Raw genomic sequence first — 115,343 nt, 5'->3', positions numbered from 1 at the left:
ACAAAAACCGCTGCAGCTTATCGGCTCTATAACTTTAATCGAGCGGGTATTCAAACAAGTAAATCAAGCGGGCCTTGAGCATACATATGTTGCGACCGACTCGGAAGAGATAGCAAGCGTTATTACAAAAGTCGGAGGAAAAGTAATATTCACGGATAGTGCTATCCCAACCGGTACTGATCGTACTTATGAAGCTTTTAAATTAATTCCAAATAATCAAAACATTAATTACATAGTTAATGTACAGGGAGATATGCCTTTCATTGAACCTAGCTCTATTTTGAAAATTATAGAATATTTAAAAAACAGCAAATACGATATTGTTACACCGATAGTAAAAGTAGATAGGGAATCAGTGAAAGCTAGTAGTAATGTTACCGTAGTGGTTGACTCGGCGGGGACAGCATTGTATTTTTCGCGTAGTCTTATTCCAAATGGTGCAGAAGAATTTTTATACCATGTAGGCATGTATGGTTTTCGCAAAAACGCTTTAGAAAAATTTGTATCTCTTAAGCCAACTTTTTTAGAAAAAACAGAACGTTTAGAACAATTACGTGCCCTTGAAAACGGCATGACTATAGGTACATGTTTAGTAGAGAATGTTCCTATTTCCGTAGATACGGAAGAAGACTTAAAAAAAGCAGTAAAATTTTACGAAAATATTAGTAAACTAGGTTTATAATAATGGTACATTTCATTTTTGTTACCGGCGGCGTTGTTTCATCACTCGGTAAAGGTCTAACGGCAGCATCTCTTGCTATGCTATTGCAAGCGAAAGGTTTTAGAGTAAGTGTACGAAAACTAGACCCTTATCTTAACATTGACCCGGGAACTATGAATCCTCATGAACATGGTGAGGTATATGTAACCGATGACGGAGCAGAAACCGATCTAGATCTTGGACATTATGAACGTTTTACCGGAGTTTCCGCATGCAAATTTGATAGCATCACAACAGGTGCGATATACTCAAAATTACTTAAAGATGAACGTTTAGGAAATTACGCCGGCGTTACTGTTCAAGTCATCCCGCATGTTACAAATATAATAAAAGATTTTATACTTTCAAACACCAAGGGTGTGGATTTTATTATTTGTGAAATAGGCGGTACAGTCGGTGATATTGAAGGTCTACCGTTTTTTGAAGCTATAAGGCAAATTGGTAACCAATTAAAAAGCGAAAATTGTTTATTTATTCATTTAACATTATTACCTTATGTTAAAACCGCCCGTGAATTAAAAATAAAACCTACCCAACACTCAGTTAAAGCATTACGCGCTATAGGTATTTCACCTAATATACTAGTGTGTCGTGCAGAACGTCACATTTCAAAAGGCGCAATAGATAAAATATCTTTATTGTGTAATATAAAATCTGAGTATGTTGTTCCGGCAATAGATCAAAAAAATATATATTTAGTACCGATTGCATATCATAATTCAGGTCTTGATAATAAAGTATTAAAATTTTTTAATATTAATATCATGCCATCTAAATTAGATAAATGGTATGATATAATTAATAGGCTAAAAGATTCTAATTCAAAAGTAAGAATCGCTATAATAGCTAAATATCATAAATTAAAAGATGCTTATAAATCAGTAATCGAGGCACTTAATCATGCAGGTATTTATTACAAATACAAAATTGATTTAGTATGGACAAATGCTGAAAATCTAACTGAAGAGAGTATTAATAAAAAATTATTAGATATAGATGGGATTTTAGTACCAGGTGGATTTGGAGAACGGGCAACTAAAGGGAAAATTATAGCAATAAAATATGCCCGTACTAATAACATACCTTTTTTTGGAATATGTTTCGGTATGCAACTTGCGACGATCGAAATAGCTCAGAATTTAATCGGTATTAAAGATGCAGTAACGGAAGAATTTAAAGTAGACGGTACAAAAATTATTGAGAAAATAAATAAAAACTGTGAAGACTCAAAAATAACAATTGAAAATGTAAAAAAGACTATGAGGCTCGGCTCTTATCCTTGTAGTTTGGTCGCAAATACCATTGCAGCAAATGCTTATAAAAGCCTTGAAATAAATGAGAGACATCGTCATAGATATAAATTTAATAATGAATTTCAAAATATTTTTGAAAAACACGGAATAGTATTTAGCGGTTTTTCAAAAGATGAAGAGATTGTAGAAATAATTGAACTACCGCTACTGCGTTGGTTCGTAGGAGTACAATTTCATCCGGAATTTAAATCTAAACCTTTTGAAGCTCATCCGTTATTTATTCAGTTTATTAAAGCAGCGATTGAGTATAACAAATGTAATTAACAACAATATATGAGACTATTTTAAAAAATCTTGACATAGTTTTTATTATAGTCTAGGGTGCAAAAAAATAATATAGCCGGACAGTTTCTAAAAAGCGTTTGAGGCCATTCCCGCATATGCGGGAATGGCCTCTAAAGCTCTAAGCCTTGCAAAAACATAACATTTTTAAAAACTATCCGGTACTCAAAAAATAAGCTCATAGTAAATCAATGGATAGCGTGGATTCTAATTGCACAATTTGGAATAAAGCCAGAAACAGTAAATTTAGGGATATAGTATGGCCGATTAGATCGTATGAATTAACCAAGTTCATCCCGATGGCTTTACTAATGTTTTTTATTCTACTTAATCAAAACTTAGTTCGTAGTATTAAAGATAGTTTTGTTGTTACCTTAATTAGCTCGGAAGTATTGAGCTTTATCAAACTTTGGGGCGAAATGCCGATGGGAATTTTATTTGTTATTTTTTATTCTAAACTCTGTAATATTATGACAACAGAGCAAGTTTTTAGGATAATTACCAGTACTTTTTTATTTTTCTTCACAATTTTTGGTTTTATTTTATTTCCGTACAGAGACTTTTTTCATCCCGATCCCGAATTAATTAAGCACTATATCACTGTTCTTCCTCACTTAAAATGGTTTTTAATAATTTGGGGACAGTGGAGTTTGGTATTATTTTATATTATGGGAGAGTTATGGCCGGTTATAGTCTTTACGCTTTTATATTGGCAGCTTGCAAATAAAATTACCAAAGTCGAAGAAGCACCAAGATTTTACTCATTTTTTACTTTATTCGGACAAACTAATTTACTCATCTCAGGAACCGTAATTATTTATTTTGCTAAGAGTGAGCATTTCTTATTACCTTTATTTTCTCATCTAAACGATACAAATGAAATTCTTTTAAAATCATTTATTACGGTTATTTTAATATCCGGATTAATTTGTTTAGCTCTTCATAAACTTATTGATAAATCAGTCGTAGAAGCTGACAAAAATATTAAATTTAAAAACCAAAGAACGGATATATTAAAATTAAGCTTGGTCGACAGTGCAAAAATAATATTAACTTCTAGATATCTCGGTTTTATTTGTCTTCTTGTAATGTCTTATTCTATGAGTATTAGCCTAATAGAAGGATTATGGATGTCCAAAGTAAAGCAACTCTATCCCGCTACAAAGGATTTTATAGCCTATCACGGTAAAGTGTTTTTTTGGACGGGAATACTCACGTTAGTTAGTGCGTTTTTAGGCAGTAGTTTAATTAGAATATGCGGCTGGTTTTGGGGAGCTATTATAACACCGATTATGATGTTTGGAGCAGGTGTTATGTTCTTTTCATTCACGGTTTTTGAAAATCACCTAGGAAATATCGTAAATACTCTCGGCTATAGTGCACCGCTTGTCGTTATAGTTTTTATCGGCGGACTTTGGCATGTACTTTCTAAATCCGTAAAATATTCACTTTTTGATGCTACCAAAGAAATGGTATATATTCCGCTCGATAGTGAAATGAAGACCAAAGGTAAAGCTGCAGTTGATGTTATGGGTGCTAAAATCGGTAAATCAATAGGTGCTATTATTCAATTCATATCCTTTAGTATTTTCCCGAACGCCATACATAACGACATAGCCGGTTTATTGATGTTTAGTTTTATTATCGTATGTCTATTATGGCTATATGGCGTGAAAGTTTTATCAAAATATTATAATAAGATGATACAACGTTGATAAGGATATCCATTCCTGCGAAGGCTTGCTTGCGTTGATACCTATAATCTTCATGAGCTACGTAGGCGTTGTCGCATAACTCAGAAAAGGCGTACGATGTCATTCGTAGCTCAATATTGTTGCGTAAACCAGTAAAATCCCCTGTGTCATCCCGTGGTTTGACCACGGGATCCATAAAAACAATAAACAATAATAATTCTAGTATTTTTCACTGGATCCCGCGATCAAGTCGCGGGATGACATCGGAAACATTGATCCACGCAACAAGGCCCGAAAGCGGAGATCTAGCACAATAACTTCAAATATCGATATAGAAGTTATTTATTAAAAAAATAAACCTAAAAAAACAAATTTTTTATAGGTTTTACTAGATTTCCGCCTACGCGGGAATGATATAAAACGATCCATGTATACAATGCTGAACAGAAATGACCAGTGCTTTTCAAAAATTGCTTGATGCTATGAATCAAACTACTGTATTTTGAACATCCTCTCCTATTAATCCTTGATCAAGCAAATCAAAAGCCTCATCCAAGCACTTATATACTGCATTTTCTTGAGCTACTTCCAAATAATTTTCGATTAACCATAGATTTTGACAATAATAACAAGTTGAGCTTTTAAACCATCACTCTATTGATTTTTAATATAATCTAATATTATTTTTAAAACAGCTTGGCTACTATCCTTTGCTTTTTCATATTTATTTTTTAAGCGCTGTAATCTGTCAACATATATTCTTAACGTCTCTACTTCTTTACTTTGATATATTAAGCTCTCTATTTTTTCAATTTGTTTTATTAACCGCTCTGCCTCTTCATATGGTTCTTTAAATTGTCTTACTAAATTTGCTTTTGTAAAATTAATATTAGCATTGTTATGCATTAATAGTGAAAGAATAATTTTGTTTTCTACTAAGTTACGACATATTCAAGTAACATTTTGGCTTTTTTAAAATTACCTGTAACCTCTAAAGCAGTATCACCATTCTCATATTGTATATTAAGATCAATACCTTTTTGCAGTAACTCTTTAAGGTCTGCTAAGTCAGTTACATAATGTATGGTACTTTTGTTTTCTGGGCTATCCACCGTATCAAAACTAACATCTTTACTGTTTTACTATTAAGACTATTGTTAATACTAATGCGTAAATCATGAAACATTTCTGGAGCGGTTTTACATTCTTTTGCATTACTCCCCTTTCCTATACAAGATTAAAAATATTTATTAACTTAGAAATTTTAGGCATAATTATTTTTTTTAGTTATTTTATTAAAATTCCATGTTTCATGGTATTTTTGACTCGACATTATATTAATATATTTTAATAAAGTCAATGTGAATGGTTAATTTTTATGAATTCACCAATTAACAATATAATTTAAAAATTCTTTTTTCTTGAACCTATTTGTAATATAGTAATAGACATATTTAATATTTGTAGAGGGAGTAATGAAACAACATCCAAAAATCTCATTAATAGGTAGCGGTAACATAGGTGGTACACTTGCTCACTTAATTAGCCTTAGAGAACTCGGCAATATCGTGTTATTTGATGTGACTGAAGGAGTACCGCAAGGAAAAGCATTGGATCTCATGCAAGCCGTTACAATAGCCGGGTCTGATATCAAAATAAAAGGCACAAACGACTATAAAGATATTAAAGGATCTGATGCCATAATTATTACTGCCGGTTTACCAAGAAAACCAGGAATGAGTAGAGACGATTTAATTAGCATTAACACCGGTATTATGAAAACGGTTGCAGCAAATGTTAAAAAATACGCTCCTGATGCCTTTGTAATAGTAATTACCAATCCACTTGATGTTATGGTATATGTCATGCTTAAAGAAAGCGGATTGCCTCACAATAAAGTAATCGGTATGGCAGGAGTACTTGACTCATCAAGATTTAATCTTTTTCTTGCTGAAGAGTTTAAAGTATCGGTTAGCAATGTTAATAGCATGGTTCTCGGCGGTCACGGCGATGCTATGGTACCTCTTGCAAGATATTCTACAATATCAGGCGTGCCGATACCTGACTTGATAAAAATGGGCTTATCAAGTAATGAAAATATTGAAAAAATAATTGATCGTACTAGAAACGGCGGCGGTGAGATTGTTGCATTACTTAAAACAGGTTCTGCTTATTATGCTCCTGCAGCCTCAGCAATAGAAATGCTTGAGTCATATTTAAAAGATAAACGTCAGATTCTAACTTGTGCCGCTTATTTACAAGGTGAGTACGGGGTACATGATTTATATGTCGGAGTGCCTATTATGATCGGTAAAGAAGGTGTGCTAAAAGTAATAGAACTGCAGTTAACCACAGAGGAAAAAGCACTATTTGATAAATCAGTCGAAGGCGTTAAAAAACTCATTGAGACGATAAAATAAATGATAAAATTATATTATTGAAGCACAAATGCAATAAGATTTAAAATATTGAATTAATACTAATTATTAGTATTGTTAATTGAACATAAATGGTATTACATTTTGGTTTATTTTTATTAATAGAGGGAAATTATGAAACATAAGAATGAATTAGACCGGCTAATAAGAAATCTTTATTTAATAAAAAATACTAATTTAAATAATATTTTAGAAACAAATAAACTAGCTATAACACGTACAACTAATTTTATAGAAGCTCTAATAAACAAAATAGACCCTAGAACGCCGGGACCGTATGTTTCTCAACAACAAGCTAACTTCAAAGTAACAAATGATAAAAATATACAGGGTACTAGTAAAGAAATTTATTTAAAAAATCTACCTATTAGTATTGGTAAAGTTGAAGGCTTTAAGGAAGACGGAAAAGGTAGAAAAACAAAGGCTCAACTTGATGTCCTAATATCCACTTCAGATTTTTCAGCATGATTAAGACTAAGTAATTCATTACCGATCACTAATGAGCAAGAACTAGAAATAAAGGGCAATATTAATCTATTGCAATTGATGGAAGAAGTTGTTCAGAAAGTAGGGGAAAAGAGCTTAAATATAAAGCAAGATAAAAAAGTACTTACCTCACAAAAAACGAACAAGCTATAACACACGGTCAACAAAAAGTAGCACTTAGTCTTAAAGAAGAAATAATCAAGTTAAGGGAAGCATTTCAAGAAACAATCAAAAATCCAACTAATAATGAAGAATTTAATAAGACATCACAAGAAATTTTAGGTTTGATTAATAATATCAACGCTCATCAACCATTTAGATTACAGGCAGCTAGAAATAAAATCCTAAGTAGCGGAGAAAGCCCTAATACTAAAAATATAAAAATAGAGGGATTTTTTCTTGAACAACATGCATTGGATAAATTTCAAGAATTACAGCGAGAGATTACAAAAAATAAAAGAGCCTAGAGAAAAATTATATGAAATGAAAAATTTTTATGATGTGATTAATTCATTAGATAAAAATATCATTCTAGGAGTAATGCAAGAGAAACAAAAAGTGCAAGAGATTATAAGAAGTAAATTTTTATACCTTGATAATGCCTGGGATTTTTCAGATGGTTTACAAAATTTATTTGAGAAGTTAAAAAATAAAGAAGCGACAGGGGAAAAAGAACTTATAGAAGCTTCTAAAAATATACTCAGCAAAAGTATATAAGTAAATAAAAATTACTTCCGTAATACTAATAATTCAAGCGAATTAGATTTACAATATAAGATGTTGTTAAGATAATATCTCGCAAAATATAAAGGAGGCTCTAGTCTTATATGCCAGAAGTAATAACAATAACAAGATTGATATATTATCTAAAGAATTAGCAAATAAATTTATATCAAATTTAATCAAGCAAAATGAATCGTTACTACAAAAAGAAACAGGTAAATATTCTATTTCTTTAGAAACTATACCTGAAGATTCTATGTTATCACCGGCAATAGTACGGCAATAGTACATTCCTCAACAGAACTTTTTGCAAAACTAGAAAATTCATTCAATGAACTAGCACAATTCACTGATAAAATATTAATAGATACCGGCAAATCTTATGTACAACAGGCAAATATTAATCCTCAATCTAATACCGTTTCTAGATCTTCTTCTATTGATTCAGGAATAGCCTCAAGTCAAGAAGAATTATCTACCACATTTGGAAAAAGCAGCGCTACTAATTTAATTGAAGCTCTTGATTTAGTACAAGCGAAAATTTTATCAAATTTAAATATAGCAAAAGATAAGTTCACTGTAACAAAAGAACTACAAAAATCTATCCAACAAAAAGAAGTACGCAATGAAAGACTTACTCAAGAAGAAATAGATAATATTTATAAGACACTAGGTATATTTGAAGAAATTAAGGAATATGAAAAGAGCGACAATTCACGTGTTCCTCGTTTACTAAATAAAAATTACTATACGCTAACTGATCCTAGTGAGGAGCGTAGAAGCGATAATATCGCTTTAGAGCAGGATGATACTGGAATGCTAACTACTGATACTGATTTAGAGTGGGATGACACCGGAATACTGCCTCCTGCCCAAAATAGTGCCCTTTCAGATAAATTAAAAGAAGCAGTAGATGATTATATATCTGAGCTACAAAATGAAAAGCTATCTAAAGATACATCCCCGAAACAAGTTGAGGCAATAACTCATCCAATGCAGGAAGCAATAACGACTCCTCCTGCTCTTTCCTGGAATACTCATCCTATATTCGATGATACAATAAAGTTCTTAAAGAGGTTTAAAGAAGAGATCGATAAATTTCCACAAGATTATACTAAAGTCTCTACCATACCTCTATATTGAAATAATGTTAATAGCAATTGAGGAAGAAGTGAATTTTTAGCAAGTATGGTATCGACTTCTCAACAAGATGAGAGAATTAATGATATAGTAGATAAACTTCAAAAAATTTCTACTAATTGTAGTAAGATACGTAATAATGATGATAAATTTAATAAAGAGATTAAAGCATCTTTTGTAGAAATTAATACCACATTAAAAAATATAATGGAATATAAAGGACCCGAAATAGAATATTTAAATTCCAATATAGAAAAAGTTTAAAAGAATTTATCTAATTTAGAATCTTTGACTGATGAATTATCTAAAAATACATCTCCGAAACATATTAAGCAATCAACCTAAAATATCTACAGGAGCAGTTACCGGTATAAAAGATAGAATAGCAAAATTTGAAGCAGACTCTGACAGCAAAATCAAAAAATACTGGACAGAAGAAAAGAAACAGACTGTAGAAAAACAACATGCAAATACTCAATCTGACCATATAACTCCTCAGAAAAATTTTGAGTTTGACAAGCTAGGTAAAGAAATTAAAGAGAATAGTACCAAAAATTTAATAAACAAATTTGAAAAAGGCTTTGATAGTAAAACAACAAGATACTGGACATCACCGGCGGGATAGGATAAATGGGAGGAAGAAACACAGAAAGGTATAGGAAAAGAGAATGAACTAATAAGACCTCGTACAAAATTTGCAATAGAACATTCTAAACATACTCAATCTAAAGAGCCTATATATAATCCAACTCCTGAAAAATTGAATATTAACGAAATAACTCACGATTTAAAGCTAAAAGGCAATACAAAAAACTTAAAAGACAAATTTGAAAACTTAGCAAAAGAAGCGAAGCAAATTGGGACACAAGCACAGCCAAGCTCCAAATCTTCAAGTAGTCCTAGCATAAAACCTACAGGTTGCAGTAAAGACGGAAGAAATATATAAGGCAATTGATGTTATTCTTGTTTTTGGGTCTTGTTGCATGGCGCGTTTATGTCATTTCCGCAGAGGCGGGACTCCAGTAAAACACATAAAAAAACAAGTTTTTTATGTGTTTATTTTGTCAAATATATCAATATTGAAGTTATCCCCGCTTTCGCAGGGATGACATTGAGTAGGTTTTTCAAGCCATGCAACAAGACTTTACTGTTGTGAGGATGACATCCTATGTAAAACCAACACTGTACTCATTAATATTATAAGCAAAAATATGAAAAAGCTTAAAGTGAGAGATAGTGACTTAAAATTTTGCCATAACAACATACTAAAGAAAGGAGTAGTTGAGGATAGAATAATACCTCCAAAAGAATGTGATAGACTATAAAGCCTCATTTTAACATTAGTCTTAAATAAGGATTGAACAATAATTTGTAGCGGTACTGCATAAAATGCTGCAAGTCCTATTAATATAACGGGACAGAGAATATTAAATATTTGTTTGTATAACATTATTTGCATTCCTAAAGCAACAATAATGCTGACAAATAAAGCCCATGTAATCTGTCTTAAAGGGTTTATTTTATCGGCAAACAGCCCTGCAAAAACAGCTGATATTCCATAGGTAGTAGTAAGAGCTATATTCATAAATCTTATTTCAGGATGATTTATAAGAGCTATTTTTGTTAAAAAAACTCCTAAGAAAATTACTAAAAAGTGATACACGCCTCCAATAGCACCGTTTATTAGTAATGCTATCATAACGGATAGTTTATTATTCCATATAATTTGCCGCAAGGTACTTTTTGATGACGTTCTTAAAAACTCGCTACTTTCTTTAAAAAAATTTCTCATCAAAATAGCAAATAAACCAAATATTGCACCAATAAAGAAATTAAAACGCCATAAATATTGGATATCGGAATTACTAGCGTAATAATAAGCTATAGCCGCAAGTAATGCACCTATTTGGCTACAGCATGAAACTATTCCTATATTTAAATTTTTCTGATTATCTCCTGTTTTTTCAGCTACATAAACCTTTATTCCGTCAACTTCTCCGGCAAGGCTTGCTAAAAAAACCATTCGACATAATGTTAGTATTACCGTAGCAAAAATACCTATTATCTCAAAGGAAGGAGTAATAGCAATTAATCCAGTAGCAATGCTACTCATACACATTGATATCTTGATAGATTTAGTACGCCCGTATTTATCTCCGATAAATCCAAAAATTAAGGACCCTAAAGGTCGTACTATAACGGCTGCACTAAGAATAGCAAAAAAAACAAGTAGTTGTTTATCCTGCTCTATATTAGGTAAGAAATTTTGTGCAAGAATACTAGCCGATAAACCGAATAGAGCATAATCATAATAACGGATAATCGTTGTGAAAAATGCAACTAAAAAAGCTGAATTAGACATATAATATTTTCTTTTTGTGGCAACAGCATATGATACCAACTATTTAGGCTGTGTGAAAGAAAATTAATTTAATCTATTTTTACTCTTTGTGTCTACAAATTATAAGATTTGAAATAGGAACAACTACAGCATAATTTCAATATAGAAATCTTTTATATTTATTTTACTATTGTAGTTTTAATTATAATATTTTATATTTGGTATATATTCAATTTTTAACCGTTTTAAAAATATGCACTTAGAATATAAAGTTACTATATCTGAAAATGGCAGAATAAATATTCCTGCAAAAATTCGTGATCAATTACATCTTGCTTCAGGAGATCAGTTAATGCTAATACTTGATAAAGAATTAACATTGATTCCTCTAAAAAATAAAATTAAAGAATTTCAAGCATTAGTAAAATCTAGAAATAAAGATAACATATCATTAGTTGACTCTTTAATTGAATCAAGAAGAAAGGAATTTAATAATGAATAAATATATTTTAGATTCATCTGCTTTACTTGCATTATTTAACTTAGAAACTGGTAGTGACAAGGTCGAAGAATTATTACCGTTATCTATTATGTCTACAGTAAATATAGCAGAAGTAGTAGCTGAACTAGATAAAAAATTGAACATATCTTTTATTCAAAGTAAAGAAATGATCTCAGCTTCCATAAATAAAATTGTAGCCTTAGATTTTGATCAAGCTATAGAAATTGGACGCTTAAAGAAAGAAACAGAACAATTTGGCTTATCTCTTGGTGACAGAGCTTGCATTAGCCTAGGATTAATTACAGGCTATCCTATATATACTGCAGATAAAATTTGGGCTAAACTGCAATTAAATTGTAAAATCGTTCTAATTCGCTAGGCTCTAAGAAGATTTCTAATTGATTTGCTATTTTGAGATATTTTTTAGCGAAAATTAATAAGATTTTTGAAAGAATCGCTACTCCTATTTCAAAGAAACCTTATAATTTGCAGCAAAAAATAATCAAAATTAAATCTTCTTAGAGACTAACAGCTCATTTTATGATACAATTTGAACAAAGAGCCATTATTATACTATAAAATAATTACCTTCCTCTTCCTGAGTTTTGCTTTTCTATTTTTGCTCTTCGTGCTTTCATAGCCTTTGCTAGTTCTTCTTTATGCTGATCTCCTCCTTGAGGCATTTGTTGACCAGCATCCTTTGCCTCTTTTTTTATAGTTTTTGGAATTGATATAGGTGGTGGCGGAGGCGATGGGGGAATATGAATACCGCTTCCAGGCATTAGAGGCAGCACCGGTATAGTACCGCTAGGCATAGTTGGAGTATTTTTTGAAGATTGATTAACAGCTTCTGCTTGCTGCTGCTTTATCTTCTCTTCTTTCATACGTTTTATAGCTGCTAATGCTCCTTGTTGCTATAAACCTGCAGCTATCGGCTCTCTTTTTGTAGCAGTTAAGTGTTTATTTTTATTATCAAACTTTTGTTCTCTATCGGAAGCACTATTAATAGTATTATGTTCTTTTTCTATAGCCTTAAATTGATTATTAATAGCTTCTAATTCTGCAGCGATTTTCCATCTTTCTTCTCGAGTAATATTAGAATTAGCTTTTTTTTCTTCAAGCCCCTTTTGCCTCTCTTCTAGTTCTTTCTGTTTTTGCTTTAATTCTTCTATACGTTTTGCATGATTATCTATTTTTTCTTCTGTACTCTTTGTTTGCGGCTCGAAAAAATCCTGTACTTGTCTGCTTTGAACTTTTTTCTTTAACTCTTCATCAAAGGAAAGCGGTTTATTTCGTACAGGCTTGTCCTAAATCAGAATGTATTAGATCGTCAAAATTTTCTCTAGAAGCTAACGGTTTTTTACTGGTATCAGGTATTTGAGGATCATGTTTTCGTAAATCTTTTGTAATTTCTTGTATATTTTTATGCAGTTCTGTAATCAACTCCACTTTACCTCTCACAAGTTAATTGATTTTAAAGATATAGTAATTAAACCTCGTTTATAGCTTCAACGCAAGCAAAAGTTGCTATTTTTAGTATTTCATTAGCTGTTGCTGCAGCTTGAAGTATTTGAACGGGTTTTTCAAAACCGTTTGTTATAGGACCTATAAAGCTGTTTGACGAAAATTCTTGTAACAACTCAGTAGAAATAGCAGCTGAATTTAAACCAGGCATAATTAATACATTTGCAGATCCTGATAATCTACAAAATTTATATAATTTACGTAAATCACCATCTAAAGCCACTTTAACTGATATCTCTCCGTCATATTCAAAATCTACCTTCATGCCGCTCAGCTCTTCTTTGTCCTTGCTAAAATTATCTAGTATATTTACTGCTTCACGAATACGAGCTGTTTTTGCCTTAGAAGAATTACCGAATGTTGAAAAAGAAAGAAGTGCAACACGAGGCGTGATTCCCATATTTTTAGCAATTTCTGCAGTTTGGGTTGCTATTTGTGCAAGTTCCCAACTGTTTGGATATTCTGTAATACAATTATCGGCAATAATAATATTATTATCTTTAGCAATCATAATTGAATAGCCAAGGATTCTACGATTAGTTTTTGGTGAAATGACTTTCATGATATCTTCTAAACTATCGATATAACTTTGCGTAACACCGGTTAGAAGAGCATCACCGTCACCACAGGCTAACATACAAGCAGCAAAAATATTCTTATCAGTTTTAACAAGCTTTGCACAATCACGGTATAAATAACCTTTTCTCTGAAGTTTTTTATATAAATAACCAGTATATTTCTCTAAACTATCGCTTAAGGCCGCATTCATTATTTGAATTCCGTCTAAGTTAATATCTTGACCTATCTTTTTTAACATAGCCTCAATTCGTTCAACACGACCAATTATAATCGGATGACCGTATTTCTTGTCTCGCATCATAAGAGCGGCAGAAATTACTTCTTCTTCTTCACCTTCAGCAAAAACAATCCGTTTAAGCGGTGCATTATGAATTTTTTCAGCTAAGAAATTCATATAGTTAGCAGTAGGATTTAATCTGCTACCTAATTCTTTCTTATATTTACCTATACTAAAATCTTTAACCCTAGCAACGCCGCTTTCTATTGCAGCAACAGCAACCGCCTCTGCTACGGTAATTAAACGAGGATCAAACGGTACAGGAATGATATATTCCTTACCAAAAACCATCTTACGCCCTGAATAAGCTTTATACACCTCTTCCGGTACAGGTCTACGGGCTAAATCTGCAATGGCTTTTGCTGCAGCTATTTTCATTTCCGTATTAATAGTCTTAGCTCTTATATCTAATGCTCCTCTAAAAATATAAGGAAATCCCATAACATTATTAATCTGATTATTATAATCAGATCGCCCTGTTGCTATAATCGCATCATCGCGTACAAGTTTTATATCTTCCGGAGTAATTTCTGGATCAGGGTTAGCCATAGCAAAAATAATCGGATTATTTGCCATTCTACTCACCATATCTTTAGTTACTGCCCCTTTTACCGATAACCCTATAAATACATCAGCGTTATTTAAGCTTTCCGCTAAAGTTCTAAACTTGGTATCACTTGCATATAGCTCTTTCCATTTATTCATACCTTCTAAGCGTCCTTTGTAAACAACGCCTTTAGTATCACATACAATAATCTTTGATTTATCAGCTCCAAGAGCAATTAATAAATCAATGCAAGCAATAGCTGCTGCACCTGCTCCGTTAACTACGATTTTTAAATCTTCAAGCTTGCGATTAGTAAGATACGCAGCATTTATTAGCCCTGCGGCGGTAATAATCGCTGTTCCATGCTGATCGTCATGAAAGACCGGTATATCCATTAAAGATTTTAATTTTTCTTCTATAATAAAACATTCCGGAGCTTTAATATCTTCAAGATTAATACCCCCAAAACTATAACTGAGATACTTCACGGCATTAATAAATTCTTCAGGGTCTTCCGTATTCACTTCCAAGTCAATTGCATCAATATCAGCAAATTTTTTGAATAGTACCGCTTTACCTTCCATCACCGGTTTTGAAGCGGCAGCTCCTAAATTACCAAGCCCAAGTACGGCAGTACCGTTAGAGATTACGGCAACTAAATTACCGCGAGCAGTATATTTATATACATCCTCTAAATTTTTAGCAATTTCAAGGCAAGGAGCCGCAACCCCTGGGGAATAAGCAAGTGATAAATCTTGCTGAGTAACTAAAGACTTTGTTGCAGAAATAGCGATCTTACCAGGCTTATCTTTTTCATGATATTCAAGGGCCTCAGCATAATTTATTTTATTCATTGCATCCATTTTAGAAATTCCTGTTTTATTTGTTTGTTTTAGTTTTTCATCATTGCGAGCAAACGCAATAGGCATCGACGAAGCAATCTCAGGCAACATTCCTGAGATTGCCACGCTCCTTTCAGTCGCTCGCAATGACTTGGTAAATTCACCCCATTATATACATAATAATTGATATAGTAACTACCGAGAAAAAAGTAGTAAATGTTATAATCAACGCCATAGAATCAGGATCACCGTCAAGTTGACGAGATAAAACATAAGCAGTACTTGCACATGGCAGGCAGCTATATAATATTCCTACCGATCTATTTAATCCGTCAATAGACATTAACCATAGTACTACTACACTAACTAGAGGAAATGCAACTAATTTAACAAAGCTTGTAAACATTACATTATGTAAAAGCTCTTGTCTAATAGTAAAATTAAGCCCTGCCCCAACATTTAGCATACCGATAGCTAAAGCGGCATTAGAAAGGCTATCTAACGTTTGCTTAAGCCCTAAATGTAATTCAAGATTTGAGTAATTAAAAACGAATCCTACTAAACTGGCGATAATTAACGGATTACGCACAATTAATTTCATCATTAAAACAAAACTAGTGCTAATAGTATTAGTCACGGATTTATTAGGGACATAATAAGCGAAAATCATTACCGATAAAATATTGGTAAAAATAATCATATAAGAAGAAATAATGGCAACGATTGAAAGTCCGCTAGAACCAAGCAAGGGGCTACTTACCCCAAAAAAAATGTAGCTATTATAACGAATCGATCCTTGAAAAATGGAAGTAAACTGGACTTTATCTATGTTGTATTTTTTTTGGTAAATTATAAGACCGATTGATACAAGAATAGTGGATATAATAAGAGCCACTACTAATTTAATTATGAGTGCAATGCTTAAATCGGCAGTGGATACATAACTAAACAACATGGCAGGAAATAGTACAAAATACGATAATTTCTCAATACCACGCCAAAATTCTTCTGAAGTTAACCATTTATTTTTGATAATACTACCAAGCAGCATAATTAAAAAAATAGGTAACGTACTACAAAAAATTTCATTCATTTGTTAATAGTTTTTATTTTAACGTCATTGCGAGGAGCGAAGCGACGTGGCAATCTCGTCCAACTTCCTGAGATTGCCACACTCACTTCGTTCGCAATGACGCTTAGATACCCATGCGGGAATGATATATAGGCTACAACTGCCCTTCAACCAGCTTTTTCATTTCCTGCACCCCGTAAAGCTTTATAAAAGTCCCAAGTCTGGGACCTTCATTCTGTCCAAGCAATATTTGATATAAATCTTTGAAGTAATCACGCAGATTTGCATATCCTGCTTTCATGCCTATATCATATATTGCTTTCTGAATTGCTTCAGCTTCGGTTTGATCAGCTATATCAGATAACATATCTAATATATCCTGCAAAATAACCTTATGCTTTTCAGAAGGAGATAAATATGATTTATGTGCTTTAATAAAGTCATTATAATATCTTATAGCAAATTCTGCTAAATGGTCAAGATAAGGGTTAGTATTTGGAGTTGCTTGTGGCTCATATTTGCTAATAAATCCCCAAAGCACCGATTTATCCGAAGGATTACACACAGAAGTAAGATTTAAAAGCAACGAATAGGTAATTCCAAAAGTCTCAATTTTCGGTACATTTCCGTGATGGATGTGATAAACGGGATTTGCAACACGCTTTGCCCTGTCCTCTTCTAAATGATATTTCTGGTTAAAAGTAATATATTCATCAACATTTTTAGGAATTACATCAAAAAACAAACGCTTAGCTCTAGTCGGATTTTGATACATAAATAATGCCATACTTTCAACAGGAGCATATTTCAGCCAATCATCAATGCTAATACTATTACCTTTTGATTTTGATATTTTCTCACCGTTTTCATCTAAGAATAACTCATAACATAACTGCACCGGCGGCTTTCCTCCTAGGATTCGGCAAATTTCTGAATAAAGACGAGCATTTGCCAAATGGTCTTTGCCGTACATCTCATAATCGACTTTAAGCGCAGCCCAACGCATACCAAAATCCGGCTTCCACTGTAATTTGCAATGCCCTCCCGTTACCGGTACTTCTATATAATTACCGGCTTTGTCTTTATACGTTACAGTGCCTGCTTTAGCATCCCATTTCTCTATAGGTACTTGCAGTACCTTACCTGTTTTCGGACATATAGGCATGAAAGGTGAATAGGTAGCCTTACGCTCTTCTCTAAAAGTCGGTAGCATTAGCTCCATTATCTCGTCATATTTCTCAAGCACCATTATCAGCATCTCATCAAACATACCAGCTTTATAACAGTTAGTACTGCTATAAAATTCATACTCAAAGCCGAATTTATCAAGGAATGAGCGAAGCTTTGCATTCATATAATGCCCATAACTTTCACATTCACCGAATGTATCAGGGATAGAAGTAAGCGGCATATCCATATACTGTGCCACCATTTCAGGATTTGGGATATTGCTAGGTACTTTACGAAGCCCGTCCATATCATCGGAAAAGCAAATTAGTTTAGTCGGAATATCGGATAATTGCTCAAATGCTTTCTGTACCATCACCATACGGGCATTTTCACCAAAAGTACCGATATGAGGTAAACCTGAAGGACCGTAACCCGTTTCAAATAATACATACCCCTTCTCAGGAATTTGACCGTTTAAGCTATCTAATATCTTCTTAGCCTCAACAAAAGGCCATGCGTTTGACTTAATAGCATCTTCCCAAATTTCTGACATTGATTTTTCTTGCGCTTTAATTAATAATCAGTGACAATATACTAAATTTATTTATTTGTAAAATATCAAATTAAACGCCGTCATTGCGAGCGACTGCCAGGAGCGTGGCAATCTCGGGAAGTTTGATGAGATTGCCACGCTCCTGGCAGTCGCTCGCAATGACATTAAGAACAAAAAAACATGCAATTTAATACTATTATAAATTATATCAGAAAAGATAACTATAAAGTTCTACATTTAGGACTGATCGCAATTTCTATAATAGCACTTTCTACCGCTTATATTGCTGAATATATATTCCATTATACACCATGTCCTTTATGCGTTTACGAACGATTTCCCTATTTAACCCTAATCAAAATTTGCTTAACTGCTTTAATCATCCGACAGTTAAGTAAGTATACTTTAATATTCATTCTCCTAACTATCCTTAGCTCTTGTATATTATCAACCTATCATAGCTTCGTAGAAAGAGGCATAGTACAACCAAGTGCTCTTTGTTCATCAATGCTTCATATCCCGAAAGGCTTGTCTATACAACACATCAAACAAATGTTCTACTCGCAGCCAATCACGTCCTGCATGAAACCCGCCATCAAAATCTTTGGTATTTCTATGACAGAGTATAATCTACTCTTAAATATCGGTCTTCTAATCTGTGTACTCCTCGTTTGGTTTTATCCAAAATCTAATAAATAGTTAAAATTAACTATTGGATTGCAGAAATTCAAAATATTATGTATAATGTTCACACGACAAAATAATATTTAAACATAAAGGAATATTTATATGATGAATCAACCAACAAATAATGCTAATTACCGACTTCCAGACGGTAGTACGGTTTTACATAATGCAGCAACGTATAGGGAATGTAAATAATGTTAGACTTTTACTTTCACAAGGTGCCGATTTTAATGCTTTAGATGCTAAAGGAAAAAAACTATAGATTATGCATCTAAACCAGAAATTAAAGAAATACTAACTGATGCTAATGTACGCTCAGCACTACCTGAATTCAAAGCAGAACAAAAGCTTGCTGAGATGAAGAAAAATATTAAAAATGAGGATGATAAAAATAAAATTATCAATGGATTAATTATGAATCCTGAATTTTATTCTGATATAGATGATGTTACAAGAGAGAAATTAATAGAAAAACTTTTTAATTATAATTTAACGATAATAATCCAGTAATAGCTCCGGTAGCAGCACCGGCACCAGTAACAACCACTACTTCTACAGAAATAGCAGCAGAGGACAATGTACGTACACCAAACCCTGAAATATATGACACCTTAATTGAAGCTGAAGACAACCGTACACCGTTTAGTATAGCAGCCTCAACTGGAAATGCAAATATTGTTCAAAAATTAATTGAGCAAGGTCATAATGTCAATGCTAAGGATGAACAAGGAAATACGGCATTATTTTATGCAAGCACTAAAGAAATAGCTAAAATTTTTTAGACAAAGGGACAAGTTTTGAAGTTGAGCATAAATATCTATACTCACCTATACATTAGGCGGCAACAATAGGAAATAAGCAGCTTTTTACTTAAAAAAAATGTGGATGTTAATACTAAAGATGGAAAGGGACGTATACCTATAAATTATGCAACTTATTCTAAACAGCACGAAATAACTCAAATTTTATTACAACCCGGCAGTGAAATTGATACAGTAGACAATTATGGCGGCACACCTTTTTGCTATTTGCTACTAAAGCATGAATCAGGTCAAAATAAAACGTTACTGGACTTATTTTTAAATAATAACGTTAATCTTAAGATTAATGCGTGTGGTGAGTCAATTTTTAATCACGCACTAACATCAAGAGATAAATGGTTACTTGAGCAGTTAATATCTAAAGGTGCTGATATAGGACGACAAGGCGTTCTATTGAATAATCCATTCGATCACAGTATAGCAGAACTTGTAAAGATAGGTGTTGATAAAGAAAAGATAATTCTCATATTAATGAGCAATTAAAAATTACATACAAAAATACTTGGGTGCAAAATCAGCTAACAATTATAAAGACATGGATGTTAATGGTTATAATTATGATTTACCGGATGAAGAAGGGTTTGCAAAAAATACACACGAAAAATTATTAAAAGATGTTATACAACGTCTTAAAAACAGTGAAGATAGAGATGGCATTATTAATACATTAATTGAGATTAGTATTAATGAAGATACAAGAACAGAGCTAATAGAAAAAGTTTTAAATTATAATGTTAATGATAATAATCCTGTAGCAGCTCCAGCATTAGTTACTCCTGTAGCAACCCCTATAGTAGTACCGACTCCATCAACTGCAACAGAAGAAAAGTTATCGGCTGAAGTGAAGACACGTCTTACAATAGGGAAAATAAGGATGATATTATTAGCTTCTTTATCAGAATACTAACGAGAATGTAAAAAGTGAGTTAATAGATTATATCTGTGAATATTCTTTCGATACTGAATTAGCCAGACAGATAGGTGCAGATATTCAATTCTAATTTAAAATCTCTTTAAGTGCTTTTAAAGAAAAACCCGGTGGTTTTAGGTAGTCTAGTACTACCTTACCACTATCTAAGACTATAAGCCTTTTGCCGTAATTTACGGCATCTTCTAAATTATGCGTGATCATAACGGAAGTGATCTTATGTTTCTCTATAATCTCTGCTGTTTTTTTCATCACTTCCAAAGAAGCTTTCGGATCTAAATTTGCCGTATGTTCGTCTAGAAATAATATTTTAGGTGGATGAGCTATGATAAGTGCCAGCAGTATCATCTGCTTTTCTCCACCGGAAAATTTACCTAATGGCTGTGAAAGTAAAGGCACAAAGCGTTTAGGTGCACCTGTAAGCTCTAACAACTCGCTACTTGCTAACCGTTCATTACTAGAGAATCTACTTTCCCACAAAATGATATTTTCTTCAAGGGTTAGCTCGGTAAATAGCCTCTCTTCAGCTTTTTGTGTTAATGTAACTAATGTAGAAGCTTTTTGTCGTTTAGGTATTTTATCGATTCTGACTTGATCTAGACACACTTTCCCGCTAGTAGGTTTTAAATAGCCGGCAAGTATTTTAGCTAAAGTAGACTTACCGCTACCGTTATGACCCAATATTACAACAAACTCTTCTTTAGCAATATTTAAAGTAGTTTCAGCAATTATAGGTTCGGTTCTTGCTTTAACTTTGAACTGTATATTTTCTGCATATAAATAAGGTTTCATAAAGCCTCTCTTTTTACAGAACTCAACGAAATAAACAATACTATACCTAAAATAAGCTTAAGATTTATGGGATCGATTCCAATTCGGAGTAAAAAGCCCAAAGCAATAAAGTAAAATAATATACCTATCAAACAAGACAATATCTCTTTAAACGCATTAAAATTATTATCATGGATTAAAATATGACGCCCTATAACAATTGCACCAATACCGACTAGTGCAACCCCGAAACCCATATTAATATCGGCAAAACCATTTACTTGTGCAGATAAAGTACCGGTTAAAGCAGCAAAACAATTACTTATGCTAAAACCGATAGTACGGTAAAGCTCAGCAGGTTTTCCTAAATTAATCAATAAATCTTTATTAAAACCAAAAGCACGAAGAAATAAACCGAGCTTACCTTTTAATAAAATTATAACTGAACATATAATAAGACAATTGATTATTACTAAAGGTATTAACCAATTTTCGAGCTCTAATATAGATAATAGAGTCGGCATACCAAGAACCGATATATTAGGACGCTGCATAATTTGTAAGTTAACCGAATAAAGCATAAAACTTGCAAGTATTCCGGCTATAAGCCCGTTAATGCGGTTATTCTTCTGCATAACACTAACTATACTGCCTATAATTCCGCCTGCTATTACGGCAAATATTAATGCAGGCAATAACCCAAATGAAAGGCTGCGGGCAAACACTGCCGCACCAAGTACATAAGTACCGTCTACGGTAAGATCGGTAATTTTGAGAATCCGATAACTTATATACATCCCTAAAATAAGCGGCAGCATTATTAAGGATTGCTCAAGAGCAGTAACTAAAATGTTCATGTTACTACTCTTCAAGTTCTTTACGCGCGAAAGGAAGTACGGATAAATTTTCTTTAGTAAGAATATCTTGTTTAACAAATGATTTAAGGTTAATAAATAAAGTTAAGTCTTTCATATCCCCAAATGGAATATCTTTCGGTTCTATTCCTTGTAAGATTTTTTTTGCCATTAAACCTGCTTCTACGCCTATTTGCTTCTCTTGTACTCCTACCGCAATAGTTGCCCCGCTCATTACCGAACCTTCATCGGAAGCAATTATCGGAATACGGCGTTTAAATGCTTCTTGCTTTAAAATATTAATCCCACTGACTATTAAATGATCTTTCAAAATTATAAAACTCTGCGTATTTTCAGGAGCATTTTTTACAGCCACAGGCATATCATTGAAATTTTGTATCATTACCGTGTGCAGAGAAATATTGTTTTTTCCAGCATATAATTTTAACATTTCTACTTCAGGTATAACTTTCTCGCTACTGCTATAAATTAAAGTGATATTCTGTAAAACAGGTAATTTACTAATGGTGTCAGTGATTTTTATCTCATCGTTAACACCAGTAACTAAAGGTAGGTTTTTACTATTAATCATAGCAGCAGCACAAACAATCGGTTTATTTGTTATATGAGAAATAACAGTTTGGCTGGCTGTCGTGCCTATTGGAATTATTACATCAATATCCTGATCTTTTATTTGCTTTATAATGGCAAGTAAAATATTAGAATCAGCATGAGCATTTTTAACTATAATTTCTGCATCTATATCTTTTAGCGACTCTTTAATTCCTGATATAATCTCAGTCATTGCGGCATGTTCAAGTGGAACAATAACTGCTACTTTTTTTTGATCCGCATAAACTGCAGCTGTGATGAATAAAACAAAAAGACAAGAAAAAAATTTTTGAAAAATATTAGAGATAAACATTTTAATATCCTGTTATAAGTTATAATTTAATAATCAAAATTTAAATTTGCATATAGCAAACACATAAACGCAAAAAAATTATCTACGCCAACGCCAATTTTGTATTAAACTATTAACCTTTAAAGATATCATAAATATTTTTAACTGTAGAAATATAAAGTAAAGATAAAAAACTTAGCTTTCTTTGACTAGAAGCTAAATAGTCAAGAAAGCTCTACCTTAGAGGCTATCTGTAAATAAGTTTTAATTGGTAATTAAATTATTTTTTACTGCAAATTGTAAGACTTTTTTGAAATATAAAGTAATATTCTTTCAAAAATCTTATCAATTTTCACTAAACAAGCTCTTTAATTACCAATTAAAACTTATTTACAGATAGCCTCTTAATTTTTAATGTTTAGCACTATTTTTAGATTATGTCAATAACCAATAAATAGTACTAAAAAATTACTTGAGATAGCCTATACTTCGATGTCATGACCGCTTTTACGAAACGTTATTATTGCATAAAGTTGTTGCACGGCTACAAACAACCTACTCGATGTCATACCGTGGCTTGACCACGGCATCCATAAAAGTAACTTTAAAATACTAAATTTTTAGTATTTTAAATTGGATCCCGCGATCAAGTCTCAGGATGACAGGGGTGGAATCGATCCACGCAGGAATGACCTAAACAAGCCATTAACCCTCTTAATGACGATTCAGTACCCATGCAGCAAGGCTTGCAAAATGAAAAAGGAACTCATTTCTTAAACTATGCATTTTCTGTTTGTTCTAATACCGTTTGCCCTAGTAATTGCGATAGAACATCTTGACCTGCTTCAGTCCAACTTACAGGTGGCTCTTCGTTTGGTAAACCTGTACCATAACGATCATTAAATACTCTCACTGCTTGCTGAGTAAATTGATCAAATGTACTTGTGGATTCTACTCCATAGCCATATTCTTTTAAATTTTCCTGTAAAGTATTAACTTTTTCTCCAGTACTATCAAGACTTAATAATAATTTACTCTTTTGCTCTTGCGTAGTCTCAAAATATCTACCAAAACCAGCTTCAGCTAATTCTTTCCAAGGAAATTTTGATCCAGGAGCTATATGAGCATTGCCCTCTCGGTTTACAGTTACTTCACCAAGACCGACTAAATCATGTTTTAAATCTAAATTTGGATATCTTTCTGTTACATCCTTAAGAAATTCTTTTAATTGCCCTATTTGCTCTTCAGGAAAATCACTTTTTGCATCATTAATAAGCATGACTCCAATACCAAACTTATTAACACCTACTTCTCCTTTCCAACTACTCTTGCCTGCATAAAAAGCTTGATCTGTTAAATCATTATGATATTCTTTTTGAGTCCCATCCTTATCAATTATGTAATGAACACTTGCACCTCGCTCATCCAATACTTCACGAACAGTCTTAATATCCTTGCTTACAGAATAAGTAATTACTACACAGGTAGGTTTTACTCCTTCCGGTCTTGGGGCCATATATTTACAATTTGGACTATTGGTATTACTAATACCGTTATTTTCAATAGCCTTACTTTTACTCATAACCTTCCTCCAATATATTTAATAATTGTTGACGGTTCAGAATTTACTAAACCTTAATAAAAATTAATACTTTGGTAATGCTAAGTCAATGAAAATTTAAATATTATTCCCAAGGTATCGATACTGATCTGACACGTTCAATGATTATTTTTCTAATATTTGTAGTAAATGCTCTAGTTAACGATAAAAGTGCTCTTTCCATAGTCCTTGATAATTCTTTATAATCAAAAGAGACGTCATGTTCATATTGCCCTTCTGCTTAAGCAATATTATTTAAGAAATCACTTTCTATTTCTTTGAATAGATATTCAATTTTATTATTAGGAGTATTTTCATTGTCAGCTTTTAACTTTTCTTCTTCAGAACTATTAAAGAAATATTTTAAAGGCGTATTGAAAACTTTTGCAAAAACATATAACCTACTTATAGGTATATTACTTAAACCTTCTTAATATTTTTTAACTTGGAGAGCACTAATATCGAAAAAGCTTGCCCTAATTCTTTTTGGATAATACCTACAGCAAGACGTAGTTCTTTTAAACGTTCACTTGCGAGTTTGTCTGGATGTTTTATTGAATCATTCATTTTAACAATAAGCTTTAATTAAAAATTAATTATTGATAAAGGCTATTCAACTTTAAATGCAGTATATATTACTTTATATTTAATCAAGCAACTTTATTAAAAATTTAATATAATAATACTAAAACCCTTTGTTATCAAGAATCAAGGCTAATAAATAATTAATTAAAAGTATAAAAACGATGAGTAATAAAATAGTAAAATTACCGAATTGCGAGAATATAGTGGGAGAGATTAGTTTTTTAGGAATTAAACCTTGAGTATCATTTATTTCATTTAGATTTAGTTTTTTTATTGTTCTGCCAAAAGGATCTACTATAGCTGAAATACCGTTATTCGCTACTCTAATCATAGGTAAACCGTTCTCTACGGCTCTACTTCTACTAATATGAAAATGCTGATATGGACCGCTGGATTTACCATACCATGCATCATTTGTAATATTAATTATTACATCGGCTATTTCATTATTCGTCCGTACAAAATCAGGAAAAATAGATTCATAACAAATTAAAGGTTTAATTTTAAGATTATATTTTTCAAGATACACAAGCCCTCCGTTTCCTTCTTTATAATCAATTAAACCATGAGTTAATTTTTTAAACGGTAGTATCTTTTTAAGGGGCATATACTCACCGAAAGGTACTAAATGTGATTTATGGTATTCAAATAATTTATGATTATTTTTATCAAGAGCATACATAGCTGAGTAAAGTTCAAACTCATCACCTTGTTTTTTATTATCCGAAATTCCTCCTGTTATCAAAATAGCATTTGTAGAATTTAGCATTTTTAATAATTTTGATTTAACTTGTGGTATATCATCAGGTACTACTAATGCTGCCTCAGACCAAATAATTAAATCGGTAGGTTCCAAATTTTCTGATAAATTAATATGTAGCATTAAATTATGCCAAAATTCTTCTTCATTCCATTTTGCGGTTTGAGGTATTGAAGGTTGCACTAATCGTACTTTTATATCAGTGAAATTTGTATGGTTATTACTTAGCCTTACTGCTCCATAAATGACAATGATGGTTAATACTAGGACTGAACTAGCTAGTAATATTTTTAACTGAGTAAATTGCTTGCTAAATAAAGGATAAGCTGATGTAGAAATATATATAACTATAAAACTAAGCCCATATATCCCTATTATACTTAAAGGCTGTATTAAAATATCTGAAAACGAAAAAGCATAACCAATCAAATTCCAAGGAAGACCGGTAAAAATCCATGAACGTACCCACTCAAATAATACCCAACATAAACAGAATATAAATTGGTAATATTTATTATTTTTAGCAAAAAAACTAAGCGTGCAGCTTGCCGATATAAAGCAAGCTAAAACTATAGGTAGTCCAAATAACGCAAAAGGAATTGCCCACCAAAAATCTGCAATATAAACGCTAACACCGATACTTATCCAATATATTCCACTTAAAAAATGCCCAAAACCAAATAAATAACCAAATTTTGTGGCTTCTTGCCAATTTTCGGATTTTTGAACTATATAACATAAGTAAGATAACGTTAATAATGCCGGTATAAAGAAAGTCGGAGCAAAAACTAAACCGCTTAATATCCCTAGCAGTAAACATATGATTTTAGGTTTATACATTTTTATCGATTATTTGTTTACAAAATAATACATCATGCTATCATTTCAGCAAGTTTTAATATAATGAGTAAATAAATGACTACAGGATTACTACAAGGAAAAAAAGGCTTAATTACAGGTATTGCAAATAATATGTCAATATCGTGGGCGATTGCACAGCTTGCTAAAAAACACGGAGCAGAGCTATGGTTTACTTATCAATCGGGAGTACTAGAAAAACGAGTTAAACCACTCGCTGAGGAAATAGGTTGTAATTTTGTTAGCGAACTTGATGTTACGAAGCCAAAATCAATTAGTAATTTATTTGATGATATACAAGAGAAATGGGGTAGCTTCGATTTCTTACTTCACGGTATGGCTTTTGCCGATAAAAATGAATTAAAAGGACGTTATGTTGATACTAGCTTAGAAAATTTTCATAATTCTTTACATATATCATGTTACTCTCTTTTAGAACTCTCAAGGTCCGCAGAAGCCTTAATGCATAACGGCGGAAGCATTGTGACATTAACTTACTACGGCGCTGAAAAAGTTATACCTAATTATAACGTTATGGGAGTCGCCAAAGCTGCACTTGAGGCTAGTATAAAATATTTAGCAAACGATATGGGAGAAAATAATATTAGGGTAAATGCTATTTCGGCAGGACCTATCAAAACTTTAGCATCTAGTGCAATAGGTGATTTTAGTACTATGCTTAAATCTCACGCTGCAACTGCACCGTTAAAACGTAATACTACCCAAGAAGATGTAGGAGGAGCAGCAGTATATTTATTTAGTGAATTATCTAAAGGTGTTACCGGTGAAATCCATTATGTAGATTGCGGTTATAATATTATGGGAAGTAATAAATTATAAATTATTGTAGGGATTAATGTCATTCCCGCAAAAGGCCTGCTTGTGTAGACCAATAAAATCCACTGTATCACCCCGTAGCTTGACCACAGGGTCCATAAAAACAATAAAAATACTAATATTATTAGTATTTTAAGCTAGATCCCGTGAATAAATCACGGGATGACAATTGTATTTTTCAAGTCACACAACAAAATCATCACAATCCATGATTTCTTTTTTTGAGGTGTTCAGGTTTTGGAGGAACAGGCGGTTTTTTAGATTTTGCCTGAACCTTTTTAGCCTCTAACGGCAATGCCAGATTATTGAATCTATTTAACTCTTTTGAGATTTGTTTTAACTGTTCTTGTACTTCTATCTTTAAAGGAGTATAAGAATTTTTCATTTCACTATTTATTATTGTGCCTATTTTCTCAAGATTTTCTTTAGAAATAGAATATGATTTTATACCTATATAATTAACAATCTTTGACCACCAAGTTTGTCCTTTATCTAATCCTTGATATATTACATCTACTAAATCATTTTTTTTGAATGTTAATATATAATCAGAAGCGCCTTCTAAAGATTTAGATAAATGCCTTTTTATTTCTCCTTGTCTCTTATCTTCAATATTTACTTTTTTGTCTTTCTTGAGTTTTGTTATTGCTTTTTCAATTATTGAAGATATCTTAGTTTCTTTTCCTTCATGTGCTTTATTTTCTAAATTTGCTTTGGTATTAAAATTTATATTAGTTCCTATTTTAGCATCTACTAATTGTTTAGCATACTTACCGTTAGGATCTTGTATTTCTCGCTCTATCTCAGCGGATTTTAAACCTAATTTTGTATATATATCTGATTCTCGGAAAAGTGGAGCATATAATAAAAAATTAATACTTTGAGCTATTCTACTATCTATCAAATCTTTAGAATCTCTTTTGGGATAAAATTTTTCTTGTAAAATACTATAGTGATCTAATATTTCCTGTGTTATATCTTTTACATCAAGAGATTGTAATTCTCCTTTATCATTAAATTTTGCTTTCATACCTGAGCGTTTGGCTTCCAATAATAATATTTCTTGAAAAACTTTATTATTAGGAGTACGACAAACGAAATTAGGATCGTTATCCGGCATTAATTCATTTGCATTTTCCATTATTGCTTGATTGAGTTTATGTAATTGCTCTTTATTAAGTTTTTTATCTAACAAACTTATAAAAGCTTCTCTTTGTTTTTGCTTACTTGCAGTACTAAAAGCCTGCTGCATCTTTTGCAAAACAACAAAATCAAAATTTTTGTTACCTATTTCTTGGATAACTAAATTTGCTAAATTTTTTGTTTCAGTATTCACTGTTTCTTTTTTATTTTTTGCAGCCATTTTAGTATTAATCTCACTTATAATTAAATATTAATGATAGATTAAATTAATTTCTAGATGTTTTTACTATATTTATAATCAAAACTTTAAAACAGTATCTAGCAAGTCATACTGGTTCTGAGCTATTACCCAAAATTTCTATTGATTCTATTGTTTCATTATGCGATTGACTATGCATTACTAAATCTAAAATATTTGAAGATGCTAAATTGCTAATATAAACACCTTGTACATCATTTAATACATAATCAACCACTAATAATTTAGAATCAGCAGAAGTTCCATATAATGACATTTTTGCCTCAAATAATTTTTTAAATGTATCTAATTCAAGTAATTCTTCACATACAGCATGTTCTTTAATATCTCTACTTACAAATAAACTCATTATGCTTCGTGCTAAACTATTTTTAATATACAAGCCTTTTAAGCATTCAATAAAATGTTCAAAAAAATTTAGTTCTTCAAAAGGAATGTTGAAATCAGGTAATAATTCTTGATATAATTTTTGCTGCAATTCCTTTTTTTCAATTAGTTCTTCAAAAGGAATGTTGAAATCAGTGAACAATTCTTTATATAATTTTTGCTGCAATGCCTCCTCCTCAAATTTTTTCAAATAGAAATGATCAATTAATAGCTTGTAAAGCTTAAGTATCACACTAGGAAAGTTAATTTTCAAAGTTCCTTTTTTATCAATTTCTACAGTAAACCTGTTTTCTTTTGCCTCTAAATATATTAGATCTCGAAATATACTATCCTCTTTTGTTCTACGAAGTAAAAAAGCTGTATCTTTAGAATCAACTAAATCTAAAGCATGTTTCATTATTGTTGCATTAAGCTCATGTAACATATTGTTAGATATCACCTCTGCTGCATCTGCTAGAAAAGATTTTTTATCATCTATTTTTAATTTCCTTAAATTTTCTAGAACTTCTAAAGTTATTTCACCTTGTTGAATTTTTTTAAGTAACTCATAATAGTTGCTAAATTTTACTTCTTGATTTTTACATCCTAACCCACCATAAACATTGCATCCTGATTCTTGCTTTTGAGCTAATCCAGTATATTCTGTTTCAATTTCTCTAGGTTTACTAATACAAGAGTTCATAATGTCTTTTAGCTTCATATAATTTTTCCTTACATTTAATAAGGATTATTATATTTAGTTAAGAAATATTAACAAGTACTTTATAGAAGATTAAGATAAATTAATTTTTATTGAGAGGATGATGCAACAATGCTTTTTTGAGATGATTAGTTTGAAGATGAGTATATATTTGGGTAGTAGATATATCAGCGTGACCAAGCAGCTCTTGAATTACTCTTAAGTCTGCTCCGCCCTCAAGCAAATGACTTGCAAAACTGTGACGTAATATATGCGGAGAAATATACTCAGGGTTAAGTCCTGCATAAAGGGCAGCAGATTTTAACAGAATAGCAAAATTTTGCCTAGTCATATAACCCGCTAAAGCTGATGAAGGAAATAAATAAATTAGATTTCTTGGTTTAGCTTTATTCACAAAAACATCTCTAATTGCAAGATATTTAGCAATACTGATAACTGCCTGTTCATTTATTACTATGACTCTTTCCTTATTACCTTTACCAAGTACCGAAAATATTTTTCTTACTTCTCCTTTAGACGTTTTATTAGTCAGAATATCAGCAAGCTTAAGACTCACAAGCTCCGAGACTCTAAGACCGCTAGCATAAAGCAAATGAATCATAGCATTAAGCCTGATACCTTCAGGAGAATTATCTTGAGAGCAATGTTCAAGTAACGATTTAATTTGAGCTATAGATAATATTTCGGGAAGTTTATTTTGATATTTAGGCAAATCTACGTTAAGAACCGGATTAAACGCGGTATGGTTTTCGCTAATTAAAAATTCATAATAACTTTTTATAGTTGAGATTTTTCTGTTGATTGAGCGTGCTTGCAAATCATTACTTGCTAGATACTCAATCCAGTCTCTAATATTCTCAGTAGTAATATTTAATTCGGATAATTTGTGTTTAGCAAGATAATTTTGAAAATCGAATAAGTCACGCTTATAGCTCAGTATAGAATTTTTTGACAATGCTCTCTCGGCTAAAAGCATTTCTAGGAATTGCGCAATAAATTCCATAAGATGTTTTAATTTCTATAATGGAGGCCAGGGTCGGAATCGAACCGACGAATAGAGGATTTGCAGTCCACGGCATTACCACTTTGCTACCCAGCCTAATCAGTGTCATACCACAATCCTATGTCATTCCCGCGAAAGCGGGAATCCATAAACGGATAATTGTATTTTTACTGGATTCCCGCTTTCGCGGGAATGACATAAATACTAACAACATCCATACAAAAAAGCAACTATTTTTATATTAAACTCCGAATCCTTGCAGGATATTTAAACGATTTATCCTTAATACAATTCAAGAACTGGCTAACTGAATCTACTATATCGTCATTTTTAATATGGGGAAAATTCAGTAATTCCTTTAAAATTATGCTTGATTGTTTAGGTATTAGAACACTAGCTGATTGCAATAAAGGAACTACCGAGGCGAATCTTGTAACTTTATCACAGCTTGGCTTAATCCCTATCACTCTAATATTACCACCTAAAAATCCTATATCTTGAATCAATTGTTGACCACTTGCTTTATCTTCGATTAATATAAATTTTGGCTGATATTCTCTAGCTAATTTTTCCGTCAAATTCTTAAGCTCAGGATAATTAATTTTTTGCCGTACTAATGATACTAGATAATATTTCTGCATCCCCCCATATATTACAAACACTATAATCGGAATCTTCGGAACTCTTAATTGCCGTATCCCAGCTGTGCACAAAATAATCAAATCTTGAAGGTAGATTTTCATAAAATCTAATATTTTCCATATTCAGTAACGATTACCTTTGTGCTATCGGTTCTTGTAAAATATTGAGCATTATCATTATAGCTACCTATTTCCTGCTCTAATTTCATTAAACAGGAGGTTCTTTAATAGCTGTCTAATAACTTTACCACTAAGATATTGATATTCTTTATTCATTAATTTAAAGGAGTAATCTTGCATGCTAATCGCCGGAATTGTTAAATGATGCCATGAATTGCTATTATTAAGTAGATAACCGGATAAATCATCCGTATGCAGACGCTGCATAACTAAAACTATCGCTCCCTTATTACGATTATTTAGTCTGCTAACAAAAGTTTGCTCAAACCAATCTATAAACTTTCTTACGTATTTTATAAGAATGAATTTGCGTGGGGTTATGAGGATCATCGATAATTAAGATATCACCGCCCTCACCTGTTGCCGATCCTCCAACCGATGTTGCAAATCTAAAGCCATTAGCTGTTGTTAAAAACTTACTTTTTTGATTATGGGGTTTACTAAGGATAGTACTTGAAGTTCTTTATACCAATCAGAATTTAAAATGAACTGACAATCTAGTGAGTGTTTAATGCTAAGTATTTGAGAATAGCTGGCAACCATAATCCTTTTGGTAGGATTAACACCCCCAATAAAGAAGCAGGCCAAGCAACGCCAACACAAATAGATTGTAGTCAGCTCCTTGGCGGTATATTTTTTATTAAACGATTAATATCACCGCTTTGCACGGCATTTAAATAATCGGTAATTATTCTTATATGCTTACTTGGATAATACTCCGCTCCAGGATTAATAGTATTAAATTAATTATACAACTATAAAAATCCTGTCGTAAAATAGAATTTAAGAGTTCTTTAGAGTGGAGCATATTGTACCTACATAGTCATTGCGAGGAAAAATTGTAAGTTTTGACTAAGCAATCTCAGGCAAAATTCCTGAGATTGCCACGCTCCTTGAAATCGCTTGTAATGACCTTCTTATCATAAATTATCATTGCCATTAATCCCCTATAGTATATAATTTTGAAAAATAATATATTTATCTATGAAATTACTAAAAATTATTTTTATCATTACTATATGCATTAATTTTCCTATATTCGCAGAAAATTTAGAGTCGGTTACTACAACCGAAGATATTGAAAATGACGTATTTATCCCTCTTGATGAAAATCATCCTATTTTAAATCCAAACGATAATATTAATGATAGTTCTGAGTTTAAAAATTATACAAATGGCAAAATTATTGCTCTAAATAACATTACTGCTACTTCTGAAGAGATAGATTTTAAAGTCGGGGAAGAAAAATATTTCGGTAATATAAAAATCAAATTGCACAAATGTATAAAAAACCTTGATCCATATAATGAAGATAATTATTTGTTGATGACCATAACGGAATATAAAATAGACGAAGATCCTAATTTACTCTTTCAAGGATGGATGATTTCTTCAAGCATTTCACTTTCAACGTTTGAACACCCAATCTACGAAATTTTTGCTAAAGATTGTTTTTAGATGCAATATTTAATTTCAAGTTTAATATTTTTAATTCCAAGCCTTGGGATGCTGGCGGGCTTATCCGCTGCAGCTACTGTTACAATTTTTTTGCTTATATCATTCCTGCGAGGTATTAATCGTCATTGCGAGCGCCTGAAAGGAGCGTGGCAATCCAGTAACAATGTAATACCGTGGCTTGACCACGGTATCCAAAAAATAAAAAAAGACTGGATCCCACTACAAGCTCACGGTATGACAATGTTATTCACCGCTTGGTGCTTTATATCTTGTTTATTCGCAATTCATCTTATTAATAGCTTAGCTACTTTTACTCAAGTTTTTATACTCTTATTTCTTGGCTTTGCAGTTAGTAATTCTGCTCCTTTTCAAAATCGCTTACAGCTTAAAAAAGCCTTAATATTCGGAATTCTCACAGCAATATTATTATTCTTCATCGAATATTCTTCTAATGGATTTTTAACAAGAATATTCAAAACTAGTTTTGGCTTATATATGCTAGATCGTGGTTGTGCTTTACTTTCAATTACCGCTTGGGTAGCGATTATAATTTTACTTTCTAACGGTAAAAAACGACATACCTTAATGCTATATATATTAGTACTTTATTTACTAAGTATTTCCGATAGTTTGGCAAGTTTTTTAGGCTTCGGTATAGGAGGAGTAATATTTATTTTAACAAGATTTATGAAGCCGATATTTTTCAAATTAATCGCAATAAGTTTAATTACCGGCTCGTTACTATTTCCTGTGATAGCTAAACAAATAGAACCACAAGATTTATCTGAAAAATATTTAGCTACACAACCTTCCGCGGCTCATCGTTTATTTATTTGGCATTTCGTCGCAAACAAAATCATTGAAAAGCCGATTTTAGGCTATGGCTTAGCTTCTTCTAAATATATCGAAGCTGGTGATAGTGAAATGATCGATTACAATGGAGAAAAATGGCATCCTTTGCCGCTTCATCCTCATAATAATATATTACAAATTACTCTTGAACTCGGTATAATAGGTTTAATATTATTTTTATGCTTAGTTTATAAATATCTCAAACAAATTAGTAATCTCGAAAATAAAAATTTCAAGGCAATTTCCTATGCATGTTTTATAAATTACTATATTATCGGCATGATTTCATATAATATTTGGCAAATATGGTGGATATCAAGCGGTATTTGGGTACTAGTTTTAATGAAGCTACTAGTTAAACCTGATATTGTCATTGATAATTGATGCTATTTAAGGTAAATATAGAGTTAAGTGTCATTAAATCTACGTCATTGCAAACAGCCGTAGGCTGCGTGGCAATCTCAGGAATTTTTCCTGAGATTGCTTCGTCGCATTACTGTGCAATTCTTCTCGCAATGACGGAACAATATAATAAAAAACATATGCTACAAAACTTAGAACTTTTACAAGAATATCTACCGATTGCCATATTTTTCGGTATTGCGTTATTGGTTTCCGGTTTAATAATGATTCTACCTAACCTATTATCGACAAAAAAATATAATAAAGATAAGCTAGAACCTTATGAGTGCGGTTTTGAACCTTTTAGCGATGCAAGATCAAAATTTGACATATGTTTTTACTTAGTTGCTATTTTATTTATTATCTTTGATCTTGAAATTGCATTTTTAGTGCCTTGGGCTATTAGTCTTAATACGATAGGTCAAATAGGCTTTTTCTCAATGATGTTTTTCTTATTCGTACTTATTATCGGGTTCATATATGAATGGAAGAAAGGAGCTTTAGACTGGTAGTAATATGAAAAATAATTTTTATCAAGAAGACGAATTATTAAGTAATGAGCTTTCTAATAGAGGATTCTTACTCACTAAAGTTGATGACGTTATAGGCTGGGCGAGAGCTAATTCCTTATGGCCTATGACTTTTGGGCTTGCTTGTTGTGCTGTTGAGATGATGCAGGCAGCAGCAAGTAGATATGATATGGATCGCTTCGGTATGTTATTTAGACCAAGTCCAAGACAGTCCGACCTTATGATAGTTGCAGGAACGCTTACTAACAAAATGGCACCAGCTCTACGTAAAGTATATGATCAGATGGCTGAACCTAAATGGGTGCTTTCAATGGGTAGTTGTGCCAATGGCGGCGGCTATTACCACTTTTCCTATTCGGTAGTGCGTGGCTGTGATAGAATCGTACCGGTGGACGTATATGTCCCTGGCTGCCCTCCTACCGCCGAAGCATTAATTTACGGGCTGATGCAGTTACAGAAAAAAATTAAACGCACTACAGGTTTTAAGTATGACGCTAGACAAACTCATTGAAAGACTTGCAGCTAAATCTAACATTTTAATAACTCCGATCACGGTTAAAGATTACCTAGCTTATAAAATCGAGCCGAATTTTTTATTGCCGTTTTTAAAAGCTTTAAAAGAATCGGAAGAATTACGCTTCACTTTACTTACTGATTTATTTGGGGCTGATTTTCCTCAGAATAACGTAGTCAATTCAGTTGGGCTTGGCCACAAGGAGCAAGGCGCGAAGCCTATAACTAATAGGAGAACGACGAGCGACAATGTAGGCGAGTCCAAATCAATTGACTATAAAAGGTTTGAAGTAGTATATAATTTATTAAGCTTAAAATTAAATAAGCGTCTTATAATAAAAGTATATATATCTGAACAAGAAACTATACCTTCAGCAATGAGTATATTTAGTGCCGCTTGTTGGTATGAGCGTGAAGTTTACGATATGTACGGGGTAAATTTCGAGGGTAATGACGATAAAAGACGCATACTAACCGATTACGAATTTGAGGGGCATCCATTACGTAAAGATTTCCCGTTAACAGGCTATACACAAGTTAAATATGATGAGAAGCTAAAGAAAGTAGCTTATGAACCGGTCGATTTAGACATAGAATATCGTGAGTTTGATTTTAGCTCGCACTGGCATAGCCCGAGTTATGTATTGCCAGGTGATGAGAAGGCAACCAATGTCATTCCTGCGAAAGCAGGAATCCAGAAATAAAATGAATGTAATCCTGTGACTTGATCGCGGGATCCAGAAAAAATACAAAAGACTGGACCCCGTGGTCAAGCGAACTAGGTGACAGTAGGAAAAATACTATGACTAACAACACCAAAACTATAACTCTAAACCTTGGTCCACAGCATCCGGCAACTCACGGAGTTTTAAGGTTAATACTTGAGATGGACGGGGAAGTAGTAAATAATGCCGACCCTCATATTGGGTTACTTCATCGTGGTACGGAAAAGCTTATTGAGCATAAAACATATTTGCAGGCTATACCATATTTTGATCGTCTTGATTATGTTTCACCGATGTGTCAGGAACATGCATTTGCTTTAGCTGTTGAGTCGTTATTAGAATGCGAAGTCCCACGAAGAGCTCAGTTTATCAGGGTACTATTCTCAGAGCTAACAAGAATTTTGAACCATACTTTGAATATTGGCAGCCAAGCTTTAGATATCGGTGCTACTACTCCTTTATTATGGCTCTTTGAAGAGCGAGAAAAGATCATGGAATTTTACGAGCATGTTTCCGGCTCTCGTATGCATTCAAACTACTTTAGACCGGGCGGGGTTGTAGCAGATTTACCCGAAGGTTTACTTGAGGATATAGATAAGTTTATAGAACAGTTTCCTCCTAAACTTCACGATATTGAAAGTCTACTAAATGAAAATAGATTATGGAAACAACGTTTAGTAGATATCGGCGTTGTGTCTCAAAAAGAGGCAATGGACTGGGGGTTTTCAGGACCAATGCTTAGAGGTTCGGGTATAGCTTGGGATTTACGCAAGTCAAACCCTTATGACGTTTACGATGAAATGGACTTTAAAGTACCAATCGGCAAAAACGGTGATTGTTACGACAGATATTTCGTTCGTATGCTTGAAATGTACGAATCAATCAAGATAATCAAGCAATGTATAGAAAAAATGCCGAAAGGTGCAATTAAAACCGATGATCCTAAATTAACACCACCGACAAGAGCCAAAATGAAAGAATCTATGGAAGCAATGATTCATCATTTTAAGCTCTATACAGAAGGATATGACGTCCCAGCCGGTGAGACCTATAAAGCCGTAGAAGCCCCTAAAGGCGAATTTGGTGTATATTTATACTCGCGAGGAGGTAATAGACCTTATAGATGTCGTATTAAAGCACCCGGCTTTGCTCATTTGCAAGGACTAGATTTTATGTCTCAAGGTCATTTAATGGCAGATGTTATTACTATTATTGCAACGCTTGATATAGTATTTGGTGAGATAGATAGGTAATATATTTGTCATGCCGTGGGCTTGTACTTGCGTTGCTCTGTCATTCCTGCGAAAACAGGAATCCATAAAATAAAACTAAAAAACAAAAAATATATTGGGTATATATCTTATGCTCTAATAAGCATGGTACTTTATATATTGGTATTACTAATAATATAATAAGTCGTGCTTATGAACATAAACAAAAAATAATAAAGGTTTTACCTCAAAATATAATATTATAAAGCTTGTTTATACAGAAGAATTTACTGATATTCAGCACTTACAAGAAAAAAACTTGAAAAAATGGCAACATAGTTGGAAAATAGAACTGATAGAAAAAACTAATCCTGAATGGACAGATTTAATTAAATAGTTCTACGGATTCCTGCTTGCGCAGAAATGACATAAAACTATACCATACTAAAAATATATGAATACAAAAATTACAAATTTTACATTTGATAAGAAAAATTTAAATCTAGCAGAAGAGATTATAAAAAAATATCCACCGCATGGAAAAAGAAGTGCAATACTTCCGCTGCTTGATCTAGCACAACGTCAAAACGGCGGCTGGCTACCTGTTCCTGCTATCGAATATGTAGCAAATATGTTAGCAATGCCTTATATACGGGCTTATGAGGTTGCAACATTTTATACTATGTTTAACTTAAAGCGAGTTGGTAAATATCATATCCAAGTATGTACTACCACTCCTTGCTGGCTGAGTGGTAGTGATGATATAATGAAAATTTGCGAAAAGAAATTAGGTGTAAAACTCAAAGAAACTACTGAAGATCAAAAATTTACTTTAAGCGAGATAGAATGTTTGGGAGCATGCGTTAACGCTCCGGTCGTACAGATTAATGACGATTATTATGAAGATCTAACTCAAGAAAAAATGGGGGAAATAATAGACAAGCTTCAAAATGACTAGAATCTTATTATTATTACTTAGATTTTATCAATATTTCATTTCTCCACTACTTGGCAATAATTGCCGGTTTCACCCCACTTGTTCTGAATATGCCAAAGAAGCTATATCAATGCACGGCAGCATAAAAGGCTTGTGGTTTACCTTTAAAAGAATTATCAAATGTCAACCGTTTTGCGACGGCGGATATGATACAGTTCCAATCTCTATAAAAAATTCTAAACCACTTAATAAAAAAATATAAATTATGTTTATTGTAAACCTTAAATATACCTTAGGCTTAGATCTTTCTTCTATTGAAAATTTATTACGCAACATAGAAAATGTTTAGATACATGTTATGATAAAGGACATTTTATTAGGTCCTATACATCCAAGAATTGGCGGTATTATTTTAGCTAATATAGAAAAACTAAGTCAGCTTAAAGATATATTAAGAGAAGATCCTTTTTATATAAATAATATATCTGAATATGCAATTACTAACTTCACTCCTACAAAATGGAATAAGAATTTAAATATTTTTTTTCAAAAACATGAATAAACTAATCCCTTTACCTCGTGAATTTTTTGCAAGAGATACTAATGTAGTAAGCACTGAGTTAATCGGTAAAACTCTTTATTTCCAAGGTAAAACAGCTATCATTACTGAAACTGAAAGCTATATAGGGCAGAATGATCCTGCTTGCCATGCAGCAAGAGGGCGGACAAAAAGAACGGATATAATGTTTGGTCCTGCAGGCTTTAGCTATGTCTATTTAATTTACGGAATGTATTATTGTTTAAATTTCGTAACCGAAGCTAAAGGTTTCCCTGCTGCGACCTTAATAAGAGGCGTACATGTTATTTCGCCTGAAAATCTATACCTCAACGGTCCGGGTAAATTATGCAAATATTTAGGAATTAATATTTCTCATAATAAATGCGATCTCATAAATAACAACGAATTTTTTGTCGGCGATATCGGCTTAAAGCTACCCTACTCTACTACTGCTCGTATAGGTATTACTAAAGGCACGGATAAATTATGGCGTTATGTTGTTACAGATATCACTAATTTAATCTCTCAATATAATGTACAGCCTTAATAAGGTCATATTGATTTACGGCAAAAGGACCTCGAAAAGGTTTGTCTAATATAAATAATAACAAAAGCATTGATGATGAAGTGATACAAACTAAACCAACCGAAATCTTATGTAAATAAAGCTTGGTGCCAAGCATACAGACAAAAATTAAATTAATAGCAGTCATTATACATACAACTATCCAATATTGAATATTTAAGGAAAAATAGGACATTTTAATCCTTTTATACCTTACTGTATAAAGCTCTTTTATCTCTTCAATGATTTACCTGCTTAGTCAATAGCTGCATTTGCTCGCGTGCTTTATAAGCTTTTAGTCTCTTATTAATATCTTGGAGGAAACTAAGAACTTCATGACCGATTTGCTTGCCGTCTTTCATTAATTGCCATTCACGCCGCATTACACCTTTGGTATAATTTTTAATATCTAGATAAATTGTAGGCCTGGAAGCCAACCTACACTATCTGCAAGCCTCATCAACACTATAGATTCTGCTGCCACCCCTTCTTGTGCTTTATTAAAATTACCAAGTAAATAAATTAATACAAAACCGGTTGATACCGCATACATACTAACGACTACACCTGATCAAAACCCACCAAGACTTCCAAGCTCTTCTTTTTGAAAATTATTAGGAATAATGTATTTTGTTAAATATAAACATCCAACACAAAAACTCATCAAAACAATATTAGGAACGGTATAGATAAAGTCAATTATATGATTACATAGGTATTATTAACCATGTCCTGCTGAATATTTATGTAATATACTAGAAATAAGAGTTTGATAAGGTAATCCCTCATAAGCAGCTTTTTGTTTTATTCTCATTAAATCACTACTAGAAATACGAATATTTATTCGAGTATCTTTTTTTAAATAATTCGCTTCTGCCACTTGTGATATATGTTTCTCTTGTTCAAAATTTTTAATTCTTTGCCATTCATCATTTTCAAAAGACTCGAGCAATGCGCTTTCTTCAGCATCTAGTATTATATTTGATATATTCTCTTTATTTCTCATTACTTTTCCTATTTTTAGATATTCCTGAGTAGCTTTGTGACGTGGAATAATAGTCTTTAAAAAAATTGTTCTATCAACTTCACTAATAAAAGGCACTAAATAGGCGTATTCATTAAATTTAACTATATACATTTTTTGCTCTGAATATTTATTAGGATTTGGATGTTCTATTATATCCAATAAACAATTACTTTCTATAACTGATATTATTTCTTCAAAACTTACCTTGCGCTCACTTATTAACTTATAATTTTTTCAGCAGAAAAGCTATAATTACATTTCTTTGTCATCTTATGGTATTAGTACAATGTATGCTTTATGTCAACACTACACTTCCATCTCTTCTAAGACCACTGTAGAATCAGCAAGTTTAGTAATTTTTTCAATTTTTAACCGAGCTTCTTTTAGTTTTTTCTCACAATGATTCTTAAGTAAAATACCTCTTTCAAAGCTATTAACTGCCGTCTCTAGACTCTCTTGTCCGTTATCTATTTTTTTAACAATTTCCTCAAGCTCTTTTAAAGCTTCTTCAAAGCTAATATTTGCTTCTAAAGTTTTAGTATTAGTCATTTATTTTTATTTTTAATGGTTATCTGTAGTAATTGTGTCTTCAGTTGTTTGGGGTATAAGTAATTTTTTTAGCTCACTACTATCAAAAGTTTTCTTAGGAGCAAAAATACTCCCTTGCATTTTTATATTAAGATGTGCCAAGCTATCTTTATCAGAACTTGTATTTGAGGTATTTAACTTAACAAGCCTTGCCGGCACGTAAAATGATAAAATACTAGATGCATCCATATCAAAATTATATATATTAACTGCAAAAGAGGCCGCACCGCTACTATATTGTGTTGCAAATTTTACTTTCTTTAAAAGGGCAATACCTTTTTGTAGTTCAATATCACCGCTTATACCTCTAATATTTTCTTGGCCTGTGGTTATAGCACTATTTATATCTTTATCTAAATTTTGTACCTTATAATCAGCTGTATCAATTTTTTCTATAAAAGCATCAATTGCAAAATTATTAACATCTATATTGTTTATAGCAAATTGTGATTTTGTAGTAAGGTTATATAGCTGGCTTTGAAGAGTGTTACCGTTAGTTCCTAAACTACCGCTTATACTTATTTTTCCGCCACTTGCAGTAAATATTTTAGGCATAAGAGCTGAAACTTTGTTTAAATCTATTGTATTTAAAGCATATACGAAATTTATAGCATAAGGTTCTAATAAAATATTGCCGTTACCTTGAAGCTTACCACCTAATAATTCTGCTTCAATATTATTAAATTGTAATAAATTATTATTATTTGCTACATAAAATTTAACATTTTTCAATATTAAATCATTTTGTAATAATGTCGACAATGTACCGGAAACTTGTAAGGTAGCTTTATCTAAACTATAATCATTTATTAATTTATTTCTTAAATTCAGCATTCCTGCCGGTGATAATAAATCAGTAGTAAGATTACCGTCCTTAATTTCTACGGTCAAAGACGGCAATACACTCGATGCATCTAAGTTCCAGCTAGTTGATAAATAGCTGTTAGCAGTTTTAAAATCTAAATTACTAATTTTTATATTAGCTGGTACGATTTTAGCAAGCAAATTCATTTTGTCAAATACATGATCGTTATACTTAACGCTATCTATCAGAATATCTAAATTAGCTAAATATCCTATTGTTCTAATAGGGATGAATTTACTTGGATAATCTAGAGCTTTCATATCTTTAGTTAAATTTTTTGTAAATTCGATAAGCGGCGAAATTATTGGATACGTTCTACTGCTTAAGTCAAGCGAAGATATATTAAGCGTAGCGTCTAAACGAGGTGTTTGAGCAATAAATTTACTAGAAAAATTTCCTGATAAATTTAAATGATCTGTTTTGAGTAATAAATTTTTAAAAAATAAATCTATTAAAGTGAGTTTTAAATCCGATGACAAGCTAAAAGGAATAGCTTCTTTAATAGTAACGTCGTTAAATCCTAAAATATGCAGTAACGAATTTATATCGTTGTGCTTTAAATATAGCTGTCCATCGAACATACTTCTAACGGCATTCTGTGTTACATTACCTGTCAGCTTAAATTCTCCACCTGATTTAATATTACCTGAAAATTCATTTATCTTTAAAGTACCCTTTGATAAGTTAGAAGAAAAGACTATTTTTTTTAGTTCTTCATTATTACTTAAAATTATTTCGTTAATTGCCACGTCTGCTTTAAGTAATTTATTGGCAAAAATAAATCTAATATTTGAAGAAGAAGTATTAAATGTTCCCTCTGCATTTGGAGAAATTAACGAACTTAAATCTATTTTAGGAAAATCTAGTTTTACATTAGTAGTAATATTATCATTTTTAGCAATGTTAACAAATCCATGACCAATAATAAAAGATGATGCTATTACTATGTCTTTTAGTTCTATTGCATCTTCATTATTTGAAATATTAAATTTAACGTTTACTGCCTCATGTTGATTAAATTTATTAAAAAGATGGTTTAAATCCGGTAATATATTATACATTACCGATGCTAAATTTTTAATCTGATATTCACCACTGCCGCTAGTAAGCTTAGAATCTTTGTAAATTTGCGATAACTTAAAACCATAATCATTATTATCAATATTAAGACTAAAATCTACTATATCGTCACGTTTATTAATTGAACCTGAAATTTTACCTATATAGTTACTTGTAGTTTTAAATATGTAATTAGACGATAAAGCATTTTCTTTTTTTAATATACAATTATTAAAATTTAAAATAGAATAATCTTGTTTATTAATAATACTTAGATTAGTAACATTTAGATTTATATTTTGTAATTTATATTTAAAGAAATTCTTTATTAACTCTTCATGATTATAAATATTTAATACATTAGAATGTGAATAAAATTTAGCATCTAATATATCTATTTTATTAATTTTAGGATTAAATTTTATAAGCGACCACAACGAAAAATGAATTTTAATCTGCTCTAAATCTAACTTTCCTTCTTCTCTTATCGTCTCAATAACTAAATAGGACAAAGGAAATTTATGCATCTTTATTTTTCCGATATTTTCTTTCGCAATTCCTAAATGACTGGTAAAATTATTAGTAACCGAATTATAGTTAACAAACGATAATGCACCACACATTATAAATAACAATAATGAAAAACAAATTATGACGCCGGCAGCTATTTTTTTTATCATGTCTGTAAAAAAGTGTTTAAATATATTATTATATATAATTATCAAAATTTAAAGGCAAATTAATGAATTCTTTAGAAAATTTAATTTTAGTCGGTGTAATAAAATCATGTCATGGAATTAAAGGTCATGTAATGTTAAAATCTTTTACCGACCCTGCTACAAAAATACTTGAAAGAAATTTAGTAAATGAGTCAGGAGCCAATATATATATTAAGCTAATTAGCCAAAATGCCAAAGGAGAATTAATTTGTACATTTAATGATATAGCTACTCGAAATGAAGCTGAACATTTAAAAGGTTATAAAATATTTTGCTTAAGAGCAAGTTTACCGGAACTAGAAGAAGATGAATTTTATATAGCGGATTTAACTCATTTACCGGTATTAAACCAAGATCATAAAGAAATAGGCAAAATTAAAAATATTCTTAACTTTGGTGCCGGTGACATAATTGAAATAGAATTTTCAGATCAAACAACCGAATTATTACCTTTCAATAAAGAATTTTTTCCTATTATAACTAAAGATTATGTGATTTTAAATTATCAAAGAGAAGCTTGAATAATTTACCGTAGTTTTCAATTTCTTTATAGTACCCTACGATTCTTATTCACCTCTGTTTCATCCCGTGGCGTGCCACGGGATCCATTTAAAAATACTAAATTTATTAGTATTTATTGTTTTTATGGCCCCCGTGGTCAAGCCACGGGGTGACACAGTGGGTTTTACCGGTCCACGCAACAACATCTACTCGCAATGATGGAAAAACCGATCCACACAACAACGCCTCGTGGGAATGACATAGAATATAATTATTTTAATCCTTAATTGAGTAAATTATATAAAATTGACAATTAATCCTTAAATACTATAATTAATATATGTATATAAATAGAAGGTTAAGCTCTATGCCTAAAACTTTAAAATACTCACTTATTATATTTATAAGTATAATATTATTATTAATTGTTATTCCTTTCTTTATTCCTTTAAATAATTATAAAGAAATAGTAATAGATAAAGTTAAAGAGGCTACAAATAGAGATTTAACTATTAACGGCGACATAAAATTATCTTTACTACCGAATCCCGCAATATCACTATCAGACATTAAATTATCATCAATAAACGGTACAAAAGAACCTCATCTAGTTTCCGTTGAAGGTGCTAAAGCGTCATTGCGACTTTTTCCTCTTTTTAGAGGCGCAATTGAAGTAGCTTCTATAGAACTGCAAAAACCGATTATAAATCTAGAAGTTTTAAGTAATGGACAAAAAAATTGGCAATTTTCTACACCTAATAATGCATCCAAAACAAATGAACTTAGCTCTGTAGAATCTACCGATACTAAAACTGAATTAGCACTTCCTATTTTGATTAGTCATTTTAAAATTATAGACGGCAAAGTAATATATATAGAAAAAAACAGTGAGAAAATATTTAACGATATTAACTTAGAGACTAAAATTAAAAGCCTTAAAGGTCCTATAGATTTGACTTTAGCTTTAAAGGCTTTGGAACAGCAAATTAATATAGACGGCAATATTGAAGAAATCGGTAAAATAATTCCGTTAAGTGCCAATATTAATCTTGCCGGTGAAAAAATTACAATCGAAGGAAAATTTGATAGCGAAAATAATGCGTTCATAGGTAACACAAATATTAAAGGTAATACTAAAACTTTAGGTATGCCTGCTGATTTACAAAATGACTACGAGCTAACTACGGCAATTACTGCCGATAGTAAAAATATAGCTATTAAAGATGCTAGACTTAATTATCCAAATATAGAATTACTAGCAAATGCAAATTATGATATAGAGCGTAATAATCTGAAATCAAATATTATTATCAATCCCGGTAACATTATAACCGAGATTAGCTCTAATTTAGATAAGACAAATATTATGCTACAAGCTGATAGTTTAAAACCTATACTTGATGCTCTAAAACTAAAGACCGATAAATTACCGTCTATTATTAACCAAAAACTTATACTTACTTCTAATGTCATTAGTAATGCTCAAGCAATAAAATTACAAAATATTAATTTATCGGCTGCAAATACTAATCTAACGGGAGATATTGAGCTTAAAAATTTAGCACAAGATATAACTATTTCGCACAATCTAAAAATTAATAATTTTGAGTCGTTTATGTCTCTTATGGGAGTAAGTAATTTAAGTCAGATTGGAGTATTGCATTTAAACGGAGGAGTGCAAAAAATTAAAGATACTTTCCATATTAATAATAAAATATCCGCTTTTAATACTAATATATCTATTAAAGGAGATATTAATTTAGAAACTCAGAAGCCCAATTTTAATCTTAACTTATATAGTCCGTTAGTGAATTTGGATAAAATTCTTACAAGTAATAGTCCTACTCCTGCTCCAAATAAAACTAATAGTCCTGCTACTCAAAACATACCTACAGCTAAAAATAATTCTCCTTGGTCAAATAATCCTATTAATTTAGGGTTTTTAAATGAAATTGAAGGGCAATTATCCGCAAATATTGATAAATTAACTAACGACTCATTAATCATAAATAATTTAAAAGCAAAATTAAATATCACCGGCGGCACGCTGAATATTACTTCAGTTAATGCAAGCATTTACGGTGGCGAACTAAGTAGCACCGGTTATGTGAGTTCAGCCAAAGATCAAAACGCTGCAATTAAAATCGATTTAAAAAATGCCTATCTCAAAAGCTTCACTCCGCAATCGGATAAAATAAAAATAACTGATGGGCGACTAAGCTTTAAAGCCGATCTTACTTCTCGCGGTAATAGCGTTTATACATATGTTAATAATCTAAATGGACAATTTAACGTAAATAGCGATAACGGGGAAATAAGCGGATTTGATTTAAACCGAATAGCAGATGCGGTAAATAATGCTAAAAATACTGAAGGAGTATTGCGACTGATTAACAGCTCCTTTAGTGGCGGATCCACATCGTTCAAAAATTTAATTGCCAGAGGAAATATAACGCAAGGCAAGCTTAATTTAAATGAATGTAGTTTAGATGCTTCACCTGCCACAACAAATGCAAGCGGTCAAATTAACTTACCACAATATATGATGGATATTAGTGCAAGTGTTACTATTGCGGATTTACCGCCTATAGCCGTTAAATTATACGGATTCATAAATAATCCGCAGCATAAATTAGACGTTCAAGCCTTTCAAACATATTTAGTTAAAAACGTATTTAATAGCGTTATTAAAGACTTAAAAAGCGGAGAGAAGAAACCTGAAAATATTATTAAAGATGCTTTGGGTCTCAGAAAGAAAAAGGATACAAATACAGAGGAACAAAACAGCCCTCCGCAGGAAAACCAACAAGCAGATCCTGTGAATAAGCTTCTACAAAAAGGATTGAAGAAACTGTTTTAATGTGACCGTCACGGGTGTTGTGTGACTTATTATTCCTCTCTATGTCATCATCCAGCAAAACATATAATATAGTGTAGTAACAATGTTGAAGTTATTTTTTCTAGACTTAGTTAGCAAGCAACTAGATGACAGTGCAAAACTCATAAATACCCACGTTTTGATACAGTTACTCCTGTGCCAAACCTAATTGGATACAAATCCTTTGTTTCCTCAGTACCTAATACCAAATTAGGTATGTTTTTAGGGAAATCTTGAATTACTTTAGTAATTTTTGCTACTTCTCCATCATAATTTACCTTTTTCAACAAAATAATAAGGTCTTCATATAATGATTTTTTATTTGGATTTAACCCTATAGCTCTTTTGATAGAAGCGAGTGCTTCCTCCGGATTTATTTTATGTAATTTATTAAAAAACTCTTCGTGATAGTATACTTTACTTGGATCTAGTTCAATAGCTTTCTTTAATGATTTAATCGCATTATCTTGTTGTTTTTCCATTAAAATAGAACTTAAACTATGAAAAAATTTCAGCTTCTCTATTGTTATATTTTTCAGTCTTATTATAAGTTTCAATAAAATTTCTTCAGGATCAGTTTAAACGAATTTTCGTAGATTGTGTTTTTCTTCTTGATATTGGATATCTGTTATGAAGATCGAGATATTTTTTCACTACTTTCTTTAGCAATTTCAGAAGTTTTAAACTTCCAATAAGGCAAATTTTCATTTTTATATGGTTGACAAATGCATACTCCTTGCTCCCCTTTACCTACTCTATAGCTTTCCGGGCATTTACGATACTCAATATCATTTTTCCATTTATAACTTTTATTATCAAAATTTAGATAGCTTGGTTTTTCCATAACTTATGATATATTTGTAATTAATAATTTATAACTACAATTTCAACGTAAGTAAATAAATCTGAAGTTTGTAAAGCTAAGTAAGTAGTTTAAATAAACTTTAATTTAAAATCGTATGATTAAGAAAATAGTACAAAATACGAAAACTTTGCACGTACGTCCTAATGGAAGATCAGCTGATTACATAACTCCTAACTTCATGTATGGCTGTGCCGGAGGTTGCAGAAATAGTTATTGTTATGTTATGCATCATAACTATGAGACATTATGTATCAATGAAAATATAGATCAAATACTTGACGTATTGGATAAACATATAGCAAACTTACCGACTAAAATTTCCAATCAAACAGATTCTAAATATTGGACATATGATATAGGTTGTTCTACCGATGTAAGTTTGCATTGGAAACACACTAATTGGTTAAAGATATTTAATTTCTTTAAAGAAGATCCACGTGCTAAAGCCACTTTTGCTACTAAATATGTCAATCCTAAATTACTTAATTTTAATCCTGAAAACAAAATAAGGATTAGATTTAGTTTGATACCGACAAGAATGAGTGAGATATTAGCGCCAAAAACGAGTCCAATTATCGAGAGAATAAAAGCGGTGAATATTTTTATTGAAGCAGGTTACGAAGTTCATCTAAACTTTGCTCCTATTATTGCTTATGAAGGCTGGCTTACCGAATATGCAAAGTTATTTGAAGATTTAGCTCAATACATAAACAACCAATATAAACCGTTTATAAAAGCGGAATGCATATTTTTAACGCATAACGATAAGCAGCATGAAAGAAATATTGCCTTAAATAGATTAGAGAGTGAAGCTTTAATTTGGCAACCAAATTATACAGGAAAATAAAGTAAGCGAATATGGAGGCAAGGCGGTACGTTATAAAGCCAGTATTAAGAGTAGTTTGATCCAACGATGGAGTGTGTTGCATGACAGGTTGCTCCCATGAAATAAAATACGATATATATTCTAACTCTTCCTACTTATCAAAATTACGAAACAAAAGCATAAAATTTAAAAATTACAGTTATAAATAAAAAATCACTGGCATGAAAATACACTTATGATATGTTTCTTCACGTTGGGTTTCAATTTTAGCTTCTATAAAAGTAACCCAACACTATTATCTCTCAGCTAATAGTGGATATAGTGTTAGTTGAGTACAAAAGTAAAAATATAAAAAACAAGTAAAATATAGAATAGGCAAAAAATCGTTTAGCTTGTTTGTTATCAGGGGTGTCATAGAATAAAGAACCGGCATAATATAGAAATACTACCCCAAGGATACCAGAAATTATTAAATATATAAAATTATTCATTCCAATAAAAAAAGGCATTAGCGAAACAATAAATAAAAGAATACTGTAAATTAGAATTTGTTTTTTAGTATATACAGTCCCCTTTACTGCAGGCATCATCGGTACTTTACAGTTTTTATAGTCATCGTTACAGAATAAAGCAAGAGCCCATGAATGCGGCGGCGTCCAAATAAAAATAATCAAAAATAATATAATCGACTCTAGAGATATAGTATTGCTTACCGCTGCATAACCTATCACAGGAGGTAATGCTCCCGATACTCCGCCAATAACGATATTTTGTATAGAACGACGCTTTAACCAAATAGTATAAATACAGATATAATAAAAAATAGTGAATAGCAGTAAAAAGGATGCAAGTAGATTAACACATAAAGCCATAAAAAATACTGCAAAAAATCCCGTTATCAAACCAAAAGATAAAGCTTCATCAGATTCTATAACTCCTCTTACTATCGGTCTTTTTTGGGTACGTTTCATTAAGCTATCGATGTCTCTATCGTACCACATATTAATTGCCCCTGCACTACCTGCCCCAAGCGCTATGCAAACAACTGCAATACCAGCAATAAACGGATGCACGGAATAAGGAGCAAGCCACATACCTACAAAACCCGTAAAAATCACAAGTGACATTACACGCGGTTTCATAAGTAAAATATAGTCTTTAACAGTACTTTGTGAATTATTGATTTTACCTAAATTGATTGGTCTTACTAAGGAACTCATATGAAATATTTTTTAATTAAATATAAAAAGTTTTAGGTTAAAAATCAATTATTGACTTTGAGGCAAGAAATGTATATATTTTTTTGTAATTCAAATAATAAATAATAAGTTAAGGATATTATCAGTGACAAAAATTGTTCGTTCTAAATATAAAGCTAGTAGAAGACTTGGAGTAAGTCTATGGGGTGATAGCAAGGATGCTTTCAATACACGAAATTATCGTCCCGGGCAACATGGGCAGAATACCATGATTAAAACTTCAGATTATGGGTTACATTTAAAAGCTAAGCAAAGATTGAAATGCCACTACGGTCGTGTCACTGAAAAACAATTTAGAAATATTTTTGCACTTGCTCAAAAAATGAAAGGTAATACCGGTGAAAATTTCATTGGGTTACTTGAAAGTAGACTTGATACGGTAGTTTATAGAATGAATATAGCTCCAACTATTTTTGCTGCACGACAGTTAGTTTCACACGGACATATTAAATTAAACGGTAAGAAAGCCGATATCGCAAGCATACGACTAAAGGCAGGCGATGTTATAGAAGTTAAAGAATCCGTAAAACAAATACCGCTTATCCAAGAATCCGTTTCAAAACAAGGTCAAACAACACCGGGGTATTTATCATTTGATGTACCTTCATTAACCGGTAAATATTTAAGAGTTCCTGCTCTTTCTGATGTCCCATATCCTTTTGAAGCAGAAGTGCATTTAGTAATCGAGTTATATTCTCGTTAACAATTATAAAAAGGCAGGTTTTATTTATCTGCCTTTTTACTTTCTTCCCTACACCTACATTTTTTCTTTATACTATAATACAACTTATCACCTAATTCGGCAGCTTTTAGTAAAGATAGATTAGTTAAGAATTTAACGTCTGAGCTAAGAAAAACTGTAATTTTTGACGAAGCAAGGAAGTATAAAAATGCTAATTTTTAGTATTTTTATGGAGTGCCACGCTACTTTCAATCGCTCAAAAGGTATTGCTGCGTGGATCAGTTTTTCAATTGTTTTTGGATACCGTGGTCAAACCACGGTATAACACTGAGTGCCTTTTTCGATACACATAACACCACCCACTCACAATAACGATATCTATTTTTAATAAAAATAATGCTGCTTCTACCTTTTCCAAAAAGTTAGCATATGGAACGCATTTAATAATTAGTGGTATAATTGGTTTTATTGTAAATGGGACAACAGGAAGCAGTCTTTTTGTTTCGGCAACTCTTGCTGGTGAAATCTTAATAACCGAAGGGTATTTTCAGAAACATTATCTTACTTCTGCTACATTTAAAGGAAGTTTAATCTACCCTATTACTACAAATCTCATCACAACTTTTCCTAATTATTCAGTACCAATTTATTTAACTTCTACAGCTGCAATAGTAGGCTTAGCATATTATGGGACTGATTTCTTAAATTATCAGGAAAATTTAAAAGAAATTCAGATAAACTTAACTCCTAATATTAGGGTAATTGATCCTAATATACTTTCTAACAATTTTAAAAATGATTCAAAACCGAAAATGATGGCAATTATTAATTGCATTAACCTTACTCATACAGGACCCTAATGCTGATATAGGAGCTCTTGTTTCTCAAGGAGCAAAAATCAGTATTTTATGGTGTGGAAAAAATATAATAAGCACACTATTCCAATCATATAAAGTTTCTTTAACACAAAATACGCAAGATTTAATCGAACAAAAAACTTTAGAACTGTTACTAAACTAGGAATATAAAAGTAAAATCTTAGGATTAAAGAATATAGAAGCTATTACTAATAATTTATTTAATGATCTTAATAATACTTTCACTATTGGAATTTTACAATTAGAGAATTTAACCACTCAAAAAATTATACAGCTTATTGCATTGCAAGATATAATGAATTTAGTTCCAGGAGCTATTATATTTAATGCGTTTGACAATATTAAGGAAGGATTTTTAAATATATTATATCAACTGAATATTTCTTACAGGTAAGAAGCCAGAGGAAATTAACGAAAATACAGCTTCTATAGTAAGAAATATATCCTCTAATACTTCAAATATCTTGTTAACTGATTCTGCTCAATTTGTACAAAATCAATATGCCAAACAACTTAAAGCTAAAAAAGACATATCAAAGAAAATGTTGTTTTTAGATAGCACAAAAAATACTATAACTACTATACTAGATATCTCCGATAAATTCATAAAATCACTTTACTATATTTATAAAGTAAAAAATGGAGAGATTACGCCTGAGCAAGCTCTACTACTTAATCCTTGGCTTGAAACCTTAAAATCATTCTTAACAAGTTCCTCATTAAAAATAATCTTTAGTGGAGCAGTTATATAACAAGCGAGAATTACAAAATTAATAGAAGCAATTTCTTCTGAGAATACAAAAGGAATAACATGGTCTACTAATGATACAAACGATGAACTTGTAATTTCTGATTATAACCTAATTATAGAAGAAAGAACTATTTTGAGTTTTGAAAAATTAGTATTCAAACTAGGAGCACATGATCTTCTTTCAGCTTCCTCAGGAAAAGGCAAGACTACTTTTTTAAAGAGTTTAGTCAATTGTATTGCTGATCCATGCCATAGCGTTGGTGAAATTTCCATACCTACCCATTATCAAAATCCAAAAATAATATTTATTGATCAGAATAGTTACATACCGGTTTAATCTACTTTATTTGAAATAATAACCTCCGACCTTGATCAATCAATCATTAAAAGTAATAAGCAATTATTAGAAGAAAAAATTAACACACTAATTATAAAATTAGATCTAGGTACATTAATTAAGCACTTAAGTGATAAAAATTATGATGTAATAAATGCACCAAGTGGCAGTCAAAAGAAAAAAATTGGAATCATTGAAGCTATAATTTCAAACCCTAAAATATTAATTTTAGACGAGGTATTTGCTAATCTTGATAAAATATCTATAGAAAATGCATAACAAGCTTTAAAAGAATTTTTACCGGAAACTTTAATGCTTGTAGTGCATCATGACGGTAAATCTCATGACTATAATAATTTTTATGATCAGTATAAATCTTGAAGATTTGTATGCTGAAATAAAATTATTAGGAGAATAGCTATTCTATTCAACCCTATATACTTGACTACTTTTCATTTATCATGAGTATATACTAAATCTAGATGTTCAATTATGGGAGTTTTTTAAGATTTCTTTATAGATTTCAAGGTTTTTTCTTAGCATCAGATCAAGAGAGAAATTATTAATTACCGTATGTCGTGCCGCTTCTTGGATTTTCTTAGCAAGATCAGTACCTAAAATCGAGAAACAATAATCGATTTTCTGTGCTAACGCTTCGGCATTATTTGGTTCTACGTGGAAACCGGTTATATTATTCTTTATTGTCTCTACTGCCCCGCCGATATTAGTTGCAATAACAAGCTTCTTCATCGCCTGCCCTTCTATAATAGTACGCCCGAAAGCTTCAGGCTCGATTGAGGCAGAAATGATAATATCGGAAATCCCATATAGGTTTATTATATCCGAATCATTACCAAAAATTTGAATTTTATTTTGAAGTTTTAGATTAGCTATAAGCTCTTTTACTCTATTAGTAAAATTGGGATGTCTAGATATATCACCGACCATTAAACAATAAAAGTCTCTATGTTTTAATTTACTTAATGCTTCTACTAGAACAAGATGTCCTTTCCAACTTGTCATCCTAGAAGGCATTAATATTATCGGCACGTTACTCGGTACATCATATTTATCACAACATTTTTCAAGTTTTTCCGGCGTTAAATTTGCGGGATCGAAATAATCACAATTCACTCCACGCTCAATTACTACTATTTTATCTTCATCAATTTTATAGTTTTCGAGCAAGTGTTGTTTTACAAAATTAGACACGGCAACAACTTTCTTGCCTTTTAGCATTATGCTATTATAATATTTTTTAAAACTATTCGGAATATTATAAACCCCATGAAAGGTAGTCAAAAATTTAGCATTTGTCCATTTTGTTGCTAGATATGAACTCCATGCCGGTGCTCTTGATCTTGTATGAACTATATCAACATTATATTTTTTGATTATTTCTGCTATCAATTTTGCATTATTCAGAATTACAAAAGGATTTTTACTGTTACTATTCATTTCAATATGCAATATATCTTCCTTATCTAACTCTTTAACTAGAGTACCGCCTGCTGAAATTATTATAGGAGTATGACCGAGAATTTTAAGATATTTTGCAACTTCTATAGTACCTCTTTCAACTCCTCCCGAAACTAGAGCAGGCACTACTTGCAAAATAGTATATTTATTGTATCGTTTACTTGACTTTAATGAAGGCATTAAATCTCAATCTATTAAAATAATTATTTAAAATGCACAAGCTTTATAATAAAACACAAGACAAATTTATTGTCTATGATAATTATAGAATAATTAATACAAATATTCCATCTGTAATTTTTTTACACGGCTTGATGTCTAGTATGCAATCAACTAAGGCTATCTATTTAATAGATTATTGTAAAAAAAACAATTATAATTTTATTGTTTTTGATAATTTCGGCCATGGAAACGCATCAGGACAATTTAAGGATCAAACAATTAGTGATTGGTTAGAAGGAGTATCACTAATTTTAGATAAATTAATTAATACGGAGGCGATATTAGTAGGTTCGAGCATAGGAGGATGGCTAGCACTTCTTGCGGCTTTAAGATTTCCTGATAAAATAAAGGGACTTGTGTGTGTAGCCCCTGCTCCAGATTGTACTGAAAATATTTGGCAAAATATATCTCTAAATGATCAAAATAAGATGCAAAAAGAGGGAATACTAGAAGTAAGCGGTAAAAATTGTGAACATAAATATCATATAAGCTATAAACTGATAGAAGATGCAAAAAAACATTTATTATTGACAAAGAAACAGATTGATATAAATATACCGGTACATCTCATTCATGGGATGTTAGATGAAGACGTGCCTTATAATGTTTCAGTAAAATTATTAGAAACAATAACGAGCAAACAAATAGTAATGAAGCTAATTAAAGACGGTCACCATAATTTATCTAGAGAAGAAGATTTAAAGGTAATGACAAATTCCTTAGAAGAAGTAATTAGACTCTTAAGTAATATTAAATAAACAATAAATATGTATAGCAACATAAATAAAGTTCATGATTTTAAAGAAGTTATAGAAGCGGTAAAACAAGCCGATAATACTAGCTTGGTGTTTTTTGATGTAGATGAAGTAATTGTAATGGATAGTGATGAATCTAGGTTAACACATGATTATAGAAAAGAATTAATGAAGAACATTGAAAAAAGACTTACTAGAAAAGAATGTGAATTATTACTTAGTATTGTTCTTAAAGATAGGAAAGCTAGATTTGTTAACCCAGATATCTTAACGATATTTGCTCTACTTATAGAAAAAAATGTACCGGCAATGGGTCTTACTAAACTTCCTACCGGTAAATTCGGCGTAATTGAAGATATGATCGAATGGAGAATTCGTGAACTCACTGCATTAAAGGTAAATTTTCAAGAATTTTCACCTTTAAAAGATGAGATAATAATAGAAGATTTTAATGCCGGTTACGGTAAACCTACATTAAAAGACGGAATAATTTACACTGCGGAATATGATAAAGGAAGCATGCTTGAGTATGTATTACGAAAAACAAGTTATTATCCACAATCAATAATATTTATCGATGATATGGAAGAAAATTTATTATCATTACAAGAAATTTGTAAGAAACTAAAAATTAACTATCAAGGATTTGAGTTTACCGGTTCTGCTATCGTTCCTGAACCTGTTCTTGATGCACAATTAGAAAAAATTAGATTTGAAATTCTAGAAAAAGAATATAAATGGTTAACGGATGAGGAACTGAAAAAGCATACTTTGTCATCTAGTAGTTTGTCCACAGTATCCAGCTAAAAATGTCACAATAACATACACTTTTAGTTGCTTTTCCTAGATGCCGTGGACAAACTACTAGATGACAAAGTATGCACCTTAGAGTATAATATATGATGTCTGCAAAACTTATTGTTCTTTTTACCTTACTTATCTCGCTTTCTACTATGGCAAGTAAAAAGGAAGAAGAAACAATTACAGCAGTAAAAGCAACTAAAGTACAAATTGCTGAGCTTTACGACATATTTAATATTGTAGGACAATGCCAGAATGATAATAGTCGTGATTATTATGCCAATGCCACCGGAGTAGTTGAACAAGTCTCAGCACATCAAGGAGAAATAGTAAAAAAAGGGGATATATTGCTAGTTATAGATAAAAACATAGCAGAAACCACTAAATCTAGAGCAGCAGCGTTATTAAATACAAAACAAGAAGATTATAATAGAAAAGCAGCTTTATTCGCTAAAAAATTTGTAAGCAACGAGGAATATAAAAGGTCAAAAAGCGAACTTGAAGATGCAAAATTTAATTATTCCAAAGCTCTAAAAACATATAATGATATGATAATTACTGCACCCTACTCTGGTAAAATAGGCGTAATTAAGTCTATGGTCGGCGATGAAGTAAAAAGAGGTGACTATCTTTTTAGCATTACCGGAACAGAAAACTCACAAAGTATTTTTATTGAATTACCGGAGTCTTTAAGCGGAAAAGTTGGCGTCGATACTGAAGTTTTAATTGCAGGAAAAATTAAAAGTACAATCGGGGCAATATCGCATTACTTATCAGATAATGGTACTTTAACAGCTAAAATTATTGTACCTATGGGTACAAAAATCCTGCATAATAGCTTTGTAGATGTTATGCTTATAATTAACCCTCATAAAAACCTAACCGTTCCTGCAAGTTGTATTCAACGCAATAATCAAGGTAATTTTATTTATAAAATAGACGGTTATACGATAAAACAATTATATGTAAAAATCGGTACACGTACAGAAGGTCTAATTGAAATTATCTCTGACGATATTAAAGCAGGTGACTTAGTCGTTACCGAAGGTATGACTAAAATTGGTGATGGCTCAAAAGTTAAGATACTTGAGGAATAGTTATTTATATATGCTTTTTAAGCCATCTCTGTATTCTAGAGATTGTTGCACGTATTCCTTCTTGCCTTATAGAAGTAATAGTTAATAAAATCAAAATTTTTGTCACAAAGCAATAGGTTCGTATTTTTTGAATTACATAGTTATTTTTGAAAAAAGAAATATTACTTTTTTTATAGTCTTCATTTTTATTTTCTAGTAATCTTAATTGTGTAACAGCTGCTAATAACAAATTAATAGTAAACGGACTAAATTTACTTAAATAAGAATCATTAAGAACATAAGAAGTAATATTTATTAAACCTACTGAATATTTATTTGGGTCCATAAACGTATTAGTACCACCGCTAATTCGTACTTTAGACAATTCTTTGTCTATACCGCCTATTGAGTTTTTACTAGCAATAGATATCCATAAACAACAATCTTCACCGCTTCTTATATTTTCAGGAAATAAATTTTCTTGAAATAATGTCAAAGTGCCCATAACTGTCGGCATTGCTATTGGACAAGTTTGTATGACTTGAGGAAAAACATTGCCACTAAAAAGCCCGGAATGAACAGATTCGATATATTTTCCTTTTTCATTTATTTTTTGATATGAAGTATGAGAAAATATAAAATTATTTTCTTCCATAAACTTTAATTGGATTTCTATTTTATCCTTATAAAATAAATCGTCTGAATCAAGGAAAGCAATATATTTTCCTATAGCATTTTTAATACCTAAGTTACGTGCAGCAGCAGGTCCTTCATTTTTTTTATGAAAATATTTTATTCTTTTATCTTTTTTGCATATTGCAGTTAATTCTGATATATCATCAGTCGACCCATCATCTATTATAAGTATCTCAAAATTTTTGTGTGTTTGAATAAGTACACTTTCTATAGCTTCAATTGCCCAATTTATTCTATTATATACCGGTATAATAACACTAATTTTAGTATCATTTAGTACTTGTTTAGCCATAGTATTTGCTAAATCACAGGCTTTTTTATACGGAGTATTATTGGATAAAAAAGTAGCTGTACGAGTTAAAAATAAATAAGGAGAACCTTCCATTTTGATCATTTCTTCTTCTGTTAACTCGTGAAGAAACGATGACCATAATACATTACATTCTTCGTTATGATTTGATATTTTTTTACTACCTTGCTCTGAATGAAAACGAGATTTAATTAGGATAGATTCGTCAAAATGAATAGGAGCAACACGGAAAATTTTAAACCATAAATCATAATCTTGCGTTGTCGGTAAAGCCTCATTAAATATACCGACTTCATGAAAATATTTAGCAGGAATCAATAACGAACAACCATGTATTAATCCTCGTAATAAAGGTAATAAAGAAATATTAAGTTTATTTATAGGTAGCACACTATCCGGTTTAATATAACGTAGAGAGTTGCCTTTTTCATCGATTAATTCATAACCACCGTAAATGATAGTATCTTTATTATCTAATTTATTTAATATTTCAACTTGATGCTCGATTTTATTAGGATAATATATATCATCATGGCTAAGCCACGAAAAATATTCCCCTTGCATGTGTTTTATACCGTAATTTAAGGCCGAACCGCAACCTCCGTTTTCTTTATGAAAATAGCGTATTTTATCACCATATGATAATGCTACACGTTCTGTCTCTCCATTATCTTTTGAACCATCATTAACAACAATAATTTCAATATTTTTGTAAGTTTGTGCTAAAGCACTATTTATAGCTTCTTTCATATAATTAGCCCCATTATAGACAGGTATAATAATGGAAACTAAAGTATGATAAATATTTAGAGGTTTATCTTTGCTATTTGTCATAACTTTTAAAAATAATTTATAAAATGTTAGTTTTATTGTTTAAATTTTCTATAGAGTTTTAGAAAAATAGATTTTTCTTCTTCACTAATAATTAGTTTATTTTAAAATTTTTATTTCTTCTAAAGCATTATTTAGCTCTGTTACAGTATTATTTTAATTTAGTGTTTCTCTTCGCTATTTTTAAATGCATCTCTAGTTTGCAGCAATTGTTTTAATATATCTTGGGATTGCAAACCTAGCTTTTCTAAAATTCTAGAGTCCAAGCTGAGATTGGATAGTTAAATAATTGTTTTATAGGCTTTAAATCTGAGTTACTAGATATACAGATTATAGAATTAGGAGGATTTTTTCAGAATGCGTGTCGTTAGTTACACCATCTACTCCTTCATAGAAAAATTCTTTGTTCGGATATGATTCAAAGTCTTTTTCAGTAATTCAATTAACTAAATGATGTATATTCCCTTCCTGTTCATTAAAAGGTACATTTACTATTAATCGTTTTTTATATTTAAGATTAAGTGCTAGATTTAACCCATCTTCAATATGCTCAAGTGCATGTCGTGATACAATATAATCATATTCTTCTGCCTTTTTAATAAAACTAACTAAATCAGATTTAATATATTGTATATTAGATGCTCCACAATTTTGTTCAGCATAAATTATAGATTCTTTACTGATATCTATTGCTGTAATTTCTACTCCTAATATATCACTAAGCATGAAAGTTCCGTGTCCCGTTCCACAACCTATATCTAAAATTTTTATTTTTTGATTTAGCATTAATGGGCTATTAAGTATATCGGCTTCTATAATTTTTTTAAAAATCTTATAGCTACTTTTATGACGCATTACCTCTAAAACATCATAAGTTTCCCTAAGAATCAATCTTTCTCCATCATTATAAATTTCTTCTAACATAAATTATTTAAACTATTATAATTTTAATAAATATTCGGCGATAAATGCAGCAGGGTTTTCTACAGGATCAAGCATCTTTTTAAATTGATTTCTGCCACTACTATTTTCATAATAAGGTAAATAATGATTTTGCTTAATAAATTCTATATAGTTAATAATATCTTGCGGCTCATAAGCAAAATACATATATTTTTTTAATTCTTTAGATAGAGCATTGCTATTAAATTCATTATTCCAACCATTACTTAAGTAAATTATAGGCTTATCGGCAACTACTACTTCAGCAAGAGATGAAGTACCGTCACTTATTACAATATCTGACACCATTATATCATCCAGTAACGACCTGAATGCATGTGCAGAAATAGTAACATTCTTTAAAGAGTTAAATCTACTTAATATATTATCCATATCACTTTGGCTTAAGTAATTTTTACCGACTGCATAGGTAAATAGTGTTACATGCGGTCTTATAATAAAATGAATATTAGGATGTTGTAATGCATAATTATAGAAAAAATAGTGATAATTTAAGAAAGTAGAACCTCCTTCATATAAATCTCTATTTTTAAATGATAATTCCCATCTAGGAAGCCATAAAATGGTTTCCGAGTTTGGTTTTTCTTTAAGATTATAATTTCTTACTTCATAGTATGGTTGATAACCTGAAACAATAACTCTATCCTTAGGAAATTTATAATGACTAGTAAAGATATCCTTTGTACTTTCTGAATCAACAAATACCGTCTCTATGCAACTTGATAACTTATCATCATCAATATTTTTTTGATGAAAGATATGAGGACCATAGACTATATACATAATTTTTGTTTTAGTGCCTCTAAAGCTCTTATACAAATTAGCAGCCGTAAAAGGTTCTGATATATAGCCTTGAAAATTTTCGTAAGGATTTTGCGTAAAGATAAAATCCGGCTGATAATTTTTTAGTTCAGAAATTTCACATTTTGTATTAACATTTGAATAAGAAGCATACTTACCGCATGGATATATCACATCTTGTGCATCAAATTTACTAATAAACCCGGTATCTATTCCTCCTTGAATATTGGGATGAGGATGAGGTACTATTACAATTTTGACATCGTGACCTATTTTTTTCATCTCATTATACATTGCGTATACGCCTTTGCCGCCGAATGTCTCTGTACTAACAAGGAAAACTATTTTTTTATAAGAATTTTCTTTGGAATAGCAAAAAGAAGATATAAGAGTTATTAGTAAAAAAACACTTAAAAATAAAGTGTTAAGTTTTATTAATTTAAAAAATTTCATGTTTTTGATATGATAATAATGAATAGGATTACTTTTTAAACCATACTGTATGGTTAACATAATCCACATAACTTAAAACTATACGTAATATTTTCTTTGATACAAGTCCTGCGTCTGCATAATCCGGCACGATATCTTGCAAGCGTTTATTATTCTCGTGTTCTTCCGTAATAGCTTTCACCGATTGTAGTACCCGTTCAGCCTTAAAACCCGACATAATAAGTGTTCCGGCGTCCATACCTTCAGGACGTTCATGTGCTTCTCGAATATTTAAAGCAGGTAAATTAAGTATAGATGCCTCTTCAGTGATAGTACCGCTATCGGATAAAATACAAAATGCATTCATCTGAAGTTTAACGTAGTCCGTAAACCCGAAGGCTGGCAAAAATCTTATTTTATCGCCAAGTTCTTTAAACTCCTCTAAATCCTCAAGCCTTTTTTTAGTCCTTGGATGTGTTGAGAAGATTACAGGAAAATTATACTCTTTAATAAGCGTTTGTAAACTACTTAATAATTCTTTCAGATTATTTTTGACATCAACATTTTCCTCACGATGTGAGCTAATTAAGAAATATTGCTTTGTGGTAAGTGACAATTTATCTAAAATATCAGACTTTAATATTTTAGACATAAAGCGATCAAGGACCTCAGGCATATGTGAACCTGATTTAAAAATAAGCTCAGGCGGTAAACCTTCAAAAATTAAATAACGTCTTGCATGCTCGGTTAACGTAATGTTAACGTCACTAATATGATCAATGATTTTACGGTTTATTTCTTCAGGTACACGCTGATCAAAACAACGATTTCCTGCTTCCATATGAAAAATTGGAATTTTACGGCGTTTAGCGGCAATTGCCGATAAACATGAATTAGTATCACCGTAAAATAAAACGGCGTCGGGCTTTTCTTTCTCAAGTACTGCATCAACTTTTTCGATAATAAGCCCGATAGATTTTGCCGTATTATCTGCTGCTACTTCTAAGAAATAATCGGGTTTTCTAATTCCCATATCATCAAAAAACACCTGATGTAATTCATATGCATAATTTTGACCGGTGTGAACTAGGATGTGATGAGTATATTTATCAAACTCAGAAATCACGCAGCATAGTTTAATAAGTTCAGGACGAGTACCAACAATCGTCATTACCTTAAGCATTTTTTAGCTCCTCTTGTACGTAATCAAGAGTCAGTAATAACTCTTTTACTTCTTCTAAATTTAAACGTTTTGTATTATGGGAAGTGTAATCCTCTAAAAGTGCTACTTTCTTTTCACCTTCAACAAAATATTTTGCATAATTAAGATCGCGCCCGTCCATAGGAATACGGTAATAATCCCTTAAATCATCAGCTTTTGCCATTTCTTCTGATGATACTAATGATTCGTAATGTTTTTCGCCGTGACGTGTACCGATAAAACGTATTTCATTTTTACTATTGAATATATCTTGTAACGCTTTTGCGAGTACTTCAATTGTGCTTGCCGGAGATTTTTGTACGAAAATATCACCCTGATTACCATGCTCAAACGCATATAAAACTAAATCCACCGAATCTACAAGCGACATTAAAAAACGTGTCATTGACGGTTCTGTGATGGTTAATTCCTTACCTTGTTTTATTTGATTGATAAAAAGAGGAATGACCGAACCTCTAGAAGCCATAACGTTACCGTATCTAGTAACGCACAGCACAGTCTCACCTGGAGAACGCATACGTGCTTTTGCTATGGCTAACTTTTCCATTAATGCTTTAGATAATCCCATTGCATTAATTGGATATACAGCCTTATCGGTACTTAGTACAATCACTTTTGTAACTTTGTTATTAATAGCAGCACTTAAAACATTTTCAGTACCTAAGACGTTAGTATTTATTGCTTCCATAGGATAAAATTCACAAGTTGGAACCTGCTTTAAAGCAGCGGCATGGAATACATAATTTACACCATGCATTGCCTCATCAATACTTTTATAATTGCGTACGTCCCCGATATAGAATTTAAGTTTCGGATTATTTAAAGCAATACGCATATCCTCTTGCTTTTTTTCATCTCTACTGAAAATACGAATTTCCTTAATATCGTTAATAATACCGGATTTAAGAAAACGAGAAAGCACCGCATTACCAAACGAACCGGTGCCTCCTGTAATCATTAAAGTTTTATCTACAAACATTATATATAAATACCTATTTTGTTATTATTCATTCTGTCATTGTGTCAATCGAGAAACACTCTAAGGTAGCCATCCTGTGGCTTGTCCACAGGGTCCAGTTATAAAAAATACAAACATAAAACGCTCGATTTATCTCACTTTATGCTGGATTCCGTGTACAAGGCTATATTTGCAATGACAATTTACTTAAACTCACACATACGCTTTACAAGCTCACGCCATTCAGGAGGCGTATATCCCGTCACCTCATTAAAACGAGTGCTATCTAGTGAGCGATCTACTACAAGCTCATCTGATGCAATAATATCGATGTCTTTATTATATATTTCTGCTACTAATTTTAACAATTCTAACTTATTAATCGGTTTTGAGGCAACATGATAAAGCCCGTGCAACTCTTTATTAGGTAACACAAAATCCCTTATTATTCTTGCAAGCTCTACTGTCGGGAATCCTGAATAAATAGCTTTCTCAAACCCTTTCACTGAACCTTCTGCACTTAAAAACCAATTGATTAAACTTCTATTGCCTGCTAGCTCATGACCTATAATGGAAGTACGCAATGTGATAGCATGCGGATAATCTACCTCACCAAGAAATTTTGAACGACCGTAAAGGTCATAACAGTCAGAAAAATCGCTTTCCTTATAATTACCTTTTTTTCCTGAAAACACACAATCAGTACTAATATGGATTAACCTTGAATTAGCTAGTTTACATAAATTAGCTAGCCTATGAGGCAACAAACTATTTATCGGTAATGCTTTTAATGGGTCATTAGCATCTGCCAATTGTTTTACAAGCCCTATACAATTTATTACTATATCGGGTTTTGTTTGATTAAATACCTCAACTAACGCATCATGGTTCTCAACATTTACATTTGTAATTAATTTATCGGATAAATCCTTAGAAAAGTAAGAACGAGCTGAATTATTTCGGGCTGTCGCAAAAATGTCAAATTTTTTATCACTACTTAAAAACCTGAATATGCTATTACCTAGCATACCGGTAACACCTAAAATTAATATTTTCATAGTATATTTTATTTATTTTTACCGAATCGGTTCTATCATAAATAATATATCTTTACAATAGTGTTTTGAGTGCGTAACAATATTGAGTTATACATAATTAACTTGCCATAGAAAAGGTTCTTATTCTATCTTCTGTAATTTTCCAACCTTCATCTTCTGCAAGCTCTAAATCATATTGGTCTTGCATATTCCCAACGAGGATTAATATTAAAATACTTACCCAAACGAAGGGCTGTATCAGCTGCAATTGAACTATGATGCTTAATTATATTATTGATCCTAGTAACGGGTACATAAATATCACGAGCAAGTTTGCTTTGACTAATCCCCATAGGTTCAATAAATTCTGCTAGTAAAATTTGTCCCAGTGAAATAGGAGGTAATTTATTCTTGGCTTTGTTGCATGGACCGTTTTATGTCATTCCCGCGTAGGCGGGCATCCAGTAAAACCTATAAAAACAAGTTTTTATAGGTTTATTTTGTCAAATATGCCACTTCTATATCAATATTGAAGTTATTTTGCTGGATCCCCGCTTTCGCGGGGATGACATTGAGTAGGTTTTTCGATCCATACAACAACTCCTCAATGCTTTCCTAATTAAATATTTTTTATAGAATCAAGCACGGTTTCAAGAATCATACTAGCAGCTACTGCATCATCGTTATTATTACGGTCTTTTCTTTTCACTCCAAACGATTTAAGCAAATTATTTGCAGCTTTGGTAGTTAATCTTTCATCTTGTAAATATATAGGCAAGTTTATAGATTTTGCTAGCTCTTCAGCAAATTTCATCACTATATTTGTTTGCTCCGTTACTGCTCCGCTCATATCAATCGGTAGACCTATTATAACACCGCAAACTTTATATTTCTCGATGATATTAAGCAAGACAGTAATAACAATTTTTGTATTTATCTCGGTTATAGTATTTAAGGGCATAGCAATGCTAAGTTCTTGATTAGATAATGCGATTCCTAATTTTTTGCTTCCGTAATCAATAGCGATAAGCGGAGCATTTGGTATTAAAAGCCGATAAAATTCTTGAAGATTTTTTATGATCATGATAGTTATAAAAATTACTTTATTAATTATTATTTATGCTAAAAACTATTCAGAAACATTTAGATACGAAATTAATTAAATTATCAGCGATTTTAGCCTTTATTTATTGTTTATTCTTTAATACCGCAATATTGATTTATAAATTTGATTATTATAAAGCAACAATCTTTAGAGGGATATTAGAGTTATCAAAAGATTTTTGCTATATTTATATCTTTTCTTTTATAGCATTTTTCGGTCTTAGCGTACATAGATTAGTGTTAAAAATCGGCGTGGGGTTTTTATTTATAACATCCGCTATTGCTAGTTATTACATTTATTTCTTCAAAATCAATCCTACTAAACAAGTAATAGGTAGTTTTTTTTCAACGGATTTAAACGAAGTTTATGAATTAACCAGCATTAAGTTAATAATATGGATAATTTTTTGCCTTTTGACCTGTTTTTATACTCTCAAATCTTTTGCCGCCGAAAATTCTAAATCATTCGTAACAAAACTATTATCTACCGCTTGCTTACTTATTTTTGTATATAATATTATTACTCCTTCATTTAAGATACTAAAAAATTATTTTCCCATTCAGTATTTACATAATAGCTACCTTAATTTTGCCGGAAATTTCGGTGAAAAAAATTATGCATGTATAGATATTAGCAAACAATATAACTTTATAGATAAGTCAGATAAAGATATTATCGGTGTTTTAGTTATAGGAGAATCAGCAAGATTTGATCATTTCGGTATTAACGGTTATGAAAGAGATACGACTCCTTACTTAAAGACTACTCAAAACCTAATTTCTTTCAAAGCTAAATCTTCTTCTAACCTTACCTATCTTTCCGTACCGTCGTTACTTTCACGTTATCCTGCAAGTCAAATTGAAAATAGTAGACAAGAGAACAGCTTTTTATCAATTTTAACAAATCTTGGCTTTAATACTACCTGGATCGGGACTCAAACTTTAATGAGGAGTTTTGCAAATTTTGACCTCAGTAATATATATAATGACGTTAATTTTACTATAGTACCGGGCGGCTCTGCCCTATTTTCTTTAAATGATCATGATGAAAAAATATTGCCTTTTATAAAAGAAATACTAACAAACTCAGAGAAACAATTTTTAGTAGTTCACACTTCCGGCAGCCATTGGAACTATAATGCGAGATATCCAAAAGAGTTTGAGTATTTTACTCCTACCTGTCCTATTAAGGTTAAGGGAGATGCAAGTGATTGCGATAAGCTTGCTTTAGTTAATAGCTATGATAACTCTATTTTATATACCGATTTTTTTTTATATAATTTAATAGATTTGCTTAAAGATAAAAATGCATTTTTATTATATGTATCTGATCACGGCGAGTCCCTCGGAGAAAATGGTTATTACGGTCACGGCGGTCCACTACTTGCAGAACAAATAACCGTACCTCTTATAGTTTGGGTATCAGATGATTTTCAAGCCAAATATCCTAAATCAGTATCTTCAATTAAAAATTATGCTAATACCGAAATTAGCCATGATTATGTATTTCATTCAATCCTTAACTGTTTAAATATAGAGTCCGACATAATAGATAAAGACTTAAGTATATGTAAATCTAGTTAAAAATTATTGAATTATTAAAAAATTTATATATAAATTAAGAACTCAATAATTATATGATTTATTATTATGTCTGATATACCTAAACTAGACGACTATTATTATAGATTTTTACACAGTATTTTACTTAAAACACTAGAACAAAATAAAGCTGCTGAAACGTATTTATTGCAGAAAGATTTTAATAGCGCTTTAAATGAGATAAAAAATGTAAATGAACAACTTGAAGAATATTCAAGCATTCTTTCTTTACTCAAAGTAATTAAAACCCATTTTAATGATAAAAAAATATATAATTAAGTACCGTTTAACTTAAATCCTTTTTTTATAATTAAAAATAATATAGAGTGGAAAGAAAAAAAGGTATTGAATTATGGAATATGCATTATTAATTTTCAGTATTATAGCGATTTTAGTTATAATACAAATGGTTAAAGTTGTACCGCAACAACAAGCATGGGTAGTAGAAAAACTGGGAAAATTCGATAAGGTACTGCAGCCTGGCTTAAATTTACTCATCCCTGTTATTCAGAGAGTAGCATACAAACATACTTTAAAAGAAGAAGCAATAGACGTTACCGCTCAAACAGCTATTTCAAACGATAACGTAACATTATCTATAGACGGTGTTTTATATGTTAAGATCATTGATCCAATGGCAGCATCTTATGGTGTTAATAATCCTTACTATGCCATAACACAGCTTGCTCAAACTACTATGCGTTCGGAAATCGGTAAACTCCCTTTAGATAGAACTTTTGAAGAGCGCGAAACTTTAAACGTAGCAATTGTAGCAGCTATTAATCAGGCTGCTATAAATTGGGGCATACAATGTATGCGTTATGAAATTAAAGATATTCAACCTCCGCAAACTATACTTAAAGCTATGGAATTGCAGGTAGCGGCAGAGCGTCAAAAAAGAGCTCAAATTCTAGAGTCGGAAGGTAATAGACAAGCAAAAATTAACCATGCAGAAGGTGAAAAAGCACAAATCGTACTGAATTCAGAAGCTTCGTATACAGATCAAGTTAACAGGGCAAAAGGTGAAGCTGAAGCAATAGGCTTAGTCGCTACCGCTACGGCAAATAGTATTGAGATTGTCGCAACTGCCATACAAAAAACGGGAGGAAGTGATGCAGTAGCTCTTAAAATAGCCGAGCAATATATTAGTGCGTTCAGTAATTTGGCTAAAGATACCAACACCGTAATTTTACCCGCAAATCTTTCAGAACCGAGTAGTTTTATAACCGAAGCATTAACTATATTTAACCAATTAAAAGCTTCTTCTTCGGGAACGAAAATAGATAAGTAGCAATTTATAACGATTTATTATTGTAATAATAATTAGTTTTATATATCATATCAGATTATTAATTAATAAAAGGTTATGAATATGTCAGTATTTGTCGGCAAAACTGCTCCGGATTTTACAGCTAAAGCTATTATGCCTAATAATAATATAGACGATAAGTTTAAACTTAGCAATTATGCTGCAGGGGATAATATAGTGTTATTTTTTTATCCCCTAGATTTTACTTTTGTTTGTCCATCGGAAATTATAGCATTTCACAATAAGCTTGGTGAATTTACCGAAAGACGTACTAAAGTAGTAGCTGTTAGTGTTGATTCGCATTTTAGCCATTTAGCTTGGAAAAATACTCCGCATAATAAAGGCGGGCTTGGACAAGTACAATTCCCAATGGTTTCCGATATAAAAAAGGATATTTCTTCAAAATATAATGTACTTAATGAAGACGGTGTTGCTTTGCGTGGAACTTTTTTAATCGATAAGGATTTCATAGTACGTCACATGCTAGTTAACGACTTACCTATCGGTCGTGATATTAATTATACATTAAAAGTAATCGATGCTTTAACTCATCATCAAAAGCACGGCGAAGTTTGTCCTGCCGGCTGGCATAAAGGTGAGGAAGCAATTACCCCATCACATGAAGGTATAGCACATTATTTAAGCTCACATGCAGAGAAGCTGTAATATATTACTACTGTGTTATTAAAGTGGAAAACTATCCTACCGTGGCTTGTCTAGTGTTGTTGCATGGTTCGATGTCATATCCCGCGCAAGCGGGAATCCAGCAAAAAATAACCTTAACATTGATAAACAATTACATATTTAACAAAATAAACATATAAAAACACAAATTTTGTATGCTTGACTGGATTCCCGCCTAGGCAGGAATGACATACAGCACTAACGCAATATCCAATCACCCTAAATAATGTTAAAAGAATTATTTTCTGCTCCTAAAATATCTTATAATATTGATTGAAACAATTAATATTTTACGTCTTATTAGGAGTGAAATATCGGTCCTAAAACTTTCTTTAGTTTAATTAAATGATTTGGTGATGTAACAAATGCCATAGATAACGTTCCGGATTTTTCATTGCGAGGCGGAAAGTCAAAACCAATTAAATTTTTCAGTAAAAGCAATGCTGAAAACGAGTTAGAGCTTAGCGAAAAAGACAATGCTAAGATCATCACATATAAATCTCCGGAATATCAAAATTATTACTTGAAATTTATGATCTTGAAATTTATGATCCACTGCTAATATTAAGCTATAATAATATAGAGTTATTAAATCATACTATATAAATGCGTTGCAATAGTAGGTACAAAAACGCTGCTGCAAACGGAAGAAGCTTTGCGCATAAAATTGCAAATGATTTAGTAAAAGAAGGTTATATGACCGTTTCAGGGTTAGCACGAGGAATAGATAGCAGCGTACATCAAGCTGCAATTTCTCAAACTATCGGAGTTATTGCAGGCAGTATTGATCATATATATCCACCGGAAAATAAACAACTATTTGAAAATTTAGCAGAAGAAGGTTTAATATTATGAGTTACCTATCAGCTTTACCCCGCTTGGAAAACATTTTCCACAGCGTAACAGGATAATATCGGGACTAGCCTTAGGAGTAGTGGTAGTAGAAGCAAGCTTAAAATCCGGTTCATTAATAACTGCAAAATTTGCACTTGAACACAATAGGGCAATATTTGCTGTTCCCGGCTTTCCTTTAGATCCAAAATGTCAAGGTACAAATAAATTGATTAGAGAGGGAGCATATTTAGTGGAATCAGTAGACGATATTGTAGCTAATTTACCGCAATATGAAGAATTTATGAAAAAAGATGATGGATTATTTAAGGATTTTGTTGAGCTAGGAACAGTAAATACGAGATATATTAAAGAACCGTCACAAAAGGAGCGTACTGCTTGCTATATTGGAATTATTATCGGCAGTACCCATAATAGACTTGGAATATTTACAAAAAGCAATAGAATTACCGCTTCCTATCATATATACGGTAATATTAGAATTAGAACTCGCCGGGACAGTAATGCGTCACGCCGGTAATAAAATATCATTAGTTTATAATAAGTAGATGAAATTAGTAATAGTAGAATCGCCGGCAAAGGCAAAAACGATAAATAAATATTTAGGTGATGAGTTTAAGGTCATTGCATCATTCGGTCATATTAGAGATTTACCTTCTAAAAAAGGCTCGGTATTACCTGATGAAAATTTTGCAATGAAATATGATATTTCCGATAAAGCCGGTAAATATGTAGATGCCATAGTTAAAGATGCTACAAAAGCTGATGCAGTATATCTTGCAACCGATCCTGATCGTGAGGGTGAATCTATCTCATGGCATGTTGCAGAGGTAATAAAAGAAAAAAATCAAGTTAAATCCGATGATTTTTTCAAAAGGGTAGCATTTAACGAAATCACTAAAAAAGCAATTATTCATGCCGTTGAAAACCCTAGGAAACTTGATACTAACTTAGTAAATGCCCAACAAGCAAGAAGAGCTTTAGACTATTTAGTCGGCTTTACCCTTTCACCTCTTTTATGGCGTAAGTTACCGGGATGTAAATCGGCAGGACGTGTGCAGTCTGTGGCTCTGCGATTAATATGTGAGCGAGAAGATGAAATAGAGCGTTTTAAGTCAGAAGAATATTGGGATATTAGCCTTAAAATGCAAAATAGTAATAACGAACTATTTACTGCTAAATTGACTCAAGTAAACGATCAGAAGTTAGAAAAATTCTCAATTATTAACGAAAAAAACGCCAAAGATTTAACCAAAAAATTAAAATCTCAAAAATTTCATGTTGATAAGATAGAAAAAAAACAACAAAAACGTCAACCACAACCTCCTTTTATTACTTCATCACTACAACAAGAAGCAGCAAGAAAATTAGGTTTTAGTGCTAAAAAGACTATGCAAATAGCACAAAAACTTTATGAGGGTGTTGATATAGGTAAGGAAACTATAGGGCTTATTACTTATATGAGAACCGACGGCGTTACATTATCAAATGATGCAATAGCAGATATACGTAAGTTAATCGATAAAAGTTACGGCGATAAATATTTACCGACTAGCCCTAGAATTTATAAATCAAAAGTAAAAAATGCTCAAGAAGCTCATGAAGCAATAAGACCCACAAATATTACTTATACTCCTGATAGCTTAAAAGAAAAGCTAGACAAGGATTATTATAAGCTTTATGAGTTGATTTGGAAAAGAACTATAGCCTGCCAAATGGAAAATGTTATAATGGATTTGGTAGTTGCAAATTTAGCTTCGGAAAATAAAGAATATTTAGCAAAAGCAAACGGATCGACTATAGCCTTTGACGGATTTTATAAGGTTTATCGTGAAAGTATGGACGATGAAGCTGAAGAAGAAAATAAAATGCTGCCGCCTTTAAAAGAACAAGAGCCGCTGAAAACTAAAGCAGTTATTCCAAATCAACATTTTACCGAACCGCCTCCAAGATATTCAGAAGCAAGTTTAGTGAAAAAACTTGAAGAGCTTGGCATCGGTCGTCCTTCGACCTATGCTAGTATTTTATCGGTTTTACAAGATCGAAAATATGTTGCTCTTGAGAAAAAACGATTTATACCTGAAGAGCTTGGACGTTTGGTAACGGTATTTTTAGTCGGTTTCTTCAAAAAATACGTTGAATATGATTTTACTGCAGGACTTGAAAACGAATTAGACGCAATAGCAGCCGGCAAACTTGAATGGAAAGCCGCTTTAAACAATTTTTGGAGCGGTTTTAACCATAATATTGAATCAGTAAACGAGCAGAAAATAACCGAGATTATTAGCTATGTACAAAAAGCCCTTGATTATCACCTGTTCGGTGAGAATAAAGAATCTAAAATTTGTCCTTCATGTCACACGGGCAAGCTTAGCTTAAAGCTTGGTAAGTTCGGAGCGTTTTTAGCATGTAGTAATTACCCTGAATGTACTTTTAGAAAATCTATTGTTAGCGGTAACGATAACAACGAGAATGAAGGCGAGCCTGCCGCTATGCCTAATGAGAATAAAGTTTTAGGTACGGATAAAGACGGAGTAGAAATATATCTGAAAAAAGGACCTTACGGACCTTATATTCAACTTGGCAAACAAGAAGGCAAAGTAAAGCCGAAACGTAGCCCAGTGCCTGCTAGCTTGAACCAAAATGATATTACACTTGATATAGCATTAAAGCTTCTAAGCTTACCGCTAAAAATAGGTATTCATAAAGATAGCGACGAGGAAATTATTATAGGATACGGTAAATTCGGTCCTTACATAAAATATATGGGTAAATTTATTTCGGTACAAAAAAAATATGATTTTCTAAATTTAAGCTTAGATGATGCGATGAAGCTAATTGAAGAGAATAAAGCGAAATTAGAGAAGAAACAGGCGTAAATGGTTTAGTGTCATCCCGTGACTTGATCACGGGGTCTCAGGATACAGGCTGTGATACAAGATCCCGTGGTCAAGCCACAGGATGACAATTAATAAAATTACTTATTTATGACAAAAGTTATAACACGATTTGCTCCGTCACCGACCGGTATGTTACATGTCGGGAATATCAGGGCAGCATTGCTTAACTGGCTATATGCAAAGAAGCATAACGGACAGTTTATTTTAAGATTTGACGATACGGATTTAGAGCGTAGTAAACAGGAATATAAAGACGCTATCGAGGAAGATCTAAAATTTTTAAATATTAATTGGGATCAGACATTTAATCAATTAAGTCGTTTAAGTAGATATGATGCAATCAAAAATCTATTACTAGACAAAAAAAGATTATATGCCTGCTATGAGACTCCTGAAGAGCTAGAATTAAAGCGTAAATTTCAATTATCTAAAGGTTTACCACCGATTTATGATCGAGCTAGCTTAAATCTCACTGAAGAGCAAGCAAAGAAATATATAGAACAAGGAAGAAAACCGCATTATAGATTTTTGGTAAATCATGAACCGATTAGCTGGCATGATATGATCAAAGGCGAAGTTAAATATGACGGCAAGGCTTTAAGCGACCCAATAGTGATAAGAGCAGACGGTAGTATGACCTATATGTTATGCTCAGTTATTGATGATATTGATTATGATATTACTCATATTATTAGGGGTGAAGATCACGTTAGCAATACCGCCATTCAAATGCAAATGTTTGAGGCTTTAAATACTACTCCTCCGACTTTTGGGCATTTAAGTTTAATAATCAATAAAGATGAGAAAATTTCTAAAAGAGTTGGAGGGTTTGAGATCGCAACTCTTAGAAAAGAAATCGGAATCGAAGCTATGGCAATCGCTAGCTTTTTTAGTTTACTTGGTTCATCAGCACAAATCTTACCTTATAAATCAATGGAGAAGCTAGCAAATCAATTTGAGATAAGTAGTTTCTCTAAAAGTCCAACTATCTATCAGCCGGAAGATTTAGAAAGATTAAATCATAAATTACTTATAAGTTTAGATTTTGATACAGTAAAAGAACGCCTTAAAGAAATAGATGCCGAGTATATTGATGAAAATTTTTGGTTATCGGTAAGCCCTAACTTGCAAAAATTACGTGATGTAAAAGATTGGTGGGAAATTTGCCATCAAACTCCGAATGTAGAAAATCTAAATTTAGATAAGGAATATTTAAAGCAAGCAGCAGAATTATTACCGAAAGGTGAAATCACTAAAGATAGCTGGAGCATTTGGACTAAAGAAATAACAAATATAACAGGCAGGAAAGGTAAGGAGTTATTTTTACCTCTTCGCCTTGCTTTAACCGCCAGAGAATCAGGACCAGAAATCGCAAGCGTTTTACCTTTGATTGATAGAGAAGAGATAATAAAGCGTTTAACTAGTGCGTGACTCTCGAGGTCATTCCCGCGAAAGCGGGGATCCAGTAAAAATAATCTTATTGGTACAAAAATTGTATATTTGATAAAATACACATATAAAAACAAGTTTTTATTCGGACGGCGAAATTAAAATTGCTCCTAATGTAAAAGCACCGATAAGAACCGGAGGATTGTAATAAGCAAAAGTTGCAAGGCTTGCTACAGTTGCTTGAGCAAATGTAGATACAACAGAATAATTAGAGTTGTTCACATCAGAAACACAACCCTGAACGGAACATACAGTTTTTGCACCGTTTTCTATCACATTAATAGCATGTTCCGTTGCTAAGGTAGCATAACATTGTGAAATCTGTCACAGCTTTGGTAGCATTTTGAAAATGAATTGTAGCACTGTCAAAGTAACTAGATGTTTTTTGTGAAGTTTTTACAATCATTATTATTGTAATTGACGTTTCCGCTATTTATTTGTGGCCCCGTATAGTTTTTTGTCATGATTTTTCCCCTTAAAATTAAATCGTGACGCAATGAGAACTTAAATGTTGTTGTGTCAATGTATATATCTTTTTTATTAGCACTTTCAGGTCTAAATTGAAACTCGCCTTTAATTGTGTTGCTTGTAACTCTCTGATCAGGAGAACCCCATTTAGGAAAATCATATTTTATAACTATGTCCCTGTTTCTAAGTCCAGATTTATAAGCGTTACTATTTTCGTCAATATCTTTTATTGTATAATTATTTATTAAAGCATCTCTATCAAAACCACGATCATATGCCCACATTGTTATTTTCTCGATCGACAGCACTTTAGCAACATTAGCTAAATCTATAGTTTTACCTTGTTCTATATATTCGTTTATCTCTTTATCTATGCCCTTTAGAACATAATTTTAACTATTGTTTTAAAATAATCGCTTGAACATTCTTGTTCTTTTGAGGTTTTAAATAAATCAAGCATAACATTATCCAGCGATTTACTCTTATTATTCTCTTTAATGAAATTGTCCAAATAAAGTGCCAAAACAAATCCACTATAATATGGCAATCTTACTGCATAATCTTGCCAATAATCTGTTGCGATTACATTATTAGGTTCATTTATAACAGGTGATAAATAATAATTCTCAAAGAATTTATTAAATTCTTCTACAAATTCCTCAAGCGTTATTATAACACTAGAACGTAAGGCTAAAACCCTACTATAATAATCGGTAAATCCTTCACTCCACCAATAATTTAATCGTTCTAAGTTATTACGTATTTTCTTTCCTGTCCAATTATGTAGATGTTCATGAGCAAGTCACGTTTATATAATCCTGTTTGCCCAAACCTTGAGGAATAAATGCAGTAAAACTATGAGTTAAGCCCGTTCTGGCTATATGTCTAGGTTGATTCCCCTCGATTAAGCTTAGTAGATAATAAGGCAAAATCATTATCATGGAAAAATGTTCTTTGTCCCTTGATAATTTTATTTATATAAGCAGCTATTTCTTAATCTTTAAAATCAAATTGACCATGTAACGAAAGATATACAGGATTTTTTTGATCGACAATTTTGTAAACACGTAAATCACGCGCTGCATAAACTGCACTATATAATTCAATCGGCATAGCTTTAAATTTCACGCTTTTACCAAGACTATAATCTGATATTATTTCCCAACTATCAGGAATATTATTCCATTCAATGTTAAACGCTACTATATCATTTCCATTTAGATCACCGGGAGTAGCAAAAAGCCCATAACCCGGTGAATAAATTAAATTTTGTCTAATTATTGCTTCGTGGATATCACAAGGATTACCGGTTTTTTGATATATTGCGTAGCTTAAACAAATAATCTTGATTTTTCCCGTATTTAAAATAGCTTTATTCGAGTCTTGATTTCTAAACTGTAATTTTCCAATAGGATATTCTAGCTTAACATTTTTGATTTGCTTGTAATATGTAGGCATTTGCCCATACATAGGGTAAATCTAAAACAACCTCACCACTCATATTGCCGATTATTTCCGTCTCAACTTTGATAGCTGAAACAGACGTATTAGACAAAGGTGTTATTTTGTAATGTATCTGCCTATAAGTATTTGCGGATACTAGATTTGAAATTAGAATTCTGATTTACAGAATTTTTATTATTTTTTATGGATTGCCACGCAGCCTACTGCTACTCGCAATGACGATATCTATTTATGCATGTATTCTATTTAATTATTACTTCCTAACCATTAGCCCATAAGCTTCTATGTCTTCAAGCCATTTAGCGTTTTCTATTAAATATGATTCTTAAAATTCGGCAAGTGTAGGATCAGGTTCGCCTGTTAAATTTTTAAGCCCGTCAAATAAAATATCTAAAAAACCTATTTTATTCTTTTTACAATAATCTCCTACATCTTCAATATGCTTCGCACGATCATCAACAAATACAATAAACTAGCATTTAGCTCTTCAGAAAATTTTGATAAAGTACCACTTTTTGAGTGATTACCGGTTATAAATATACCTTTATAAAAAATAGCATCATCCTTTTGTCCTGAATTATAAATTGCTAATTTTTTATTATCTGAAAATTCGATACCCAGCTCTTTTAGTTCTTTATATAGCCAATCTTGCATAGAAGGAATATTGCCAAATGCTCCCGTATTCATTTGTATAAGACCATAAACCGAAAACTTTTCCTTGAGCTTGTTTATAACTTCTACCCACTCTTCATCAATTAATATTACTTTTCGCTGCAAACGCCAATTACTTATAATTTCCTCATAATTGTCATTTCCTTAATTCTATCAATTATTTGATTATAAGGCGGCTGCTTAAAAGTTTTTGATTTAGGAGTTATAAGCGTATCGTCAACATCAATGAATATAGATGCACGAGTAGGAGCATTTTTTATTATTAAATCATAAACTTTTTCGGCACTATCGGCAGTTTCAAAATCTTTCATATATACTCCGAAGTAAAATGAAGAGTAGTGATACGAAGTTTAACTTGGAAAAGAGTAATCGGTCTGTCAGCTGAGGAGCGGAGCGTATATTAAACGTTCAGCATCTGAGGTCTTACAAAGACATTGTTGCTAATTTTTCAAGTGGGGCGAGTATCAAATTTAATATTAAGTTCTTCAGTTAAAATAGCCATTAATTCAAGCCCTGCTCTATTTGTCCATTTGCCTTGTTCATAAAAAAAATGATAAGGACCGCTAACCGGCGACGACAACCAAATTTCTTTGGCGGCACTTTGTTTATTTATTACATATACCCCTTTATCAGTATCAAGGTTTAATATATCGCCTTGTAAATCTACATCTATACTTGCTTCTTTATCCTGCTCTTCTATCTTTTCTGCTATATATGCAATTGTTGTCTCGGCTATTTTACTAAATTCACTATTATTCATTATAACATCCCTTAAGTAGATAAAAATATACGCAAATCAACTTCAAAAAGAGTAAGGAGTCTATAAGGCAAGGAGCGGAGCGTATACTTAATACATGAGCACCACAGCTCTTATAAGACGACGTAGCCAATTTTGAAGTTCATCGAGTAGATGGTTTTTCAGGATCAATGGCCGGCTCAGGTACTTTAATCAAACTTTTTCGATAAGTTTCAACAAATCTATTATGATCATTAAGATTGTTAGAAAAATTATGCCCGCCTTTACCGTCAACTACAAAAAATAATGCATCCGTTTTAGCAGATTTTACCACTGCTTCTAAAGATTTTAACGACGGACAAGAAATCGGACCGGGTGGTAAACCTTTTATATAATAAGTATTATAGGGTAGTTCTTGCAATAAATCTTTTTTTGTTAAAGCTCTTGCTAATTTAAATTTTCCTTCAGTCAAAGCATATATAGTAGTCGAATCGGCTTGTAGCTTCATATTTTTCTTTAAACGATTAATGAATACTGCTGCTATAATAGGCTTTTCTGCATTTGAGCCGGCTTCTTTTTCAATTATCGAAGCTAGCGTTAATACCTCAAGTCTAGTTTTTAATGGAGAATCCGGTGCAAGATTTTGCATTACTTTATCTAAATTAGCAGACATTAAATTTCTCATGTGATCAATTATCTGCTCTTTTTGATCACCGTAAGAAAAAAAATACGTGGAAGGCATTAAAAAACCTTCAGGTATTATCCCTTTTATTTCTCCAAGTAATCGACTTTCTTCATTAATTTTCTTTATAACCTCACTAACTACTGTACCTTCCGGGACAATTATCTTGTGTATTATAGATTTACCGCTTGCTAATATTCTTAAAGTTTGCAGAGGCGATATATTACGAGTAAACACATATTCACCACTTTTAAGAGGTCTTTTTATAGAATAAATTTTAGCAATTACCTTAAAAATTCTTGGATATTTGATTACTGCATTAGAATAAAGTTTTGTAACTATTTGATTTACGGATAATTTAGGTTCAATAATTATCGTTTTATTTTGAGTAAGATCACCCGGCACAAAAACATAAAATATACTAAAATTTAGCAAAGTAATAAATATAGTTAGAGATACTATAACTAAAAAAAGTTTAGTTTTTAATAGGTTGTTTAACATAATAACTATTATTTTTATAAGGCTTAGAAATATTGACAAAATAATGACCATGAAATGTGGTTTTTTTTCTTGACATTTGAAATAACATATAGTAAAATTTACTTTTTGCTAAATTTAAATTATATAGTTTGTGCTAAATCAATCAATAGTTTTAATATTTGGTAATTAAAATGAGATAACTAATGAGCAACAAATTAATAACGCAAACCAATTTACTATAACAATAGTATACTCCTGTAAAATGAAAAGTTAGCATTTTTATTACAAACAAAAAATATACATCTTTATTCATAGTGCATATTACTATACCGGCGTTAATACTGATCTTATAATGGACATTATATATTATGATACAAGATCACAATACCGATCTAAAACACGAAGAACAGACTGAAAGGTTAAAAGCTTTACAAAATAAGTTAGGAAACTTATCCGGTTTCTTGACAACAATGCGTTCTGATAACAATGAGGAATACAAAAAAATTGCCAATGATTTAAAAATTTTAATGAAACAAATTCATACTATAAGAAAAAACATGGAAATATATTTTGTTATTATATTAATATTAATGTTTATTATAATTCAGAAAATGTTGTGGGCCATCGGTTTCAAGTACTAATCTTTCTCTTTTAACAACTTTATTTTAGGTTCTAAGAACTCCTGTTTAATAATTTCTGCAGCTATATAAGAAGGTACAGCATCATCTCGATCACTTGATACAAGCGAATTTTCCAAGCTAAGCCTGTGTCCAAGTACTTTTGTACACCTAGCTAGCTTGCCTTTAAATTCATCGTGTCTAAAACTTTCTGAATTTAGCTGTAATCGGTTTGATTTAAATCCTAATTGCTGCAAAATTTTTTGGCTTTCTATTACCTGCTCATAAACTTTCTTAGAATTAAATAATAACTCTTGAAGCTTATTACTAATAAGATTAGCTCGGCAATTAAATTGGATAAATTCCGGAATTATTTCTTTATCGGCTATAATATTTATCAACGTAACATATTTTATTTTTATCAATAGCCTGATAATAAAAAAGCTTATAATATTAACTTTATAAGCCACAATCATAGGAGTACCGGAAGCTGCTATCTCTAAAGTATTAGTACCGGATTTTGCTAAAGCTACATCCGCAACAGCATAAGTTTTAAGTCTCTCACTTGAAAATAAATAATTAAACTTAACATCTTCTAGAAACGGTTTTATTATTGCCTCATGAGCAGGATTTGCAAGAGTAAATATAACTTTAAGATTATTACAACTCTCGAATATTTCTTCAATAGAAGAAATAAAAACCGATAAATGCCTTAGAATCTCACCCTTTCTACTACCAAGAGTAACACACAAAACTCTCTCATTCTCATCTATTTTAAACTCTTCACGTAAAGCTATTTTATCACTATAAAACTCTTGCTCCATAATCGGATGACCTATATATCTACAATCAAGACCGACTTTAGTAAAATACGGAGGTTCAAACGGTAGTAAAGCAAATAAACAATCATAAATTTTAGCGTATTTTACTGCCCTACCCTCTTTATATGCCCAAACTGACGGTGCAACTATATGAATCATTTTCAGCTTTGGTAAAAGTTTCCTTACTCGCTTTGCCACACGATAAGTAAACCCTGGTGAATCTATGGTAATTAATAAATCAGCTTTACTATTTATTATATCCTCCACAGTTTTATCAATTAATTTTTTAAGCTTAAAAATATGAGGCAAAATTTCTACAAAACCCACTAAATTTATGGAAGTAATAGGAAATAAGCTTTTAAAGCTACCGGCTTCCTCCATATATTTGCCGCCAACACCAACAAACTGTACAGCGTCATTCACAAAACTTAATACAGGTGAATTGAGTTGTACTCCTGTATTGTTTTTTAAATGCTGCATTATACGACCACCTACAAAGTCTCCTGACACCTCACCAGCTATAAAGTAAATTTTTGTCATTAAAGATAGTTATTTTTTAAGGTTCTCAATTTCTGTTTGTAATCGCTCTATTTCTTTTATAGATACTTCAGTAATCTCATGTATTTTTTCTATCGAGTTTTTTTTCATTAACATCTTTGTTGCTATTTTTATACTTTTTGTAACTTCACCTTCTTGTATACCTGCTTGTTTACCTTTTTTCCTCCCCTCCTTTATTCCTTTTGCCATACCTTGTTCTCTACCTTTTTCTTCAGCAGAAACTATATAATCACGCTCTTTATAGCTTCTATTCATATAGGCATGATAAATTATTTGCTCTTTAGGAGTCATCTTCAGTATATCAAGACGTTTTGCTACTTTCTTCATATATGGTGATTTAAAATCTTTCTTAACTTCAGAATGTTTTACTACATATAGCCATTCATCCAATTCATCTCTTATAACATCATTAAATAATGATACTGATATTACAACATATTCTGGAAATACATTATATAAATCAAATATTTTACCTCTCATATCTCCCAAAGAAAATTTCATAGGGTGTTTTTTATCAACTTCTCTAAAAATAGTCTTACCGTGATATAAAGGTGCTTTCATATTATCAAAAGGAAAATACAATAAATTAATATGCAATATTTTTTTATAGTAGAATAATCCTCACTCTTAGAAATACTATCAACTATTAATCTACTAGAATTAAAACAAGCTTTATGCATAAAAAGATTTGTATAGGATTTATCTATTTCTACTATATATTTATGCCCTTCTTCATCTTCCACAATGACATCTGCTACGCTAGATTTTAAGCTATCATTTTCTTTATTACTGCCACTTTCTAGTAAGGGGATTGCATTTTAACAGCACTATAACCAGCATCTTTAAGAATAGCCGAAATAAATCCCTCGACTATTTCATAATCCCCTGTATCTTTTAATAAATATTTAATAGCGTAATCAAAACTTATTATAGTACTCATATCTTTGATCCTTAAATCATCTTAAATATATTGCACAAAATGAAGACAGTATACAAAGATCCACTTCAAAAATGCTACGTCGTCCTACAAGAGCTTCGGTACTCACGTATTAAGTATACGATGCGTTCCTCGCCTTGTGGACTCCTTGCTCTTTTTGAAGTGGATCTTTGTATACATATTATTAAATTCCATTTTACGGTAACTCAAAGCTTCTGCAATATGCACTTTCAAGACCTTATCAACATTCTTAAGATCAGCAAGCATGCGTGCTACTCTAAGTATTCGGTTATAAGCACGCATTGATAAACAAAATTTATTTACCGCTTCATTCAGTAAATCTTTACCTTCATCCGCAGGCATAGCATAATCTATTAACAACTGCCCATCTAATCTGTTATTTGTTTTAATATTATAGCCCTCATATCTCTTTTCTTGAATTAAACGTCCTTTCTCAACTCTTGCAGCTATATATTCAGATTCTTCCTCAGAGTTATCTACAATCAAGTCATAATTATAAACATTAATACTAGATACTTCTATATGCAAATCAAATCTATCCATAATAGGTCCCGATACTTTCATTTGATAGTCGCTAGCACATTTTGGAGCTTTCATACATTCTTTATAAGAATCGCCTCAATAACCGCATTTACAAGAATTCATAGCTGCTATTAACTGGAAATTTGCCAGATATTTTATATGAGCATTTGATCGTGAGATTAGTATTTCCTAAAAATTTTCCTGCAATACTTGTAATCGTACTACATTCTAAAATTTCTTTTGTAGACATTTTAGTTAGTATACTGGGAAGACAGGCAGCAAGTCTTGATTTACCGTTTCCGGGAGGACCAAACATTAAAAGGTTATGCCACCTGATGCTGCAATTTCTAAAGCTTGTTTAGCAATTTTTTGACCTTTTATATCTTTAAAATCAGGATAATTTATCGGCTCATCTTGTAGCTTAGCTTCCGGAGGAGTTAAAACTTGTGAACCTTTAAAATGATTTACTAGTTCAATTAAATGACCTACAACAAGTATATTATCATTTTACCCGACCAAGCAACTTCCGAGCTGTTTTTACTTGAACAAATAAGACCTTTAACTCTAACAGAAGCCCCAATCGCTGCAGGTCAAGCTCCACTTACCGGTAAGCTTGAACCGTCTAATGATAGCTCTCCTATTAGCAAATATTCTGCAATTTCAAGTTCAGATAACATATTCATTGCGGTAAGTATCGCACAAGTAATCACAAGATCGAAGTGGTTTCCTTCTTTTACTAAATCTGCCAGAACTAAATTTATTAAAATCTTTTTAGTATGTAGTGCAAGCCCTATAGAAGATAACACTACTTTAACACGTTAGACTTGCTATATGCCTTATCATGAAATTTTTCTTAAAATACTATTTTGCTAGGTTGTAGATGTTATTGCATGGATACTACTAAATCGTCATTGCGAGCAGACATAGGCTGCGTGGCAATCTCATGAAATAATAACAAACTCCTGAGATTGCTTCGTCAATTACTGAGGTAATTGCCTAGTAATGATGAAAAATAACAATCTTCCTTAACCATTGATTGAAAAACGTACTACAGAACAAACTTAGCTAAGTCGAGATTAGTTATTATTTTTGATAATTGATTTTCTACGAATTTATCATCGATAGTTATTTTTTTGCCTTTCATTTCGCTAGCTTCAAAGCTTATATCCTCAAGCAAATTCTCAAGTATAGTATGCAGCCTTCTAGCCCCTATATCCTCGACTTCTAAATTAACGGTGATCGCATAATCCGCTATCTTCTCAATAGCAGAAGCAGCAAATTCAAGACGTACGTCTTCAGTACCTATTAACGCCGAATATTGTTTTATTAAACTAGTTTCAGGCTCAAGCAATATTTTAATCATATCATCTTTGGTAAGCGAATTTAATTCTACTCTAATCGGTAACCTTCCTTGTAACTCCGGTAATAAATCAGAAGGTTTAGCAATATGAAAAGCACCGGAAGCAATAAATAATATATGATCGGTTTTAACCGGTCCATATTTAGTATTAACCGTCGTGCCCTCTATCAAAGGTAGCAAATCTCTTTGCACTCCCTCTCTACTTATTTCAGCATTTTTTGCTCTGGAACTACCAGTTGAAGCTATTTTATCAATTTCATCAATAAAAACTATACCATCATTTTCAGCTAAATTTATAGCTTGCTGAATAATTTTTTCTTGGTCTATTAATTTTTCTGATTCTTCAGGTATAATAATAGCCATAGCATCTTTAACTAGCATTTTTTTTGTTTTAGTCTTACTACTGCCAAGGGCTCGTCCAATCATATCGCCAAGATTAAGAACGCCCATAGATGCTCCCGGCATACCCGGTATTTCAAAACTTCCACCGCCGACAGGTGTAGTATCAGCTACGCTAATTTCAATTTCCGTATCATCAAGTTCGCCGTTTAAAATTTTTTCTTTGAACTTTTCTCTAGTCTCACTACTAGAAGTTTTACCTACTAAACTATCTAATATTCTCTCGATTGCTTTTTCACGGGCATGAATATCTACTTTCGTTTTTGCTAAAGTTTTTTCAGTATTAACGGCTATTTCGACTAAATCACGAATTATTGATTCTACATCACGCCCTACATATCCGACTTCGGTAAATTTAGTTGCTTCAATTTTATAGAAAGGAGAATTAGTCAGCGTTGCAAGGCGTCGTGCTATTTCTGTTTTCCCGACACCGGTTGAACCAATCATTAAAATATTTTTTGGTACTATTTCATTACGTAAATTACCTTCTACTCTTTTACGACGACAACGATTTCTAAGTGCAATAGCAACAGCTTTTTTGGCCTTTTCTTGACCTACGATAAATCTATTCAGTTCATTCACTATTTGAGAAGGGGTAAGCCCCATAGGGTCTTTTTTATAAGTAGTTTTAGTAGCTTTCATACAACTTTTTCCATTATAATATTATGATTAGAAAATACACACAAATCTGCAGCTATATTCATAGATTTTAAAGCAATTTCTTCAGCAGTTAAATTATTCTCGTAAGACATTAGAGCGCGAGCGGCAGATAGCGCAAATAAACCGCCTGAACCTATTGCTGCAACATTATTTTCAGGCTCTACGACATCACCGTTACCGGTTAAAATTAATATATGACTACGATCAGCAACAATCATCATTGCTTCCAAACGTCTCAAATATTTATCGCTACGCCAATCTTTTGCAAGCTCAACTGCACTTCTAAGTAAATTATGCTTATGTTGCTCTATCTTTACTGCAAGCTTTTCAAATAACGCAAGACCGTCAGCCGTAGAACCCGCAAAACCGGCAATAATTTTATTATTTGCTATAGTCCGAAGTTTTCGTGCTGTAGATTTTAGTACGGTATTACCATGCGAGACTTGTCCATCTGCTGCTATAATTATTTCTTCGTTCTTTTTTAAACAAAGTATTGTTGTACCGTGTAAGGATAAATTATCTGACATAATATAAAATTTATTGATATTAAGTTGTTAATTAAGTACTATTAGAATTACTGTTAAGTAGACGAATAGACGAAGTTTAATTTGGAAAAGAGCACGGAGTCTGTAAGCCGAGGAGCGGAGCGTATATTAATACGTGAGCATCCGAGGACTTACCAAAACGACGTAGCCAATTTTCCAAATTAAACGAGTATACTTGACTAATCCAATTTAATTAATTATTGTCCCTTGAATTTTCAAGGCTTAAACTTAAATAATGAATATATACGCAATATACATTAACTCCACACAAAAAAATAATAATTTTATTGTTATTGCAGAAGGCTTTTCATGGATAGCGGCTCTTTTAAGTATATTTTGGGCATTATACCATAAAATGTGGTTAATTGTTACTATTGCCGTAATAGCGAATATAATCGTTACGGCGATTAATATCGAAGAGTTAAAGTTTATATTTAAGATAGTCTTAATATTAGGCTTCGGCTTTTGTGCTTCAGATATTAGAGAAAATTATTTAAAAAGAAATAATTACCGACTAGAAGATATAATAATTGCCAACTCTAGAATTGAAGCTGAATTAAAATTTCTAAAACGTAGTATGCTTGTTTAACAACAACGTGGTTTCATAAATATTAAATCGTCATTGCAAGCAGTCGTAGACTGCACACTGCAAGGCAATCCAGAAAAAAATTAAAGAAATGCTAAAATTAGCATTTCTTACTGGATTGCTTAGTCAAAACTTACATTTTTTACTCGCAATGACGGAAAATTAAGCCATACAATAAAGCTTTTAACAGGAATAAAATGATGTATAACAAAGAAAATGTTTTTGCAAAAATCATAGGTAAAAATCTTCCGGCAGAAATAATTTATGAAGACGAACAAATTTTAGCATTCAAAGATATAGCACCCGTAGCACCTGTACATATTATCGTTATACCTAAAAACGAATATATAGATTATGCCGATTTCATCTCTAAAGCTTCTATAGACGAAATAAAACATTTTTTTGCTAAACTTTCTGATATAGCAAATGAAGCGGGTTTAGATAAAGACGGTTATCGTTTAATAACTAATAAAGGCGAGAAATCAGGACAAACTATTTTTCATTTCCATTTCCATATTATCGGAGGTGAAAAACTCATCGGATTAATAAATAATGACTAAAAAATACAATATTGCAGTAATCGGAGCTACAGGAAATGTAGGGCGTGAAACTCTAAATATTCTAGCTGAGCGTAATTTCCCCATTAATAAAGTTTATGCTATAGCTTCAGATAGCGCTCTAGGGCGAGAAGTAAGCTTTGGAGAAAAAATACTACAAATTAATAGTTTAAAAAGTTTACATTTTGACGATATCGATATTGCTTTTTTTTGTGTAGGTTCAGAAGTATCAAAAGAATTTATACCAAAAGCTACTGCTAGTAATTGTGTAGTTATCGACAAATCCTCACTTTTTAGAGTTGATAATCAAGTGCCGTTAATTGTACCTGAGGTTAATTTATCAACACTTAAAGAGTTTAATACTAAAAATATCATAGCTAACCCTAACTGTATCGTCATTCCGCTTGCAGTAGTATTAAAACCGCTAGATAATGACATAAAGATTAAAAGAGTAGTGATATCTACTTATCAATCAGTATCAGGAGCAGGTAAAGCAGGAATGGACGAACTCTACGACCAAACAAAATCTAAATATGTTTTTGGAGAACATGATCCTAAGAAATTTCCAAAACAGATTGCATTTAATCTTTTTCCTCATATAGGTGATTTAAATAAAGATGGCTATACAAGTGAAGAAGCAAAAATTGCTTCTGAACTAAACAAAATTATAGGTAATCACTTTAAAGCTAGTGTTACTGCTGTTAGAGTACCAGTATTTATCGGTCATTCTATATCGGTTAACATAGAATTTAACGACAAAATTGATGCCAAAGAAGTCGAAGAAATATTACAAGATGCCGATGGAATTGTTACAATTTCTAATAATAATTACCTTGCGTATATCTCACCCGTTGAAGTGGTAGGCGAAGATGCCGTATATGTCTCCCGAATTAGAAATGACGTCAGTAGAGATAATACGATAAATCTATGGATCACATGTGATAACTTACGTAAAGGAGCAGCTTTAAACAGTGTTCAAATTGCTGAAGAATTAATTAATAATTATTTATAATATAAAATATGGATAATAAAAATAATAATCTAAATAAAAAAAACCCACTAGTAATAGCATTAGGCGAATGTAGAACAGCTTTTTGGATAGTCTTTTGGTTTGCTTTTGTAATCAACTTACTAATGTTAATTACTCCTCTTTACTCACTACAAGTTCTTGATAGAGTCCTTGGAAGCGGTAATCTACAAACATTATTATTTTTATCAATAATAATCGCATATATTTATTTTGTTTACGGATTATTACAAATTGCTCGTTCTTTTACACTTATAAAGGTAGGAGAATGGCTTGATAGAACAGTAGCTCCTGTAATTTTTGCTTCTTCAATTTCTGCAGCTGCAACACGAGCAAATATGGGTTCTAGCCAATTATTACGTGATTTTCAAGCCGTCAAAACATTCCTAACAAGTACCGGAATTAATACTTTATTCGATGCCCCTTGGAGCCTTATCTATATTGCGGTTATTTTTTCAATTCATCCATATATCGGTCTTATTACCGTTTTTGGTGCAATTATAATAGTTTCAACCGCTTTCTTTAACGCTGCAGCTACTAATAAAACACTTGGTGAAGCTACCGAATTTTCGATAAAAGGTATGACACAAGCCGATATTGCAAACAGAAATGCAGAAGCAATTGAAGCAATGGGAATGATGAAGAATGTTACAAAAAATTGGCATAAATTTAACATATTAGCACTTGATAAGCAATCGGTTGCTAGCTATCGTAACGGTGTTATTTCTAACTTTTCAAGGTTTATCCGTAATATAATGCAAATGGCTGTTACCGGAGTCGGTGCTTACATTGTTGTAAAATCTCACAGTGCAGATATGACTCCCGGTAATATGATTATGAGTTCTATCATAGTCGGTAGAGCTCTTGCTCCTTTCGATAATGCTATTGATTTATGGAAAAGTATGAGCGGTGCTATTAAATCATACAAAAACATTAATAATTTATTTAACACTTATTCTTCTAGAGACGAAACTATGCCAATTCCGAACGTTGATGGTCATCTTACTGTTGAAAATATTTATTATGCTCACCCTATACCGCAATATTTACCGCAACCTCCCGTACCGAAATATATCTTAAAAGGCGTTAGTTTTGCAGTACAACCGGGCGAAGTTTTAGCAATTATCGGTCCTTCAGCTACAGGAAAATCAACTTTAGCTAAAATCATAGTCGGGGTATGGAAAGAATCATCAGGTTCCGTACGTTTAGATAGTGCTGAAATTTATCGTTGGAATAGAGAAGATTTCGGTAGACATGTCGGCTATCTTCCTCAAGGAATAGAACTTTTTAGCGGTAGTATTAAACAAAATATAGCTAGAATGGAAGAAGATGCCGATCCGCAAAAAGTTATTGAAGCAGCTAAAATAGCCGGAGCTCATGAAATGATATTAAGATTCCCTGACGGTTATGATTCTGATATCGGTCCTGCAGGCTCTAATCTATCAGGTGGTCAAAGACAGCGTATCGGGCTTGCTAGAGCTTTTTACGGTAATCCAAAACTCATCATTTTAGATGAGCCTAATGCTAATTTAGATGAGGCAGGTGAAGTTGCCCTTGCAAGTGCCTTAAAACAAGCAAAACTTAAAGGAATAGCAGTTCTTGTAATTTCACATAGACCATCCGTATTATCCGTTGTTGATAAAATTCTAATATTACAGGATGGAGCCGTTGCAGTTTACGGAACGGCAGAAGAGATTCAAAAACACTTTAAAACTTTAAAAAGCGATACAATTCATATTAATAACTAAAGTGTCATATCGTGACTTGATTAGCATTGTTGCATGACTTCCAAATCATCATTGTGAGGAAACTTTGTGAGCGTGGCAATCTCATGAATTCTATCGAGATTGCTTCGTCAATTACTACATCATGTCCTCGCAATGACGCAAAATACAAACAATACTGACTAAATATAATAATGATTAAATATTATGCAGGACTTAAAACACAATAAACCTCAAATTACTCCGGAACAATTAAGACAATTATTGTCCTTAAGAGAAGATGCGTTAAATCTTAAAGGTCAAAGTTCTAAACGTAAAGCTTTAATAAATACTACATTAAAGAAAACCTCTCATGCTATAGAATTCTTATTAGTAAAACTTGATAGGTTTGTTAATTTTATTACCAAGAAAACCGATAAAGATCGTAATAACGTAGCCCAAGCTGCAAGATCACCTATACTTTTTGGTATTTATGTTATGATCTTTTTAGTATTAATAGGTGGATTATGGTCGGCTCTTGCTCCGCTTGATAGTGGTGCTGTAGCTGTCGGTATCGTAATGCCAAGCACAAATAAAAAAACGATTCAACATCATGAAGGCGGAATAATCAATGCTATTTATGTGAAGCAAGGTGATAAAGTCAAAGAAGGCGATAAATTAATAGAGCTTGAAGAAACTAGAATAAAAAGCGAACATGAAAATATTCTTGGTCAATACCGTAATTTTTTAGCAACTGAAAATCGTTTAATGGCCGAACGTGATAATTTAGAACAAATCGAATTCTCTGATTTTCTAATGCAGGATATCAATTTACCGGAAGTAGCTAAAATAATTCATACGCAGGAAAACTTATTTAGATCTAGAAAAGAAGTATATAACTCAGAAAAAGATGCATTACATCAAAATATTGCTCAACTTGAGAAAAAAATTGAAGGTTTAGAAGCAAAAAAAGTTGCCGCCTCCAAAACTGCTGAAGTTTATCAAGACCGTTTAAAAGCTTTAAGAACCTTAAAAGAAAAAGGCTTTGTACAAAAAGCAGCCTTATTAGACCAAGAGGCAAAAGTTGCCGCTTCAAAAAGCGATGTTGCAACAACTGAAGCCGAAATAGCAGGAATACGCCATGCTATTACCGAAACTCAAATTAAAATTATAAATCAACAAAATAAATACACTGAACGGACTTTAACAGAGCTTCGTGAAGCTCAAGTACAAACCGCATCTCTTAAAGAAAAATATAATGCCCTGACGGATTCGCTTAATCGTGTGATAATCAGATCACCTGTTGACGGTATCGTTAATAATTTAAAATATCATACAATAGGCGGTGTTATAAGTCACGGACAACCTATTATGGAAATTTCGCCAACTAATGACCCATTAATAATAGAAGCAAAGGTATCTCAAAAAAACATTGACTCAGTACATGAGGGATTAGTTGCAAAAATACGTTTCAGTGCATTTAAATCAAGAACAACTCCAACATTTACCGGTAAAGTAGTAAGCATATCTCCCGATATCGTACAAGATGAAAGACAGCATCCGGGACAACAGCAAGATAATTATTATGTTGCAAGAGTTGAAATCGATATGGATGAATTTAACAAAGTTGCTAAAGTTAAAAATCTTGAATTACACCCCGGTATGCAAGCTGAGGTACAAATCGTAACAGGTACTAGAACACTACTTAGATATTTACTTGATCCCGTTACTGATACTGCATTTAAAGCTTTCAGAGAAAAATAGATAATTTGAAAATTTTAAGTTAGATAACTTTACGAAACCTAAATATTTACAATATTTATTAAAAATTCTTAATCCTTTATTGACTTCGAATCAAAAGCAGTATAGCTTATTTTGTAATCTAATTAATATGCAAAGGTTATGTTAGGCTACGAAAAAGAACAACGAAGTTTAAATACAGAACAAAAACAAGCAGTCGGATTACTTTCTATAGGTACATTTCTAGAGTATTTTGACCTTATGCTTTATGTGCATATGGCGGTGCTTTTAAATAATTTATTTTTTCCGGAATATGATCCTTTCACTTTTTCGTTGCTTACTGCCTTTTCTTTCTGTTCTACCTATTTGCTCAGACCTATAGGAGCATTAATATTTGGGTATATAGGCGATCATTTTGGACGTAAGATTGTAGTTGTTTTAACTACCCTATTAATGGCTATTACTTGCGTGATTATAGGCAGCATGCCAACATATGCACAGATAGGTATCACAGCCTCTTGGGTTCTTACTATATGTCGTATAATTCAAGGTATGTCAGCAACTGCAGAAGCACGAGGTGCAGAGCTGTACTTAACCGAAAATTCATCTCCTCCTATACAATATCCATTAGTAACAATTATAACCGTATTTTCTGCCGTAGGCACTACGGTAGCACTAGGTATTGCATCAATTTTTACTAATCAAAATATTTATCACCATGAGTCAAGTTGGCGTATAGCCTTTTTCGTTGGTGCAACTATCGCTTTTGTAGGTACTATTGCAAGGACTAGTTTAAAAGAAGCAGAGGCATTTTCAAATAAAAGAAACAAATTAAAACTAAGACTTCAAGAAAATAATATTATGCTTGAAGAAATTGACAAAGATATTCTAGATCAAAAAGTTCCAAACACCACTTCTATTTGGTATTTCTTTATCCAGTGTGCTAGGCCACCGTGTTTTTATTTCGTATATATATATTGCGGTGATATATTAAAAAGAGAATGTGGATTTACTCCAAATCAAATTATAAATCAAAATTTTTGGGTATCTATAATAGATTTACTCGGTATTATCGGTCTTGCATTTATTAGCTATAAAATCCATCCTTTAAAAATCCTAAAGGTAAAATTATATCTATTTTTTACCTCTCTCATTTTTTTTCCTATAATGTTAAATTATAACCCTACTCCTTTATATATTTTTATTTTTCAATGTTTAGCTGCATTATTCGTATTTGATCACGTACCAGCAGCGCCTATATTTTATAAATATTTTCCGGTTTTTAAGAGATTTACATATACTAGTATGCTAAGTGCAATAGCAAAATTATTTACTTATATTATAACGTCATTTGGTTTAGTTTATATTACCAATTCTCTAGGATATTGGGGATTATTTTTAATTTTCATTCCGGTAGGTATCACTTTTTTTATGGGAGTAACTTATTTTGAGAAAATGGAAACGAATCGAAATTTATAATTTTATTAAAAGTAGAATTTATATTAAATTTTAAATTATTTTTATAACATTCAGCATATATAAGCTCTGAAACTGAAGGTATTTCAAGTATTTCACTTAACACTAAAAAACTTTTTAATGTCTCTTTAATTATTTTATGAGCTTTTTCAGGAGATTTTGCTTCCAAAGTTTGTAAATTATGTATTCTATCAAAAAGTTTTATAAGAGCAGTATCGTATCTTTGTTGTTTAATTAATAAAATAAGACTTTTCTCGCTACTTATTTTGCCCCAAGGTTTAATTCTAGTGAGACCTGCTACATGCCTTGCTACTTCTTCATCAAAAATATTGCTAATTATTTCTTCAGTAAGTTCAGTATCTTCAATAGTGTCATGAAGTAATGCAGCTTGTAGCATTCTAAAAGTAAAGAGTTTAGGCACTTCTTTTGCTACAAATTCCGCTACCATAATCGTTACTGCGATTGGATGAGAATAATAAGGGTCACCTGATTGACGCATTTGCTCACCATGATATTTACGAGCATAATAAATACCTTTTTGAACTTCTCTAATATCGATAGGTTGTTTGACTTGGGTATTTAAAAATAAAAGCCTTTCAATTAATTGATCTGAATATTTACAGCTTTCAAAATTTTTTTCCCAATATTCTATATCTTTCATACAATCGTCCCATTATATATATATATTATTTTATTGTTTTTTTTGATGATTATCTTTTATATTTTCTTTTTAAAATCCAATTATTATTTATTAAAAATCTCTATATTTAATAAATTTTCTATTTTTAATGCTAAAAAATAACTATATATTAAAAATAGTTTTTTACAAAGGTTTATATGTCATTCTTAACTATCACCTACATTTTTCTCATTACAACAATATTTCTTTTTCGTCTGTATGGCTTAGGAAGTATTCTTTCTAGGGTTTTTTAAAAGAACATTACAAAATCTTTGACCAAAACAGCAGATTTTAGCTGTTATTATAGCATCTTTAATATTTGGGATTACATATTTTCAAGGCAGAATATATAGCTTTAAGCACTATATGCGGTTTTTTCTATGGTTATGCATATTATAAAAACAGGCAAAATATTATGCTCTGTGATAGTTCATTTCGGTCTAAATTTATTCCATGTATTATTATTTACTTAATTTACAAATAGTAAACATAATAACTAAGTTTTATGAATAAAGACATCCCTACAGATTTATTACCTTCAGAATATGAGTTAGCAAGCTCTAGTAATGCTGCTGTGACCCTATTTTTAATGGAAGCAACCTTATTATTCTTGTTTGGTTATTGCTGCTACTGTTGTTTCAATAATGAGCCACAAGATATGGGGCTTGAATTAATCGGTGATCACCACGAACATGATGAATAATATTTTTTAATTATTGCATGTTCTTAATGTCATTCCTGCGAAAGGCTTGCCTACGTGGCTTGAAAATAGTCATTGCGAGGAAATTATGAAATAATTGATGAAGCAATCTCAGGAGTTTGTTATTATTTCATGAGATTGCCATGCAGTCTACGACTGCTCGTAATGACGGGGTGGTATCCACGCAGGCAATGCCCAACCTACAATTTACTTGGATCAAAACTAAAATTAATCTCTTTCCAATGGTTAAAGCGTGCAGAGTCAAGGTTTTCGATAGGGCTTGCTTGCCATACTGCTCTAATTGCATTATCTGCCAAAGCTTCACAAACACTAGCCGGAATATTAGGACAGATTTTTTTGTTAACCTTTGCCTGCTCAACATTACCTGCTTTATCTAGCGTAATACTAATAATGACTTTTACCTTATTATTACCTCTAACTCCTGCCGGTACATTACTCCAATGTCTTTCAATCTGTCTTTTTATCAAAGATGTGTCACTATCGGAAAGAGGCAGCCCATCCGTATAAACCCCCTTAGCTTCTTGTGCATTATCAGCTTTTTTTGACCTTTGATGCTTATTGGATTTTACATTATCCCCTTCTGAAGATTGCTCTAAATTCTTCAGCAAAGAATCAAGCTCATCGGTTTTAGGCTTTTTTTTCTTCACATCTTTAGGTTTCTCAGCCGGTTTCGTTTCCTCTTTCTTTTCTTCAGGCTTCTTCTTTTCTTCTGCTTGTTTTTTTTCTTCTGCTTTAGGTGTTTCTTCCTTTACTTCTTCTTTCTTCTCAGGTAACGCTTCTTTTGCTTTTTCAGACTTTGGTTCTTCTATAGGTTTTTTCTCTTCTATTTTAGGCTTTGCTTCCATTGTTTTAGCCTCAGGCTCTTTTGCTTTTTCTTCTTTAGACAAATCTTGCGGTTCTTCTTTTGGCTTACTTTGCTCAGATTTTTTAGCGTCTTCGTTTTCTATAGGGGCTTCTTTTTGCTTTGTCTGAGTGATAATATTTGATTTATCGCTAACAGGTAACATTTCAAAAGTTATAGTTTGCTCTTTCGGTAATTTTTTAAAAAGTGACGGCATACCGAATAGAAAAAAATATAAAAGAAGTAAGTGTAGAACAATAGAGCAGCTAAGGAAAACCGTAAAATTATCCTTATTTTGATTACTTTTCATTATTTTTAATATTTGAAATAAGAGCTACACGCGAAAAGCCGGCAGCATGAATTTCGGTAACTATCTCTACTACCTGCCCATAAGAAACATTTCTATCACCTCTTACAAAAATTCTAGCATCCTTTTTTTCTTTAGTGATATTTGCAAGCTTGTCGGTTAAATGCATTCTTTCTATTGGACTTTCAAGTAAGAAAATTTTGCCTTTATTATTGATAGTAACAACCAAAGGCTCATCCTGACCTGAAATCGGGCTTGAATTTGTCTCAGGCAAATCCACGTTTACTCCTGACACAAGCATTGGAGAAGTAATCATAAAAATAATTAATAGCACAAGCATCACGTCCACAAGCGGCGTAACGTTAATTTCGCTAACTACCGCTCTTTTACTTTTTCTATTACTTCCGGCAAGCTTTATAGCCATTACATTTTCTCCTGATCAATTGCCTTAGAAAGTATAGAGTTTAACTCACTAATAAAATCTTCAATCTTATTATTGATAAGAGTAATACGGGAAATCAGATAATTATAAAAAATTACTGCCGGAATAGCTGCAAATAAGCCTATCGCAGTTGCAAGTAACGCCTCAGCAATTCCGGGAGCTACTACAGCAAGAGAAGTATTTTTTGAAGTAGCAATCGATTGGAAGCTATGCATAATCCCCCAAACGGTACCGAATAAACCTACGAAAGGAGCACTTGATCCAACAGTTGCCAAGAAGCTTAAATTTTTCTCGAGCTTTTCGACTTCCCTATTTTGAGCTAAGTACATTACACCCGTTATACGCTCTTTATGGTTGTTTTTTAAGCTTTCAGAAAGCCCTTTAGTGCTTAAGCTTTTACACTCATCCATAGCTGAGACAAAAATTAAAGCTAGCGGATTATTAACCGACCTCTTTATGCTTTCATATAATTGCTCTAATACTCCACCGGACCAAAACACATTTTCAAATGCCCGCATGCTTTTCTGCACTTGCACTAGCTTAAATATTTTATCCAAAATAATAGCCCATGACCAAATAGAGGCAATAAGCAACATCAGCATAACTGACTTACCGATAATGTCGGAGGAGCTTATTAAAGAAAAAATCGATAAATGATCTTGCGTAATGACTTCTAAACCGCCGCTAATATTAGTATCTGCACTCATTGAATATATATTATTTAAATTATTCTAAAATTAAATAATATATTCATATTTTATTTTTGTCATTAGGTTATGTGAAAAATTTTAGTAATCAATTTAGTATGGCTTTTGAAAAACACTTCAGTGTCATACCGTGGCTTGACCACAGTATCCAGAAAACAACCAAAAATACTAATATTATTAGTATTTTTAACTGGATTCTGTGAATAAATCACGAGGTGACACACATTTTTAAACCATTAATTTAATATCTCTTGACTCATGTCAATTTTTCATATAAAATGCCGCTCTTACATTTAATCTAAAGTTGCACATAAAATTAATTCAATATTTAAAACAACTTGAAGCTATAGCTTTTGGTCCATGGCTTAATAAATACAAAATACAAACAATTATTTACCTCAGATGAATTAGAAACTGAGCTGTTTGATATAATCATTCAAACTCAAGAAAATAAAAAACATTTTAATAAAGAGTTATTTTATTATCTAATAACGTTATTGAGAGAGCAAAGAGAAGAGATAAAGCGATCAGAAGTTGCTGTTATTTTTTCTTCGGACTATAGAGCAAATTGATATTCTATATTTACTTGGTTAACTAATTGTCAGTTAGAACAATATGATAGATTTATATTAAATCTTCCAAAGCATTATAAGGACTATGAAGATTATTTTTTACAAGAACAAGACAGATATTCAAAAATCAAAGCTTTTAATAATGTTCAAGATAAGCAATTCTTGAGAAAATATTGCAATTTATCAAAGCACGACCAATCAAATAATTACCCATTGTTTCAAAAAAATACTTTAAAATTGCAAAAATATTTAGAATATCCTTATGAATATAATACTGCAATTGATAAATCTGAATTTCTAGGTTCTGTAGATAGCTATTATAATTATTCTTGTAATAATATATAAAATTATATATTAATAAAACAATCATTTATTAATAAAATTAATATGCTGAAATCAGAAAATATACAAAAATCCGGTAAAGCTCCTAAAGTTATAAGTAAAGACACGTTTTTTAGACCTTATGGCCTTACATCTTATTCTATTTACTATATGGATGACGGCACAACTATATATAGTGAATCTGAATCACCTTATTATTATGATAAAGTTAAAATGATAGGTCATGATACCGGATATTTTCATAAATATTTTACTGGATTTGGGTTTGAATAGACATTACTTAGAAAGAATTGCTTTGTGAGTTAATGGAGCCTCTCGATGTCATTCCTAGCTAGAAGCAGGAATCCAGTAATAAAAAGTTCATACACTGTAATTTTTAATAATAATTCTATGTAAAATTTTAAACCTTTCCTATCACATTGTAGCAGTTCTTAAGCCCAACTAATACTAAATTATATTCATAAACAATGCAGAGCCTTCAATTACTTTTAAGCTTGATATTATCACGGTTTATAACACCCTCAATATATTATCAGAAAGTAACATAAGAAATTTTAAACTTTTCCGGTCTTGATGTAGTAGAAATGGATCAAAACTTTTCATCTATACCAACTGTTGGTGCCGCTATAGAAGTAATGCATTATATATTTGGACATTTAAATAGTGAAAAATCTACAGTAAGTAGCAAGAAAGTTACAGAAATTAAGCATTCACTAATACATAAATTAATGCCTAATTATCCATATGCAAGTTACACAAATCATGAATTGTTGAAAAATTATGAAATAATACAGAGACCAGGCTTTTTTGAATATCAATTAGATGGTGAACTCATAAAATTGGATGCCGGATAAAATCATTTCTATACCACCTGATACGCTAACCAAAATTCAAATAATGAGTCTTGCCTTTCAATGTAGTATATTAAATAGACACAATGAAGCTGCTAAAGAGATATTTAAATGTATCATTGCAGCAATAAATCTATATTTTAATTACTTTGCAAAAGAAATTGCACAATATAGCAAATGTGCAGAATATCTACTCCCCGTACTCAAGCTTATTGAACCGGAATCTAAGCTTAAAATTACCCAAGCACTAGTACCGTATATAAAATCCAGCTTAGATTTGTCAGGTCAATTCTCTGATTTATTAATGGAAAATAAAAATTTTGAAGGGGTAAAAGCTTTACTTGAAGAATCTATTTTTTCGTTAAATACTCACACTGAAAATCAGGTTTTAGCCCAGTGGTATTATAGAACAGGGCGTGTTTATGAAGAAACCGGGAGCTATTATATGTCCACTAAATGTTATGAACATGCTTTTGTGCTTCTACCTACACATCCAACAGCAGCCTATTATTTATGGTCTAATTATAGAATACAAGGCAAATGTGATAAAGCTAATGACTTAATACAATATGTGCCGGTAGAATATATACAATACATTCTAGAAATGTTAACTAATCCATATGAAATTTCTTATAAGACGTTAGATGTAATAAAACAAATACCTTAGTTCCTTTCTATTCATCAATATATGATGGCTGTGAATACATGGCTTTTTATAACAGCATTTCCAATAAAAAAATTAACAAAAACCAGCAATCAATATTAACCGCAAAACTAAAAGCAATTAGTGATACCCCAAACAACATACTTCTAACATTCTCACTTGCCATATGTAGTACGCAATTTAAAACGGCTTCTGATCTTTTAAATCAGATACCTGAGCATCAAATAAATTTGTATGAAAAGGCTATTATAAAACTTCGGAGTTACGTGGACCCAAATTATACGTTACCTCAAAATAATACTCTAACATCCAATGAAAAAACAGAGGTTCTTAACGCCGTTAATACCGGTTTAATAGCAGATAACGAGACTCAATTAACTTCTGAAAAATCTGAAAAGATTTTCCAAAATGTTGAAAATGCTCTGCAAAATGATTCTTGCCATGAAAACACTTTAGAAATTGGAGTAGTTACCGCCTTATTAAATAATAACCTAAAAAAGTACAAGAATATGCAAGTAAATGAAGTCAAAAAAACAAGCAGGGATTATTGCAAGCTATTCCCCCGATAATAAGCCAATAGAAAACTTAGAACAATTAACCCTTCAATATTATACAAAAAAAATCCATCAATATTATCAACTAAAAAAGAAACATGAATTTTATCTAGCCATTACAAAGATTACCAACTTCAATAATAATTCTTGGAATATTCCTAAAGAAGGTCAAATTAAAATTGATAATCAGGCAGTAACAAAAGGTACGGATAAATTTCTTGGCAAATATAGAGGATTTGATTATTACGGTACAATGTCTAAAAAAATCTATAACACCTTTGATAAAAGTAAAGTTACCTCTTTTGTTTCTGCTTTAAAAAAAGGAATAATATATCACAAACACGGAGTAACCGGAGTTAAACTTATTAAAGAAAATGCTTTTAAAGCTAAGTGGGACTGTGATGACTGATTATTTACGAATATATTATATTTTAATGAACAAGGGTTATTATTAAATGTTGATGAGTATGGTAACCATGCTGAAATAAAAAAGTTTATTAGCGGTCATCATTTGGAGTTTTATAATGTGGAGTGATTAACTTTAAGATTCTGCTTTGTTGCATGACGCGATTTTTATTGTCATTGCGAGGAAACTGCATAGCAATTGACGAAGCAATCTCAGGATATTTGACGAGATTGCTACGCAGCCTATGGCTGCTTGCAATGACGTGGTGGTATCCACACAACAACGCCTCCTCGCAATGACGATATCTATATTTAATGAGCAATGCCTAAAACTTAGGATAATTTTGTAGTAGAACTTAAATAATCGTTGCCGTATTTCTCAATATAATCATCATATTTACCTTTAAAATCAACAATCTTTTTCCTATAGGCAAGAGTAATAATTCCGATCGTACGTTACTAATATTACCGTACCATCAAAATCAATTAGAGATTTTTTCAGAGCTTCTCTTGACTCTATATCAAGATGGTTTGTCGGTTCGTCGAGTAGTAAAATATCGGGATTATTAAATAGACTTTGTACGAGTAATACACGAAAGCTTATAACCTTCTGACAACCCAGAAAGCGGTTCATAATGGTATTTTTCGGCTATTCCAAGACCTACAAGCAAGCTAGCTGCAAAAATTTCAGCAGTATAACCGTCATTATCGTATATTACCTGTTCAAGTTCACCAAACTTATACCCATCTTCATCGCTACATTCCTACCGATTTAATATCTCTTCTTTTTCTTGTAAAACTTTCCATCACTCCTTCTTCCCTGCTATTACCGTATCTATCATTTTAGTATTTTCATAAAGAAACTGAGCTTGTTTTAAACAACCTATTTTGAAGTTTTTTGGTATGTTAATCTCACCGAAAGCTGGCTCTTCTTCCTTAGTTAAGACTTTGAAAAAAGTTGTTTGACCTGCTCCGTTGGCACCTACTAAACCATATCGTTTATTGTTTTTAATATGCAAATTTACATCGGTAAATAGTATTCTTGTACCATAACTCATGGCTAAATCGTTTATAATAATCATATTTTTAGATGTCGTGGTTAAATGGTGTGATTGTATAAACACCTAATCGCCATTGTGAACAACTGCAGCTCTTGTTGCACTGCTCGTTTTATGACATTCCAGCGAAGGCGTTGTTGCATAGATACCGCCCTGTCATTGCGAGCAGTCGTAGACTGCGTGGCAGTCCAAAACAATAATAAAAAAAATTCTGTAAATCAGAATTTTTTACTGGATTGCTGCGTCAAAACTTACAGTTTTTCCTTGCAATGACGACCTTCAGTATCCACACCACAAGACCTATGCAGGCATAACATAAGAGCCATGCGGGCAATGCCGAGCTTGTGGCAAGATTCATAAATGCTTATTACTTAAAGTTAGTTGTGATGGATACCATAGAAGGTTCACAGTATAACAAGAAAAAATCTTATTTCTTCAATAGCTCAAGAGCTTTTGCAAAATCTACTATATATTCTTCTTCTTTTTTTAAGTCTTTAATTTTTAAGTTATTATTCGCCTGCTCTTCGTCACCTATAAAAATAATAAATTGAGCATTTTCATTAAAAATGCGTTGCATTCTTTTAGCTATTTTACCTAGGGATTCTATGATAATAGCAATATTTTCTGTTCGCAATTTATCTACAATTTCTAAAGCATAGCAAATATTATTTTTGCCTATAGGTAATACAAATACCGGCTTAACTTCAGATACATCATATTCCCGCATTAAAGCAATTCGCTCAATACCGGCAGCAAAACCGATAGCCGGCACATCATCGTTATTACCCATGATTTTAGCAAGCCCGTCATAACGTCCACCAGCTAGAATAGTAGATTGGCTCCCTAACTTTTTTGTAGTGAATTCAAAAGCAGTATGGCAATAATAATCAAGCCCTCTAACCAAGCGTGGATTTATGCTATATTTCACACCTAAAATATCTAGATACTGTATTAACTCCTCAAAATATTCTTTGGATTCATCAGTGTAATATTCAGATAAAACCGGTGCGTTTGCTATTATTTTCTGATCAGTCTCACTTTTAGAATCAAGTATCCGCATTGGATTTTTGGATAACCTTATTTTGCTTTCTTCTGATAATTGCTCTTTAAAATCATTTAGATATTCTACTAATTTTTGCTGATAAACTCTTCTTGATTCATTACATCCAAGAGAGTTAAGCTCTAAGGTAGTATCCTGCTCTATTTCGAGTGCTTTTAATATATCAACGGCTAACTTCAAAGTATCAGCATCAGTAATTGCTCCTTTAGCACCGATATACTCATAATTTAGTTGGTGAAATTGTCTTTGACGCCCTGCTTGCGGTCTATCATAACGAAAAACAGGACCGGTAGAGAAAAACTTTAATGGTAATTTATGTTGTAATCTGTTTGAGATGATGCTTCTTATAATACATGCTGTAAATTCAGGTCGTAATGCTACGCAATCATTACTTTTATCTAAAAAACTATAGATTTCTTTGCTGATTACGTCAGAGCTTTCACCCATCGAACGGTTAAAGACTTTAGTATACTCCACAATAGGAGTACTCATTTGTTTATAGCCGTACAATACTCCCACATCTCTTGCTTTGTTAATTATATAGTCGTGAACTTTATAATCATCCGGCAAGAGATCTTTCATTCCTCGGAGTGGTTGCAGCTGTTCAGTCATTTGGTTAATTTTGTTTTGTTGCGTGGATACATACTGAAACCGTCATTGCGAGGAGAGGCAAAGCCTTGACGTGGCAATCTCATGAAGTAGTACAAAATTCCTGAGATTGCCACGTCAAGGCTTTGCCTCTCCTCGCAATGACGGATATCCCCCTCTTAATTCTGCTCTTTTTGCATAAAAAACGATCTTATAATATATAAAACAAATATTGTAATAAACCAATATATTAATACACGACCTGCGGTTAATAGATTAAATTCACCGTCATATATTTGAATAAATAGTAAATATGCACAAGCAATTAAAATAAACGGTACGATAATAAATACTAAAGGACATCTAAAAGGTCTTTGAGCATCAGGTAGCGTTACCCTAAATAATACCACTATTATTGTAACGGTTATATAATCAATAAGAGCTCCCATTGAAGTTAATTGCGTTAATAATTCCGTAGAACAAAATCCTCCAAGGATAGCGGCTAAAGAAGCAAATATTATAATCGTAATATACGGACTATCATATTTTGGGTGCAGCTTTGCAAAACTTTTCGGTAGTAAACCGTCACGTGCAATAGCATAAAAAATACGAGAAGTACCGTAAATATTCATCATCAACACCGTCATCATACCGCAAACTGCTCCGGTTGCAACAATAGCAGAGCCGATCTTGCTATTATTGATAGTTAAAGCATAAGCAAGCGGTTGATCGTTATTTAACTGATCAAAAGGTGCAATACCGGTAACAAGCCCTGCCATTGTTACATAAACTATAGTAGTTAGAACAAGTGAGCCAATAATACCGATCATTATATCGCGTTTTGGATTTTTACACTCCTCAGCTGCGGTTGCAATCGTTCCAAAACCCGTAAAAGCTAAGAATAAAATAGACGCACCTACTAAAACATTACTAAAACCGAAAGGCATAAAATTACTCCAGTTAGTAGCATCAAAATGAGGGGCAGCAGCGAGTATAAATACAAATATTGCAGTCATTTTTATGAAAACTAAAATTGCATTTAGTCTCTTACTATCTTTAGTACCTAAATATAAAATAAATCCAATAAATCCCGAGATTAAAAATGCCGGTAAATTTATTATACCGCCGTTTGTCGGTACAGTAGTTAATTCTTTCGGTAAATTGATTCCACCTGCTGCTAGTATTCCTTGTACGTAGCCCGACCAGCCTGCAGCTACTATTCCTGCAGCAAAACCAAGTTCTAATATTATAACACTACCGATCATCCAAGCAAATACTTCGCCAAACGCTACATAGGAATAAGTGTAAATACTTCCTGATGTCGGAAGCATTGCAGCAAGTTCAGTATAAACAAGCGCTACAAAGATACAGGTAATACCTGCAATCGCATAAGATAACATTACTGCAGGTCCTGAATATTTAGCAGCAATTATACCGGTAACGACGAATACGCCTGTGCCGATCATCGCACCAAGACCCAGTAATATTAAATCGAATGCTCCAAGTGTCTTGCTAAAACCGCTTGAACTGCCTATCTCTTTTACTGATTCAAAACTTTTCTTCCTTAAAAAACTCATTAGTTTCTCCTGTTTTAGTGAGCTTATTTTTTGTGAATTGTCTCTCATTGCGAGCGACTAAAAGGAGCGTGGCAATCTCATGAGGTCTAACTAGAGTGCCACGTCGCTTCCCTCCTCGTAATGACACAATTACCTTATCTCTCTAGTAATCCATCCGCCGCCAAGTACTCTTGCACCGGCATAAATAACGCATGCTTGCCCAGGGGCAACGGCTTTTTCTTTGCATAAAAATTTTACTTTCATTTTATCATCACCGAGTTTACTTATTTCAGCTAGACGCGGCGGTCTTGTCGAGCGAATTTTAACTGCTACTTCTAACTTTTCGTTATCTTTAATCTCATCTGCAAGCCAATTCACATCTCTAATGATAAATTCCTGCACGTTTAATGCGGACTCCGGTCCTACATATACTATATTGTCCTTAGGATCAATCTTTACTACATATAAAGGCTCATTATAAGCTATACCAAGACCACGACGTTGCCCTATGGTGTAGTTAATTATACCGCTATGCTCTCCTAACTCAAACCCGTTTACATGAATAATTTTACCGCTTTCACTACTATTTGGACGTATTTTATTTATTACGCTCTTATAATTTCCGTCAGGTATGAAACAAATATCTTGGCTGTCGGGCTTATCCGCTACCTCAAGCCCAAATTTACTAGCAAGCTTTCGTGTTTCACCCTTAGTAAGCCCTCCTAGAGGGAAACGTAAATATTCTAATTGCTCTTTAGTTGTCGTAAATAAAAAATAACTTTGATCTTTTGCTGGATCAAGCCCTGTATGTAATTCCGCTCCATTATCACCGTTTATTTTTCGTACGTAATGACCGGTAGCAAGCTTATCTGCTCCAAGCTCTCTAGCCGTTTTAATTAGATCCCTGAACTTTACCGATTTATTACATTGCACACATGGAAGCGGTGTTTCACCTTGTAAATAGCTATCGACGAAATTATCTATTACCGACTCTTTAAATTTGCTCTCATAATCAAGTACGTAATGGGGAATACCTAGCTTATTTGCTACCATTTTAGCATCGTAAATATCCTGACCGGCACAACAGGCATTTTTCTTCCCTACTGCCATACCGTGATCATATAGCTGCAAGGTAATACCTATAACATTATGTCCTTGTTCATTCAGCATTGCGGCAACCGCCGAACTATCAACCCCGCCTGACATTGCGACAACTATAGTAGACTGCTTAGCCCCTAAATTAATCATACCAACCTTAAACAAACAATAAATTATACTAAATTTATAATTAAATTACAACACTATCTTTTAATATATTAAAATGCTATAATTGGCGTTGTCTAATAATTATCGATTTCGTCATTGCAAGCAGCCGTAGGCTGCGTGGCAATCTCATGAAATAATAACAAACTCCTGAGATTGCTTCGTCAATACTTCGTATTTCCTCGCAATAACGCTTTACTAATCCACCTGGGAATGACAAAATGCTTCAAATAATGCAAAAATTATATGTTATTTAAAATATTATACAAAACAGTTATTACATTAGCTCTAATTTATTTCATACTGATTATTTTAGAATATGCACGTCAAGGTTTTCTTAATGACTTATCGTTACAAAAAGTAGATTTATCTATTCAGAATTCCATAAAAGAACCAATTTATTTAGTTTCTTATGCCGACGGTCTGGAGTATGTTTATCGTAATCAAAATGCAACCACTCATTATGCAATTAATAAAGGTATAGACTTCATATTTAACTATAAGAAAAAGCACATAAATCAAGCGTTTATAGAAAAAAACCAAGAAATTTTTAATGCACCTGCAGGAGCGGGGTTATGGCTATGGAAGCCTTATATTATACTTGAAACAATGAAAAATGCACCAGAAGGAGCTATTATAGTATATTTAGATTCAGCATTTGTTATTAAAAAGCATATCAGTAATTTAACAAATCTTTTAGGCGATAATGATATATTACTGGTACATGATCGCAATCGTAAAAACGGTAGTTTTGTTAAAGGCGAAACTTTTGCTTTAATGGATTGCCTTACAGACGAATGCAGAAATGACGATCACATTTGGAGTGCCGTTATTATTGTGCGTAATACCAAGCTTTCTCGTTCTTTCATTGAAAAATGGCTAAAAAGTTGTGAAGATATTAGAATTCTTTCAGGTAAAAATTATAATATCCATCCTAACTACGATGAATATAAATGGCATCATTCCGATCAATCGGTACTGAGCCTTATATATCATAAAAATCCACAATCGGTTAAAGTAATAGAATATGAAGAAACAACACCTTCTTTATCTTGGTTCCACCGTAAATATTCAAATAGCTCACCGTTAAAACCTTGGTATAGCATATACGGTATAGATCCTATAATTAATTTTAATACTAACGGCAAAGTTTTACCTGCTACCTCTCTTATAAATACTCCGACGATTGTTAGACTTCGTAAATGGGTTATCGAGTATATTCAATGAGCCGGTGTTGTTGCATAATTCCAAAGCCGTCATTACGAGCGAACGTAGAGAGCGTGGCAATCTCATGAAATAATAACAAACTCCTGAGATTGCTTCGTCAATTACTTACGTAATTTCCTCGCAATGACGACATCTCTCGTACTTTAAAAAAACTATAAGATAAAGTAAGTACTTTAATGTCTTGCATTTCAGGGTCAAGCTCAAAATCCTTATCTATATAAAATGTAACCGGCATTAAGACTCTTTCGCCGGCTTTTAATAATTGTTCTTCAAAACAAAAACAATGAATTTTTACGAAATATTTTCCTGCTTTATTTGGAGTAACATTATATACGGAAGTACCTATTATATCGTTATCGCTTAGATTCTCCGTTTCATAGAACACTAGAGTATTCTGCCCCGGAACAATTTGCACTCTTTGCTGCCTTGGAATAAACCGCCAAGGTAAATCTTTATCAACATTAGCATCAAACTCGATAATTATAGGTTTAGTGCCTTTTACCTTAGAATATACACTCACCGTTTCTTTTGCAGTAGTGCCGCCATATCCTGTAACTTTACAAAATAAATTATAGATAGGTACGGAAGCAAAACTGAGTAACACCATACTAATTATTAATCCCAGCAAGGAAAAAGCTAAATTTTTATTGGATTTTTTAGACATTATTTGATTTTATTTAAAAATATTCTAGAAAAAGTTTATTTTAGATCATATATGTGTTAGTATAAAAGTGTTAGTATAAAAAAATAGTTTTTAAGGTTAGTATGACTAATAATATTAATGCATTAGCAATTTCTAGCGAATCAGGATTTTATAGCTACTTACAGAAAATCAATAAAATTCCTTCACTTACGCAAGAAGAAGAATTGTTATTAGCAAAATCCTATTTAGAAGGGAATGATTTACAAGCTGCACATAAATTAGTAACAAGCCATCTTAAACTTGTTGCAAAAATTGCAAGCGGCTATAGGACTTACGGTCTTCCTATTACCGAATTGGTTTCAGAAGGTAATATAGGTTTAATGCAGGCAGTAAAAAAATTCAATCCCGAACTTGGTTTTCGCCTATCAACATATGCGATGTGGTGGATTAAAGCAGCCATACAAGAATATATATTAAAATCTTGGTCATTAGTAAAGATGGGAACAACGACCGCACAAAAAAAATTATTTTTTAGTCTTAATAAAGTTAAGCATAAAATTACTAATTTATACTCAAGGGCTATTACTACCGATGATTTTGTACAAATAGCAGATGAGCTAGGCGTTTCGGTTAATGAAGTTTCTGAAATGAATACTAGAATTTCAGGTCCTGATTTATCGTTAAATAACTCTATAAATAATGACGATGCAGAATCCGGAGAATTAATAGAACTATTACCGGAAACACGCCCTACTCCTGAAGCTATGGCTATTAATAAGCAAAATTCTACCAGTAAAAGGCAGTTACTATCAAATGCTATGAAGATTTTAAATGACAGGGAACTGCGTATTTTAACAGAGCGTAAATTAACGGATACTCCTAAAACTCTAGATATTCTAAGCAATGAGTATAATATTTCTAAGGAACGTATTAGACAAATAGAAAATACGGCTTTTGAAAAAATAAAGAAGTTTATTTTAAACCATAGTAGAGAAGTAGCTTAAGCCTTATTGGACTGTCATCCCGTGGCTTGACCACAGGATCCAAAAACAACTAATAGTACTTTTACTGGATACCGCGATTAAGTCACGGTATGACAACGGAAAAACGATCCACCCAACAATGCTTCCGTAGAAATGACATTAGTTCAGTACACCTGACCATTCTGGATCAGAAGCATCTGCCGGTGTCATAATTTCTCTTTCATTATGACCTGTTAGATCAATTGCAAAAATTTTGTTTTTTCCTGGAGCTTTAGCGCTCGACGGCCAACCTTTAGCAAACATAATAACTCGTCCGTTAGGCGACCAACAAGGACTTTCGACTAAATATCCGCTTGTTATTATCCTTTCACTATTCTTATTATCTTGAGGACATGCTTTCATAATTCCGATATTAAAAGTTTTTCCTCCGTCTCCTTTAGTAATCTTAGTAAATGCTATATAGTCTCCTCTAGGCGACCAGCTAGGAGCTGCGTAAGAACCACCGCCAAAACTAATACGCTGAACGTCACTTCCGTCTGAATTCATGATATATAATTGAGGCACACCGTTTCTATCGGAATTATATACAATTTTTGTACCGTCCGGTGAATAGCTAGGAGAGGTATTAATACCGAATCCGTCAGTCAATTTATGAAGCCGTTTAGTAGCAAGGTCGATTTCATAAATATGCGTCGAGCCGTTTTTAGCTATCGACATTACAGCTTTTCTACCGTCTGGTGAGAATCTAGGAGCAAAAGATATACCGGGAAAATCACCTACTACACTTTCTTTGCCTGTTTTTAAATCTTTTTCATAAACAAGTACTCTTCTTTTAGTAGCATATGAAACATAAAAAATCTTATCCGCCGAACGAGCAAATCTTGGGGTTAAGACTAGTGACTTTCCATTGGTAAGGTATTTATTATTAGCACCGTCATAATCCATCAAAGCAATTCTTTTTATTTTCGGTAAAGAGCTGCTTTCTGATACATACACTATTTTAGTGTCAAAATAACCTGCATCACCGGTAATTTTTTCATAAATTTTATCGGCAATTTTATGTGCTGCTCTTCTCCATAGATTTTTCGGTACTTCAAGAATTTCACCGACGAGCTGTTTTTCAAGCAACGTATCCCATAATATAAAGCTAATTTGAAATTTACCGCTTTCTAGTTTTTTAACTTCACCGTTTACTAAAAGACTAGCATTAATTTGACGCCATGCAGCAAAAAGCGGTTTATATTCTATTCCTGTCTTCTCTTCTATAAAAGAGGCAGCAGAAATAGGACGGAATAACCCCGAAAGCTTTAAATCATTAGAGATAACTTTAACCATATCGTGACCTAATACATCAGCGGCAGAATTATCGGCATAAAATTTATTGACCGCTATAGGTGTTGGGTCAGCTCGCCCATGCTCAATGTTTATTGTTTCAAGTGCATAGCTGGTAACGCTAAATAATAGTGATAGTATAAAATATATAATATTTCTCACTTAAAATACTCCTTTTTATCAAATTCCGTTATGGTTGTTGTATGTCATTCCTGCTTTCGCAGGAATGACATACATTACCCAAAAATCTTCATCAGTTCTTCCCATTCTCTCTTAGTCATATCACTAGTTTCATGGGTAACTTTTTCACCGTTTATCATTCTTTTAATTACATCCAAACCTTTACGTGAAATGTTTGCTCCCTGCAAACGATATTCTTCAAAAGCTTCGTAAACAAAAGGAACCCAAGCTTTGACTATCTCAAGCATCTTTTCAGCATAAACTCTAATTTCATATTGAGCGTGAGGGTCGGCTCGCAATCTTAAAAAATGAAGTAAATTATGTAAATTAATCTTCCAATACCATTCCGTATAATAATTTAAAGTTAAATTCATACGAGCAAGCTCTCTTGCTATCCCTGTGGCGTTCTCATCTATAATATTACCCTCTTCATCGGCATTCATCAGTTCTTTATAATGCCCGTAGCACTGTCTAGCATCTTCCTCTAAAATTGCAAGGACCTTTTCAGCCACTTCTTTCGGTAAGCTATCCCCTTCCCTACATTGTTTATTTACAGCAGATTGGGAAGCAATATTTGCCGGTTCAGGTAGATAAAATTCATTACCTAAAATAGAATACCTTGCCGAATATTCGTTAACGCTAGCTGTTCTATGCCTAATCCATTGCCTTGCAATAAATATCGGTAGTTTAATATGGAACTTGATATCACACATCTCAAAAGGAGTGGTATGATAATGACGAAGCAAGTAGTTTATCAGCCCTTTATCTTGGTTTAATTGCTTCGTACCCTTACCGTAAGACACACGAGCTGCTTGTACTATAGCACTATCATCCCCCATATAGTCGATAACTCTAATAAAGCCGTAATCTAACACTTTTATAGGCTCATATAAGATTTCTTCAAGTGCCGGGACTGTTACTCTTTTTGTGGTGTTATGCATTCTATTTATCCTTTATGTTTTTCTTTAAATTAACCTTTCCGATGTCATTACTGCGTTGTTGCATGGCTCGTTTTATGTCATTCCTGCGAAAGCGGGAATGACATAAAGTTATGGCAAATAACTATATAAATTCTTACCGTTTCTTTTTAGCCATAATTTTGCCGGTTGGTATTCGGGATATATATACTCAACTAGCTCCCAAAAATTTTTACTATGGTTCATTTCTTTTAAATGTGCCATCTCGTGAGCTACTAAATATTTCAGTACTTCAAAGGGGGCAAAAACTACCCGCCAATTAAAAACAAGATTCCCTTTGCTACAACAACTCCCCCAACGGCTAACATTTTCCATTATTCTAATATTGGAATAAGTCAAATTATGTTTTTTAGATATATTCTCTACTATTATTTTTATTTCTGCTAATAATTTCTTTTTAAGGAATACTTCTATACTAAGTTTTTTTAGTACCTGACTAGAACAATACACTTCTAACGTAGAATCATTTAATTGTATCTGATTTTGAGACGAATCAATATGTATTATTTCATAAGATTTACCCAAAATAGAAATCTTATCTTCATCTTTTGGTATCGCAGTTACATTACGACGTAATTTTTGCCTAACCCAATATTCTTGACTTAACAAAAAATTATGACCTTTTTCGGCTCTTACCTTAAGAGGTAATACAAGCTCTGCACCTTTAGACGTAATGCGGATGGCTATATTTTTAGCTTTGCTACTCCTTCTTACTATAACATTTTGAGGTTCACCATATTTGGTAAGAGTAATAACATCTTCCATTTAAAATTCTATATACTTATTAGGATCAACTGCTATTTTATTTTTACGCATAGCAAAATATAATTTATGTTCTACATGTCCGATAACACTATTTCTAGCAATTTTATCACCTTTTTTCAGTAATAAATCATCTAAACTCGCATATGCTACTTCTAGATCGTCTTTATCTAATTTAACTATTACTAAATTACCGAATTGCTTATTATAACCTGAATATATTACCGTTCCTGCAGCTATCGATTTAACTTCACTATATTCTTTAGCTACAATATCTATCCCTTTACTTTTACCGGCTTTAAACTCGGTAATAATTACCCCATTTAACGGTTTTACAAAGTTTAATTGTTCTATCGATTCTTCATCTTCGTCTTCATTCCGCGACATAGGAATCTCAATATCATCATTATCATCTTCTATAATTTTTGCCTTTGGCTCTTCAAGTCTACCGCTAACTTTTTCTGACGCGGGATTGTCTTCCATCGTTCTTTGAACTATCATACCCTCATCGTGATCTAGTGCGGTAGAATTATTATTTGCAGTAACATCTCCTACTTTATACTCAATTGGAGCCGGTGGCTGATCAACACAAGCAACTAAACAAAAACATATAACGATACTAAGTACAACAGGATATTTCATATATTTAACAAAACTATTATTTACATTAGAAAACAAATCTTACATAGTATATAATTTTTATCATTATTTTCCATCAAAAAATTAACTATGAAAACTTATAATATTGTCATAGCTAGTGATCATTCAGGTTATGAGCTTAAGTCTGAAATTATCAATTATTTAGAGCAGAAATCTCTAAAGATTTATGACTGCGGAACAAATAATACACAAACTGTTGATTATCCTGATTATGCTAAGAAAGTAGTAGATATTATTATTGAAAAATCAGCACCTATCGGTATTTTAATTAGTGATACGGGGATTGGTATGTCTATAGCTGCGAATCGTAGCTCGGAAATAAGAGCCGCTTTGTGCAACAATATATTCACTGCCGAAAATGCTAAAGCTCATAATGACGCTAATATCTTGATACTCGGAGCAAAAACCATAGACCCAAAAATAGTGTTTGATATTATAGATAAGTTTTTAACTACCCAATTTGAAGGCGGCAGACATAGCACCCGCCTATCAAAGATAAAATAGTTGTATAAACTGTTAAACATTGTTATTATCCGTCATTGCGAGGAGAGGCAAAGCCTCGACGTGGCAATCTCAGGCATTTTGCACTATTTCATAAGATTGCTACGCTCCTTGCAGTCGCTCACAATGACGATTCGGTATCCATGCAATAAAGCCAAACTACAATATAAATTATGCTGCTTAATATGAATCTTCAAGAGTTGAAACAAAAATATAATTACGATGTTGCAACGAAAATGATGCAGCAATATCTAGACATTAAATTTGCTCATTTAGATTGTTTACTACTCTTTAGAATGGGTGATTTTTATGAAATGTTCTATGAAGATGCAATTCTAGCAAGCAATGTACTTGGCATTGCTTTAACAAAGCGCGGCAAAAACGGCGAAGAAGAAATTGCGATGTGCGGGGTACCTTATCATGCCCTTGAGAATTATTTAACTAAGTTAATTGAAGAAAATTATAAGGTTGCTATTTGTGATCAACTAGAAACACCTGAAGAAGCAAAGAATAGAGGCGGTTATAAAGCGGTAGTTACTAGGGATGTTACACGTATTATAACTCCGGGAACTATAATTGAAGAAAATTTAATTGCTTCAGCCGAACCTAATTATTTAGCAAGTCTCGTAATACCGAAAAATAAAGAAACAGCTAGCCTTTGTTATGTTGATCTTTCTACTTCCGAAATTGTTGTAGTTAATGTACCGGAAACGGAAATTCTTAATGAGCTGGCTCGTTTAAAACCTCGTGAAATTCTGCTTAGCGAAAATCTGAGATCTTCTAATCTTGCGGATAGTATTTTCAAACAATTAAATTTTCGTATTACCTATCAAGTTGATAGTTTTTTTGCGATTAATAAATGCAAAAAAATCATTTTAGATTTTTATAAAATGAAAGATATTAAAGGAATCGGCGAGATATCTAGTAGTCAAATTTGTGCCATAGGTAGCGTTTTAGAATATTTATCGTTAACGCAAAAACAAAATATTCCTCATTTGCCAATCCCTAGAATTATCAATTTTCATAGCTATATGACTATTGATTTCTCTACTAGACGCAACCTTGAAATTGTCACAAACTCACAAGGCGACTCGCAAGGAAGTTTATTAAGCACCCTTAATCATACGGTTACTAAACAAGGTGGACGTTTACTATATAATTTTCTTTCAAGTCCTTTAACCAACATTGCTAAAATAAATCATCGTTTAAATATTACCGAGTTCTTTTATTCCAACTTAGAAATAGTAAAAAAAATTAGAGAACTTCTAAAAAAAACTAGTGATATAGAACGCTGCTTAACACGTATTACGATGAACAGAAGTTCAGGTCGTGATTTACTTAGCATTAAATATACTTTAGAAACGGCAACGATTATTAAAGAAGTATTCTTTGACGCTTACGGTTTTAATTTACCTGATTTTATCGAAAAAATTATTAAACCTCTATCAGGTGATGCAGAATTATATAATTTAATAGACGAAACAATACGAGAAGATGCACCGAATAATTTAAATGACGGAGGTATAATAAAACATGAATATCATCCGAAAGTAGCCCAATTACATGATTTAATTAATAACGGAAAATTATATATTGAAAAGCTAAAAGATCAATATCGCAAAGAAACGGGAATAGACAGTTTAAAAATATCTCATAATAATGTTATAGGGCTTTTTATCGATATCACCGCTAAAAATGTTAATAAAATCCTTGATCCCAAATTTATTCACCGTCAAACAACGGTTAATCATGTTCGTTACACTACTGCTGAACTACAAAAGCTTGAAAGTGAGTTAGTCAATGCTAAAACCTTAGTAATAAGCTTAGAAAAAGAATTATATGCGGATATTTGTAGCCAAGTAATCGAAAAAGCTTCCTATTTACGAATGCTTGCAAGCTCCTTAAGCGGGCTTGACGTATTTTGTAATTTTGCTTACATCGCTGATGAATATGATTATGTTAAGCCTGAGTTTACCGATGATTTAAGCTTTGATATCGTTAAAGGACGGCATCCTGTAGTAGAGAAAGCACTACAGCGAGAAAGCAAAAGCTTTGTATATAATGATTGTCATTTATCAGAGCTTGAGCGTATTTGGTTAATTACCGGTCCTAATATGGCAGGTAAAAGTACTTTTTTACGTCAAAACGCCATTATTGCAATCATTGCTCAAATAGGCTCGTTCGTGCCGGCAAAAAGTGCTAAAATAGGGGTAGTCGACAAAATATTTAGCCGAATAGGTGCTGCCGATGACTTAATTAAGGGACAATCGACCTTTATGGCAGAGATGCTTGAAACCTCGGCAATCCTTGCTCAATCTACAAAAAACTCACTAATCATACTTGATGAGGTAGGTAGAGGCACATCCACTTATGACGGGGTATCTATAGCATGGTCGGTGCTTGAATATATTCATGATAAGCTGAAATGTCGCTGTTTATTTGCAACGCACTATCATGAGCTAACCGTTATGAGTAATTTTCTGCCGGCTTTGCAAAATTATACTATTGCTATTGAGGAGTCAGGTAAAGATATTCTATTTTTACATAATATTATATCAGGTGCTGCCGATAGGTCCTACGGTCTTCATGTTGCAGCTCTTGCCGGTCTTCCTGAGAGTGTTATAAACAGAGCTGAGCAGATTCTGCTTAAATTTGAAAAAACTTCTACAGGTAAAGGAAAAAATATTTTATCAACGGAATCAAATAATTTGAGTTTGTTTTATCTTGAACCTAATAAAACTACTATAAGCAGCAAATTAGATAAAAAATTCAGCACTATCGATCCTGATAAACTATCCCCTAAAGAAGCACTTGAGTTAATTTATGAGTTAAAGAAGTTGGTTTG

General features: G+C 32.1%; 134 protein-coding genes, 1 tRNA gene and 4 pseudogenes (2 of these 139 only partly in view). 69 read left to right on the top strand and 70 right to left on the bottom strand.

The window, feature by feature from the left end; genetic code table 11:
- The 3 genes from BTU51_RS03000 to tlc2 form a co-directional block, all read left to right on the top strand.
- Positions 1 to 682 carry the 3' portion of a 3-deoxy-manno-octulosonate cytidylyltransferase gene (locus tag BTU51_RS03000; protein WP_012262346.1) on the top strand. 59 nt of this gene lie to the left of the window's left edge, so the window shows 682 of its 741 coding nt (coding positions 60–741); its start codon lies off the left edge, out of view; the stop codon is at positions 680 to 682.
- Between the two features lie 2 nt (positions 683 to 684).
- Positions 685 to 2,298 carry a CTP synthase gene (locus tag BTU51_RS02995; protein WP_012150721.1) on the top strand — a complete coding sequence of 538 codons (1,614 nt, stop codon included), beginning with the start codon at positions 685 to 687 and terminating at the stop codon, positions 2,296 to 2,298.
- A gap of 209 nt (positions 2,299 to 2,507) precedes the next feature.
- On the top strand, positions 2,508 to 4,031 hold the full coding sequence (gene tlc2, locus BTU51_RS02990) for a nucleotide exchange transporter Tlc2 (RefSeq protein ID WP_012150720.1): 1,524 nt from the start codon (positions 2,508 to 2,510) through the stop codon (positions 4,029 to 4,031).
- Positions 4,032 to 4,664: 633 nt separating this feature from the next.
- Here tlc2 and BTU51_RS02980 read toward each other — a convergent pair.
- Complete coding sequence (locus BTU51_RS02980; protein ID WP_012150719.1) at positions 4,665 to 4,916, bottom strand: hypothetical protein; 252 nt, start codon at positions 4,914 to 4,916, stop codon at positions 4,665 to 4,667.
- A 29-nt stretch (positions 4,917 to 4,945) separates the two neighbouring features.
- Positions 4,946 to 5,122 (bottom strand): ankyrin repeat domain-containing protein, encoded by a 177-nt coding sequence (locus BTU51_RS08140; protein WP_012150718.1) that lies wholly within the window; start codon positions 5,120 to 5,122, stop codon positions 4,946 to 4,948.
- 363 nt (positions 5,123 to 5,485) lie between these two features.
- Here BTU51_RS08140 and mdh point away from each other — a divergent pair, with 363 nt between their 5' ends.
- The 4 genes from mdh (at position 5,486) to BTU51_RS02955 (ending at position 7,651) form a co-directional block, all read left to right on the top strand.
- Positions 5,486 to 6,430, top strand: coding sequence for a malate dehydrogenase (mdh, locus tag BTU51_RS02970; protein WP_012150717.1), 945 nt, complete (start codon positions 5,486 to 5,488; stop codon positions 6,428 to 6,430).
- A 132-nt stretch (positions 6,431 to 6,562) separates the two neighbouring features.
- A complete protein-coding gene (locus tag BTU51_RS02965) occupies positions 6,563 to 6,916 on the top strand; it encodes a hypothetical protein (RefSeq protein ID WP_012150716.1) in 354 nt (117 codons plus the stop codon).
- A gap of 302 nt (positions 6,917 to 7,218) precedes the next feature.
- Entirely contained in the window at positions 7,219 to 7,401 is a 183-nt protein-coding gene (locus BTU51_RS02960; RefSeq protein WP_230453526.1) for a hypothetical protein, read from the top strand.
- A gap of 16 nt (positions 7,402 to 7,417) precedes the next feature.
- Positions 7,418 to 7,651 carry a hypothetical protein gene (locus tag BTU51_RS02955; RefSeq protein ID WP_230453525.1) on the top strand — a complete coding sequence of 78 codons (234 nt, stop codon included), beginning with the start codon at positions 7,418 to 7,420 and terminating at the stop codon, positions 7,649 to 7,651.
- 66 nt (positions 7,652 to 7,717) lie between these two features.
- Here the strand turns inward: BTU51_RS02955 and BTU51_RS08795 are convergent, their stop codons facing one another.
- Positions 7,718 to 7,948: a hypothetical protein gene (locus tag BTU51_RS08795; RefSeq protein WP_012150714.1), complete on the bottom strand. Its 231-nt coding sequence runs from the start codon at positions 7,946 to 7,948 to the stop codon at positions 7,718 to 7,720.
- Positions 7,949 to 8,473: 525 nt separating this feature from the next.
- Here BTU51_RS08795 and BTU51_RS02945 point away from each other — a divergent pair.
- The 4 genes from BTU51_RS02945 to BTU51_RS02930 all read left to right on the top strand — a co-directional run bounded on the left by BTU51_RS02945 (position 8,474) and on the right by BTU51_RS02930 (position 9,743).
- Positions 8,474 to 8,800, top strand: coding sequence for a hypothetical protein (locus BTU51_RS02945; RefSeq protein WP_012150713.1), 327 nt, complete (start codon positions 8,474 to 8,476; stop codon positions 8,798 to 8,800).
- Positions 8,801 to 8,845: 45 nt separating this feature from the next.
- Complete coding sequence (locus BTU51_RS02940; protein WP_012150712.1) at positions 8,846 to 9,061, top strand: hypothetical protein; 216 nt, start codon at positions 8,846 to 8,848, stop codon at positions 9,059 to 9,061.
- Between the two features lie 31 nt (positions 9,062 to 9,092).
- The gene (locus tag BTU51_RS02935; RefSeq protein ID WP_012150711.1) at positions 9,093 to 9,422 is read left to right on the top strand and encodes a hypothetical protein; all 330 of its coding nucleotides are present in this window, start codon (positions 9,093 to 9,095) and stop codon (positions 9,420 to 9,422) included.
- A 135-nt stretch (positions 9,423 to 9,557) separates the two neighbouring features.
- The gene (locus BTU51_RS02930; protein WP_012262343.1) at positions 9,558 to 9,743 is read left to right on the top strand and encodes a hypothetical protein; all 186 of its coding nucleotides are present in this window, start codon (positions 9,558 to 9,560) and stop codon (positions 9,741 to 9,743) included.
- Positions 9,744 to 9,941: 198 nt separating this feature from the next.
- Here BTU51_RS02930 and BTU51_RS02925 read toward each other — a convergent pair whose 3' ends face one another.
- Positions 9,942 to 11,159, bottom strand: coding sequence for an MFS transporter (locus tag BTU51_RS02925; RefSeq protein WP_012150709.1), 1,218 nt, complete (start codon positions 11,157 to 11,159; stop codon positions 9,942 to 9,944).
- Between the two features lie 232 nt (positions 11,160 to 11,391).
- Here BTU51_RS02925 and BTU51_RS02920 point away from each other — a divergent pair, with 232 nt between their 5' ends.
- On the top strand, positions 11,392 to 11,640 hold the full coding sequence (locus BTU51_RS02920; protein WP_010977150.1) for an AbrB/MazE/SpoVT family DNA-binding domain-containing protein: 249 nt from the start codon (positions 11,392 to 11,394) through the stop codon (positions 11,638 to 11,640).
- Positions 11,633 to 12,019, top strand: a complete 387-nt coding sequence (locus BTU51_RS02915; protein WP_012150708.1) for a type II toxin-antitoxin system VapC family toxin — start codon at positions 11,633 to 11,635, stop codon at positions 12,017 to 12,019. Before BTU51_RS02920 ends, BTU51_RS02915 begins: the two co-directional genes overlap by 8 nt.
- Before the next feature lie 205 nt (positions 12,020 to 12,224).
- Here BTU51_RS02915 and BTU51_RS02910 read toward each other — a convergent pair whose 3' ends face one another.
- The 5 genes from BTU51_RS02910 to BTU51_RS02890 all read right to left on the bottom strand — a co-directional run bounded on the left by BTU51_RS02910 (position 12,225) and on the right by BTU51_RS02890 (position 18,204).
- Entirely contained in the window at positions 12,225 to 12,524 is a 300-nt protein-coding gene (locus BTU51_RS02910) for a hypothetical protein (protein ID WP_012150707.1), read from the bottom strand.
- 403 nt (positions 12,525 to 12,927) lie between these two features.
- On the bottom strand, positions 12,928 to 13,101 hold the full coding sequence (locus tag BTU51_RS09180) for a hypothetical protein (protein WP_012262340.1): 174 nt from the start codon (positions 13,099 to 13,101) through the stop codon (positions 12,928 to 12,930).
- Between the two features lie 28 nt (positions 13,102 to 13,129).
- Positions 13,130 to 15,430, bottom strand: coding sequence for an NADP-dependent malic enzyme (locus tag BTU51_RS02900; RefSeq protein ID WP_012150705.1), 2,301 nt, complete (start codon positions 15,428 to 15,430; stop codon positions 13,130 to 13,132).
- 139 nt (positions 15,431 to 15,569) lie between these two features.
- A complete protein-coding gene (locus BTU51_RS02895; protein WP_012150704.1) occupies positions 15,570 to 16,502 on the bottom strand; it encodes an AEC family transporter in 933 nt (310 codons plus the stop codon).
- Positions 16,503 to 16,635: 133 nt separating this feature from the next.
- On the bottom strand, positions 16,636 to 18,204 hold the full coding sequence (locus tag BTU51_RS02890) for a lysine--tRNA ligase (protein WP_012150703.1): 1,569 nt from the start codon (positions 18,202 to 18,204) through the stop codon (positions 16,636 to 16,638).
- A gap of 180 nt (positions 18,205 to 18,384) precedes the next feature.
- Between BTU51_RS02890 and BTU51_RS02885 the strand changes: the two genes are divergently transcribed.
- The 5 genes from BTU51_RS02885 (at position 18,385) to BTU51_RS02870 (ending at position 20,619) form a co-directional block, all read left to right on the top strand.
- Positions 18,385 to 18,903, top strand: coding sequence for a disulfide bond formation protein B (locus tag BTU51_RS02885; protein WP_012150702.1), 519 nt, complete (start codon positions 18,385 to 18,387; stop codon positions 18,901 to 18,903).
- Between the two features lie 345 nt (positions 18,904 to 19,248).
- A complete protein-coding gene (locus tag BTU51_RS09175) occupies positions 19,249 to 19,401 on the top strand; it encodes a hypothetical protein (protein WP_004995953.1) in 153 nt (50 codons plus the stop codon).
- A gap of 50 nt (positions 19,402 to 19,451) precedes the next feature.
- Complete coding sequence (locus tag BTU51_RS09910) at positions 19,452 to 19,673, top strand: ankyrin repeat domain-containing protein (protein WP_329517961.1); 222 nt, start codon at positions 19,452 to 19,454, stop codon at positions 19,671 to 19,673.
- A gap of 99 nt (positions 19,674 to 19,772) precedes the next feature.
- Positions 19,773 to 20,195, top strand: coding sequence for an ankyrin repeat domain-containing protein (locus BTU51_RS02875; protein ID WP_012150699.1), 423 nt, complete (start codon positions 19,773 to 19,775; stop codon positions 20,193 to 20,195).
- 52 nt (positions 20,196 to 20,247) lie between these two features.
- Positions 20,248 to 20,619: a hypothetical protein gene (locus BTU51_RS02870; protein ID WP_230453523.1), complete on the top strand. Its 372-nt coding sequence runs from the start codon at positions 20,248 to 20,250 to the stop codon at positions 20,617 to 20,619.
- A 90-nt stretch (positions 20,620 to 20,709) separates the two neighbouring features.
- On the opposite strand, the gene BTU51_RS02865 is transcribed toward BTU51_RS02870, so the two are convergent.
- From BTU51_RS02865 to lnt, 6 genes are all read right to left on the bottom strand, one after another.
- Entirely contained in the window at positions 20,710 to 21,432 is a 723-nt protein-coding gene (locus BTU51_RS02865; RefSeq protein ID WP_012150697.1) for an ATP-binding cassette domain-containing protein, read from the bottom strand.
- A complete protein-coding gene (locus tag BTU51_RS02860) occupies positions 21,429 to 22,268 on the bottom strand; it encodes an ABC transporter permease (protein WP_012150696.1) in 840 nt (279 codons plus the stop codon). The genes BTU51_RS02865 and BTU51_RS02860 overlap by 4 nt, the downstream gene beginning before the upstream one ends.
- Before the next feature lie 4 nt (positions 22,269 to 22,272).
- Entirely contained in the window at positions 22,273 to 23,190 is a 918-nt protein-coding gene (locus tag BTU51_RS02855; protein ID WP_012150695.1) for an ABC transporter substrate binding protein, read from the bottom strand.
- A gap of 757 nt (positions 23,191 to 23,947) precedes the next feature.
- Entirely contained in the window at positions 23,948 to 24,751 is an 804-nt protein-coding gene (locus BTU51_RS02850; RefSeq protein ID WP_012150694.1) for an N-acetylmuramoyl-L-alanine amidase, read from the bottom strand.
- Between the two features lie 438 nt (positions 24,752 to 25,189).
- On the bottom strand, positions 25,190 to 25,336 hold the full coding sequence (locus tag BTU51_RS08530) for a hypothetical protein (RefSeq protein WP_012150693.1): 147 nt from the start codon (positions 25,334 to 25,336) through the stop codon (positions 25,190 to 25,192).
- A gap of 118 nt (positions 25,337 to 25,454) precedes the next feature.
- Complete coding sequence (gene lnt / locus BTU51_RS02840; protein ID WP_012150692.1) at positions 25,455 to 26,954, bottom strand: apolipoprotein N-acyltransferase; 1,500 nt, start codon at positions 26,952 to 26,954, stop codon at positions 25,455 to 25,457.
- Positions 26,955 to 27,029: 75 nt separating this feature from the next.
- On the opposite strand from lnt, the gene fabI reads away from it, so the two are divergent.
- On the top strand, positions 27,030 to 27,812 hold the full coding sequence (fabI, locus tag BTU51_RS02835) for an enoyl-ACP reductase FabI (protein WP_012150691.1): 783 nt from the start codon (positions 27,030 to 27,032) through the stop codon (positions 27,810 to 27,812).
- 196 nt (positions 27,813 to 28,008) lie between these two features.
- Here fabI and BTU51_RS02830 read toward each other — a convergent pair whose 3' ends face one another.
- The 7 genes from BTU51_RS02830 to BTU51_RS09155 all read right to left on the bottom strand — a co-directional run bounded on the left by BTU51_RS02830 (position 28,009) and on the right by BTU51_RS09155 (position 32,452).
- Positions 28,009 to 29,172, bottom strand: a complete 1,164-nt coding sequence (locus BTU51_RS02830; RefSeq protein WP_012150690.1) for a DUF5410 domain-containing protein — start codon at positions 29,170 to 29,172, stop codon at positions 28,009 to 28,011.
- 106 nt (positions 29,173 to 29,278) lie between these two features.
- On the bottom strand, positions 29,279 to 30,298 hold the full coding sequence (locus BTU51_RS02825; protein ID WP_012262337.1) for a DUF5410 family protein: 1,020 nt from the start codon (positions 30,296 to 30,298) through the stop codon (positions 29,279 to 29,281).
- Between the two features lie 82 nt (positions 30,299 to 30,380).
- Positions 30,381 to 31,301 (bottom strand): site-specific tyrosine recombinase XerD, encoded by a 921-nt coding sequence (gene xerD, locus BTU51_RS02820; protein WP_012150688.1) that lies wholly within the window; start codon positions 31,299 to 31,301, stop codon positions 30,381 to 30,383.
- Between the two features lie 21 nt (positions 31,302 to 31,322).
- A tRNA-Cys gene (locus tag BTU51_RS02815) sits at positions 31,323 to 31,397 on the bottom strand.
- A 140-nt stretch (positions 31,398 to 31,537) separates the two neighbouring features.
- Positions 31,538 to 31,942 (bottom strand): phage terminase large subunit, encoded by a 405-nt coding sequence (gene terL / locus BTU51_RS09165; protein ID WP_230453522.1) that lies wholly within the window; start codon positions 31,940 to 31,942, stop codon positions 31,538 to 31,540.
- Positions 31,899 to 32,063 carry a hypothetical protein gene (locus BTU51_RS09160; RefSeq protein ID WP_230453521.1) on the bottom strand — a complete coding sequence of 55 codons (165 nt, stop codon included), beginning with the start codon at positions 32,061 to 32,063 and terminating at the stop codon, positions 31,899 to 31,901. Before BTU51_RS09160 ends, terL begins: the two co-directional genes overlap by 44 nt.
- Before the next feature lie 62 nt (positions 32,064 to 32,125).
- Complete coding sequence (locus BTU51_RS09155; RefSeq protein WP_041472432.1) at positions 32,126 to 32,452, bottom strand: hypothetical protein; 327 nt, start codon at positions 32,450 to 32,452, stop codon at positions 32,126 to 32,128.
- 192 nt (positions 32,453 to 32,644) lie between these two features.
- Here BTU51_RS09155 and BTU51_RS09150 point away from each other — a divergent pair, with 192 nt between their 5' ends.
- The 12 genes and pseudogenes from BTU51_RS09150 (at position 32,645) to BTU51_RS02755 (ending at position 39,856) form a co-directional block, all read left to right on the top strand.
- Positions 32,645 to 32,803 carry a hypothetical protein gene (locus BTU51_RS09150; protein WP_230453751.1) on the top strand — a complete coding sequence of 53 codons (159 nt, stop codon included), beginning with the start codon at positions 32,645 to 32,647 and terminating at the stop codon, positions 32,801 to 32,803.
- A 303-nt stretch (positions 32,804 to 33,106) separates the two neighbouring features.
- A complete protein-coding gene (locus tag BTU51_RS02805; RefSeq protein ID WP_004995979.1) occupies positions 33,107 to 33,580 on the top strand; it encodes a DUF2155 domain-containing protein in 474 nt (157 codons plus the stop codon).
- The gene (locus BTU51_RS02800) at positions 33,581 to 34,816 is read left to right on the top strand and encodes an O-antigen ligase family protein (RefSeq protein WP_012150687.1); all 1,236 of its coding nucleotides are present in this window, start codon (positions 33,581 to 33,583) and stop codon (positions 34,814 to 34,816) included.
- Positions 34,817 to 34,974: 158 nt separating this feature from the next.
- Positions 34,975 to 35,346, top strand: a complete 372-nt coding sequence (locus tag BTU51_RS02795; protein ID WP_014362330.1) for an NADH-quinone oxidoreductase subunit A — start codon at positions 34,975 to 34,977, stop codon at positions 35,344 to 35,346.
- A gap of 4 nt (positions 35,347 to 35,350) precedes the next feature.
- A complete protein-coding gene (locus BTU51_RS02790; RefSeq protein ID WP_004995988.1) occupies positions 35,351 to 35,875 on the top strand; it encodes a NuoB/complex I 20 kDa subunit family protein in 525 nt (174 codons plus the stop codon).
- A complete protein-coding gene (locus BTU51_RS02785) occupies positions 35,853 to 36,581 on the top strand; it encodes an NADH-quinone oxidoreductase subunit C (protein WP_012150685.1) in 729 nt (242 codons plus the stop codon). The genes BTU51_RS02790 and BTU51_RS02785 overlap by 23 nt, the downstream gene beginning before the upstream one ends.
- A 98-nt stretch (positions 36,582 to 36,679) precedes the next feature.
- A complete protein-coding gene (gene nuoD / locus BTU51_RS02780) occupies positions 36,680 to 37,855 on the top strand; it encodes an NADH dehydrogenase (quinone) subunit D (RefSeq protein ID WP_014362466.1) in 1,176 nt (391 codons plus the stop codon).
- Positions 37,856 to 37,944: 89 nt separating this feature from the next.
- Positions 37,945 to 38,210, top strand: a pseudogene (locus BTU51_RS02775) (GIY-YIG nuclease family protein).
- Between the two features lie 57 nt (positions 38,211 to 38,267).
- Positions 38,268 to 38,771 (top strand): NADH-quinone oxidoreductase subunit NuoE, encoded by a 504-nt coding sequence (gene nuoE, locus BTU51_RS02770; protein WP_012150683.1) that lies wholly within the window; start codon positions 38,268 to 38,270, stop codon positions 38,769 to 38,771.
- On the top strand, positions 38,764 to 39,012 hold the full coding sequence (gene yidD / locus BTU51_RS02765; RefSeq protein WP_012262333.1) for a membrane protein insertion efficiency factor YidD: 249 nt from the start codon (positions 38,764 to 38,766) through the stop codon (positions 39,010 to 39,012). Before nuoE ends, yidD begins: the two co-directional genes overlap by 8 nt.
- Before the next feature lie 96 nt (positions 39,013 to 39,108).
- Positions 39,109 to 39,312, top strand: coding sequence for a YciI family protein (locus BTU51_RS02760; protein ID WP_012150680.1), 204 nt, complete (start codon positions 39,109 to 39,111; stop codon positions 39,310 to 39,312).
- Entirely contained in the window at positions 39,305 to 39,856 is a 552-nt protein-coding gene (locus BTU51_RS02755) for a DNA-3-methyladenine glycosylase (protein WP_012150679.1), read from the top strand. The genes BTU51_RS02760 and BTU51_RS02755 overlap by 8 nt, the downstream gene beginning before the upstream one ends.
- On the opposite strand, the pseudogene BTU51_RS09905 reads toward BTU51_RS02755, so the two are convergent.
- From BTU51_RS09905 to BTU51_RS02730, 4 genes and pseudogenes are all read right to left on the bottom strand, one after another.
- A pseudogene (locus tag BTU51_RS09905) lies at positions 39,822 to 40,538 on the bottom strand (bestrophin-like domain). The gene BTU51_RS02755 and the pseudogene BTU51_RS09905 overlap by 35 nt on opposite strands.
- A gap of 57 nt (positions 40,539 to 40,595) precedes the next feature.
- Positions 40,596 to 41,060, bottom strand: a complete 465-nt coding sequence (locus BTU51_RS09130; protein WP_012150678.1) for a hypothetical protein — start codon at positions 41,058 to 41,060, stop codon at positions 40,596 to 40,598.
- Between the two features lie 147 nt (positions 41,061 to 41,207).
- Positions 41,208 to 41,450 (bottom strand): exodeoxyribonuclease VII small subunit, encoded by a 243-nt coding sequence (locus BTU51_RS02735; RefSeq protein ID WP_004996011.1) that lies wholly within the window; start codon positions 41,448 to 41,450, stop codon positions 41,208 to 41,210.
- A gap of 12 nt (positions 41,451 to 41,462) precedes the next feature.
- A complete protein-coding gene (locus BTU51_RS02730) occupies positions 41,463 to 44,093 on the bottom strand; it encodes an AsmA-like C-terminal region-containing protein (protein ID WP_012150677.1) in 2,631 nt (876 codons plus the stop codon).
- Positions 44,094 to 44,155: 62 nt separating this feature from the next.
- On the opposite strand from BTU51_RS02730, the gene rimM reads away from it, so the two are divergent.
- Together rimM and BTU51_RS02720 are read left to right on the top strand one after the other, a co-directional pair.
- Positions 44,156 to 44,653, top strand: a complete 498-nt coding sequence (gene rimM, locus BTU51_RS02725) for a ribosome maturation factor RimM (RefSeq protein ID WP_012262331.1) — start codon at positions 44,156 to 44,158, stop codon at positions 44,651 to 44,653.
- A 347-nt stretch (positions 44,654 to 45,000) separates the two neighbouring features.
- Complete coding sequence (locus BTU51_RS02720) at positions 45,001 to 47,493, top strand: AsmA family protein (protein WP_014362465.1); 2,493 nt, start codon at positions 45,001 to 45,003, stop codon at positions 47,491 to 47,493.
- A gap of 140 nt (positions 47,494 to 47,633) precedes the next feature.
- On the opposite strand, the gene BTU51_RS02715 is transcribed toward BTU51_RS02720, so the two are convergent.
- Both BTU51_RS02715 and BTU51_RS02705 read right to left on the bottom strand, forming a co-directional pair.
- The gene (locus BTU51_RS02715) at positions 47,634 to 47,993 is read right to left on the bottom strand and encodes a tetratricopeptide repeat protein (protein WP_041472431.1); all 360 of its coding nucleotides are present in this window, start codon (positions 47,991 to 47,993) and stop codon (positions 47,634 to 47,636) included.
- Positions 47,994 to 48,139: 146 nt separating this feature from the next.
- A complete protein-coding gene (locus BTU51_RS02705; RefSeq protein WP_012150673.1) occupies positions 48,140 to 48,355 on the bottom strand; it encodes a DUF4385 family protein in 216 nt (71 codons plus the stop codon).
- Positions 48,356 to 48,470: 115 nt separating this feature from the next.
- On the opposite strand from BTU51_RS02705, the gene BTU51_RS02700 reads away from it, so the two are divergent.
- A complete protein-coding gene (locus BTU51_RS02700) occupies positions 48,471 to 49,223 on the top strand; it encodes a spore photoproduct lyase family protein (protein ID WP_012262329.1) in 753 nt (250 codons plus the stop codon).
- Positions 49,224 to 49,504: 281 nt separating this feature from the next.
- Here the strand turns inward: BTU51_RS02700 and cyoE are convergent, their stop codons facing one another.
- Complete coding sequence (gene cyoE / locus BTU51_RS02695) at positions 49,505 to 50,422, bottom strand: heme o synthase (RefSeq protein WP_012150671.1); 918 nt, start codon at positions 50,420 to 50,422, stop codon at positions 49,505 to 49,507.
- A gap of 124 nt (positions 50,423 to 50,546) precedes the next feature.
- On the opposite strand from cyoE, the gene rpsD reads away from it, so the two are divergent.
- The 4 genes from rpsD to BTU51_RS10150 all read left to right on the top strand — a co-directional run bounded on the left by rpsD (position 50,547) and on the right by BTU51_RS10150 (position 53,388).
- Positions 50,547 to 51,164, top strand: a complete 618-nt coding sequence (gene rpsD, locus BTU51_RS02690) for a 30S ribosomal protein S4 (protein ID WP_010977111.1) — start codon at positions 50,547 to 50,549, stop codon at positions 51,162 to 51,164.
- 1,321 nt (positions 51,165 to 52,485) lie between these two features.
- Entirely contained in the window at positions 52,486 to 52,773 is a 288-nt protein-coding gene (locus tag BTU51_RS02675; protein ID WP_012150670.1) for a hypothetical protein, read from the top strand.
- A 132-nt stretch (positions 52,774 to 52,905) separates the two neighbouring features.
- Positions 52,906 to 53,109 (top strand): hypothetical protein, encoded by a 204-nt coding sequence (locus BTU51_RS02670; RefSeq protein ID WP_012150669.1) that lies wholly within the window; start codon positions 52,906 to 52,908, stop codon positions 53,107 to 53,109.
- Between the two features lie 15 nt (positions 53,110 to 53,124).
- Entirely contained in the window at positions 53,125 to 53,388 is a 264-nt protein-coding gene (locus BTU51_RS10150; protein ID WP_410526367.1) for an ATP-binding cassette domain-containing protein, read from the top strand.
- 207 nt (positions 53,389 to 53,595) lie between these two features.
- Here the strand turns inward: BTU51_RS10150 and BTU51_RS02660 are convergent, their stop codons facing one another.
- Complete coding sequence (locus tag BTU51_RS02660; RefSeq protein WP_012150668.1) at positions 53,596 to 54,768, bottom strand: glycosyltransferase family 4 protein; 1,173 nt, start codon at positions 54,766 to 54,768, stop codon at positions 53,596 to 53,598.
- A 32-nt stretch (positions 54,769 to 54,800) separates the two neighbouring features.
- On the opposite strand from BTU51_RS02660, the gene BTU51_RS02655 reads away from it, so the two are divergent.
- The 3 genes from BTU51_RS02655 to BTU51_RS02645 all read left to right on the top strand — a co-directional run bounded on the left by BTU51_RS02655 (position 54,801) and on the right by BTU51_RS02645 (position 57,463).
- Positions 54,801 to 55,568: an alpha/beta hydrolase gene (locus BTU51_RS02655; protein ID WP_012150667.1), complete on the top strand. Its 768-nt coding sequence runs from the start codon at positions 54,801 to 54,803 to the stop codon at positions 55,566 to 55,568.
- Positions 55,569 to 55,577: 9 nt separating this feature from the next.
- Positions 55,578 to 56,372, top strand: a complete 795-nt coding sequence (locus tag BTU51_RS02650; RefSeq protein ID WP_012150666.1) for a DUF2608 domain-containing protein — start codon at positions 55,578 to 55,580, stop codon at positions 56,370 to 56,372.
- 92 nt (positions 56,373 to 56,464) lie between these two features.
- Positions 56,465 to 57,463 carry an efflux RND transporter periplasmic adaptor subunit gene (locus BTU51_RS02645; protein ID WP_012150665.1) on the top strand — a complete coding sequence of 333 codons (999 nt, stop codon included), beginning with the start codon at positions 56,465 to 56,467 and terminating at the stop codon, positions 57,461 to 57,463.
- A 4-nt stretch (positions 57,464 to 57,467) separates the two neighbouring features.
- Here the strand turns inward: BTU51_RS02645 and BTU51_RS02640 are convergent, their stop codons facing one another.
- The 9 genes from BTU51_RS02640 to ruvX form a co-directional block, all read right to left on the bottom strand.
- Positions 57,468 to 59,282, bottom strand: a complete 1,815-nt coding sequence (locus BTU51_RS02640) for a glycosyltransferase family 2 protein (RefSeq protein WP_012262327.1) — start codon at positions 59,280 to 59,282, stop codon at positions 57,468 to 57,470.
- 435 nt (positions 59,283 to 59,717) lie between these two features.
- Entirely contained in the window at positions 59,718 to 60,203 is a 486-nt protein-coding gene (locus tag BTU51_RS02635; protein WP_012150663.1) for a class I SAM-dependent methyltransferase, read from the bottom strand.
- A 15-nt stretch (positions 60,204 to 60,218) separates the two neighbouring features.
- Complete coding sequence (locus tag BTU51_RS02630) at positions 60,219 to 61,565, bottom strand: hypothetical protein (RefSeq protein WP_041472429.1); 1,347 nt, start codon at positions 61,563 to 61,565, stop codon at positions 60,219 to 60,221.
- The gene (gene wecB, locus BTU51_RS02625; RefSeq protein WP_012150661.1) at positions 61,525 to 62,658 is read right to left on the bottom strand and encodes a non-hydrolyzing UDP-N-acetylglucosamine 2-epimerase; all 1,134 of its coding nucleotides are present in this window, start codon (positions 62,656 to 62,658) and stop codon (positions 61,525 to 61,527) included. The genes BTU51_RS02630 and wecB overlap by 41 nt, the downstream gene beginning before the upstream one ends.
- A complete protein-coding gene (gene capD / locus BTU51_RS02620; RefSeq protein ID WP_012262324.1) occupies positions 62,651 to 63,676 on the bottom strand; it encodes a UDP-glucose 4-epimerase in 1,026 nt (341 codons plus the stop codon). The genes wecB and capD overlap by 8 nt, the downstream gene beginning before the upstream one ends.
- 182 nt (positions 63,677 to 63,858) lie before the next feature.
- A complete protein-coding gene (locus tag BTU51_RS02615; RefSeq protein ID WP_012150659.1) occupies positions 63,859 to 64,713 on the bottom strand; it encodes a dTDP-4-dehydrorhamnose reductase family protein in 855 nt (284 codons plus the stop codon).
- Between the two features lie 97 nt (positions 64,714 to 64,810).
- Positions 64,811 to 64,900, bottom strand: coding sequence for a hypothetical protein (locus BTU51_RS08790; protein WP_012150658.1), 90 nt, complete (start codon positions 64,898 to 64,900; stop codon positions 64,811 to 64,813).
- The gene (locus BTU51_RS02610; protein ID WP_012150657.1) at positions 64,884 to 65,045 is read right to left on the bottom strand and encodes a helix-turn-helix transcriptional regulator; all 162 of its coding nucleotides are present in this window, start codon (positions 65,043 to 65,045) and stop codon (positions 64,884 to 64,886) included. The genes BTU51_RS08790 and BTU51_RS02610 overlap by 17 nt, the downstream gene beginning before the upstream one ends.
- A gap of 266 nt (positions 65,046 to 65,311) precedes the next feature.
- Positions 65,312 to 65,776 (bottom strand): Holliday junction resolvase RuvX, encoded by a 465-nt coding sequence (gene ruvX, locus BTU51_RS02605; RefSeq protein WP_012150656.1) that lies wholly within the window; start codon positions 65,774 to 65,776, stop codon positions 65,312 to 65,314.
- A 35-nt stretch (positions 65,777 to 65,811) separates the two neighbouring features.
- On the opposite strand from ruvX, the gene BTU51_RS02600 reads away from it, so the two are divergent.
- From BTU51_RS02600 to gltX, 9 genes and pseudogenes are all read left to right on the top strand, one after another.
- Entirely contained in the window at positions 65,812 to 67,380 is a 1,569-nt protein-coding gene (locus BTU51_RS02600; RefSeq protein WP_012150655.1) for a phosphoethanolamine transferase, read from the top strand.
- 66 nt (positions 67,381 to 67,446) lie between these two features.
- Positions 67,447 to 67,677 carry a hypothetical protein gene (locus BTU51_RS02595; protein WP_012150654.1) on the top strand — a complete coding sequence of 77 codons (231 nt, stop codon included), beginning with the start codon at positions 67,447 to 67,449 and terminating at the stop codon, positions 67,675 to 67,677.
- Positions 67,678 to 67,750: 73 nt separating this feature from the next.
- Complete coding sequence (locus BTU51_RS02590; protein WP_012150653.1) at positions 67,751 to 68,689, top strand: SPFH domain-containing protein; 939 nt, start codon at positions 67,751 to 67,753, stop codon at positions 68,687 to 68,689.
- A gap of 81 nt (positions 68,690 to 68,770) precedes the next feature.
- Positions 68,771 to 69,373, top strand: coding sequence for a peroxiredoxin (locus tag BTU51_RS02585; protein ID WP_012150652.1), 603 nt, complete (start codon positions 68,771 to 68,773; stop codon positions 69,371 to 69,373).
- A gap of 624 nt (positions 69,374 to 69,997) precedes the next feature.
- Positions 69,998 to 70,246: a DNA-processing protein DprA gene (locus BTU51_RS09690; protein WP_014362325.1), complete on the top strand. Its 249-nt coding sequence runs from the start codon at positions 69,998 to 70,000 to the stop codon at positions 70,244 to 70,246.
- 7 nt (positions 70,247 to 70,253) lie between these two features.
- Positions 70,254 to 70,421: pseudogene (locus BTU51_RS09685) on the top strand (DNA-processing protein DprA); the annotation flags it as partial.
- Between the two features lie 208 nt (positions 70,422 to 70,629).
- Positions 70,630 to 70,791: a DprA-like winged helix domain-containing protein gene (locus tag BTU51_RS09115; RefSeq protein ID WP_329517943.1), complete on the top strand. Its 162-nt coding sequence runs from the start codon at positions 70,630 to 70,632 to the stop codon at positions 70,789 to 70,791.
- Complete coding sequence (topA, locus tag BTU51_RS02565; RefSeq protein ID WP_012262322.1) at positions 70,792 to 73,122, top strand: type I DNA topoisomerase; 2,331 nt, start codon at positions 70,792 to 70,794, stop codon at positions 73,120 to 73,122.
- A 108-nt stretch (positions 73,123 to 73,230) separates the two neighbouring features.
- Complete coding sequence (gene gltX, locus BTU51_RS02560) at positions 73,231 to 74,574, top strand: glutamate--tRNA ligase (RefSeq protein ID WP_012150650.1); 1,344 nt, start codon at positions 73,231 to 73,233, stop codon at positions 74,572 to 74,574.
- 99 nt (positions 74,575 to 74,673) lie between these two features.
- On the opposite strand, the gene BTU51_RS02555 is transcribed toward gltX, so the two are convergent.
- The 9 genes from BTU51_RS02555 to mltG all read right to left on the bottom strand — a co-directional run bounded on the left by BTU51_RS02555 (position 74,674) and on the right by mltG (position 79,115).
- On the bottom strand, positions 74,674 to 74,868 hold the full coding sequence (locus tag BTU51_RS02555; RefSeq protein ID WP_012150649.1) for a hypothetical protein: 195 nt from the start codon (positions 74,866 to 74,868) through the stop codon (positions 74,674 to 74,676).
- A gap of 98 nt (positions 74,869 to 74,966) precedes the next feature.
- Complete coding sequence (locus BTU51_RS09110; RefSeq protein WP_012150648.1) at positions 74,967 to 75,344, bottom strand: hypothetical protein; 378 nt, start codon at positions 75,342 to 75,344, stop codon at positions 74,967 to 74,969.
- Positions 75,345 to 75,439: 95 nt separating this feature from the next.
- The gene (locus BTU51_RS09105; protein WP_230453755.1) at positions 75,440 to 75,823 is read right to left on the bottom strand and encodes a M61 family metallopeptidase; all 384 of its coding nucleotides are present in this window, start codon (positions 75,821 to 75,823) and stop codon (positions 75,440 to 75,442) included.
- 230 nt (positions 75,824 to 76,053) lie between these two features.
- A complete protein-coding gene (locus BTU51_RS02545) occupies positions 76,054 to 76,530 on the bottom strand; it encodes a hypothetical protein (RefSeq protein ID WP_012150647.1) in 477 nt (158 codons plus the stop codon).
- A gap of 319 nt (positions 76,531 to 76,849) precedes the next feature.
- A complete protein-coding gene (locus tag BTU51_RS09100) occupies positions 76,850 to 76,963 on the bottom strand; it encodes a hypothetical protein (RefSeq protein WP_230453593.1) in 114 nt (37 codons plus the stop codon).
- Positions 76,951 to 77,301 carry a hypothetical protein gene (locus tag BTU51_RS09095; RefSeq protein ID WP_041472329.1) on the bottom strand — a complete coding sequence of 117 codons (351 nt, stop codon included), beginning with the start codon at positions 77,299 to 77,301 and terminating at the stop codon, positions 76,951 to 76,953. Before BTU51_RS09095 ends, BTU51_RS09100 begins: the two co-directional genes overlap by 13 nt.
- Positions 77,302 to 77,312: 11 nt before the next feature.
- Positions 77,313 to 77,507: a hypothetical protein gene (locus tag BTU51_RS09090; RefSeq protein WP_041472428.1), complete on the bottom strand. Its 195-nt coding sequence runs from the start codon at positions 77,505 to 77,507 to the stop codon at positions 77,313 to 77,315.
- Positions 77,508 to 77,644: 137 nt separating this feature from the next.
- Positions 77,645 to 77,956, bottom strand: a complete 312-nt coding sequence (gene cyaY / locus BTU51_RS02530; protein ID WP_012150646.1) for an iron donor protein CyaY — start codon at positions 77,954 to 77,956, stop codon at positions 77,645 to 77,647.
- Between the two features lie 139 nt (positions 77,957 to 78,095).
- On the bottom strand, positions 78,096 to 79,115 hold the full coding sequence (gene mltG, locus BTU51_RS02525) for an endolytic transglycosylase MltG (RefSeq protein ID WP_012150645.1): 1,020 nt from the start codon (positions 79,113 to 79,115) through the stop codon (positions 78,096 to 78,098).
- A gap of 347 nt (positions 79,116 to 79,462) precedes the next feature.
- Here mltG and BTU51_RS02520 point away from each other — a divergent pair, with 347 nt between their 5' ends.
- Positions 79,463 to 79,735 (top strand): hypothetical protein, encoded by a 273-nt coding sequence (locus BTU51_RS02520; protein WP_012150644.1) that lies wholly within the window; start codon positions 79,463 to 79,465, stop codon positions 79,733 to 79,735.
- On the opposite strand, the gene lpxB is transcribed toward BTU51_RS02520, so the two are convergent.
- The 7 genes and pseudogenes from lpxB to BTU51_RS02495 all read right to left on the bottom strand — a co-directional run bounded on the left by lpxB (position 79,732) and on the right by BTU51_RS02495 (position 82,886).
- The gene (lpxB, locus tag BTU51_RS02515; protein WP_012150643.1) at positions 79,732 to 81,072 is read right to left on the bottom strand and encodes a lipid-A-disaccharide synthase; all 1,341 of its coding nucleotides are present in this window, start codon (positions 81,070 to 81,072) and stop codon (positions 79,732 to 79,734) included. The two genes, BTU51_RS02520 and lpxB, sit on opposite strands and share 4 nt — an antisense overlap.
- A 9-nt stretch (positions 81,073 to 81,081) precedes the next feature.
- Positions 81,082 to 81,672, bottom strand: a complete 591-nt coding sequence (locus BTU51_RS02510) for an RpnC/YadD family protein (protein ID WP_012150642.1) — start codon at positions 81,670 to 81,672, stop codon at positions 81,082 to 81,084.
- Positions 81,648 to 81,902 (bottom strand): PD-(D/E)XK nuclease family transposase, encoded by a 255-nt coding sequence (locus tag BTU51_RS02505; RefSeq protein ID WP_075807906.1) that lies wholly within the window; start codon positions 81,900 to 81,902, stop codon positions 81,648 to 81,650. The genes BTU51_RS02510 and BTU51_RS02505 overlap by 25 nt, the downstream gene beginning before the upstream one ends.
- Positions 81,890 to 82,030: a hypothetical protein gene (locus tag BTU51_RS08525; RefSeq protein WP_012150640.1), complete on the bottom strand. Its 141-nt coding sequence runs from the start codon at positions 82,028 to 82,030 to the stop codon at positions 81,890 to 81,892. The genes BTU51_RS02505 and BTU51_RS08525 overlap by 13 nt, the downstream gene beginning before the upstream one ends.
- Before the next feature lie 102 nt (positions 82,031 to 82,132).
- Positions 82,133 to 82,591, bottom strand: a complete 459-nt coding sequence (locus BTU51_RS02500) for a magnesium chelatase subunit ChlI family protein (protein WP_230453584.1) — start codon at positions 82,589 to 82,591, stop codon at positions 82,133 to 82,135.
- Positions 82,592 to 82,609: 18 nt separating this feature from the next.
- Positions 82,610 to 82,702: pseudogene (locus BTU51_RS10245) on the bottom strand (ATP-binding protein); the annotation flags it as partial.
- Entirely contained in the window at positions 82,680 to 82,886 is a 207-nt protein-coding gene (locus BTU51_RS02495) for an ATP-binding protein (protein WP_014362322.1), read from the bottom strand. The pseudogene BTU51_RS10245 and the gene BTU51_RS02495, both read right to left, overlap by 23 nt.
- Before the next feature lie 164 nt (positions 82,887 to 83,050).
- Between BTU51_RS02495 and BTU51_RS10240 the strand changes: the two genes are divergently transcribed.
- Positions 83,051 to 83,392, top strand: a complete 342-nt coding sequence (locus BTU51_RS10240) for a hypothetical protein (RefSeq protein ID WP_012262317.1) — start codon at positions 83,051 to 83,053, stop codon at positions 83,390 to 83,392.
- Between the two features lie 226 nt (positions 83,393 to 83,618).
- Here BTU51_RS10240 and hslU read toward each other — a convergent pair whose 3' ends face one another.
- Positions 83,619 to 84,971 carry an ATP-dependent protease ATPase subunit HslU gene (gene hslU / locus BTU51_RS02480; protein WP_012150639.1) on the bottom strand — a complete coding sequence of 451 codons (1,353 nt, stop codon included), beginning with the start codon at positions 84,969 to 84,971 and terminating at the stop codon, positions 83,619 to 83,621.
- Positions 84,968 to 85,516, bottom strand: a complete 549-nt coding sequence (gene hslV / locus BTU51_RS02475; protein ID WP_004996101.1) for an ATP-dependent protease subunit HslV — start codon at positions 85,514 to 85,516, stop codon at positions 84,968 to 84,970. Before hslV ends, hslU begins: the two co-directional genes overlap by 4 nt.
- Positions 85,517 to 85,597: 81 nt before the next feature.
- On the opposite strand from hslV, the gene BTU51_RS02470 reads away from it, so the two are divergent.
- The 7 genes from BTU51_RS02470 to BTU51_RS02440 all read left to right on the top strand — a co-directional run bounded on the left by BTU51_RS02470 (position 85,598) and on the right by BTU51_RS02440 (position 92,626).
- Positions 85,598 to 85,699, top strand: coding sequence for a palindromic element RPE5 domain-containing protein (locus BTU51_RS02470; protein ID WP_012262316.1), 102 nt, complete (start codon positions 85,598 to 85,600; stop codon positions 85,697 to 85,699).
- A gap of 70 nt (positions 85,700 to 85,769) precedes the next feature.
- On the top strand, positions 85,770 to 86,123 hold the full coding sequence (locus BTU51_RS02465; protein ID WP_012150638.1) for a DUF2628 domain-containing protein: 354 nt from the start codon (positions 85,770 to 85,772) through the stop codon (positions 86,121 to 86,123).
- Between the two features lie 197 nt (positions 86,124 to 86,320).
- Positions 86,321 to 86,680: an HIT domain-containing protein gene (locus BTU51_RS02460; protein ID WP_012150637.1), complete on the top strand. Its 360-nt coding sequence runs from the start codon at positions 86,321 to 86,323 to the stop codon at positions 86,678 to 86,680.
- Positions 86,673 to 87,689 carry an aspartate-semialdehyde dehydrogenase gene (gene asd / locus BTU51_RS02455; protein WP_012150636.1) on the top strand — a complete coding sequence of 339 codons (1,017 nt, stop codon included), beginning with the start codon at positions 86,673 to 86,675 and terminating at the stop codon, positions 87,687 to 87,689. The genes BTU51_RS02460 and asd overlap by 8 nt, the downstream gene beginning before the upstream one ends.
- A gap of 8 nt (positions 87,690 to 87,697) precedes the next feature.
- Entirely contained in the window at positions 87,698 to 89,452 is a 1,755-nt protein-coding gene (locus BTU51_RS02450) for a type I secretion system permease/ATPase (protein WP_012150635.1), read from the top strand.
- 183 nt (positions 89,453 to 89,635) lie between these two features.
- Positions 89,636 to 91,171, top strand: coding sequence for an HlyD family type I secretion periplasmic adaptor subunit (locus tag BTU51_RS02445; protein WP_012150634.1), 1,536 nt, complete (start codon positions 89,636 to 89,638; stop codon positions 91,169 to 91,171).
- A gap of 138 nt (positions 91,172 to 91,309) precedes the next feature.
- On the top strand, positions 91,310 to 92,626 hold the full coding sequence (locus BTU51_RS02440) for an MFS transporter (protein WP_012262315.1): 1,317 nt from the start codon (positions 91,310 to 91,312) through the stop codon (positions 92,624 to 92,626).
- On the opposite strand, the gene BTU51_RS02435 is transcribed toward BTU51_RS02440, so the two are convergent.
- Entirely contained in the window at positions 92,577 to 93,284 is a 708-nt protein-coding gene (locus BTU51_RS02435) for an HD domain-containing protein (protein ID WP_012150632.1), read from the bottom strand. The two genes, BTU51_RS02440 and BTU51_RS02435, sit on opposite strands and share 50 nt — an antisense overlap.
- A gap of 523 nt (positions 93,285 to 93,807) precedes the next feature.
- On the opposite strand from BTU51_RS02435, the gene BTU51_RS02425 reads away from it, so the two are divergent.
- Positions 93,808 to 94,005: a hypothetical protein gene (locus BTU51_RS02425; protein WP_012150631.1), complete on the top strand. Its 198-nt coding sequence runs from the start codon at positions 93,808 to 93,810 to the stop codon at positions 94,003 to 94,005.
- Between the two features lie 197 nt (positions 94,006 to 94,202).
- Here BTU51_RS02425 and BTU51_RS02420 read toward each other — a convergent pair whose 3' ends face one another.
- From BTU51_RS02420 to tolQ, 3 genes are read right to left on the bottom strand one after another with little or no spacing between them, the layout of a single operon-like run.
- Positions 94,203 to 95,174 carry an energy transducer TonB gene (locus BTU51_RS02420; RefSeq protein ID WP_012150630.1) on the bottom strand — a complete coding sequence of 324 codons (972 nt, stop codon included), beginning with the start codon at positions 95,172 to 95,174 and terminating at the stop codon, positions 94,203 to 94,205.
- Positions 95,164 to 95,595 carry a protein TolR gene (tolR, locus tag BTU51_RS02415; protein ID WP_012150629.1) on the bottom strand — a complete coding sequence of 144 codons (432 nt, stop codon included), beginning with the start codon at positions 95,593 to 95,595 and terminating at the stop codon, positions 95,164 to 95,166. Before tolR ends, BTU51_RS02420 begins: the two co-directional genes overlap by 11 nt.
- Complete coding sequence (gene tolQ / locus BTU51_RS02410; RefSeq protein ID WP_012150628.1) at positions 95,595 to 96,320, bottom strand: protein TolQ; 726 nt, start codon at positions 96,318 to 96,320, stop codon at positions 95,595 to 95,597. The genes tolR and tolQ overlap by 1 nt, the downstream gene beginning before the upstream one ends.
- Before the next feature lie 959 nt (positions 96,321 to 97,279).
- Here tolQ and BTU51_RS02395 point away from each other — a divergent pair.
- The 5 genes from BTU51_RS02395 to BTU51_RS02380 all read left to right on the top strand — a co-directional run bounded on the left by BTU51_RS02395 (position 97,280) and on the right by BTU51_RS02380 (position 99,712).
- Entirely contained in the window at positions 97,280 to 97,507 is a 228-nt protein-coding gene (locus BTU51_RS02395) for a hypothetical protein (RefSeq protein ID WP_012150625.1), read from the top strand.
- Positions 97,508 to 97,818: 311 nt separating this feature from the next.
- Entirely contained in the window at positions 97,819 to 98,088 is a 270-nt protein-coding gene (locus tag BTU51_RS07765) for a hypothetical protein (protein WP_012150624.1), read from the top strand.
- Positions 98,078 to 98,752, top strand: coding sequence for a tetratricopeptide repeat protein (locus BTU51_RS09070; RefSeq protein ID WP_230453516.1), 675 nt, complete (start codon positions 98,078 to 98,080; stop codon positions 98,750 to 98,752). The genes BTU51_RS07765 and BTU51_RS09070 overlap by 11 nt, the downstream gene beginning before the upstream one ends.
- A 38-nt stretch (positions 98,753 to 98,790) precedes the next feature.
- Positions 98,791 to 99,318, top strand: coding sequence for a hypothetical protein (locus BTU51_RS02385; protein ID WP_014362462.1), 528 nt, complete (start codon positions 98,791 to 98,793; stop codon positions 99,316 to 99,318).
- On the top strand, positions 99,269 to 99,712 hold the full coding sequence (locus tag BTU51_RS02380; RefSeq protein ID WP_014362461.1) for a hypothetical protein: 444 nt from the start codon (positions 99,269 to 99,271) through the stop codon (positions 99,710 to 99,712). The genes BTU51_RS02385 and BTU51_RS02380 overlap by 50 nt, the downstream gene beginning before the upstream one ends.
- Positions 99,713 to 100,514: 802 nt before the next feature.
- Here the strand turns inward: BTU51_RS02380 and BTU51_RS02370 are convergent.
- The 4 genes from BTU51_RS02370 to mnmA all read right to left on the bottom strand — a co-directional run bounded on the left by BTU51_RS02370 (position 100,515) and on the right by mnmA (position 105,218).
- Positions 100,515 to 100,790, bottom strand: a complete 276-nt coding sequence (locus tag BTU51_RS02370) for an ATP-binding cassette domain-containing protein (RefSeq protein ID WP_012150621.1) — start codon at positions 100,788 to 100,790, stop codon at positions 100,515 to 100,517.
- Between the two features lie 403 nt (positions 100,791 to 101,193).
- A complete protein-coding gene (gene hisS, locus BTU51_RS02365; protein WP_012262309.1) occupies positions 101,194 to 102,438 on the bottom strand; it encodes a histidine--tRNA ligase in 1,245 nt (414 codons plus the stop codon).
- Between the two features lie 155 nt (positions 102,439 to 102,593).
- Positions 102,594 to 103,991: an amino acid permease gene (locus BTU51_RS02360; protein WP_012150619.1), complete on the bottom strand. Its 1,398-nt coding sequence runs from the start codon at positions 103,989 to 103,991 to the stop codon at positions 102,594 to 102,596.
- Positions 103,992 to 104,120: 129 nt separating this feature from the next.
- A complete protein-coding gene (gene mnmA / locus BTU51_RS02355) occupies positions 104,121 to 105,218 on the bottom strand; it encodes a tRNA 2-thiouridine(34) synthase MnmA (protein WP_012150617.1) in 1,098 nt (365 codons plus the stop codon).
- A 261-nt stretch (positions 105,219 to 105,479) separates the two neighbouring features.
- Between mnmA and BTU51_RS02350 the strand changes: the two genes are divergently transcribed.
- The gene (locus BTU51_RS02350; RefSeq protein WP_012150616.1) at positions 105,480 to 106,460 is read left to right on the top strand and encodes a hypothetical protein; all 981 of its coding nucleotides are present in this window, start codon (positions 105,480 to 105,482) and stop codon (positions 106,458 to 106,460) included.
- 97 nt (positions 106,461 to 106,557) lie between these two features.
- Here BTU51_RS02350 and BTU51_RS02345 read toward each other — a convergent pair whose 3' ends face one another.
- Entirely contained in the window at positions 106,558 to 107,124 is a 567-nt protein-coding gene (locus BTU51_RS02345; RefSeq protein ID WP_004996151.1) for a cytochrome c oxidase assembly protein, read from the bottom strand.
- Between the two features lie 101 nt (positions 107,125 to 107,225).
- On the opposite strand from BTU51_RS02345, the gene rpoH reads away from it, so the two are divergent.
- On the top strand, positions 107,226 to 108,107 hold the full coding sequence (rpoH, locus tag BTU51_RS02340; RefSeq protein WP_012150615.1) for an RNA polymerase sigma factor RpoH: 882 nt from the start codon (positions 107,226 to 107,228) through the stop codon (positions 108,105 to 108,107).
- A 138-nt stretch (positions 108,108 to 108,245) separates the two neighbouring features.
- Here rpoH and tolB read toward each other — a convergent pair whose 3' ends face one another.
- The 4 genes from tolB to BTU51_RS02320 all read right to left on the bottom strand — a co-directional run bounded on the left by tolB (position 108,246) and on the right by BTU51_RS02320 (position 112,015).
- Positions 108,246 to 109,580: a Tol-Pal system beta propeller repeat protein TolB gene (gene tolB, locus BTU51_RS02335; protein WP_012262306.1), complete on the bottom strand. Its 1,335-nt coding sequence runs from the start codon at positions 109,578 to 109,580 to the stop codon at positions 108,246 to 108,248.
- A gap of 74 nt (positions 109,581 to 109,654) precedes the next feature.
- A complete protein-coding gene (thyX, locus tag BTU51_RS02330; RefSeq protein ID WP_004996155.1) occupies positions 109,655 to 110,539 on the bottom strand; it encodes an FAD-dependent thymidylate synthase in 885 nt (294 codons plus the stop codon).
- A gap of 108 nt (positions 110,540 to 110,647) precedes the next feature.
- Positions 110,648 to 111,340, bottom strand: a complete 693-nt coding sequence (locus tag BTU51_RS02325) for a M48 family metallopeptidase (protein WP_012150613.1) — start codon at positions 111,338 to 111,340, stop codon at positions 110,648 to 110,650.
- Positions 111,341 to 112,015, bottom strand: a complete 675-nt coding sequence (locus tag BTU51_RS02320) for a murein hydrolase activator EnvC family protein (protein WP_012262305.1) — start codon at positions 112,013 to 112,015, stop codon at positions 111,341 to 111,343.
- Between the two features lie 51 nt (positions 112,016 to 112,066).
- On the opposite strand from BTU51_RS02320, the gene rpiB reads away from it, so the two are divergent.
- The gene (gene rpiB / locus BTU51_RS02315; protein WP_012150611.1) at positions 112,067 to 112,501 is read left to right on the top strand and encodes a ribose 5-phosphate isomerase B; all 435 of its coding nucleotides are present in this window, start codon (positions 112,067 to 112,069) and stop codon (positions 112,499 to 112,501) included.
- 182 nt (positions 112,502 to 112,683) lie between these two features.
- A protein-coding gene (mutS, locus tag BTU51_RS02310; RefSeq protein ID WP_012150610.1) for a DNA mismatch repair protein MutS crosses the window boundary here: on the top strand, positions 112,684 to 115,343 show its 5' portion. The gene runs 1 nt beyond the window's last position; 2,660 of the gene's 2,661 nt are visible here — the first part of the coding sequence; its start codon is at positions 112,684 to 112,686; the stop codon is cut by the window's right edge — 2 of its three bases fall inside, at positions 115,342 to 115,343.

Origin of the sequence: Rickettsia rickettsii (assembly GCF_001951015.1) — a bacterium.
GTDB lineage: Bacteria > Pseudomonadota > Alphaproteobacteria > Rickettsiales > Rickettsiaceae > Rickettsia > Rickettsia rickettsii.
The sequence above is the reverse complement of the archived record's forward strand: the minus strand, read 5'-3'. Positions and strand labels throughout refer to the sequence as shown.

Bases quoted from the DNA above. Each gene is read 5' to 3' on its own strand.
- BTU51_RS02910 (WP_012150707.1), bottom strand. From the start codon at position 12,524: ATGAAAGAAGAGAAGATAAAGCAGCAGCAAGCAGAAGCTGTTAATCAA.
- BTU51_RS02720 (WP_014362465.1), top strand. From the start codon at position 45,001: ATGCCTAAAACTTTAAAATACTCACTTATTATATTTATAAGTATAATA.
- BTU51_RS02650 (WP_012150666.1), top strand. From the start codon at position 55,578: ATGTATAGCAACATAAATAAAGTTCATGATTTTAAAGAAGTTATAGAA.
- nuoD (WP_014362466.1), top strand. From the start codon at position 36,680: ATGACTAACAACACCAAAACTATAACTCTAAACCTTGGTCCACAGCAT.
- tolR (WP_012150629.1), bottom strand. From the start codon at position 95,595: ATGGCTATAAAGCTTGCCGGAAGTAATAGAAAAAGTAAAAGAGCGGTA.
- BTU51_RS02795 (WP_014362330.1), top strand. From the start codon at position 34,975: ATGCTACAAAACTTAGAACTTTTACAAGAATATCTACCGATTGCCATA.
- BTU51_RS08525 (WP_012150640.1), bottom strand. From the start codon at position 82,030: ATGAGTACTATAATAAGTTTTGATTACGCTATTAAATATTTATTAAAA.
- BTU51_RS02705 (WP_012150673.1), bottom strand. From the start codon at position 48,355: ATGGAAAAACCAAGCTATCTAAATTTTGATAATAAAAGTTATAAATGG.
- BTU51_RS02855 (WP_012150695.1), bottom strand. From the start codon at position 23,190: ATGTTTATCTCTAATATTTTTCAAAAATTTTTTTCTTGTCTTTTTGTT.
- BTU51_RS09155 (WP_041472432.1), bottom strand. From the start codon at position 32,452: ATGATCCTCATAACCCCACGCAAATTCATTCTTATAAAATACGTAAGA.
- BTU51_RS02500 (WP_230453584.1), bottom strand. From the start codon at position 82,591: ATGGATAGATTTGATTTGCATATAGAAGTATCTAGTATTAATGTTTAT.
- BTU51_RS02380 (WP_014362461.1), top strand. From the start codon at position 99,269: ATGAAGTCAAAAAAACAAGCAGGGATTATTGCAAGCTATTCCCCCGAT.
- BTU51_RS02760 (WP_012150680.1), top strand. From the start codon at position 39,109: ATGATAAAGGACATTTTATTAGGTCCTATACATCCAAGAATTGGCGGT.
- BTU51_RS02715 (WP_041472431.1), bottom strand. From the start codon at position 47,993: ATGGAAAAACAACAAGATAATGCGATTAAATCATTAAAGAAAGCTATT.
- mltG (WP_012150645.1), bottom strand. From the start codon at position 79,115: ATGTTAAACAACCTATTAAAAACTAAACTTTTTTTAGTTATAGTATCT.
- BTU51_RS02890 (WP_012150703.1), bottom strand. From the start codon at position 18,204: ATGTCAGAAATTTGGGAAGATGCTATTAAGTCAAACGCATGGCCTTTT.
- BTU51_RS02850 (WP_012150694.1), bottom strand. From the start codon at position 24,751: ATGAGTAAAAGTAAGGCTATTGAAAATAACGGTATTAGTAATACCAAT.
- BTU51_RS02870 (WP_230453523.1), top strand. From the start codon at position 20,248: ATGGATGTTAATGGTTATAATTATGATTTACCGGATGAAGAAGGGTTT.
- BTU51_RS02895 (WP_012150704.1), bottom strand. From the start codon at position 16,502: ATGAATGAAATTTTTTGTAGTACGTTACCTATTTTTTTAATTATGCTG.
- BTU51_RS02805 (WP_004995979.1), top strand. From the start codon at position 33,107: ATGAAATTACTAAAAATTATTTTTATCATTACTATATGCATTAATTTT.
- BTU51_RS02370 (WP_012150621.1), bottom strand. From the start codon at position 100,790: ATGATTATTATAAACGATTTAGCCATGAGTTATGGTACAAGAATACTA.
- BTU51_RS02785 (WP_012150685.1), top strand. From the start codon at position 35,853: ATGACGCTAGACAAACTCATTGAAAGACTTGCAGCTAAATCTAACATT.
- nuoE (WP_012150683.1), top strand. From the start codon at position 38,268: ATGAATACAAAAATTACAAATTTTACATTTGATAAGAAAAATTTAAAT.
- BTU51_RS02610 (WP_012150657.1), bottom strand. From the start codon at position 65,045: ATGGGGATTAGTCAAAGCAAACTTGCTCGTGATATTTATGTACCCGTT.
- BTU51_RS02655 (WP_012150667.1), top strand. From the start codon at position 54,801: ATGCACAAGCTTTATAATAAAACACAAGACAAATTTATTGTCTATGAT.
- BTU51_RS09090 (WP_041472428.1), bottom strand. From the start codon at position 77,507: ATGAAAGATTTTGAAACTGCCGATAGTGCCGAAAAAGTTTATGATTTA.
- BTU51_RS02735 (WP_004996011.1), bottom strand. From the start codon at position 41,450: ATGACTAATACTAAAACTTTAGAAGCAAATATTAGCTTTGAAGAAGCT.
- mdh (WP_012150717.1), top strand. From the start codon at position 5,486: ATGAAACAACATCCAAAAATCTCATTAATAGGTAGCGGTAACATAGGT.
- BTU51_RS02635 (WP_012150663.1), bottom strand. From the start codon at position 60,203: ATGTTAGAAGAAATTTATAATGATGGAGAAAGATTGATTCTTAGGGAA.
- hslU (WP_012150639.1), bottom strand. From the start codon at position 84,971: ATGAAAGCTACTAAAACTACTTATAAAAAAGACCCTATGGGGCTTACC.
- BTU51_RS02350 (WP_012150616.1), top strand. From the start codon at position 105,480: ATGTTATTTAAAATATTATACAAAACAGTTATTACATTAGCTCTAATT.
- mnmA (WP_012150617.1), bottom strand. From the start codon at position 105,218: ATGATTAATTTAGGGGCTAAGCAGTCTACTATAGTTGTCGCAATGTCA.
- BTU51_RS02640 (WP_012262327.1), bottom strand. From the start codon at position 59,282: ATGACAAATAGCAAAGATAAACCTCTAAATATTTATCATACTTTAGTT.
- BTU51_RS02615 (WP_012150659.1), bottom strand. From the start codon at position 64,713: ATGAAAATATTAATTTTAGGTGTTACCGGTATGCTAGGTAATAGCATA.
- asd (WP_012150636.1), top strand. From the start codon at position 86,673: ATGACTAAAAAATACAATATTGCAGTAATCGGAGCTACAGGAAATGTA.
- thyX (WP_004996155.1), bottom strand. From the start codon at position 110,539: ATGCATAACACCACAAAAAGAGTAACAGTCCCGGCACTTGAAGAAATC.
- hisS (WP_012262309.1), bottom strand. From the start codon at position 102,438: ATGACTGAACAGCTGCAACCACTCCGAGGAATGAAAGATCTCTTGCCG.
- rpiB (WP_012150611.1), top strand. From the start codon at position 112,067: ATGAAAACTTATAATATTGTCATAGCTAGTGATCATTCAGGTTATGAG.
- BTU51_RS02790 (WP_004995988.1), top strand. From the start codon at position 35,351: ATGAAAAATAATTTTTATCAAGAAGACGAATTATTAAGTAATGAGCTT.
- BTU51_RS02465 (WP_012150638.1), top strand. From the start codon at position 85,770: ATGAATATATACGCAATATACATTAACTCCACACAAAAAAATAATAAT.
- rpoH (WP_012150615.1), top strand. From the start codon at position 107,226: ATGACTAATAATATTAATGCATTAGCAATTTCTAGCGAATCAGGATTT.
- BTU51_RS09160 (WP_230453521.1), bottom strand. From the start codon at position 32,063: ATGGAAAATATTAGATTTTATGAAAATCTACCTTCAAGATTTGATTAT.
- BTU51_RS02925 (WP_012150709.1), bottom strand. From the start codon at position 11,159: ATGTCTAATTCAGCTTTTTTAGTTGCATTTTTCACAACGATTATCCGT.
- lpxB (WP_012150643.1), bottom strand. From the start codon at position 81,072: ATGACAAAAATTTACTTTATAGCTGGTGAGGTGTCAGGAGACTTTGTA.
- BTU51_RS02345 (WP_004996151.1), bottom strand. From the start codon at position 107,124: ATGTCTAAAAAATCCAATAAAAATTTAGCTTTTTCCTTGCTGGGATTA.
- BTU51_RS02645 (WP_012150665.1), top strand. From the start codon at position 56,465: ATGATGTCTGCAAAACTTATTGTTCTTTTTACCTTACTTATCTCGCTT.
- yidD (WP_012262333.1), top strand. From the start codon at position 38,764: ATGACTAGAATCTTATTATTATTACTTAGATTTTATCAATATTTCATT.
- BTU51_RS09110 (WP_012150648.1), bottom strand. From the start codon at position 75,344: ATGTGGGCATATGATCGTGGTTTTGATAGAGATGCTTTAATAAATAAT.
- BTU51_RS02385 (WP_014362462.1), top strand. From the start codon at position 98,791: ATGGCTTTTTATAACAGCATTTCCAATAAAAAAATTAACAAAAACCAG.
- BTU51_RS02830 (WP_012150690.1), bottom strand. From the start codon at position 29,172: ATGGCTGCAAAAAATAAAAAAGAAACAGTGAATACTGAAACAAAAAAT.
- cyaY (WP_012150646.1), bottom strand. From the start codon at position 77,956: ATGAATAATAGTGAATTTAGTAAAATAGCCGAGACAACAATTGCATAT.
- BTU51_RS02595 (WP_012150654.1), top strand. From the start codon at position 67,447: ATGTCTGATATACCTAAACTAGACGACTATTATTATAGATTTTTACAC.
- BTU51_RS09690 (WP_014362325.1), top strand. From the start codon at position 69,998: ATGCGTTGCAATAGTAGGTACAAAAACGCTGCTGCAAACGGAAGAAGC.
- BTU51_RS02860 (WP_012150696.1), bottom strand. From the start codon at position 22,268: ATGAACATTTTAGTTACTGCTCTTGAGCAATCCTTAATAATGCTGCCG.
- BTU51_RS02940 (WP_012150712.1), top strand. From the start codon at position 8,846: ATGGTATCGACTTCTCAACAAGATGAGAGAATTAATGATATAGTAGAT.
- BTU51_RS02395 (WP_012150625.1), top strand. From the start codon at position 97,280: ATGCTGAAATCAGAAAATATACAAAAATCCGGTAAAGCTCCTAAAGTT.
- BTU51_RS02865 (WP_012150697.1), bottom strand. From the start codon at position 21,432: ATGAAACCTTATTTATATGCAGAAAATATACAGTTCAAAGTTAAAGCA.
- wecB (WP_012150661.1), bottom strand. From the start codon at position 62,658: ATGCTTAAGGTAATGACGATTGTTGGTACTCGTCCTGAACTTATTAAA.
- BTU51_RS02660 (WP_012150668.1), bottom strand. From the start codon at position 54,768: ATGCCTTCATTAAAGTCAAGTAAACGATACAATAAATATACTATTTTG.
- xerD (WP_012150688.1), bottom strand. From the start codon at position 31,301: ATGGAATTTATTGCGCAATTCCTAGAAATGCTTTTAGCCGAGAGAGCA.
- BTU51_RS02600 (WP_012150655.1), top strand. From the start codon at position 65,812: ATGCTAAAAACTATTCAGAAACATTTAGATACGAAATTAATTAAATTA.
- BTU51_RS02955 (WP_230453525.1), top strand. From the start codon at position 7,418: ATGAAAAATTTTTATGATGTGATTAATTCATTAGATAAAAATATCATT.
- BTU51_RS02755 (WP_012150679.1), top strand. From the start codon at position 39,305: ATGAATAAACTAATCCCTTTACCTCGTGAATTTTTTGCAAGAGATACT.
- cyoE (WP_012150671.1), bottom strand. From the start codon at position 50,422: ATGAGTTCCTTAGTAAGACCAATCAATTTAGGTAAAATCAATAATTCA.
- BTU51_RS02325 (WP_012150613.1), bottom strand. From the start codon at position 111,340: ATGGAAGATGTTATTACTCTTACCAAATATGGTGAACCTCAAAATGTT.
- BTU51_RS02730 (WP_012150677.1), bottom strand. From the start codon at position 44,093: ATGATAAAAAAAATAGCTGCCGGCGTCATAATTTGTTTTTCATTATTG.
- BTU51_RS02825 (WP_012262337.1), bottom strand. From the start codon at position 30,298: ATGAAGCTAAAAGACATTATGAACTCTTGTATTAGTAAACCTAGAGAA.
- BTU51_RS02440 (WP_012262315.1), top strand. From the start codon at position 91,310: ATGTTAGGCTACGAAAAAGAACAACGAAGTTTAAATACAGAACAAAAA.
- BTU51_RS02980 (WP_012150719.1), bottom strand. From the start codon at position 4,916: ATGCATAACAATGCTAATATTAATTTTACAAAAGCAAATTTAGTAAGA.
- BTU51_RS02450 (WP_012150635.1), top strand. From the start codon at position 87,698: ATGGATAATAAAAATAATAATCTAAATAAAAAAAACCCACTAGTAATA.
- BTU51_RS02585 (WP_012150652.1), top strand. From the start codon at position 68,771: ATGTCAGTATTTGTCGGCAAAACTGCTCCGGATTTTACAGCTAAAGCT.
- lnt (WP_012150692.1), bottom strand. From the start codon at position 26,954: ATGTATAAACCTAAAATCATATGTTTACTGCTAGGGATATTAAGCGGT.
- BTU51_RS02885 (WP_012150702.1), top strand. From the start codon at position 18,385: ATGCAATTTAATACTATTATAAATTATATCAGAAAAGATAACTATAAA.
- BTU51_RS08530 (WP_012150693.1), bottom strand. From the start codon at position 25,336: ATGAATGATTCAATAAAACATCCAGACAAACTCGCAAGTGAACGTTTA.
- hslV (WP_004996101.1), bottom strand. From the start codon at position 85,516: ATGTCAGATAATTTATCCTTACACGGTACAACAATACTTTGTTTAAAA.
- topA (WP_012262322.1), top strand. From the start codon at position 70,792: ATGAAATTAGTAATAGTAGAATCGCCGGCAAAGGCAAAAACGATAAAT.
- BTU51_RS02800 (WP_012150687.1), top strand. From the start codon at position 33,581: ATGCAATATTTAATTTCAAGTTTAATATTTTTAATTCCAAGCCTTGGG.
- rimM (WP_012262331.1), top strand. From the start codon at position 44,156: ATGAATTCTTTAGAAAATTTAATTTTAGTCGGTGTAATAAAATCATGT.
- BTU51_RS02435 (WP_012150632.1), bottom strand. From the start codon at position 93,284: ATGAAAGATATAGAATATTGGGAAAAAAATTTTGAAAGCTGTAAATAT.
- BTU51_RS02445 (WP_012150634.1), top strand. From the start codon at position 89,636: ATGCAGGACTTAAAACACAATAAACCTCAAATTACTCCGGAACAATTA.
- BTU51_RS02495 (WP_014362322.1), bottom strand. From the start codon at position 82,886: ATGTTTGGTCCTCCCGGAAACGGTAAATCAAGACTTGCTGCCTGTCTT.
- BTU51_RS02965 (WP_012150716.1), top strand. From the start codon at position 6,563: ATGAAACATAAGAATGAATTAGACCGGCTAATAAGAAATCTTTATTTA.
- BTU51_RS02900 (WP_012150705.1), bottom strand. From the start codon at position 15,430: ATGGATGCAATGAATAAAATAAATTATGCTGAGGCCCTTGAATATCAT.
- fabI (WP_012150691.1), top strand. From the start codon at position 27,030: ATGACTACAGGATTACTACAAGGAAAAAAAGGCTTAATTACAGGTATT.
- BTU51_RS02995 (WP_012150721.1), top strand. From the start codon at position 685: ATGGTACATTTCATTTTTGTTACCGGCGGCGTTGTTTCATCACTCGGT.
- BTU51_RS09070 (WP_230453516.1), top strand. From the start codon at position 98,078: ATGCCGGATAAAATCATTTCTATACCACCTGATACGCTAACCAAAATT.
- BTU51_RS02630 (WP_041472429.1), bottom strand. From the start codon at position 61,565: ATGTGGATTATGTTAACCATACAGTATGGTTTAAAAAGTAATCCTATT.
- BTU51_RS08790 (WP_012150658.1), bottom strand. From the start codon at position 64,900: ATGCAAGACCAATATGATTTAGAGCTTGCAGAAGATGAAGGTTGGAAA.
- gltX (WP_012150650.1), top strand. From the start codon at position 73,231: ATGACAAAAGTTATAACACGATTTGCTCCGTCACCGACCGGTATGTTA.
- tlc2 (WP_012150720.1), top strand. From the start codon at position 2,508: ATGGATAGCGTGGATTCTAATTGCACAATTTGGAATAAAGCCAGAAAC.
- BTU51_RS02945 (WP_012150713.1), top strand. From the start codon at position 8,474: ATGCTAACTACTGATACTGATTTAGAGTGGGATGACACCGGAATACTG.
- BTU51_RS02590 (WP_012150653.1), top strand. From the start codon at position 67,751: ATGGAATATGCATTATTAATTTTCAGTATTATAGCGATTTTAGTTATA.
- BTU51_RS07765 (WP_012150624.1), top strand. From the start codon at position 97,819: ATGGATCAAAACTTTTCATCTATACCAACTGTTGGTGCCGCTATAGAA.
- terL (WP_230453522.1), bottom strand. From the start codon at position 31,942: ATGCAGAAATATTATCTAGTATCATTAGTACGGCAAAAAATTAATTAT.
- BTU51_RS02360 (WP_012150619.1), bottom strand. From the start codon at position 103,991: ATGAGTTTTTTAAGGAAGAAAAGTTTTGAATCAGTAAAAGAGATAGGC.
- ruvX (WP_012150656.1), bottom strand. From the start codon at position 65,776: ATGATCATAAAAAATCTTCAAGAATTTTATCGGCTTTTAATACCAAAT.
- BTU51_RS02520 (WP_012150644.1), top strand. From the start codon at position 79,463: ATGATACAAGATCACAATACCGATCTAAAACACGAAGAACAGACTGAA.
- BTU51_RS08795 (WP_012150714.1), bottom strand. From the start codon at position 7,948: ATGTACTATTGCCGTACTATTGCCGGTGATAACATAGAATCTTCAGGT.
- BTU51_RS09175 (WP_004995953.1), top strand. From the start codon at position 19,249: ATGAAGAAAAATATTAAAAATGAGGATGATAAAAATAAAATTATCAAT.
- BTU51_RS10240 (WP_012262317.1), top strand. From the start codon at position 83,051: ATGACCTACAACAAGTATATTATCATTTTACCCGACCAAGCAACTTCC.
- BTU51_RS02545 (WP_012150647.1), bottom strand. From the start codon at position 76,530: ATGTATGGGCAAATGCCTACATATTACAAGCAAATCAAAAATGTTAAG.
- BTU51_RS02915 (WP_012150708.1), top strand. From the start codon at position 11,633: ATGAATAAATATATTTTAGATTCATCTGCTTTACTTGCATTATTTAAC.
- BTU51_RS02460 (WP_012150637.1), top strand. From the start codon at position 86,321: ATGTATAACAAAGAAAATGTTTTTGCAAAAATCATAGGTAAAAATCTT.
- BTU51_RS02700 (WP_012262329.1), top strand. From the start codon at position 48,471: ATGATTAAGAAAATAGTACAAAATACGAAAACTTTGCACGTACGTCCT.
- BTU51_RS02425 (WP_012150631.1), top strand. From the start codon at position 93,808: ATGAATAAAGACATCCCTACAGATTTATTACCTTCAGAATATGAGTTA.
- capD (WP_012262324.1), bottom strand. From the start codon at position 63,676: ATGTTTGTAGATAAAACTTTAATGATTACAGGAGGCACCGGTTCGTTT.
- tolQ (WP_012150628.1), bottom strand. From the start codon at position 96,320: ATGAGTGCAGATACTAATATTAGCGGCGGTTTAGAAGTCATTACGCAA.
- BTU51_RS02935 (WP_012150711.1), top strand. From the start codon at position 9,093: ATGAATTATCTAAAAATACATCTCCGAAACATATTAAGCAATCAACCT.
- BTU51_RS02420 (WP_012150630.1), bottom strand. From the start codon at position 95,174: ATGAAAAGTAATCAAAATAAGGATAATTTTACGGTTTTCCTTAGCTGC.
- BTU51_RS02920 (WP_010977150.1), top strand. From the start codon at position 11,392: ATGCACTTAGAATATAAAGTTACTATATCTGAAAATGGCAGAATAAAT.